The following is a 111,768-nucleotide window of genomic DNA, read 5'->3' on the forward strand; positions in this document are numbered from 1 at the left end:
GATGCGCGCGCTTTTCCCCGCCATGCATCAGCTTGCGGATCGAGGCGGCCGAGCTCGCCATCACCGCAGGCGGCAAGGCGGCGGTGAACACGTAGGGGCGGCACACCAGCCGCATGATTTCGAACTTGGGGTGGTTGGACACGCAGAAGCCGCCCACCGTGCCAACCGATTTGGAGAAGGTGCCGATGATGAAATCGACCTCGTCCAGCACGCCCTGTTCCTCGGCCACACCGCGTCCGTGTTCGCCGATAAAGCCCATCGAGTGCGCTTCATCCACCAGCACCATCGCGCCATTGGCCTTGGCGACTTTCACCATCTCGGCCAGCGGCGCGACATCGCCCAGCATCGAATAGACGCCTTCGAGCACGACGAGCTTGCCCGCGCCTTCGGGAATGCGCTTCAGCCGCTTTTCCATCGCTTCGATATCATTGTGCTTGAAGGGCACGACTTCGGCATTGCCCATCGCGCAGCCATCCCAGATGCTGGCATGGCTATCGATGTCGAGCACGATATAATCGCCCTTGCCCGCAAGCGTGGAAATGATGCCGAGATTGGCCTGATAACCGGTGGAAAAGACCATCGCGTGGTCCATCCCGTAAAACTCGCGTAGCGCGGCTTCGACATCGCGGTGATCGCGGAAAGTGCCGTTCAGCACGCGGCTGCCCGTGGTGCCCGCGCCGAAATCGGCCATCGCCGCCTGGCCCGCCGCGATCACGTCGGGATCGAAGGTCATGCCCATGTAATTGTAGGTTCCGAGCAGGATCGTATCGCGCCCGTTGCATATCGCGCGGGTGGGGCTGAGCACCTGCTCCATCACCAGGCTGAACGGATCTTCCGCCCCGCTTGCCAGCAGGTTCTGCCGCAGGGCGATCACGTCATCGAATTTGGAGAGCAGGTCTTTCGCGCCGCCCTCCTGCGTCTCGGGCCGGTCGGCCTGCATCACACCTTCGCTCATGCTGTGCTTACTCCGAAACCATGGAGGTGACGGCATCGACGAGCTGGCCATAGGTCTCGATCTCGGCCTGCTGGTTCATGCTGATGATAATGTCGAATTCGTCCTCGATCGCCGCGACGAAATCCATCACCGTCAGGCTGTCGAATTCCATGTCGCCGGCAAAGGTCGTCGTATCGGTAATCTCGACACCCTTCTTGTTGAAATCGGCAATGATGGCGCGGATGCGCTCGTCAACTGTGGCACGGTCCATGAACAGGGTATCCTCGGGTCAAAGCATTGCGCGCGTCATAGAACGCGTGTCACTGTCCGGCAAACCTTTCGGCGCGGCGAATGTCAAGCAGGTCTGAAAGGCGGTGTCAGGCAGCGGCGGGGCTGGCAGAGGGAGTTCCGGCAGCATCGACCAGCCCCCGCACCGCCGCCATAAACGGCCCGATGCTGACCGGTTTGGAGAGATAGCCTTCCGCCCCCGAAGCGCGAATCCGCTCTTCATCGCCCTTGCCAGCATAGGCGGTGACCGCGAGCACGGGCACGCCGCGAAGCTCCGCATCGCCTTTCATCGTGGCGATAAGATCGAGGCCTGAAATATCGGCGAGCTGGATATCCATCACAACAAGATTGGGCGTGAAGGCGCGCGCCGTATCAATCGCGGCATGGCCATCGGCAACACTTTCCACCGAAAATCCGCCTGCGGCGAGTACGTCGCAGAACAATTTGCGATTGAGATCGTTGTCCTCGACAACGAGTATTCTCTTCGTCATGTGCGCCCCCGAAGGATCAACTTGCCTTTGGGCTGATACCTTACCACTCGATCCCCGATTCGCGGAATGCCGCAATTCACCGGAATTGTAAAACCATGTCTCAATCCCTGCCTCCCTCTGATCCTGCTGCCATCGCGCTGGGTGCGCTCGGCTGGATATTGTCCGAAGAGGGGCGGGCGCAGCGTTTTCTCGATCTGACCGGCCTCACCCCCGATGGCCTGCGCGCAGCCTTGGCAGAACCGGCAACGCACCGCGCGGTGTTCGAATTTCTGGCCGCGCACGAGCCCGACCTGTTGGCCGCCGCCGACGCGCTGGGAATGGCCCCCGAAACGATGGTCGCCGCCGGACAGGAGCTTTCCCGATGAGCCGCCCGCTGCTGGTAACCGATTGTGACGAAGTGTTGCTGCACATGGTTAGGCATTTCAGCGCCTGGCTTGATGAAGAACACGCGATCGATTTCTCTCTCAACGGCAATCCCTTCGCCGAATCGATGCGCCTGCGCGCCACCGGAGAGACCGTGCCCGAAGAGAAGATGTGGGAATATCTCGGCGGCTTCTTCGATACGCAAATGGACACGCAGGAGCCCATCGCGGGCGCGCTCGAAGCGGTCGCCAAGATCGGTGAGGATGCCGATGTCGTGGTGCTGACCAATCTGACCGACGAGCGCAACGCGGCGCGCGTGCAGCAATTGCGCAAACACGGCCTCACCGCGCCGGTCTTCACCAACCAGGGGCCCAAGGGCGCGGCATTGAAGCGCATCGTCGAAGAGCACGGCGCGACCCGCGCGGTCTTCATCGATGATATTGCCGGGCATCATAAGAGTGCGCAAAAAGAAGTGCCGTTTGTGAACAGGCTGCATCTGTGCGGCGAACCTGCCGTTGCGCCGCATATCCCGTGCGCGCATGAAGCGGGCCACGCCGATGCGCGGATCGACAACTGGGACGAGGCCTTGCCCTGGATACTCGAAACACTGCATCGATAAAGCTATGCGTTCTGACGGGGTTTTAAGGGGTTTGCTATGATCAGGACTTTTTCTGTTGCCGTTTTGTGTTTCGTGGCCGTTGGATGCGGCGGTGAGCAAGCCCGGCAAGTCCCCGCTGCCGAACCGGTGGTAACGGTTGCAGACTATTGCGCGCGCCTTGCGGCAATGCCTGCTGACAGAAACATCATATCAGCGGATTTCGGGCCATTCCCCGGCGCAACTGGAAATCCTGGCACAATGTACCTGTCGGACGAAGATTCCGATGCCCTTACCGCCTGTCTTGCAGATCGGGTGGCCGCGGATTCGGAGACATTTGCCGGCGGCCGCATGATTATTGCCCTTACCCAGCGGGAAAAACAGCAAACGCATAACCAGCTGGTATCGCTTGCTGCAAACCAGTTCGGAATCGACGGTGCAGGGCAATTCGCAGACGCCGTGATGGAGAAAGTCGAGCCTCGATTGGGCGAAACACGCGAACTAACTACTGGAGCTGAATGAATGCCCGAAATGACGATTGCTGCCCGCCTGGAAGAACTCGGAATCACCCTGCCCAAAGCCGCCGCGCCGGTCGCGTCCTATGTGCCGGTCGTGGTGACGGGGAACCTTGCCCATGTGTCGGGCCAATTGCCGTTTGTGGACGGAGCGCTGGTAACGGGGCGGCTGGGCGAGGATGTGTCGCTTGAACGCGGACAGGAAGCGGCGCGCGCCTGTGGTCTTATGATCCTTGCGCAATTGGAAGCGGCGGGCGTTTCGCTCGATCGGGTTACGCGGATCGTCAAGCTGGGCGGGTTCGTCAATTCGACGGGTGACTTCATCGATCAGCCCAAGGTTGTGAACGGCGCGTCCGATCTGATGGTGGAAGTCTTTGGCGATGCCGGAAAGCACGCTCGTGCTGCGGTAGGCGTGCCCGCGCTGCCGCTGGGTGCGGCGGTGGAAGTCGATGCGATTATCGAGCTGTCCGATGGCTAGTGCCCCCGACTGGCTGACTGCGCAGGCCTATGCCCATCGCGGTCTGCACGATGCCAAAACGCCAGAAAACTCGCTCGCGGCCTTCGCCGCAGCGATAGAGCGCGGGCTGGGGATCGAATGCGATATCCGGGTCAGCCTCGACAGCCGGGCGATGGTGTTCCACGACGCCGAGACTGACCGGCTCACCGGCAATGCGGGCGTTACCGCGAATATGACCGTGGGCCAGCTCACCGCGCTGACACTGTGCGGGAGTGGGGAGCACGTGCCCACCTTGCGCGATATGCTCGAACTGGTGGCGGGCCGCGTGCCGCTGCTGCTCGAACTCAAGACCGACGGGAAAGAGCCAGTGCACAAGCTCTGCCGCGCGGTGCGGCGCGATGTCGAGGGCTATACGGGGCAAGTTGCGGTGATGAGCTTTGACCCGCGCATCGGCGCATGGTTTGCCAGCCATATGCCCGATCTGCCGCGCGGCATGGTGATTACCGAACAGGGTTCGCGCACATTGTCGGGCGCGGTCAAACGGCGGGTGCAGACGAAGAAGGCCTCGCCGCACTTCCTCGCCTATGACGTGCGCGATCTGCCGAGCCGCTTTGCCAAGAGCTACGCCAAATGCGGCACGCCGATCCTCAGCTGGACGGTGAAGAGCAGCGAGGATGTGGAAACCGTGGTGGCTTCGGGCGCGATACCTATTTTGGAAGGTGATGGGGTAGCCGCGTGGGAGGCGCGCGCCTAATTAGCCTGTTATGGCTGACGGCGAACTCTCTGCACGAATCTATCCCGCCGTGGGGGCAATTCCGAAAGCGGAATGGGACCGGCTGGCAGGAAGCGCTAATCCATTCGTCAGCCACGATTTCCTCACCATCATGGAAGAAAGCGGCAGTGTCGGCCCCGGTACGGGCTGGCAATCCGCGCCGCTCGTGTTGGAAAATGCAGCGGGCCGGATGCTGGGCGCGCTTCCCGGCTACCTCAAAGGCCATAGCCAGGGCGAATATGTCTTCGATTACGCTTGGGCCGATGCGTACCACCGCGCGGGCGGCGAGTACTATCCCAAATACCAGATCAGCGCGCCCTTCACCCCCGCCACCGGCCCGCGCGTGCTGGTGGAGGATGCCGTCTACGCCGCCCCGCTGCTCCGCGCCGCGCAGCAATTGACCGCAAACAATCGCTGGTCTTCCGCCCATGCAACCTTTGTCGAGCCGGAGCAGGTCGGGCTTTTCGAAGAAGCGGGCTGGCTCAAACGCGAGGATATCCAGTTCCACTGGTCGAACCGCGATTATGCCAGCTTTGACGATTTTCTGGGCACGCTGACTTCGCGCAAACGCAAGGATCTGCGCAAAGAACGCCGCGCGGCGAATGAGGGCGTGACGATCACGGCGCTGTCGGGCGATGACATCCGGCCCGAGCATTGGGACGCCTTCTGGCTGTTCTACCAAGACACCGGCGCGCGCAAATGGGGCACGCCCTATTTGACGCGCGAAGCCTTCACCCTGTTCGGCGAGCGGATGGGCGAGAAGCTGCTGCTAATCTTCGCCTTTGCCGACGGAATGCCGATAGCGGGTGCGCTCAATTTTATCGGGGCGGAGGCGCTCTATGGCCGCTATTGGGGCTGCCTCGCCGACAAACCCTTCCTGCATTTCGAGCTATGCTATTACCGCGCGATAGATGCCGCCATCGAACGCGGACTGAAACGGGTAGAGGCAGGCGCGCAAGGCGGCCACAAAATGGCGCGGGGATATGAACCGGTGGCGACCACCTCGATGCACTGGATCACCGACTCCGGCTTCCGGCAAGCTGTCGAGGATTTTCTGGAAGCCGAACGGCGCGGCGTGGCGATGGATCGGGAACTGCTCAGCCGGAGGATGCCGTTTAGGCGGGGTTAACCCCTACCGCTCAAACCCCGCCATCATCTCGTGGAGATAAGGGGATTGCCGAATCAGCGTATCGCCGGAGTGGCCGGACTTCCCCGAAAGCGACAGGCCCATCACCAGCCGCTTCATGCTCTTTGCAAAATTACGCACAATTACTCTCCAAAACGCGTTAGCGCCAATCAGGCAGCGCGCGCATCACCGGCGCGCAGCCATTCGCGGGCGCGGCGTTGGGCTTCGGAGATTTCGCGGGCGGTCATTTCGTCCGAAATATCGGCGCGGCACCAGCTGGCTTCCTCGTGACCGCGCGACGCGGCGAGGTTGAACCACTTATGCGCCTCGATCAGGTCGCATTCCACACCGTGGCTGCCGGTCGAATAGGCGACCCCCAGATTGTACAGCGCGTCCACATCGCCATCCGCCGCAGCGGCGAGATTGCGCGCTATCAGCATATCCGCTCCGCTCATATCCGCGGGTCGGGCCTTCACAAATGTTTCGATCTTGGCGAGTTCCATGGCCGTCGATCCCCTGTCCTTTTCGCCGGTGTCCCTGTGGCGCCGGCTTCCGATGGGCCAAGGTTTTGACGCTTATGGTCAAGAAATGGTTAACGGCATTCACCTTTTACGAAATTCTACGAAAGCGCAGCCCCCGCTCATCGACAGATAATTCCGCATTCGGGGACGGTGCCGCATTGTCGCTTGTGCGTTACAAAGCGCACCCCTATAGGCCCGCCACGACCCCTAATGCCTTCGCGGCCAGCGGTGTCAGACCCGGCAAACGGGCGGCCATTGGCGCAATCCCGAGAAGGCTCCAGCGAGAGGGATTTGGAGTAGCTGATGGCAACGGCCACGCGTGACGATATCGATATCCTGACACAGGCCAAACGTGCCTTGCCCGCGGATTACGTGCCGCATGACGACGAAGACTATATGTCGGATGCGCAGCTCAACTATTTCCGCGTGCTGCTGCTCGAATGGAAGAAGTCGATCCTCTCGGCTGCCGAGGGGACATTGCAGAACCTGCAGGAAGGCCCGATCCGTGAGCCCGATCTCAATGATCGCGCGTCGAGCGAAACCGATTGGGGCATCGAGCTGCGCACGCGTGATCGCCAACGAAAGCTCATCGCCAAGATCGACGCGGCGCTGCGGCGGATCGATGCGGGCGAATATGGCTGGTGCGACAAGACCGGCGAACCGATTGGCATCAACCGCCTGATTGCCCGCCCCATCGCCACCATGACGGTGGAAGCGCAGGCCGCGCATGAGCGGCGCGAAAAGATTTCCCGCGACGACTGATCCGTTTCGGGACAGTTTGACATGAGTACCCGAAATTAACGTCTGGTTAGCCCTTTCCGCCGCATTGCAATGGTGTCGGATGCAGCCATCCGGCAGATTGTAAAATCGTTGCAGGCCCCCATGTCGGCAACTCTTTGCAAGCAAACGGACAGAGGCAAGACGTGACCGCAATGAGCAATGTCGATACCCGCCAGGTCGGACGAGACAGCCTGTTCCTGCTGGCGCAGATCCGCGTCGACGGAAACGAGAATGTGTTCCGCATCAAGGTGCGCAACCTCTCGGCAGGTGGCATGATGGCGGAAGGCGACGTGCCGGTGGTTCGCGGCGCCCGTGTGACCGTGGAACTGCGGAATATCGGCCAGGTCGAAGGATCAGTGGCGTGGACGCAAGGCAACCGCTTCGGAATCGCGTTCCTTGACGAAATCGATCCAAAGCTTGCCCGGGCACCGGTTGAAGGCTCCACCATCAATCACACCGGATCGCAGCAGGGCTTTCGCAAGATCTGAAGCCGGCCGCTGCGCTGGCCATTGATGCTTCGGCCCGCACAGCTTATCGCTGGTGCCATGGCCCGGCGTGATATCTTCCTTCTGCGGCAGCTGACAGCGGGCAGCGCTGCGTTGCTCCTGCTCGCCGGATGCAGCGGCGGTGATGACGGAATGATCGACATAGCGGTGATCGGCTCACCGGCTGGGGTCTTCGCCGATGATCTGCGCTTATCTTCTGGCGCGCAACACGTGCGGGCGGCCACCGAAAGCGGGCTGGTGACTCTGAATGCGCAGGGCGAAGTTGTGCCAGCGCTGGCCGAAACCTGGTTACCCGCTGATGACGGGCTCAGCTTCTATTTCCGCCTGCGCGATACCGCATGGCCAGACGGCACGCGGCTGAGTGCCGAGAGCGCTGCCGCTTCGCTCAATCGCGCGATTGCCGCGCTGGAGGGAACTTCGCTGGGCCGCGATCTGATGGTGATCGAAGACGTGCGGGCGATGGCGGGCAGGGTGATCGAAGTGCGCTTGTCTTCGCCCGAGCCCTATCTCTTGCAAATTCTCGCCCAACCCGAGCTTGCCCTGCGTGCAGAGGGCGGAGGCACCGGGCCGATGGTGATGACCCGACTCGACGCAACGGACGGCGGAGAAGGCACCGCCGCGCGCCTCGCCTTCAAGCCACCCGACGAACGCGGCCTCGCCATGGATGAGGACTGGCAAGAGGGTGTCCGCACGATCCTGCTCACTGCCGCTGATGCGGAAAGCGCGATTGCCCGGTTTGACTCCGGCGAAGCCGATGTTGTGCTGGGCGGCACGCTGGGCGCACTCCCGCTTGTCGAGCTCGGCCCACTGTCCGCGGCGACCTTGCGGATCAGTGCTACAATCGGCCTGTTCGGCCTGCGCGTGCAGCGCGAGGATGGCTTGCTTGGCAATAGCGGGGTGCGCGAAGGACTGGCGATGGCACTCGACCGCGAGGCGCTGCTCGCGGATTTCAACCTTGGCGGCTGGGTTTCGACCACGCGGCCGGTCTACCCCAACTTGCCCGATGATCCCGGTCTGGTGGCCGAAAGGTGGGGTGACCAGCCGATTGAGGATTTGCGCAGCGAGGCGGCGGCGCGCGTTGCTGCATGGCGACAGCAGTTCGATACCGAGGGAGGCGCCAACCCGGCAGAGCTAAGCATCTACCTGCCACGCGGCCCCGGCTGGGAGATTTTTCTAGGCAATCTGGCGGAGCAATACGCCACTATCGGGATCAGTCTGGTGCGTGCCGAGAACAGCGCCGATGCCGATTTGCTGCTGATCGACCGGGTGGCTCGTTATCCCGCACCGCGCTGGTTTCTCAACCAGTTCCACTGTTCGCTTGGCCGGCCATGCAGCGAGATTGTTGACCTCAAGGTCGAGGCAGCCTTGCAGCAGACAGACCCGCTCGCGCGCGCCACCCTGCTTGCCGAGGCGGAGGCCGATCTGACGCTGGAAAATGTCTACATCCCCATCGGCTCGCCGCTGCGCTGGTCTTTGGCGAGGGGCAGCGTCGAAGGCTTTGCCGCCAATGCCTACGCCTTCCATCCCTTGCCGCCGCTCGCCGAAATACCCAGATAGCGCCTGAGGAGGATTGCCAGAATGGCCGAACCCAACCGTCCAGTGCCCATGCAGAGCGAGCCATTTGGCAGCACGTCCACGCGTCCGCAGGCGCTGGGAATAGAGCTGCCAACAGGCCGCGATCCGCACTCGATCCGCCGCCGTATCGAAGCCATGGAAATGGTGCTGGAGCGGGCCTTCGTCATTCCCGGCATCAACCGCCCCATCGGGCTCGACACGATTGTCGGGCTGGTGCCGGTGCTGGGTGATATCGTCACCATGGGCATGGCCGCCTACATCGTGTGGGAAGCGCGCAATCTGAAGCTGCCCAAATGGAAGCTCCTGCGCATGGCGGCCAATGTCGGCATCGATACCGCCGTTGGCGCGGTCCCGGTGGTGGGCGATCTGTTCGACTTCATGTACCGCTCCAATTCCAAGAATTTGCGGATCGTGAAAAACCATCTCGACAAGCATCACCCCGAAACGCGGCTGGTCGACCGGTAGTTTCCTTTGTGACTTTGTCGCGCTAGGCGTTGGCCATGGCCAAGAGCGACGTCACCTATTCCAGCTATCTCGATCTCGACCGCATTTTGTCGGCGCAGCATCCTGCGTCCGACGCGCATGACGAGTTCCTGTTCATTATCGTCCACCAGGCGAGCGAGTTGTGGCTCAAACTGTGCCTGCACGAACTGATGGCGGCGAGAGAGCTGATCGCTGCGGACGACCTTGATCCGGCGTTCAAAATGCTCAGCCGCGTGGCGCAGGCGCAGCGGCAACTGATTTCGAGCTGGGATGTGCTGGCGACGATGACGCCGCATGATTACTCGCAAGTGCGCCCGCATCTGGGCCGCTCGAGCGGGTTCCAGAGCGCGCAATACCGGCTGATGGAATTCATCCTCGGCGGGCGCAATCCCGATATGGTGACAATGCACGAGGCGACGCCCGAAGTCGCTGAGAAGCTGCGGGCGGAACTGGCACGGCCAAGCCTCTATGGCGAAGTGCTGCGCCTGCTGCGGCGGCGCGGTTTCGACATTCCGCAAGGTTTGGTTGAAGGCGAGACACGCGGACCGCACGAGCCTTCGGAGGACGTCGTGCAGGCGTGGGCGCAAGTTTACCGCGACCCCAAGACACATTGGGATTTGTACGAGCTGGCGGAGAAGCTGGTCGATCTCGAATACCACTTCCAACGCTGGCGTTTCGGCCATTTGAAGACTGTCGAGCGCGTGATCGGCTTCAAGCGCGGGACCGGCGGGACGGCGGGCATTCCCTATCTCGAAAGCGTGCTGAAACTGGGGTTCTTCCCCGAGTTGCTGAGCGTGAGGACGGAACTTTGACATCCACCAGTCATCCGACTGCCCTGAGCTTTTCGGAAGCGAAGCTGAACCGGAGGTTCTACGGCTGTAATTCCCTTTTTACGCGAGGCCAGAAGGAAAAGCAGTCCTTCGACAGGCTCAGGACGAACGGATCTTGAGTATGTATCTTCTCCAAAAAGCCGCCGAATTCGACGCCGCCGATCCGCTCGCACACTGGCGGAGTGAATTCCTGATCGCGGACGATATCGCCTATCTCGACGGCAATTCCTTGGGCGCGCTACCCAAGGCGACACCCGAACGGCTCCAGCACGCCATCCAGCAGGAATGGGGCCAAGACCTGATTGCCAGCTGGAACAGTGCCGACTGGATCGGCCTGCCGCAGAAAATCGGCGGCATGATCGCACCGCTGATCGGCGCCGCGAGCCATGAAGTCATCGCCGCAGACTCGGTCTCGGTGAACCTGTTCAAACTCATCAGCGCCGCGCTGAAAATGCGCCCTGGGCGCAAAGTCGTCCTCAGCGAGCCCGGTAATTTCCCGACCGATCTCTACGTGCTGCAGGGGCTGGAAGGGCAGGGCCTCGCCGAGCAGCGGCTGGCGGAACGCGACGCCATCGAGGATGCGCTGGACGACGATGTCGCGCTGCTGATGCTCACCCATGTGCATTACAAATCGGGCGCGATGTTCGATATGAAACGGCTCACCGCCAAGGCGCATGAGGCGGGCGCGCTGGTGTTGTGGGACTTGTCGCACAGTGCAGGCGCGGTGCCGGTCGATCTCAACGGTGCCAAGGCCGATTTCGCGGTCGGCTGCGGCTACAAATACCTCAACGGCGGCCCGGGCGCGCCTGCCTTCGCTTACGTTGCTGAGCGGCACCACAGCGCCATCGAACAACCGCTGAGCGGCTGGATGGGCCATGCGCGGCCCTTCGCCTTCACCGACGACTACGCGCCCGCCCACGGCGTCGACCGGCTGCTTTGCGGCACCCCGCCGATCCTCGCCATGCGCGCGCTCGAATGCGGGGTGGAGCTGATGGCGCGCATCGGGATGGAGGCGCTGGTCGCAAAGTCCCGCGCCCTCTCCGAATTCACGCGCGAGGCGATGGCGGAGGTCGTGCCCGAACTCGAATGCATCGCCCCCGCCGATCCGGCAGCGCGCGGGAGCCAGCTGAGCTTCCGCCACGCCCATGCTTACGAGCTATGCCAGGCCCTGATCGCCCGCAAAGTCACCGGAGACTTCCGCGCCCCCGACGTGTTGCGCGTCGGCTTCGCGCCAGCTTACGTAAGGTTTGCCGACTGCGCGCGGCTGGTGCGCGAGTTGCGCGATATTCTCGACAGCGGCGAGTGGCGGAAGGCGAAGTATGCCGAGCGGGGGGCGGTGACGTAAGTCGCGGCGCTTAACCTGCCCGGTATCGCCAGGTGAACTCCACCTCGTCCCTCTTGCCGGAGCAGCAAAACACCAGATTATCAGGGTCTCTGGACAGGGCAGCAATCCGGTCTGCGTTGCGCAGTAGTGCGTTGATCATCGCCAGATAGAAGGGCGCGCTGTTGTTTGGTGCCTTTATGTTGATCCACCCAAGATGTTTATGCGTGAAATCGCCGAGCGCATAACTTCGTTCGGGGACTTGTGCCCAGGAGCTTGCCTTTTCGAGATCCTTCGCCGCCACAGCTTCAAGAAATAGCGGCTGGCTAAATGCAGTCATTCGCCGCGCCGATGCCAGCGAATTGCCGCGCGTGTCGGCGCAAACGCATACCCCGTAACTCTCGTGGTCGTAATACAGCGCGAATGTGAAGACATCTGTGCCCTTGTCGGAGAGGGTCCGAAGCGCGGTTTCTATCACCCAGTTGAAATTGGAATCGTATACGCTCATGCGACCTCTTAGCGGTGCGTTGAGCCAGTGCCTATATCAATTGCTTGTCAGGGGTAAGGCGGTGATCTCTTCGCCGGGTTGCCATTCTGTATAGTCCCAATCATAAACTCGGCCAGCTTCCAAATCGACAGCATACCATCCGAGCAAGACGCTTCCGCAAATTTCCTCGTGGCAATGCGCATTCAGGCGGCCCGTATGCAGGTCAGTGCCTTCTCGCGGCCCCAGCTCGCAGCCATAGATTTGCTCGTCTCGGTAAGTGCCATTTGCCACGACTGTTTCGCGAAGCAGATCGCAGGCTTCGATTGAAGACGCGTCCGGAACAGCTGTGAGGATTGGCCCGATTGGCGCGGTTTCTTGCGGATTGTCAGGTGGCTCGCTTTCGGCGCAAGCTGCTATCAGGCTGATACCAAGGGCGAGCCACAGGGCGAGTGCGCTCCTCAAGCCTCCAGCTCGATATCCCAGTACAGCCAGTCCCGCCACGTCTCGTGCAAGTAATGCGGCGGGAAGCTTTTGCCGTGTTGCTGCAATTGCCACGAGGTCGGGCGGATCGGCTCGTATTGCAGCCGCATTGCCGCTTCCTTCGGCGTGCGCCCGCCTTTCTTCATGTTGCACGGCGCGCAGGCGGTGGCGATGTTTTCCCATGTCGTCTTGCCGCCGGCGCGGCGGGGGATGACGTGGTCGTAGGTCAGATCCTTCTCGCTCCCGCAATACTGGCAGGAAAACCGGTCACGCAGGAACAGGTTGAAGCGGGTGAAGGCGGGGAACTGGCTGGGCTTCACATATTGCCGCAGCGCGATGACGCTTGGCACTTTCATGTCGAGCGATTGCGAGTGCACCGCGCGGTCGTAACTCGCGACGATGTCCACCCGCTCAAGGAACACCGCCTTGATCGCGGTCTGCCACGGCCACAGGCTCAGCGGATAATAGGACAGCGGGGTATAGTCCGCATTGAGCACCAGCGCGGGGCAGCTTTCCAGCTTGCGTACCGGATCGTCCTCCGCACTGCGGAAGATGGCGGCTCTTTCAATCAATTCGGCTTTGAACACGCTTCGTGTCCTCCCGTGATTGACGGTGAGTGTGCATTTGCACGGTTAAGCGTCAAGACTGTTACACACCACCTGTCCACAGGGCTGTGCACATAAAGCGCCTTGTCATTGCGAGCCGCCGACAGGCGGCGCGGCAATCCAGTCCCAGCGCGCATGGTCGGCAACCCGTCAGCGTGAACTGCGAAGCCAGAACTGGATTGCTTCGGCGCTGCGCTTCTCGCAATGACGGTTTTAGCAATGACCGTCACCCGCTTCGCCCCCAGCCCCAATGGCCCGCTGCATCTGGGTCACGCCTACAGCGCCATCGTGGCGCATGATCTGGCGCGCGAGGCTGGCGGGCGGTTCCTGCTGCGGATCGAGGATATCGACGCAGAGCGTGCGCGGCCCGAATTGCCCGACGAATTCCGCCGCGATCTCGAATGGCTCGGCCTCGAATGGGAGGACGTCCCTGCGCAATCGACGCGGGCGGAATTTCATAGTCTGATGCTGGCCGAAGGCACCTTCGCCAGAGATGCGCGAATCTATGCCTGCGACTGCACCCGCACGGACATCGCAGCCGCTGCGACGCGGGTAGGGCCGGACGGGCCGGTTTATTCCGGCACCTGCCGCAACAAGTCTTATGGAGATATCACGGGCGAACCCGCGTTCCGGCTCAACGTCGCCAATTGTTTGGCCGCAGAGCCCTCACTTGCCAAACTCAGCTGGGAAGACGCGCTCGCAGGCGTGCAACAGGTCGATCCGTATCTGTTTGGCGATATCGTGTTGCAGCGGAAGGACGGCTCGCCCAGCTACCATCTCGCGGTGACGTTGGACGATGCCACCGACGGGGTCACGCTGGTGACTCGCGGGGCCGATCTCTTCGCCGCCAGCCATGTCCACCGCCTATTGCAGGGCATTCTCGGTCTGCCGGTTCCGCGCTGGCACCATCATCCGCTGCTGCTCGACGAAAGCGGGCAGAAGCTTGCCAAACGGCGCGGCTCGCCAAGTCTGGCCGACCGGCGGCAGGCTGGAGAGGATGGTCGCGCGCTTGCGGAAAAGCTGCGCATGGGCGAAATGCCATGTGGTATAACCCTCTCGCGCTCCCCACATGAGGCTGTATGAACACGTTTCTAGTCATCATTATCGCCCTTCTGGCCATCATGGTCGTCGTTTCGCTGGTGCGCGGCATTGTCGCCTTTCTGCAGACGACCAAGCTCGATCTGGAAAATGGCGGTGACAACGCGAAAGAGCTGCAGATGCGGCAAAACAGCGCCATGTTCGCCCGCATCAAGTTCCAGGCGCTGGCAATTGTCGCCATCGCCGTGCTGCTGGCGGTGAATAGTTGATGAGGGTGCGTCAAGCGCGGGAACGGGCGGCAATGTGCCGACCGCAAGGCCGAACGGCCGCCCGCAGCGGGCGCAGCTTGCTGCGCGTCTAGCGAGGACGCACCGGCGGATGCCGGGGCGGAGGAAAAAATGGTCAAGCTCAACAAGATTTACACCCGCACCGGAGACGATGGCACGACAGGCCTTGTCGATGGTTCGCGTCTGCCCAAGCACGCCCCGCGTATGGAAGCGGTGGGCGCGGTGGACGAGGCGAATGCCGCGATCGGCATGGCGGTGCAGGTTCTGGAAGGCGCGCATCGTGACGCGTTGATCCGGGTGCAGAACGATATGTTCGATCTTGGTGCCGACTTGGCCACGCCGGGTGACGATTTTGAACCGGGTGAAATGACGCTGCGGATTGTCCCCGCGCAGGTCGAATGGGTTGAAGGGCGGATCGACGCGGTGAATGCTGGTCTAGAGCCGCTCACCAGCTTTATCCTACCCGGCGGGAGCGAAGCGGCGGCGCGGCTGCATGTGGCGCGCACTGCGGTACGTCGGGCGGAGCGGGCAGTATCAGCATTGGCAGCGCAAGAGCCGGTCAATCCGGCGGCGATTGCCTTTATCAACCGCTTGTCCGATCTGCTGTTCGTGCTTTGCCGCGCAGTCAACAATGATGGCGCAGGCGATGTCCTCTGGACGCCCGGAGCCAATCGCTAGTCCTGCGGATTCTTCGGAACAGCCCTCTGCTCGATCCGTTGATTTCCCAAAGGAGATCAACAATGACCGACAGCAAGACCCAAGCCGAAAGCCAGGAGGCACGTCAGGCCGCGCTCGCGCCCGAGACGCATAATGATGAGCAGGACGATCATCGCAATCAGGCGCAGGAAGTTGCCGAAGAAGCGCAGGCGACCACCACCGAAACGAGCAGTCCGCTTGAAAGCAGCAAGGTGACAGAGAGCATCGCCGTGCAAGGCGCATCGAAACAGGATCTCGTTGACCATATGCGCGACATGGAAAGTTCCGGCCGCATCGACATGGATGCCTATGCCAATGAACCCAACCATGACGACAATGTCGACAAATATGGCAAGGCAAATAAGGTGGATGGCCCGAAGAGCGAGGGCGGTTAACTCTCAATTGCCTAAACGAGGCGCTTCAGTTCATAGAGCATATCAAGCGCCTCGCGCGGGGTGAGTGCGTCGGCATCGATGCTGCCAAGCCGTTCCCTGAGCGCGTCTGCGGGCTCGTCTTCCTGTTCTGCTATAACAGCAAAAAGCGGCAGTTCGCCCAGCCCTGCGGCGAGCCCTCCGGTTTCAGCGCGGCCCTTTTCCAGCTTGTCGAGCACCGACTTGGCCCGCTTCACAACCGGCGCGGGAACCCCCGCCAGTTTCGCGACCGCCAAACCGTAGGACCGATCCGCCGCGCCCTCGGCAAGTTCGTGGAGCAAGACGAGATCGCCCTTCCACTCCTTGGCGCGGACATGGTGGAGGCTCAGCGCATCGCAAGTCTCCGCTAGCCGCACCATTTCGTGGTAATGCGTGGCAAAGAGGCAGCGGCATCGGTTCGTTTCGTGGATCGCCTCGGCTACCGCCCATGCCAGCGCCAACCCATCGTAAGTCGATGTACCGCGCCCGACTTCATCCAGGATCACGAAACTGCGTTCGCCCGCCTGACTCAGGATGGCGGCGGTCTCAACCATTTCGACCATAAAGGTAGAGCGCCCGCGCGCCAGATTGTCCGATGCACCAACGCGGCTGAATAGCTGGTCGACAAGCCCGATAGTGGCGGACTTGGCGGGCACAAAGCCGCCTGCTTGCGCCATCAGAACGATCAGCGCGTTCTGCCGCAGGAAGGTCGATTTGCCGCCCATATTCGGCCCGCCGACCAGCCACAGCCGGTCATCTTCTGTTAGCGCGCAATCATTGGCGACGAACCGCTCGCCCGCTTTGGCCAGCGCCGCTTCGACTACGGGATGCCGCCCCGCCTGAATGTCGAGCACCGGCCTTTCGACAATCACCGGCTTGCACCATTCGCCTTCGCTCGCCCGCTCGGCTTGGCCCGCGCTGACATCGAGACGCGCCAAGGCCGCCGCCGTCGCCGCAATCGCCTCGCGCCGCGCTGCCACCCGCTCGCACAATTCCTCGAAATGCGCCTCTTCGGCCGCCAGTGCCCGCCCGCCTGCCTCGGCAATGCGGCTGGCTTCCTCGTGCAGCTTGAGCGAATTGAAGCGCACCGCCGTCGCCATGGTCTGGCGATGTGTGAAGCCGCTCTCGGGTGCTATCAGCTTGTCGGCGTGCTTGCTCGGCACTTCGATGAAGTAGCCGAGCACGCCATTGTGCCTGATCTTGAGCGAGGGGGTGTCGGTCTCCTCGCGATAGCGCGCCTCCATCGCGGCGATGGCGCGGCGGGCATTGCCGGAGACTTCGCGCAGCTCGTCGAGCGCGTGATCGTATCCGCCCGCGATATAGCCGCCATTGCTGCGCTCGGTCGGCGGCGCAGGGACGAGCGCGCGGCTGAGCAGATCGGTCAGTTCGGCATGGCCGCTGAGTGCGGGTAGCAAATGCGCAAGCAGAGCAGGCTTGTCCGGCTTGGGGGCGAGCAGATCATGGATGCGCCGCGCCTCGATCAGGCCATCGCGGATTTGCCCAAGATCACGCGGGCTGCCGCGCCCCGCCACGAGCCGACCCAGCGCCCTTCCAATGTCGGGCAGGGCGCGCAGAAGCCCGCGCAAATCGGCGCGCAGCAATGGGTCCTTGAAGAGGTACTGGACGAGCGCCAACCGCTCCTCAATCGCGCCCTTATCGGCCAAGGGCGCGGACAAATCCTCCGCCAGCAGCCTTGCGCCAGCACCGGTTACGCAGCGGTCAATCGCGGCAATCAGCGAATGGGTGCGCCCGCCCTGCTGGCTGGCAAGAATTTCCAGCGAAGCGCGCGTCGCTTCATCCATCGCCAGATGCGCGCCCGATTGGCGGGCGACCGGAGGCAGGAGCAGCGGCATCGTCCCGCGCCCGGCATGGTCGAGATAGGCGAGCAATCCGCCCGCTGCGGCGAGCATGGCGCGGCTGAACTGGCCGAACCCGTCAAGCGAGGCGACAGCGTGGATCCGCTTGAGCGCCGCTTCGCCAGCATCGCTGCCGAAACCGGAGCGGGGGCGGATGACAGCTTCATGCGGTGGCGCGTCAAAATCCTCCGGCACCACAATCTCGCTCGCCCCGATCCGCGCCAGCACAGCGCCCAGCGCTTCTGGCGCGCATTCTTCCAGCACCATTGCGCCGGTCGAGATGTCACACGCCGCCACGCCGAACGCCCCGCGCACATCGCACACTGCCGCCAGCATATTGGCGCGGCGCGGTTCGAGCAGCGCATCCTCGGTCAGCGTGCCAGCGGTAACGAAGCGCACGATGTCGCGCTTCACCAGCGCTTTCGACACCGGCGAGCCTTCGCGCTTGGCCCGCGCCTTCGCCTCGTCGGGCGTTTCCACCTGCTCGGCAATCGCCACGCGGCATCCCGCCTTGATCAGCCGCGCCAGATAGCCTTCCGCTGAATGCACCGGCACGCCGCACATCGGCACTTTCTCGCCCCCGCTCTCGCCGCGCGAGGTCAGCGCAATATCGAGAATGCCCGCCGCAACTTTGGCATCGTCGAAAAACAGCTCGAAAAAGTCGCCCATGCGGTAGAACAGCAGGCAATCGCGCGCCTCTTCCTTGAGCGCGAAATATTGCTGCATCATCGGGGTGCGGGCGTCGGCCATTAAGCGACTGCGATACGCGCTACGGCGATGATTCGGAAAGGGCAGTTTTCCAACCTTTCCCCTACCCCTTCGCGCTTCATCGCTCTATGCGGGGGCCGCGAGACAGGAGAGACACGCCTTGGACGAGAAAGACAATACCGGCTTCACCACCCGCGAAGCACTGTTTTACCACGAGACGATCCGCCCCGGTAAGATCGAGATCATCGCGTCCAAGCCGATGACAACGCAGCGCGATCTCAGCCTTGCCTATTCGCCGGGCGTCGCCGCGCCGGTGGAAGCGATTGCGAAAGATCCCTCGTTGGCCGCCAAGTATACCGCGCGCTCCAATCTGGTGGCGGTCATTTCCAACGGCACCGCCATCCTCGGCCTCGGCAATCTGGGCGCGCTTGCATCCAAGCCGGTGATGGAAGGCAAGGCGGTGCTGTTCAAGCGCTTCGCCGATGTCGATTCGATCGATATCGAGCTCGATACCGAAGACCCGGAAGCTTTCATCAATGCCGTGGCGCTGATGGAGCCGACCTTTGGCGGCATCAATCTGGAAGACATCGCCGCGCCCGAATGCTTCATTATCGAGCAGGCCTTGCGCGAACGGATGAACATTCCGGTGATGCATGACGACCAGCACGGCACCGCGATCATCGCGGCGGCGGGTCTGCTCAATGCCGCATATCTCACCGGGCGCGAGTTCAAGGATTGCAAGATGGTGGTGAACGGCGCTGGCGCTTCGGCGCTGGCGTGCACCGCGCTCATCAAGGCGATGGGCGTTCCGCACGAGAACGTGATCGTGTGCGACCGTTCGGGGCCGATCTATCCGGGCCGTGACGGGGTCGACCAGTGGAAGAGCGCGCACGCGGTGGACACGCCGCATCGCAGCCTCGAAGAAGCGCTGGAAGGCGCGGATATCTTCCTCGGCCTGTCGGCGGCAGGTGCGCTGAAACCCGAATGGGTGGCGAAAATGGCCGACCAGCCGATCATCTTTGCCATGGCCAATCCGGTGCCCGAAATCATGCCCGACGAGGCGAAGAAAGTCCGCCCCGATGCGATTATCGCCACGGGCCGCAGCGATTTTCCCAACCAGGTCAACAATGTGCTGGGGTTCCCCTTCATCTTCCGCGGCGCGCTCGATGTGCGGGCTACGGCTATCAACGAGGAAATGAAGGTCGCCGCCGCGCAGGCAATCGCCGATCTGGCGCGGGAGCGGGTGCCGGAAGAAGTGGCTGCCGCCTACGGCATCAATCACAAGTTCGGCCGCGAATACATCATCCCCGCCCCGTTCGATCCGCGCCTGATCGAGCGCGTATCCTGCGCCGTTGCCAAGGCAGCTATGGATTCGGGCGTCGCGCAGGATCCGATTGCCGATTTCGAGGAATACACGCTCGCGCTGCGCACCCGGCTCAACCCGACGACCGCCGCGCTCACTCGCGTGTACGAGGACGCCAAGGCCAATCCCAAGCGCATCGTTTTTGCCGAGGCGGAAGAGGAGGTCGCGCTTCGTGCCGCCATCCAGTTCCGCGATTTCGGCTATGGCACGCCGGTCTTGGTGGGTCGCACGGAGAAAGTGCTGGAAAAGCTGCGCGAGCTGGCGGTCGACAATCCCGAAAGCTTCGAAATCGCCAATTCGGCCAATTATGCGGAGATCGAGCCGATGGTGGAGTATCTATACTCCCGCCTGCAACGGCGCGGTTACACTCAGCGCGATGTGCGGCGCATGGTCAATCAGGAGCGCAACGTGTTCGCTGCGCTGCTGGTGGCGATCGGCAAGGGCGATGGCATGGTGACGGGCCTTACCCGCACCTTCAGCCAGACCGCGCGCGAAATTGCCCGCGTGCTCGATCCCAAGCCCGATGCGATCCTGTTCGGGGTACATATGATCGTCGGCAAGAACCATACGACCTTCCTTGCCGACACGACGATGAACGAGCGGCCCAATGCCGAGCAATTGGCACATATCGCCAAGGAAACCGCCGCCGTCGCGCGGCGCATGGGGCACGAACCGCGCGTTGCGTTCCTGTCCTATTCGACCTTCGGCAATCCCTCGGGCCAATGGCTCGGCAATATCCGCGATGCGGTGGCGCTGCTCGATGCCGATGAGAGCGTGAATTTCGAGTATGAAGGCGAAATGGCACCCGATGCCGCGCTCAATGCGAAAGTCATGGCGCTGTATCCGTTCAGCCGTCTGTCAGGCCCGGCCAATGTGCTCATCATGCCGGGGCTGCAATCGGCGAACCTCTCGGCCAAGCTGCTGCGCGAACTGGGGGGTGACGCGACCATCGGCCCGCTGATGATCGGTTCGGAAAAGCCCGTGCAAATCGCCCCGATGACCGCCATCGCGCCTGATGTTCTGACGCTTGCGGTGCTGGCGGCGGCGGGGATCCTCGGCTGATCCGCGACAGAAAGCGACAATTCGATACGCCTGCGGTTCAGCTCGGTCTGCTATAGGCTGGCAGCATGAACCCGCAGCGCAACATTGCGGCCGATCGCTTTGGCCTTGGCTTGCAGGCGGATGAGGCCGTGCCCGATGATCTGCGCGGCTGGCTGCGCGAGCAGTTGCGCCGCTTCGATCCCGCGCCTTCTGCGCTGGCGGCTATACCAGACAGCGCAGCAATCGGCGGTGCATATGCCGATTTGGTCCGCATCCGCCGCGAAGCACGGCGCGAGGGTGGCAATGCTGAGGAGGCGCGCGCAATGGGCATGGCGGCGCGCCGCGAGGATGTCCGCCTGCTGGCGGAAGCCGCCGCCACCCGCATCGAAATGGCGGTGGCGAGCGACACCAGCTTTGCCGAGCGGCTCGTGCACTTCTGGTCGAACCACTTTGCCGTCTCGGTCGAAAAGCTGCCTTTGCGCATCTATGCGGCGGACTACGAATTCCGTGTCATCCGGCCCAATATCATGGGCAGCTTTAGCGATCTGCTGCTGTCTGTCGCCGCGCATCCGGCGATGCTGATTTTCCTCGACCAGACGCGCTCGGTCGGCCCCGGAAGCGCGCTCGCCGCGCAGGTGAACCGCCGTCGCCGCGACCGCGAAATCGGTTTGAACGAGAATTATGCGCGCGAGATCCTCGAACTGCACACGCTGGGCGTGCGCTCCGGCTACTCCCAGGAAGATGTGACCGAGCTTGCCCGCGCGCTGACCGGCTGGACGGTGGCGGGCGTGGGGGACGGACGGTTGGCGCGCTTTGTCGATGCAGCCGATGGCGAGACTGTCTTCGTCGAGGAGTTGCACCAGCCCGGCCCTCGCACGATCTTGGGCCGATCCTATGCCGATACTGGTGCCGAGCAGGCACAAGCTATCCTGCGTGATCTCGCCCTGCGCCCCGAAACCGCGGCGCATATTGCGCGCAAACTGGCAGTGCATTTCATCGCTGACGATCCGCCCGAAGCGGCCGTTACGCGGCTGGCGCAGGCCTTTCTTGCAAGCGATGGCGACTTGCCGAGCGTCTATGCGGCGCTGATTGACGAGCCCGAAGTCTGGAGCGCGCCGCGCGCCAAGTTCCGCAGTCCGTGGGACTGGCTGGTCGCCAGCCTGAGAGTAACGGGCATCGCCGGTGCGGGCGACAATCTGCGCGGTTCGATCAGGGCGTTCGGGCAGCTAGGACAACCGATTTGGCAGCCGGGCCATCCGGCGGGCTGGAGCGACCAGATGGTCGATTGGGCCTCGCCCGGTGCCCTGCTGGCGCGGGTGGAGCTTGCCAACCGCTTTGCCCCACGGGCGGGCCGGCAGGGGGACGTGCCTGCGCTCGCCGCGCATGTGCTGGGCGATGCTTTGCGCGGCGCAACCGCCGATGCGATCATGGCCGCCGAAGCCAATGGCTCTGGCGACGGCATGGGTCTTGCACTGCTGCTGTCCAGCCCGGAATTCATTCGGAGGTGACGATGCAGGATTTTCCCGTAACCCGCCGCAAACTGATCGCCACCGCTGCGCTCGCTGGCCTCGGCATTACCCTCCCGCGCATCGCGATGGGCGCCGAACAGACCAAGCGGCTCGTTTTCATCATCCAGCGCGGTGCGGCAGACGGGCTCGCTATAGTGCAGCCGCATGGCGATCCGGCCCTGCGCAGCCTGCGCGCGGCGCTGGTGGATGATGACGCGCACGATCTCGACGGCTTCTTCGCACTGCATCCCGCACTGGAGCAGACCGCGCGAATGTTTGCGGCAGGCGAGGCGCGGGCCTTCCACGCGGTCGCCACATCCTACCGCGAACGCTCGCATTTTGACGGGCAGAACCTGCTGGAGACAGGGGCGTCCGCCCCTTATGCCATCGGCACGGGCTGGCTCGGGCGGCTGGTGCCGCTCTTGCCGGGCGAGGGCGGAGCAATGGCCATGTCCGCAACGGTTCCGCTGGCGCTGCGCGGAGAGCGGCCTGTGGCGACCTACGCGCCGCCCAACCGCATTCCCGACCCCAGCGACGAATTGCTGGCGCAATTGAGCACTCTCTATGCAGAGGACGCGCAGCTTGCGGCGCTATGGGACGAGGGGCTGCGCACGCGGATGCTTGCGAGCGATATCGGCGCCAATAATGGCCGTAATGGCGCGGCAGTCGGCGGGCTGGTCGCCTCGCTGCTGACCGCCCCCGATGGCCCGCGTGTGGCGATGATCGAGACCGGCAATTGGGACACGCATCTGGGGCAGGCAGGACGCCTCCGCACTCAGCTGAGCGGGCTCGACGCGCTGCTCGGCGGAATGCGCGCGGGGCTGGGCGGCGTGTGGGCCGATACGCTCGTGCTGATCGCCACCGAGTTTGGCCGCACTGCCGCCATCAACGGCACGATGGGCACGGATCACGGTACCGGGGCTGCCACACTGATGCTGGGCGGCGCGCTGGCGGCGGGCGATCCCGTCGTGGCGGACTGGCCGGGGCTTGCACCAAGCCAACTTTACGAAAGCCGCGATCTGCGTCCGACCGCCAATTTGCTGGACATCATGGCACGCGAGATAGCCGGACATTTCGGGATTGATCCGCAGCGCGCGCTGGCTGCCGTCCGCGCAGGCTAGTAGAACATCGTAATCGCGGTGCAGACGGCAACGCCCACGGCAATATTCATCGGCACGCCCACTTTGAGGAAATCGGTGAAGCGGTAATTTGCCGCGCCATAGACCAGCGTGTTGGTCTGGTACCCGATGGGCGTTGCAAAGCTCGCGCTCGCCCCCAGCATCACCGCGATCACCAGCGGGCGCGGATCGATCCCTGCCGCCTGTGCGAGGCCGATAGCAATCGGCGTCATGATAACGGCGACCGCATTGTTGGTCACCAGCTCGGTCATGATCGAGGTGATGGCGTATATTGCCACCAGCAGCAGGATGGGCGATCCGCCAATCAACAGCGGGCTAAGCGATTCCACCACCAGTTCCATCGTCCCGGCATTCTCCAGCCCCTTGCCGAACGCGAGCATGGCGAAGATCAGCACCAGCGTGCTGCCGTCAAGGCTGGCCCAGGCCTCATCGGGCTCGAGGCAACGGGTGGCGAGCACGAGGCCAACGCCGAGGATCGCCATCAGTTCGATCGGCAGGCCGAACATCGCCGCGCCGATAACCACGGCGGCCAGTGTGACAATCGCGATGGGCGCTTTCTCGCGGCGGAAGGAGCGAATGCCGCTTTCGGTGACATTGGTCAGCTGCACATTGGCTTGCAGAGTGGCCGCTGCATCTTCGGTGGCGGCGATCAACAAGCGGTCGCCCGCGCGCACCCGCACATCGGCAAGCGTCGGCCCTGCCAGATGGCGCGGACGCGACAGGCCAAGCACGCGCACCTGCAAGCGCGAGAGCAGGGGAATTTCCGCGAGCCTGCGCCCGACCACCGGATGGGTGGCGGAAACCACCGCCTCGACAATCCTCAGATCGGCGGGCCGCTCGCTCTTGCGCGTCGCCACGCCGCCGCCCAGCCCGACGAGCCCGGTGCGGAAATCGGGCGCTTCGGCGAGCGAGGCCAGCTCTTGCGGGGTGGCGGAGACAACGAACTGATCGCCTTCCACCAGCTCGTAATTCGCAAAGCCGCTGCGCTGCAGCTCGCGCCCGTTCTGCCGTGCGAGGAATTTGAGGCCGGGGCGGCGCATGAATTGCGTTTCGGCGAGCGGACGCCCGGTCGAGCGGCTCCCTGGAGCCAGCGTCAGATGCGAGAGATACAGGTCGCTTTCGCGCTCCTCGTCATCCGCTCGCGGCCCACGATTGGGAAGCAGCAGCGGGCCAAGCAAAGCGAGCATGGCAAGGCCAGCCGCCGCTCCTGCCAACCCCGCCAGTGTGATCTCGAAAATGCCGAAGGGCTCCAGCCCCGCATCCTGCGCGACGCCATCCACCAGCAGGTTCGTAGAGGTGCCGATCAGCGTCAATGTACCGCCGAGAATGGCGAGATAGCTGACCGGTATCAGTAAGCGCGTCGCAGCAATCCGCATCACACGGGCAAGCCGTTTGGCAATCGGGATCATCACGATCACCACCGGCGTGTTGTTCATGAAAGCAGAAGCCGCCAGCGTGCCCAGCGTAATCTCGCCCAGCGCCAGTTTGGGCCGGCGCAGTGTGCGGGCAATGACCCAGCCCGACACCGCTTCCAGCGCGCCAGTATGCAGCAGCGCGCCCGACAGGATGAACATCGCGGCAATGGTGATCGGCGCGGAATTGCCGAACACCGCCAGCACTTCGTCCTTCGACAGGAAGCCGAGCAACAACATCGCCGCCGCACCAATGATCGCGATGACGACCGGCGGGCGGCGTTCCATCGCAAAGGCGACGAACAGGGCGACAAGGAGGGCAAGCCCGATCTGGGCCGAATATTCGCTCAGCATCGAGTCGCATCAGCGTGGGTCATCGCCGCGACAAATCGGGTAAATCGCGGGGCTTGTCCAACGGATTCAGCGCGCAGATGCCTACCAGGGCAGGGTCGCGCCGGTGTAATCGAGGAAGGCATGGCGCGGCTCCTTCTCGCCCGCCAGCACGTCGAGCATCCCTGCAACGCTGGTGTCGACATCGATCGTCGCATTCGGTCCGCCCATATCGGTCTGCACCCAGCCCGGGTGGAGCGAGAGCACGCCGACGCCGCGCGCCTTCGCGTGTTCCTCGAACAGCGAGCGGGCGAGCATATTCTGCGCGGTCTTCGAAATGCGGTAGAGATTGATGCCGCCCGAGGATTGCGCAATCGAGCCGAGCTCGCTCGACAGCATGGCAATTGTCCCGCCATTGCGGACACAGGGCAGCAGCGCCAGCGCCGCCTGCACCGGCGCGGTGGCATTGGTGTGGAGGATATCGGCGACATTCTCCCGCATCATCTCGCCCAGTGGCTGGTTGCGCGGCCCGAAAATGCCGGCATTGACGATGAGATAATCGAGCGCGCCGCTTTCCGTGCGCCCGGCCAGTGCCGCGACGCTCTGTGCGTCGGTGACATCGCAATCAGCAATAGTGACCGCGCCGCCGCTCGCCTCCGCCAACGCGTGCAAATCGTCGCTGCGGCTGCGTTCCGTCGCAATGACGTGGAAGCCATGCTCCACCAGATGCCGCGCAAAGCCCAGCCCGATGCCGCGCGATGCGCCGATGATGAGGGCCGTCTTCTGGCTCATTGTTGCAACTCCTTCACCGCCGCCGGAACCGGAAATACCACACCTCGTGCCCGAACACGGTGCGCGCCTTGTGTTCGTAGCGCGTCTCGGGCCAGCCCGAGGGGCGGATGCGGAAATCGTCCGGTCCTTCGATCACCCACTCGAACAAATGGGTGAAGCGCCGCATCACCATCAGTGCGTGGCGGACATAGACCGGGTGATCGGTGCCGAAGCGGAATTCGCCGCCCGGCTTTAGCTTGTCGGCGAGCAATTGCACCGGCCCGTCATTCATCATCCGCCGCTTGGCATGGCGTGCCTTGGGCCAGGGGTCAGGGTGGAGCAGATAGGCCATCGTCAGCGCGCCGTCGGGAATGCGCCGCAGCACTTGCAGCGCGTCACCGTGATAAAGGCGCACATTGCCCAGATTCTGGTCGCGGATATGGCCCAGCGCCATCGCCACGCCGTTGAGGAACGGCTCGGCACCGATCAGCCCGTGATTGGGAAGCAAGTCGGCGCGGTAGGCGAGATGCTCGCCGCCGCCAAAGCCGATTTCGAAATGCAGCGGGCAATCCTCGCCGAACAGGCTTTGCGCGGTGACTTCGCCTTCATCGGGCACGGCAATGCGCGGCAGAAGCGTGTCGACCAGCTCCTGCTGCCCCTTGCGCAAAGGCTTGCCCTGGCTGCGGCCATACAGCCGGTTGAGCGTGAGCGGATCGCCTTCTTTGTGTGCTGTCATAGCGCGCTCGCTAGTCGCCTCAGGGTTGCCTTGTCCAGAGGCGATACGTGGCGCTTGGACACAGGAAAGCCCTGGAAGCGGGGTTCATGCTTCCAGGGCTCTTCTGGGTACCCCTCGTCCGTAATCGCGGACGAAGTTCTCTAGGAGATCTATCTCAGATCAGGCAGCTTCCTGCTCGGCATCCGGATCGCGCAGAACATAGCCGCGGCCCCAGACGGTTTCGATGTAGTTCTCGCCGCCGCACGCGCTCGACAGCTTCTTGCGCAGCTTGCAGATGAAGACGTCGATGATCTTGAGTTCGGGCTCGTCCATCCCGCCATAAAGGTGGTTGAGGAACATTTCCTTGGTCAGCGTCGTGCCTTTGCGCAGGCTCAAAAGCTCGAGCATCGCATATTCCTTGCCGGTCAGATGGACGCGGGCGCCATCGACTTCCACGGTCTTGGCATCGAGGTTCACCGCCAGCTTGCCGGTGCGGATGACCGATTGCGAGTGGCCCTTCGAACGACGCACTACAGCATGGATGCGGGCGACCAGTTCGTCACGGTGGAACGGCTTGGTCACGTAATCGTCCGCGCCAAAGCCGAAGGAACGGATCTTGCTGTCCATTTCGGAAATGCCCGAAAGGATCAGCACCGGCGTCTGCACCTTGGCGACGCGCAGCTTCTTCAGCACGTCATAGCCGTGCATATCGGGCAGGTTCAGATCGAGCAGGATGATGTCGTAATCATACAGCTTGCCCAGATCGAGCCCTTCTTCGCCCAGATCGGTCGAGTAGACGTTAAAGCCTTCGGTGGTGAGCATCAGCTCGATCGCCTTGGCGGTTGTCGGCTCGTCTTCAATCAGCAGAACGCGCATTCTTCCGTTCCCTTCGTGTCCCCTTGGGTAACCCCCCTGAACGAGGTGTTGCCATGAATTAACCACGACGCTTCTCACCAAAAAAGGTTAATAAAGCGTTTCGGATGTTAAGACTTTCTGTGTGAGTCTTCGGCGCAACAGGCGGCGGGGGTTAATTTGGTGGGACTTTTCCGCGTTGGCGCGGAAAGGTTTGGAGGTGATTCGGCAGCGCAGCGGTGAAAGTTTGCGCTGTGGGTGTTTCATGAAGTTTGTCCGTGTGCGCAGCGGGAAGTGAAGTTTCGGGAGGCTGATCATGGCCTGCAAAGCTCCGCGTGGATGAAAAAGGGCGCAGCGAAGCTAATGGCGGGTCTCGCCTGTAGGACAGTTCATTCGTTACTCATCCCCACCACCGCCACACGCGTCCCGTCGGGGCTTACCGCGATGCGGGTGGCGCTGGCGAGGCCGTGATCGGCGAGGTCGGCAATGACGTCCCAGCCATCCCCGCCTTCGCGCCAGCGATGCACCAGCGTTCCCTCGATCTGCAAAATCGCGCCGTCGGGCGTCCAGGTGTAGTTGGCATTGCTCCCCGCAATCTGCACCAGCGGCCGCACCGCGCGCGTTGCCGGGTCGAGCGCCTTGATCCACACTTCCTCATTGGTCTGCCGGTGGACGAAGCTGAACTGGCCCGTGCCAGGGATCAGATGCGGCGAGGCAGGCACCGCATGGCCGCTAACGAAGTGATAGCGCGGCTCTCCCGCATGGGTGAGCGCGACGTTGAACCCATAGCGCGACCAGAACAGCACATCGCCGGTGGCAAAATTGCGCGCGAAATAGCCGACCGGCTCGTCCACCCCCGCCGCCTCGAGCAGCCAGACGGGCTCGTCGGGATTGGCGCGGTTGATCTGCCAGATCGAGCGATTGCGTTCGAACACCACGCTGATCGTGCGGTTGTCGGGCGAGGGCGTGGGCGAATACTCGCTTTCGGGCGAGCGCGTGATTTGCGTGTGGGTGCCGCTGGCAATGTCATACTCCCACACATCGGTCTGCACGCCATCGCTGCGCGAATATACAAAGGTTGCGCTGCCTGCGGTGAAGAACGGCTGGTTGTCATAGAGCGTGGGGCGATTGGTGGTGTTGATTCCGTTCGAGAGCGCGTCCTCGCTGGCGGAGGCGTCAAAAGCGAACAGGAAGATATCGGGCTGCGGCTCGGCCGCGTCCTGCGCGAGCGCGGGAGTGGCGAGGGCGAGACTGGCGAGGATGGTTAGGGTTGGGCGGTGCATGGTGGAGCTTCCTCTTAATCAATCGTGACGCTGGACTAGCCTGCCCCCGCGAAAGCGAGGGGGCAAGGGCCGTGCCGCCTACTCCTTTCGTCATGCTGAACTCGTTTCAGCATCCATCCCCGAATTGCGAGCGGCAGTGCGTGGAGCAGAAATGGATCCTGGAAGGGAAACTGGCCGAAGGTCAAAAAAGTTCAGGATGACGCAAACTAAAAGTATCGTTCAAAATCCATGCTGTGATGCAGGACGCGCACTACGAGCACCGCGTCGTCGCTTGGCAGGTAAAATACAACATGGGCCTGCTGCCTGATGCGGCGGAGTCCGGGAGCAAGTTCTTCCGCGCTGCGGCCTAGATACGGGTTGTCCAGCAAGGATCGGAAACAAGCGTCGAATTGTTCGCGATACTTGCGGGCCTGCGGGACTCCGAATTCCGCAATCGTGTAGTCTGCGATGCCAGCGAGATCGTTTTCTGCCGGCCGACTAATATGAAGATCACGCATTGCCAGCGCGCTTCTCAGCCTCCGCCCATATTTCGTCGAGCGATTTCTCGCTCACGCCGCCAGTAAGCCCCTCTGCAATGGCCTCTCGCAGGTTGGCGAGACGGTTCTGCCCTTCCTGATCGCGCCGGACGAGGTCTCTGATATACTCGCTATCATTGGTGAATGCGCCGCGCCTGATCTGGGATTTGATCCAGGCGTCCTGCGTGTCGCTGAGGGTGATGGTTTTGCGGATTGTCGTCATATCGGCATAGATATCATACTATTGGTGCAGCGGAAAGCATCACACTTCAATTAAGTAAGCGGTCGCCAGAGCCTTTGTGCATTGCTGAGGGCTTTGCGAGTCTGTTATTTGATCAGGCAAATTGAAAAAATTCCCATCGATTTAGGGCAAGTTAGCAGCAAGGTACCACCATGAACTTTAGAGAGCGAGCAGACCAACATTTTCGGCAGAAGGCAAAGATTGCTGAGGGCGAGGCCAACCAGAGGCGCGTTACCGCCACAAGGCAGAAGGAAAGGTGCGAGGCCGTAGTCAATAAGCTCAAGAGGTTTTTGCATAGCTTCGAGGCCGAAATCATTGAATTCGGAGGCAATCTTATTTGCGATTCAGGAGTAATGGATTTCAAAACTGGCCTCGACCACTATGAGGCAGATAGAGTAGCGATTGTACACTTTTCAGAAAAAGTTCACAAAAAGATTGGTTTTTTTCGCAAGCGGTGGGTGACAATAAGTGAGCATATTGCGGTGTTTTGGGTGAGTGATGATGAAACAATCCATGGGCGATTCAGTGAATACGCGATGCAGGAAGACGGCCTAACTATGGTTAACTATAGGCCAGTCAAGCGATTTAACAGGAGGCCAAAAGGGCTTCACAGCATAACTCTGGATAATTTCTCAAGAGATGATTTGGCAAAGGAGATCGTGAATAAATCAAAGGGTTTAATATTCGTAGGCGGTGGGGGTGGAATTTCTCTTAATGCCGGTCATGATCTGTCATTAACTAAAAACTTCATAGAAATCTGCTATCTTTATTTGAGATTTCGTGATCGCTCCTAGTCGCCGAGAGATCTAAGACCTCACCCCATCCCCGCCAGCTTCTTCGCCCGCCGACGCTGCACGCTTGAGCCGATCCCGATAGCCTCGCGGTATTTCGCTACCGTCCGCCGCGCGAGGTCGAAGCCCTCGGCTTTCAGCAGGTCCACCAGCGCATCGTCGGACAGCACCGCTTTCGGGTCTTCAGCATCGCACAGCGCCCTGATCCGCGCCTTTACCGCTTCCGCGCTCGCGCCTTCGCCGTCTGCCGAGCCTACGCCGCTGGAGAAGAAGTATTTCAGCTCGAACGTGCCGCGGTCGCAATGCAGGAACTTGTTGCTCGTCACCCGGCTGACGGTGCTTTCGTGCATTTCGATGGCCTCGGCTACCTTAGCCAGCGTCAATGGCCGCAGCTCCGACACGCCGCGGCGGAAAAAGCCGTCCTGCTGCTTCACGATCTCGGCGGCGGTCTTCAGGATCGTCTTCTGCCGCTGGTCGAGCGCCTTGATGAGCCAGTTCGCGTCCGCCAGCTTCTCGCTCAACCAGCCCTTCGCTTCCTTGTTCACCGCGCCCGCGCGCAGTTCCACATAATATCCGCGATTGACCACCAGGCGCGGCAGCGTCGCCTCGTTCAAGCGGATGTCCCAGCCGCCATCTGCCGCGGCACTCACCAGCACATCGGGCACCACCGTGTTCGCCGCGCTGCCGCCAAAGGCGAGGCCAGGCTTGGGATCGTAGCTGCGCAATTCGGACAGCATATCCGCCAGATCCTCGTCATCGACGCGGCAGATGCGCTTCAATTGCGCAAACGCGCCCTTGGCCACCAGATCGAGGTTCTTGAGCAGCACTTCCATGCACGGATCGTAGCGGTCCGCCTCTTTCGCTTGCAGCGCGAGGCATTCACCAAGGTCGCGCGCGCCGACGCCGGTGGGGTCCATGCTCTGCACGCATTCGAGCGCCCGCTCGGCATCGGCGAGCGGCACGCCCAGAGCGGCGGCGACATCGCGCAGGGGCACGGTGAGATAGCCCGCCTCGTCCAGCTGCGCGATCAAATGGTGGGCGATGAAAGCGGTGTGCTGGCACGGCGCGCAGGTGCCGACTTGCGCCTCGAGATGGTCGGCGAGGGAGAGCGCGGCATCCTCGCGGTTTTCGAGGTCGAACCCGCCATCCTCGCCGCCGCCGGAGGACATTTGCGCCGACCAGTCGCCGGTGTCGCGGTCACGGTCGAGCGCGCTCTCGTCGATATCGAGCGCGCGCTCGCCTTCGGCAGAGGTCGCATCGCGGATTTCGGGTTCGGGCGGCGCCTCGCCATCGGACACGCGCATTTCGCCCGCTTCGAGCAGCGGGTTGCTCTCCAGAGCATCGCCGATAAAGCTCTCGATTTCGAGATTGCTGAGCGCCAGCAGCTTGATCGCCTGCTGCAATTGCGGCGTCATCACCAGCGATTGCGATTGGCGGAGGTCTAGTCTCGGCCCCAATGCCATGACCTAATCCCTCACAATTCGAAATGCTCACCCAGATACAGCCGCCGCACATTCTCGTCCGCTACCAGCTCTGCCGGGGAGCCCGCGAACAGCACCTGCCCGCCATAGATGATGCAGGCGCGGTCGACGATTTCGAGTGTTTCGCGGACATTGTGATCGGTGATAAGCACGCCGATGCCGCGCGTTTTCAGGTCTTTCACCAGATCGCGGATATCGCTGATCGAGAGCGGGTCGATCCCCGCAAAGGGTTCGTCGAGCAGCATGATCGAGGGGTTGGCGGCCAATGCGCGGGCAATCTCGCAGCGGCGACGTTCCCCGCCCGACAGCGCCATAGCCGGGCTTGAGCGCAGGCGGGTGAGGCCGAATTCGCTCAGGAGCCGTTCCAGCTCGGCGGCGCGCGTCGCCTTGTCCGGCTCCACCATTTCGAGCACGCAGCTGATATTCTGCTCCACCGTCATGCCGCGGAAAATGCTGGTTTCCTGCGGCAAATAGCCCAGCCCGAGGATCGCGCGGCGATACATCGGCAGCTTGGTCACATCCTCGCCGTCCATCAGGATGCGCCCGCTATCGGGTTTGACGAGGCCCATGATCGAATAGAAGCAGGTCGTTTTGCCCGCACCATTGGGGCCGAGCAGGCCGAGCACTTCGCCCTTGCCCACCGAGAGCGAGATGTCGGTCAGCACCGCGCGCTTGTCATAGCTTTTGGCGATGGAAATGACCTGCAAGCCGCCTTCGGGCGGCAATTCGGGAGAGGCATTGGCGGGGGCATCCGCCATGCTTTGCTGCAAGGTCTGCTGGCCGGTCACATCATCATCGCGCGCGCTCATGACCCGTCACTTAGCACGGCAAACGCAGCTTTGAAGTGGGTTTGGCAAGATTCCTGCATGGAAAACCACCTATTACGTGCTTGCCCTTGCCAATCTGTCACCGGTTTGAAATACTCCGCCTCCTCAGGGGAGAGGAAAGGAGTCGCCGATGGGAGAGGCGCTGACCGACCAGCCGCAGACGGAAACCCGCACGGCTGATGCATCGCCGCAAGAGGGGCGCGCTGCCAATTGGCGCAGCAAAGCGAGCGACCATGTCGCCTACAGCCTGCTTGTCTATACCGGCCTGCATATTTTCGTGACGATGGGCGCGCTGAAAAGCGGGGGTGGATCCTTATTGCCCTATTTCGCGTTGGTAGTTCTCGTGGTCGCAATCATTCCGGCATTGCGGTTTGTCGAGAGGAGATGGCAGCAATTCGCAGTATCCGGCATTCCCGATGCGGAGCTCGCTCCACAATTCCGGCGCGAGATGGCGCTGGTATGGGCGGCGGCGATCGGTCTGCCGCTGGTGCTGACCTTCGGCGCGAAGGCGGTGATCGCGTTTTTCTGACGCACATTTTCCGTTTGCTTGCCGCGCTGGCGCTGGTTCTCGCGCCGGTTGCAGCAGCAGCCCTGCCCGTCGATGACACGGCGGGCGCAGAAACCTCCGCCGCCGAAGCGCCCGCGCCCGGCTCCATCGCGCAGGAGCAGGATGGAAATGAAGATGCCCGCATCGCCGCGCGGCTTGATGAAATCTTCGCCAATGTGCCTAGCCTCAATGCGGTGAACGTCGACGTGGCCGAGGGTGTGGTCACGCTCAATGGCACCGTCCCCGATGATGCCGCCATGGCGCGGGCCGAGGCGATTGCGGCGGGCGTTACCGGCGTGGTGACGGTCGAAAGCGCGCTCGAACGCGATGTCTCGGTCGATCTTGGCGAGAATATTGGCGGGCTGGAAGAACGGCTGGCCGACCTCTGGCGCATGGTGCCGCTGGTGCTGCTCGCGCTTGGCGTGGCGCTGGCGATTGCGGTGTTCGGCTACCTGCTCGCCTCGCTCGGCGGGCTGTGGAACCGCATCGCGCCCAATGCCTTCCTCGCTGAACTGATCCAGAGCGCGCTGCGCTTCACCTTCGTCGTGCTGGGTATTGTCATCGCGCTCGACATGATCGGAGCGGGGGCGCTGATGGGCGCGGTGCTGGGCGGGGCGGGCGTGATCGGCATCGCGCTGGGCTTTGCCATGCGCGATACGGTGGAGAATTACGTCGCCAGCCTGATGCTCAGCCTGCGCCAGCCCTTCCGCGCCAATGACCACATCATGATCGACGGCACGCATGAAGGCCGCGTGATCCGCCTCACCAGCCGGGCGACGGTGATGCTGACGCTCGACGGCAACCATCTGCGCATTCCCAATTCCACCGTCTTCAAAGGCACGATCCTCAATTACAGCCGCAATCCGCAGCGCCGCTTCGATTTCACGCTGGGTGTCGATGCCGATGACGATGCGGAGGAAGCGATGCGGCTGGGTCGCGAGACGCTGGCCGCGATCCCCTTCGTGCTCAATGATCCCGCGCCCGAAGTGCACATTACCGAAGTCGGCGACAGCAATGTGGTGCTGCAATTCCTCGGCTGGGTCGACCAGCGCGAGGCCGACTTCAACAAGGCCCGCAGCCGCGCGATTGCGATTGCGAAAGTGGCGCTGGAGGAGGCTGGCTTTGCCCTACCCGAACCGATCTACCGCCTTCGCTTCGACCAGCGCACCGCAACGCTGCCGTTCCAGAATGTGGGCGAGGGCGCGGGCGCTCCCGCACCGTCACCTTCACCACCACCTTTACCGGCAAAGGCACCCAAACCCGCACAGCCACCAGCGGAATGCATGGATGTGAAACCGGAAGACGAAATCGCCCGCATGGTGGAAGAAGAACGCCGCTGGGGCGGCGAGGCGGGCAACGACCTGCTCGATAGCGGGCGGCCGGTGGAGTGATCCGTCCTTAGTTGACCTCGCCCTGTTCATCGTCTGCTGCATCTACGCCGCATTCAAAATCGTGAAGTGAGGCCCAGTCGATTTCTGTCATGTTCCTTGCCACCGCTTCGGTCGTCAAAAAATCTGGGCCGAGCGATTTAAGCGCGGCCATTTGCAGCAGGGGAACCATGTCTTCAGAGCGGTTTCCGATCCAGTAAGGGGCAGAGTCCTGATTTCGGCGCGGTCGGTGGGGCTTTTGGCCTTTGTGCGTAAAATCAAAGCTCGCATTGGCATCGTGAAAGCGATCAACGATATGGACGGTTTCATGAACGAGAGTATTGGTATTGGCTTTGTCCGAGCGCCCCATCGCGTGGGTATTGAAATAAATGCGGTTACGCTCAGACGGGTTCACATAGGCTGTCGTTATGCGCCCGAACGAAGCCGGCTTCGTAAACTCGTGGATTTCGACAGTCGTCACAGTGTCAAATAGCAAGGCAGCGATTGCGGCATTGGAGCGTGATGTATTGAAGAATGAAGTTTGGCGATTATCGATCAGCGCTCTGAACTCCGCACTGCGGAGGATTTCCTCGGCCAAGGCTATGGCTGGTTTCAATCGTTCGTCTTGTCCGACATATACGAATGAAATTGCCATAGAGGTCTCCTCGGCAGGGTGGCGAAGAGGATAGCGGTGAAGGCGACGATGGCAACTTATTGCTGCCCAAGTGGTTGCCCCTACCCCTTCGCCCGCTCGATCGCCTCGATCACGATCTGCTTGGCTTCAGCGGCATCGCCCCATTTCCCGACGCGCACCCATTTCTCGGCTTCCAGGTCCTTGTAGTGGGTGAAGAAGTGCTCGATTTGCGAGAAGATGATGCTCGGCAAATCCTTCGTCTCGGCAACGTCCGAATAATATGGGAAGGTCGTGTCCACCGGCACGCAGACCAGCTTTTCATCGCCGCCATGCTCGTCTTCGAGATTGAGCACGCCGATGGGCCGTGCGCGCACCACGCAGCCGGCAATAAAGGGCGAACGCGAAATCACCAGCGCATCGAGCGGGTCGCCATCGGGGGAAAGCGTGTGCGGCACGAAGCCGTAATTCGCCGGATAGCGCATCGGCGTGTGCAGAATGCGGTCGACAAACAGCGCGCCCGACTTCTTGTCGAACTCGTACTTCACCGGCTCGCCGCCCGTAGGGACTTCGATGATGACATTCAGGCTCTCCGGCGGGTTATCGCCCGTCGGGATATGTTCGATACGCATGGATGCTTGTCCCTTTTCGGAATCTGAAGGCATCCCCTCCCAAAACTGTGCGCGCGCCTAGCGCAAGTTAGACATAAAGCCAATCGCGGAGTTTTCTCGCCGCAGGCGTTTCTATTGATTTCGCGCAGAGTGCGCCGAGGCCGCAGAGAAGGGTGCAATCTAGGCTACCCTCTGTGCTCTCTGCGTTCTCTGCGCGAACAAGCCTCATGCGGCTTCGCCGATTGGCGAACCCCGTTCTTCAGCCCTTCCCGCCAGCGGCGTTGCAAGCTAAGGGCGCTCCCCATGGCAAAACCCAACACTCCCCAGGCCATTCGCGGCACGCAGGACATTTTCGGCGCCGATGCAGAGGCGTTCGCATTCGTGGTCGAGACGTTCGAGCGCGTGCGCAAGCTCTACCGCTTCCGCCGTGTCGAAATGCCGGTATTCGAAAAGACCGAAGTGTTCAGCCGCGCGATTGGCGAGACGACCGATGTTGTCTCGAAGGAAATGTATTCCTTCCTCGATCGCGGCGATGAAAGCCTGACTTTGCGCCCCGAATTCACCGCCGGGATTGCGCGCGCTTACCTCACCAATGGCTGGCAGCAGCACGCGCCGTTGAAGGTGGCGACGCACGGGCCGCTGTTCCGGTATGAGCGCCCGCAAAAGGGCCGCTACCGCCAGTTCCACCAGATCGATGCCGAGATCATCGGCGCGGGCGAACCGCAGGCCGATGTCGAACTGCTGGCGATGGCCGACCAGGTGATCCGCGAGCTGGGGATCGAGGGCGTGACGCTGCACCTCAACACGCTGGGCGATGGCGACAGCCGCGAAGCATGGCGCGCGGCACTGATCGACTATTTCGGCGCGGTGAAGAGCGAGCTTTCGGAAGATTCGCAGGAGCGGCTGGAGAAGAACCCGCTGCGCATTCTCGATTCAAAAGACCCGCGCGATCGCAAGTTTGTCACAGATGCGCCGAAGATTGACGCCTTCCTGTCGGACGAGGCGCGAGCCTTTTTCGATGCGGTGACCAGCGGGCTCGATGCGGCGGGTGTGAAATGGGTGCGCGCGGAAAGCCTGGTGCGCGGGCTGGATTATTATCGACACACGGCGTTCGAATTCATTCCCGACGAAGGCTCGGCAGCGGCCAATGCGCTGGGTTCGCAGAGCACTATTCTGGGTGGTGGCCGCTATGACGGGCTGATGGAATCGCTCGGCGGCGCGCCGACACCAGCGGTCGGCTGGGCTGCGGGGATCGAACGGCTGGCTATGCTGGTGGGAGAGAAGGAGCCTGTTGCTGCTGACGTGATTGTGGTGGCCGAATCCGATGACATGATTCCCGAGGCTATCCGCGCTCTTGCAAGGTTCCGCGAGCTTCAGTTCTCGGCAGACCTGATTGCAAGCGGCTCGCCAAGAAAGCGCTTCGACAAGGCGGTAAAATCTCCTGCAAGTGCGATTGTATCGCTACGCACATCATCCGAAGGTGTGGCGTCAAACTTTCGCGGAGAAAACTCGCGCGCTTCAGAAGTCGAAGCCGCTTGGAATGCCATGCGACACAACCTTTAGCCCCTTTCGTCATCCCCGCGCAGGCGGGGATCCCGGGCGTCTCCCTGCGTCCTCACCATTCTGGATTCCCGCCTTCGCGGGAATGACGATAAGAGAAGCAACGATGACCATCCCAGCCGAACGCCTCCACCAGATCGCCAACCGCTTCGCCGAGCTCGAGGCGCGGATGGCCAGTGGGCAGCTGGAGGGCGAGGCCTTTGTCCAGGCCAGTCGCGACTATGCCGAGCTGGAGCCGGTCGCGAAAGCTGCTGCGGCCGTTACTGCCATGCGCGAGGAAGTCGCAGGCCTCACCGAAATGCTCGCCGATCCCGAAATGAAGGCGATGGCCGAGGAGGAGCTGGCCGAGCTCAAAAAGGCGCTCCCTGAAGCCGAGCGCGCGCTCGCCATTGCCATGCTCCCCAAAGATGCCGCCGATGCGCGGCCCGCGATGCTGGAAATCCGCGCGGGCACCGGCGGCGATGAAGCGGCTTTGTTCGCAGGCGATCTCTACCGGATGTATGAGCGGTTCGCAGGCGAAAACGGCTGGAAGGTCGAGCCGGTCAGCATGAACGCAGCCGAAGTCGGCGGGTTCAAGGAAATCGTCGCCAACGTCACCGGCACCGGCGTGTTCGCCAAGCTGAAGTTCGAGAGCGGCGTCCACCGCGTGCAGCGCGTGCCTGTCACCGAAAGCGGCGGGCGCATCCACACCAGCGCGGCGACCGTGGCGGTGCTGCCCGAGCCGACCGAAGTCGACATGACGATCGACGAAAACGATCTGCGGATCGATATCTACCGTTCCAGCGGGGCGGGCGGGCAGCACGTCAACACGACCGATTCCGCCGTGCGCATCACCCACGTGCCCACCGGCATCGTGGTGGCGATGCAGGACGAGCGCAGCCAGCACAAGAACCGCGACAAGGCGATGAAAGTGCTGCGCGCGCGCCTGTATGAAAAGCGCCGCGAGGAAGCGCATGGCGCGGAGGCGGAAGCGCGCAAGGCGATGGTCGGCAGCGGTGACCGCTCCGAACGCATCCGCACATACAATTTCCCGCAAGGCCGCGTGACCGATCACCGCATCGGACTGACGCTGCACAAGCTCGACGAGATCCTGGCCGGGCCGGGGCTCACCGAACTCACCGACGCGCTGATCGCCGAGGATGAGGCGAAGCGGCTGGCGGCGATGGATGCCTAAAGCCCCCTCCTCTTCAGAGGAGGGGGTTGGGGGTGGTGGACATCCCGAACCGGGCGCGCATGACAGCACCACCCCCCGGCCCCCTCCTCTAAAGAGGAGGGGGAGTGATGTCGCCCAAGCCATCCGCGAGGCCGCGCAGGTGCTTGCCGCCAGCTCGGACACGCCGCGGCTTGATGCCGAACTGCTGATGGCGCACGCGCTCGGTGTCTCGCGCTCCGACCTGTTGCTGCGGCATATGTCGAGCCCCGCGCCCGATGCTTTCGCCGCGCTGGTCGAGCGCCGGAGCGCGCACGAACCGGTCGCACACATCATCGGCACCCAGGAGTTTTACGGGCGCAGCTTCCGGGTTTCGAAAGACGTCCTCATCCCCCGCGCCGATAGCGAAAGTGTGGTCGAGGCCGCCCTCGCCGCCGCGCCCGCAGCGATGCGGGTGCTCGATCTTGGCACCGGATCGGGTGCACTGCTGCTGACGCTCCTCGCCGAGCTTCCGCAAGCCACTGGCGTCGGTATCGAACGCAGCGATCCGGCGCGCGCTGTCGCCAGCGCCAATGCTGACGCGCTGGGCCTCGCAGACCGCGCAAAGATACTCCCCGGCGACTGGACACAAGCCAGTTGGGCCGCTGACCTCGGCACATTCGACCTCGTCATCGCCAACCCGCCCTATGTCGAGGCAGACGCCGAACTCGCCCCCGATGTGCGCGGCTTCGAACCACCAGAGGCTTTGTTTGCAGGCCCCGAAGGACTCGATGATTACCGCATTCTTGTCCCGCAATTGCCCGATCTGTTGACAGAAAACGGCGTCGCGGTGCTCGAAATTGGCCACACTCAAGCCGCTGCCGTCTCGAAAATCGCGGAAGAACAGGGGTTTGCCGTCGAAGTTCGCCAAGACCTCGGCGGGCGCGACCGGGCGCTCGTCCTGCGAATTAAGGCTTGGCAAAGGCCAATCGCGTAGTTACCTATCGAATCAGGCAGGAACAGCGATGGGTCGCTTTCCGCCTCAACTCCGACATTTGGTGGTGTGCGCGGTTACCTCCGCGTGAAGTCCGGCAGATGAAGGGCTAACACACCCCGGATGGGATGGTTTGCCGCGCCAACACCGCGCGGACGGGCCGAAGGGCCGGGGGAACGCAGTAAGGAAGCGAAGTTCCTTTGAATAACAATCGTAATAACAATCGTCGTCGCGGCCGCGGGAACAATAATCGTGGCGGCGGCAATCCCATGCAGGCCAACCGGATCGACAGCCGCGCGCGCGGCAACGCGCCGCAAATGCTCGATAAATACAAGAAGCTGGCGCACGAAGCGCAGCTGAATGATGATCGGGTGCAGACCGAATATTACCTGCAATTCGCCGACCACTATTTCCGCGTGATCGCCGATGCGAAGGCACAGAAGGAAGAGGCGCAGGCGCGCCGCTCTGGCGACCGGCAGGACGACCAGTTCGACGAGGAAGAGGACGACGACTTCCGCGAAGAGCGTCAGCCGCGCGGCCGCAAGGGCCAGCGCCCCCGGCGCGATGATGACGAGTTCGAACAGGGCAGCGAAGGCGAGAGCGGCGATCAGGCGGATGACGACAATCCGTTTACCCGTTCCGATCGCGGCGAAGAGCGGTCGAAGCCGAAGCGCAAGCCGCGTGCACCGCGCCCGCAGTCCGCGAAATCCGCCGACGATGATGACGGCGCGCTCGACCCCGGCATCTTGCCGCCGGCCATCGCCCGCGCCAGCAAGGATGAAGCAGGCGAGGATGCGCCGCGGGAGGAAAAGCCCAAGGCGCGTCGCGGCCTGAAACCGCGCCGCAAGGCCAAGGACGATAGCGCGAGCGATGGTGCCGGCGATGATGGCGGGGCGCTCGAAGCGGTCGGCTGAACGTTAGCGACAACAGCAGGGCGAGGCCGCGCGGGCACCGGATATGACACCGGATACAACACCGGAAATATCGGGCGCGGGGCGGTCTTGGCCCATACTCGACCGGATGCCGGACCGGGCCTGGGCCTGGGCGCTCGGCCTTGGCGTTTTCAGCGCATTGGGCTTCCAGCCTTTCGGCCTGTGGCCGCTTGCGCTGCTGGGAGCAGGCCTGTTGGCGTTGCTGATCGCGCGCGCCGAAACGCGCAAGCAGGCGCTGTGGCTCGGCTGGCTGTTCGGCTGGGCGCATTTCACCCTCGGCAATAGCTGGATCGCAACCGCCTTTACCTATCAGGCGCAAATGCCCGCTTTCCTCGGTTGGGCGGCGGTGCCCTTGCTGGCGATCTATCTCGGACTGTTTCCCGCTTTGGCGGGTGTCGCGGCGAAGCTGGTGGTGCGTTCAGGCAACCCGAGCTGGAGCTTCGCGCTGGCCTTTTCCGGTGCGTGGATCATCGCGGAATGGCTGCGCAGCTGGGTCTTTACCGGCTATCCGTGGAACCCCTTGGCGATGGCGCTGCTCGGCCCGTTTGACCGGCCGGGCCTTGCCGCGCTCGCCCCGCTGACGGGCACCTACGCGCTGTCGGGGATTGCCGCGCTGCTCGGCATGGCGGTTGTCCTGCTGCTGGCGGAGCGGCGTTGGCGGGTGGCGATGCTGGTCAGCGCGCTGCTGGCGGCCGGGATGTACTGGCCCGCCTCCGCCCCGCGCGAAGGCACGCTGGCGGTGACCATCGCCCATCCGAATATCCCGCAGCCCGATATCGCCAATCCCTACCGGTTCGAGCCGAATTACCGCACGCTTGCCGGGCTCTCCGCACCAGCGGAGGGGCAGGGCGGTGCAGCGCGGCTGGTGCTCTGGCCCGAAGCGGGTCTGGCGGATTATCTGCGCGACGGCTATCCGCAGCGCTATTACCGTTCGACGGCATTCGAAAATCCGGAGCTTGCCCGCCGCCGCATCGGGCGCGCGATTGGCGAAGGCAGTGTGCTGCTCACCGGCGCGGTCGATCTGGAGATCGGGCCGGACGAAACCGGCTTTGTCCGCGCCTTGGGTGCGCGCAATGCTGTCACCGCGCTGTCTGCTGATGGCGAGATCCTCGGCGGCTATGCCAAGGCGCGGCTGGTGCCGGGCGGCGAATATTTGCCGATGCGCGAACTGCTCGAACCCATCGGCCTGTCGCGGCTGGTTGCGGGCAGCATCGACTTCTGGCCGGGGCCGGGGCAGCAGACGCTGGCCCTTGGTCCGGTTGGCGCGGTGAGCCCGCAGGTCTGTTACGAAATCATCTTCTCCGGCCGCGTAACGGACAGGGGCAACCGACCCGATTACATTTTCAACCCGTCGAGCGAAGGCTGGTTCGGCGCGGACGGCCCGCCGCAATTCCTTGCCCAGTCGCGGATGCGCGCGATCGAGGAAGGTCTGCCGGTGCTGCGCGCCACCAATCGCGGTTACAGCGCGGTGATCGATCCGCGCGGCGTGGTGCGCGCCTTTCTTCCCCCCGATGAAGCCGGGCGCATCGATGCTGTCATCCCCCCAGCAGCGCCGCCAACCTTGTTCGCGCAGCTGGGCAATGCGCTGGGGCTGATCTGGGCGGGGCTGTTTATTCTGGCGGCTATCGTTGCCATGCGCCGTGCGCGTGGGTAAGGCCCGCCGCTGACTATCCGAATCCCTTACCATGAGAAGGCAATCTCCAACATGCGCCAATCCTACCTGTTCACGTCCGAAAGCGTCTCCGAAGGCCATCCGGACAAGGTTTCCGACCAGATTTCCGACGCCATCGTCGACCTGTTTCTTTCGAAAGACCCCGAAGCCCGCGTCGCGTGCGAAACGCTGACCACCACGCAGCTGGTCGTGCTGGCAGGCGAAATCCGCTGCAAGGGCGTGTACGAGAACGGCCAGTGGGCCGAGGGCGCGCTTGACGAGATCGAAGCCACGGTGCGCCGCACGGTGAAGGAAATCGGTTACGAGCAGGACGGCTTCCACCACGAAACGCTGACCTTCAAGAACCATCTGCACGGCCAGTCCGCGCACATCGCGCAGGGCGTCGATGCCAGCGGCAACAAAGACGAAGGCGCGGGCGATCAGGGCATCATGTTCGGCTTTGCCTGTGACGACACCCCCGATCTCATGCCCGCGACGCTCGATTACAGCCACAAGATCCTGCAGCAGATGGCGACCGACCGGAAGAACGGCACCGCGCCGTTCCTCGAGCCCGACAGCAAGAGCCAGGTCACGCTGCGTTACGAGAACGGCAAGCCGGTGGAATGCACCGCGGTGGTGGTCTCGACTCAGCACGCGCCGGGTTACGATCAGGGCGAGAAGGAAGCCGCGCTGCACGCCTATGTGAAGGGTGTTGTCGCGGGAATCCTGCCCGATGGCTTCATCACCGATGCCACCGCATGGCACATCAACCCGACCGGCAGCTTCGAAATCGGCGGCCCCGATGGCGATGCCGGCCTGACCGGCCGCAAGATCATTGTCGACACCTATGGCGGTGCGGCTCCGCATGGCGGTGGCGCGTTTTCGGGCAAGGACCCGACCAAGGTTGACCGTTCGGCGGCCTATATCACCCGCTATCTCGCCAAGAACATCGTCGCCGCTGGCCTTGCCACGCGCTGCACGATCCAGCTCGCCTATGCCATCGGCGTGTCGAAGCCCTTGTCGCTTTATGTCGATACGCACGGCACCGGAACGGTGGATGATGCGGCGATTGAAGCAGCTATTAATAGCATCGAGAAGCTCGGCAATCTTACCCCGCGCGGCATCCGCACGCATCTGGGGCTGAACAAGCCGATCTACCGCCAGAGCGCGGCCTATGGCCATTTCGGGCGCACCGCAGAAGGCGACGCCTTCCCGTGGGAGCGCACCGATCTGGTGGATGATCTGAAGGCGGCACTCGCCTGATGAAAGCCCCTTCCCTTGAGGGAAGGGGTTGGGGATGGGTGGGGCGCACCAATCAGGTGTGGAACCCCCACCCCCGGCCCCTCCCCACAGGGAGGGGAGTTTGACCGCGCTAGGTTCAACGGGCAGCCAGCGCATCCAAGCGCTCGACGCGCTGCGCGGGCTTGCGGTGATCGGCATTGTGCCGATGAATGTCATCGCCTTTTCCATGCCGCCCGCTGCCTATATCAATCCGCGCGCCTATGGCGGGGACGGGTCGCTCGAAACGCTGCTGTGGGCGATCAGCTTTGTGCTCGTCGAAGACAAGTTCCGCGCGCTGTTCGCGATGATGTTCGGAGCGGGCGTGGCGATCCTGCTGGATAAGGCGAGCGCGCATCCGCTGCGCGGGCACCTCGCCCGGATGGCGGTGCTGGCGCTGATTGCGGTCATCCACGCGCTATTGCTGGCGAACAATGACGTGCTGCGCAGCTATGCCGTCGCGGGGCTGGCCCTGCCGCTAGTGTTGCGTTGGCGTGTACGCACGCTCTTGTGGAGCGCGATGGCGTTGATGGCGGCGCAGCTGGCGTTCTCCGGCTATTACGCGGCGCAATGGCTGATGGCGCTGGGCGACGCCGCAGCGCAAAGCGCGGCCGAGGCGAATTACGGCTACAACCCACAGGCGGTTGCCGAGGCGATTGCTCGCAATGAGAGTGGGCTGGCCGAGCGGGTTGTGCGACGCTTTGGACAATGGCCGCAGCAGGTGACCTTCGTTGCCGCCTCGCTTCCCTCGACTATCGCCGCCATGCTGGCAGGCGTGGCGCTGTGGCGCAGCGGATTGCTGGCGGGCGAATGGGAGCGGGCACGGCTGATGCGGCTGGCGGCGCAGTGTGCGGCTTTTGCGCTTCCCGTTCTGGCTGTGCTGGCGGCTTGGTCGATCAGCAGCGGCTTCGACCCGATCATCACCACCGCCAATGCGCTCGTCTGGAGTGCGCCCTTCGATCTGCTTCTCGGCATCGGCTGGGCGGCGCTGGCGATGGCGCTCTTCGCAAGCGGCGGTGCGATCACGCAGCGCCTCGCCGCGGCGGGGCGGATGGCGCTCACCAATTATCTGGGCACCAGCGTCGTGTTCGGCGGTCTGTTCGCGAGCTGGGGGCTGGGGCTCTATGCCGATGTGACCCGCGCGCAGGCGCTGCTGCTCGGCCTTGTGCCGGTGGCGCTGATGCTGCTCGTCTCGCCGCTCTGGCTCAAGCATTTCCGCCAAGGCCCGGCGGAATGGCTGTGGCGCAGTCTCGCCAGCCTCAAAGCAAAGCCGTTCAGGCGGTAGTGCGAACTTTCGCCGTGTCGCCGCGCAGGTGCCGCGCGGCGAGGAAGTAGAATGCGGCCGCCAGCACATAGAACGCGCCGCCTGCTGCCATCGCCAGCGCCAAGCTCTGCGCCTCGCCGTAGTCGTCCAGTAGCGCATCGCTCAGCAGCGCCACCAGCGTCGGCCCGACGCCGCCGGCCAGCGTGTAAATCCCGTTCAGCGTCGCCGAAGCGGTGGCGCGCATACGCGGGTGCATGAGGTTCTGGATCGTCGCGAAAGTGATGCCGAGATAGCTCAGCGTGAAGAAGATCGAGAGGCCGACGCAGACGAGCAGCACGGTCAGATCATCCTGCAGCACGCCGAATGCGCCGAGCGGCCCGCCGATCGCGAGACCAATGCCGGGGATCAGCGCATAGGCCGCCGGATTGCGCTCCCCCAACCGGTCGCCCAGCCACCCCGCGCCGACGATGGAGAGCGCGGCGGGCAGGCTCGCCAATACGCCGGTGTAAAGGCCCGCTTCGGCCAGTCCCATGCCGAATTTGCGCACCAGTAAGGAGGCGAAAAAGAAGTTGAGCGCATAGGAGAGCGCGGCGGCGATAAAGCTGCCGAACACCAGATAACGCGCGCTGGGGAGGCTCCAGATCCGCTCGACAAATGCGCTGATCGGCGGGACTTCGTCGCTTTGCTCGGCATCGAATTGCCCGCGTGTCGGTTCACCGACGAAGACGTAAGCGACAAGGCCCAGCACGAAGCCCGGAATAGCGGCGACAAGGAAGGTCGCTTCCCAGCCGAAATTCTGCGCCACATAGCCGCCACCGACAAAGCCGATGAAAGCACCCAAGGGCGGCGAGAGCAGGAGGATCGAGATCGCAAGCCCGCGCTTGTTGGCGGGGAAATAGTCCGAAATCACCGATTGGTTTGGCGGCAGGCCGATCGCCTCGCCCAGCCCGACGCCCATGCGCGCGGTGAGGAGCTGCACCCAGCTTCCCGCCAGTCCGCAAGCGGCGGTGAAGACCGACCAGATCGTGACCCCGCCTGCAATCAGCGTCAACCGCCGCACCCGCTCGGCAAAGCGCGCGGTGACGAACCCGCCCAGCACATTGAGCGCGGCGAAGGCCCAGGTCAGCATCGAGACTTGCGTGTCGGTCAGCCCGAATTCGAGCTTGATCGGCTCGACCAGCACATTGACGACAATGCGGTCGATAAAGCCCACCGTCGCAATGGCTGCGAGTATGCCGAGCGCGAGCCACGGCGAATTGCGGCGGGTGTTCATGCGTGCGGTGTAGCAGCAATCGGGCGGAGGGGTAGGGGTTTGGGCTGCTTCCTTGGCGAAGAAGGGGTTCACATGAAGACACAAAGGGCACGAAGATCTTGCGCGTCCTCGTGCCGTAGGCACTGTCAATATTTGCGCTCACAGAGGCACAAAGGCACAGAGGGGTCGGAATCTCCCTCTGTGCCTCCGTGCCTCTGTGAGCGCCTATTTGATTTTGCGGCTGCGCTGCCTTGGCTGTGTAGGTTAGGCTCAGGCCTTGCTGGTGAGCTCCGCCTTGTTCTCGCGCACCCAGTGGCCGACCTTGCGGCCGTAGAGCGCGATGGCGCGCATATTGAAGAAGTGCCAGCAGCCCAGCACCAGCACGGCGAGGCCGACCTTGGTGGCGACGAAGCGGATCGCTTCGGCATAGGTGGTCGGATCGGTGCCGAGGCTGATCGTCAGCAGGATGAAGCCGATATTGACGAGGTAGAACCCCACCACGAGCAAGTGGTTGGTGCTGCGCGCGAGCACTTCGTCATGCCCGAAGCAGTCGATCAGAAACACCTCGCCATTCACGCTGAGCGTCCGCGCGACCCAGCCGGTCATGCCGATGGCGATGATAAGATAGGCGAAATAGCTGACTTCGATCATTTGTATTCTCCTTGGGTTTGGAGGGGCTCAGTAGATGAGATCGTGAATGGGGTTGGGGGTTTTGGCGCTCGCTGCGGCTTCGGCCTTTCGGCGCGCCACTGTTTGCCGCCAGCGTCCCCAGCGATAACCTGCTGCGAGGCCTGCGAAACCACCAGCCAGTGTGAATATCCAATTATCTCGCGCGCCAAACTGCCCGATGTCGAACATCAGGTAATTCGCAAACAAGCCCAATAACGCACCAGCGATAGCGTAGTTGAGGCGGTTCTCGAATTCAGCTCGCACCAAGATTGCCGTCAGCGGCAAGGCAAGAGCGACCATTCCGCAAAACGCGATGAAGCCAGCGAAAATCACTGCAATAAGGAAGACGGGAATGAAGCCCTCGACAGGGTGAATGTCGGTAGTCACCATGAATAGAACCATCAGAGCGGCGCTCCCCGCCAAGCTGGCGCGGAGAATGGAAGAAAAGAACGCGCGAACATCCCAGTCCTTTCCACTGCCTGTATCTTCAGTAATTTCCGAAATATCTGGGCGTGTCTCTTGGCTCATGGCGTCACCTCTGGTCTATCGGGGCCTTAGTGCTTCGTCCCGCCGCTTTGGCTGCGGACGGGGATGAAGCGGGCGACTTTGCCGCCCATTTTCATCAGCGCGACCAGCGTCGGGCGGGGCAGGCGGCGGACGTCGTCATACCAGCCGCCCAGCGTACCGAGGAACTGGTGCATTCGCCCGATCCGCTCGCGCACGTGCTCGGGCACATCATCGCGCGCGGCGAGTTGGTCGGTGAGATCGGACAGCGTCTGGATCGTCGGGTCGATCTCGCGCTTCTTGCGCTCCACCACGATCTTCATGAGCATATCCCACAGGTCGAGCTCGGCAGTGAAATGGTCGCGCCGGTCGCCGATAATGTGGGTGCGGCTGACAATGCCGTAGCTTTGCAGCTCCTTCAGCGCGGTCGAGACGTTGCTGCGCGCAAGGCCCAAAGTCTCGCAAATATCCTCCGCGTGCATCGGATCCTTGCTGAGATAGAGCAGCGCGTGCACTTGGCTGACCGAGCGGTTGACGCCCCAATGGCTGCCCATTTCCCCCCAATGGAGGATAAAGGCGCGCGCCTCCGGAATGTCGATTACTGCTGCCTTTGCCACGACTCGGTGCCGCCTTTCTCAATTTCTGTAATTTCAGAAATACAGGAATGATGCGCTTTGTCAACTATCATCGGCGCTTGGTCATTGCGGTCTTGACCGCCTGCCCCATCTGCTATCAAGTCCTTGTGATCTTTGGGGAGCATCGCATCCATGACAGCAGCCGCCATGGCGTTCGACGGCGTGACCAAGCGTTTTGGTGACTTTACCGCGGTCGACAATCTGAGTTTCAGCATCCCGCAAGGGAGCATTTTCGGCTTTCTCGGCGGCAATGGCGCGGGGAAGACGACGAGCCTGCGCATGGCGCTCGATATCCTCTCCCCCACCAGCGGCAGCATCGAAGTGCTGGGCGTTGCCCCCAGCCGCGAGAATGCGGCGGAAATCGGCTTCCTTCCCGAAGAGCGCGGGCTCTATAAGAAGATGAGCGTGCTCGACACGATCGTCTATTTCGCGCGGCTGAAGCAGATGGAACCGGCCGAAGCGAAGACAGCGGCGATGGCGCTGCTCGAGCGGCTCGACATGGCGGACCGCGCCAAATCGCCTATCGAGAAGCTTTCGAAAGGTCTCGCGCAAAAAGTGCAGGTGGCAACCGCGCTGGTGAATTCGCCCAAGCTGCTGATGCTCGACGAGCCGTTTTCTGGCCTCGATCCGGTCAATCAGGCAATGCTCGAAGAGCTGATCGCCGATGCCGCCAAGGGCGGGGCGACGGTGATTTTCTCCACCCATGTGATGCAGCACGCCGAGCGTTTGTGCGACAGCCTGCTGATGCTCGCCAAGGGCACGAAGCGGTTTGACGGCACGCAGGAAGAAGCGCGCGCCGCGCTCCCCAGCCGTTTGACACTGACGGCGAAAGCTGACCCTGCAACGCTGGCGGGTGTTACCAAGGCGCAGGCGCAAGGCGATGCTTCCGATGGCTGGCAAAGCTATTCGGTCGAGCTGGAACAGGGCATGGCGCCCGAGGCACTGCTCGAACAATGCACCGCCAACGGCTTTGGCCTGCGCAGTTTCGACGTGCAGACGCCCAGCCTGCACGAGGTCTTCATCCACTTTGTCGGTGCCGATCAGGAGATCGAAAAATGAGAAACATCCTGCTCGTCGCCCAGCGCGAAATCCGTCAGGTCATGGCCACCAAGGGCTTCTGGATCATGCTCGCAGCGGTGCCTATCGCGCTCGCCATTTCGGGCTTTGCCAGCAAGCAGCTCGCGCCCGAAGACACAACCGCCTACACCGTGATCGACGAAAGCGGACGCTTTGACGAAGTGATCGAGGCGCGGGTTGATCTTGGCTACCAGCAGCAAATGCTCCGCGATCTGGCGGAATATGTCGAGAAGTGGAACCTGGAAGACGCGGCGGGCGATGCACCATGGGCCAACCGTCAGGCGTGGCTCAATCCGGCCGAAGTGCAGCGCTTCATCGACATGGGCGGTGCGGAAGCGGCGGTCGAGGCGCTGGAGCCGCAGCTCGCCGACAATGTCCCGCCCTACGATATCGAAGACCCTTTCTATGTCCGCGTGCCGCTGCCCGATGGCGTGGAGATTCCGGCGAGCGGGAACGAACCCTCGGCCAGCCTGCTCTCGGCTTTGGAGGAGGATATCGCTTACGAAGACCGCCGCCTGCCCTATGGCGCGGTGCTGGTCATCCCAGCCAATTTCGGAGATCCGGGGGCCGAGGCGCGCATCTTTACCAATGGCCGTTCGAACACGAGCCTGATCCGCCATTTCCGTGACTTGCTTGACGAGGCGGTGCGCGGTGACGCCTATTCCTCGCAAGGGATCGACCCGGCGGTGGCGAGCGGTATCGGCGCGATGCAGGCGCCCGTATCGGTGATCGAGCCTCCACCCGGCGGCGGACGCAATCTGGTGGCGACCCGCTCCATCGTTCCCATCGGCCTCGTTTACCTGTTGCTGATCACAGCGGTGACCACCGGCTCGCTGATGCTGCAAGGCGTGGTCGAGGAGCGGTCGAACAAGCTGGTTGAAAGCGTGCTCGCCTGCGTGAAGCCCGACACCTTGATGCAGGGCAAGCTATTGGGGCTGGGCGCTGTCGGTCTTGTGATCGTGTTGACATGGGCAGGCACTGCCGCTGTTGCCGCGCTCTATTTCGAAGGCTTTGCCGCCGATGTCTTGCGCCCCTCGCTGGAGGCTTTGGACGATCCGCTGCTGATCACCGCAATGATCCTCTACTTCCTCGGCGGCTATATCGTGCTTGCCATGCTGTTCCTCGCCATCGGCGCGATCAGCGAGAGTATGCAGGACGCGCAGAGCTATCTCACGCCGGTGATTTTCCTCATCATGATCCCCGTGCTGGTTGTGATGCAGGCGGCGCTGAAAGGCCCGAACGAGCCGGTGGCGGTGATCCTGTCCTGGATCCCGCTCTACACCCCCTTCGCAATGCTCGCCCGCTTGGGGAGCGGCGTGGCGACATGGGAGATCATCGGCACCATCGTGCTGCTGGTGGCGTTCATCTGGCTGGAACTTAAACTGCTCGGCCGCCTGTTCCGCGCGAGCCTGCTCAATGACGGCAAACCGACCTGGAAGCGGATGCTGGCCTGGGTGAAAACCGATACGGCTGGGCGTTGAAGGTTTTCAGCTGCAATGCTGCACGGCTGCCAACTGCTCGTCTGACAGTGGTGCTTCGGAAATGACGCGGATTCTTGTCCCCGCTCCGACCGAGGGCAGAATGATGATTTGGTGACCGCCAGACGAGACGAGGATGCGTCCGCCATCTCTGTTTGCGGCAAGCGAACCCTCAATGTTGCCGAATGCATTTCCTGTTCTGTGCCTGATACAATCCCGCGTTTGGTACACCGAATAGCGCCCTACGGCGGAATAGGTGTGCGCGCTGCTCGCCCAAAGTCCACTTTGCCACGCCCCAATGCCGACACCCGCCAACAATAGAGTAAGGAGCAGCGGCCGGAACCGTGTCATCAGGCCGCCCGATAATCCGCCACGATTTCGCCGGTCGCGCCGACCTCGGCTTCGTGGCTTTCCTCGCGCCAAGTCTCGGCCAGCGCCTCTTGCTCCCATTGCTGCATGGCGGGGTGGGCGAGGATGTGGTCGACCCATTTCTGCGCCGCGCCGACATCGAGTCCGTGGGTGCGGATGCGGAAGGCGACGGGGGCGTAGAAGGCGTCCATCGCGGTGAACTCCGCGCCAGCGAGCCACGGGCCGCCGAAGCTCTCCAGACCTTGGGTGAACAATTCGGTGATCCGCGCCACATCCTTGCGCAGCGCCGCATCATGCGGTGCCATTTTGACCCGCACGCCGACATTCATCGGGCACTGGTTCCTGAGCGCCGAGAAGCCGCCATGCATCTCCGCCACACCGCACATGGCAAAGGCGCGCGCGGCCTCGTCCTTTGGCCAGATGCCGTCATGCCGTTCCGCGAGATAAAGCACGATGCCGAGCGAGTCCCACACCGTCCGCTCGCCGTCGATCAGGACGGGCACTTGCCCGGTGGGGGAGAAAGCGCGGAAGGCTTTGTAATTCACCGACTGGGTGAACGGCTCCAGCCGGTCGGTGAAGCGAATGCCCAGCGCCTGCATCAGCACCCAGGGCCGCAGCGACCAGCTCGAATAGTTCCGGTTCGCGGTGATCAGCGTGTAGGTCATGCAGCGCTCCTTGCCGACATAGCGGGCCATGCCTTCCATGCGCCCACGCCATAGGCAATGCCGTAGACCATCACGATCAGCGATGACCAGAGGGTAAAGGCGTCGGTCAATTCGGGTCGCCAGAGGTGCAGCGGAATGAGTCCGAAACCGCGCACCAGATAGATCGCCGAAATCGCCACCAATCCGGTGCGCAGCAGCGGCAGGCGGGCGAAGCGGCCCGCGCCGGAAAAGGCGAAGAGCGCCCAGATGGCGAGGATCGCGGCGATGCCCAGTGTCATGAGATGCGGCCAGAGCGCACCGCGCGCCGCTGCCATCGCGATTTGCTCGCCCGCGCCGAAAAAGCGGTACCATTCCTCGCCGCCGACAATGCACGCCACGTGCAGCGCCGAAGCGGCAAGCGACAGCCACCCTCCCGCCACGAGCCATGTCGAGCCGGGACTGGCGGCGACGCGCATCAGTCGCGGTATTGCATATTGATCGTGATGCGGGTCACACCGCTGCCCGCGTTAAAGCCGGTGCGGTCAACGCCCGGCGGTGTCGGGATGCCGAGGAAGCTGCCAACGCGCGGATTGTTCGACATGCCCACGCCGTCGGTCGAATAATCGACTTCGCGGTTGCCGTTCTCGTCATGCTGCACGGCGATGGCGTAGCGGCCGGTCGAATCGAGCGGCACGCACACTGTCATGCTGCCCTGGCGCGGGCGCGCATCGAGGCGGGTGAGATAACGCTGGCTGCGCAGCCAGTCGCGATCGGTCGCATTGTAGGTGCGCACGAACAGATTGCCGCGCGAAGATCGCAGGCCGGTGATCGTCACCCGCACGGCGGGGCCTTCGCCAGCCGCGCATTCGCCCATATCGTTGCTGATGACGCGGGCATATTGCGCGGCGGCGGGCACGCTGACGCTCATCGCGCCGAGAACTGCTGCTGCCGCCAGAACTGTCTTGCCACGCGCGAAGCGTTTGAAAGAAATCATGTCGGTTCCACCTGTTGCCGGTCAAAACTTGGCTGCGACACGCAGCACACGGATTGGCGCGCCCTATCCACACTCTTCACTGACTCTGCGCTGAACCTGTGATGGGAACGCCACCGCGCTTTACAAGGCTTTACCGGCGGCAGAGGTCCTAGCTGACGTAGTGCGCGGTGGTCTTCGCCGCCACTTCCTCGGCCGTGACACCTGGGGCCATTTCGATCAGCCGGAACGGGCTGTCATGGTCGGGCCGGTGGAACACGGCGAGATCGGTGATGATCATGTCGACGACATTGGTGCCGGTCAGCGGCAGCGTGCATTCGGGGATGAATTTGGGGTCACCATGTTTGCTGGTGTGTTCCATCACCACGATGATCTTCTTGACGCCCGCGACCAGATCCATCGCGCCGCCCATGCCCTTCACCATCTTGCCCGGGATCATCCAGTTGGCGATGTCGCCGTTCTGCGCCACTTCCATCGCGCCCAATACCGTCAGGTCGATATGTCCGCCGCGGATCATGCCGAAGCTGGTGGCGCTGTCGAAATAGGCGCTGTGCGGCAGCTCGCTGATCGTCTGCTTGCCCGCATTGATGAGGTCGGCATCCACTTCGTCGGGATAAGGGAACGGCCCGATGCCCAGCATCCCGTTCTCGCTCTGCAGCGTCACCTGCATTCCTTCAGGAATATGGTTCGCCACCAGCGTGGGAATGCCGATGCCGAGATTGACGTAGTAGCCGTCTTGCAGCTCCTTGGCGGCGCGGGCGGCCATTTCATCGCGGGTCCAGGGCATTCTATTTCTTCCTTTTTACGAAAGTAGTTGCGCTCTTGGCGACACAGCCCGAAGGCATAGGTCGCTGCGGGCCTTTTTCCCAGCCTCGCTCAAGCATGTGTGTCGCGATCCAATAGCCGGCGTGATGGGTCGTGTAATACATCCCGTAGTTCTTCCCCAGAGCTTCAACCAGGCGATGTTCCATGCCTGAAAGGGGTGGCAGTCCTTTCTCGGCGGCGGCTAAAGCTTCTTCGATGGCCTCCGGTTCACCGCATATTGCCTCGATCTCGAGCATTAGAGGATGATCGTGCGGCAAGCCCCCACCGGGATCACGGAGGAGATCATTGTCGACAATCAGCTCCATCAATCGCTGAGCTTCCGGATCTCGTATCGCATCGAAACGGGTCTTTGCGTTTCGATAGAGCTTGAGAATGTCCGCGCTCGATCTCGCGGATAGCTTTTCTACGGTCCAGGCATTGGGCACGAGCGGTAATCCTTCAATTGACGGGATTGGGAATGAGGAACCAGCTGGAGCCGAGCATCGGGTCGAGCGCTTCGGCAGCGGCGGGGTCGCGGAGGAACAGGAACAGATCGTCGAAATCGCTGCGTGTGTCGCCCGCCATGGCGATGACGCAGTGGGTTTCGAGCAAAGCGCGGCGGCGGCGCTGCTTCTCTTCGCCGGGGAAGCGCATCACGAACAGCGGGTCGCGGCGCGAGGGGTCGAGCCCGGTCGCCTCCAGAATATCGCGCACCCGCGCGGCATCGGTCGGCTCGCGGTCGGTCATCCACGCAATCGCGATATTGCGCCCGCGCAAATGGCTGACCACCGCGCGCAGTTGCGGATCGGAGAGGCGCGGCGCGTCCAAAGGCATCAGCCCGCCTTCGGGATCGAGATCGATCAGCACGGCGGGAATGCCTGCCTCGCAGCGCGCGCGGGTCGGCTGCACCGCGCTGGGATTGGCGAGCAGGGCGGAGAAACTGCCTTCGAGCGATTGGTCCTCGCTCTGCGGCAGTGCCGCCTCGGCAAAGACCCGCAGATCGCCATAGGGGCCGATCGAGGGTACAGGAAGTGTGGGTGCGGGCAGTTCGCTGGCGGTGATAATGGTGTAGCCCGGCAAATCGCCGACATCGACATCGTCCACATCGCGGTCGGTGCCTTCCACCAGCGCCTGCAACGTGCGCTCGCCAAACACCGCGTTGGACGCCATCACCCCGCCCGCCGCCAGCGGAATCGCCGCAGCCGCCAGCACGCAGCCTTGTAGGAAGGCGGCGCTGGCGAGCGCAAGGGCAGGGCGGGCGATGCGCAAGGGTTACGCCGCCTCGCGCTCGCGGGTGGTCGTGAATTCGATCTTCTTGTCATACGGCGCGCCCACGATCATGCGCTGGACGAAGACGCCGGGGAGGTGGATGGAGTCGGGATCGAGCGAACCGGCGGGCACCACTTCCTCGACTTCTACCACGCAGACCCTGCCGCAGGTGGCGGCGGGCTGGTTGAAATTGCGCGCGGTCTTGCGGAAGACGAGATTGCCCGTCTCGTCCGCTTTCCATGCCTTGACGATCGAGAGGTCGGCGAAAATACCCTTTTCGAGGATATAATCCTCCGGACCGCTTCCGGTGTCGAACTGCTTCACTTCCTTGCCTTCGGCGACCTGCGTGCCGACACCGGTCTTGGTGTAGAAGCCCGGAATGCCCGCACCGCCAGCGCGCATCCGTTCGGCCAAAGTGCCTTGCGGGCAGAATTCGACTTCCAGCTCGCCCGCCAGATACTGCCGCTCGAACTCCTTGTTCTCGCCGACATAGCTGGAGATCATTTTGGAAACCTGCTTGGTGCGCAGCAGCTTGCCGATGCCTTCATTGTCGATGCCGGCATTGTTGCTGGCGAAGGTCAGGTTCTTCACCCCGCTCGCCTGGATCGCATCGAGCAGCCGTTCGGGAATGCCGCACAGGCCGAACCCGCCCGATGCGATAAACAGGCCGTCTTTCAGCAGCCCGTCAAGGGCGGAGGCGGCATCGGGAAAGAGCTTCTGCATGGGTCATGTCCTTACAAACAAATGGTGCGGTCATCGCTGGCAGCAGATAAAGGCTCGGGCACGGCCTGTCACCCCGGCGCGATAACCGGCAAAGCGCGCGTTGCGCTGCAACATTTTGCTGTGATTGGCAAACGGTCCGCCGAAAATGACAGCGATGTCAGGAAAAATGGCATTTTAAAATGGTTATAAAACATCAACTAAGACTTCGATTGCATTCGATGCAACTCGCATTGCTCATTTCGCACTTGCGAAATGATCTGGGTCAAAGCATATCTCTCCCTGCCTTTCAGGCATCCTCTCCCAAAACTTTTCAGGCCCGGTTGGCTTATCCAACCGGGCCTTTTTTCTTGCCCCGGCGCGGAGACGTTGCCGCGAGGGCCGAATGGACATTTGCAATCGTTCCGCCCGCCACCTAACTCCTGCCGCAGATTAGAACGCGAGAGGAATGTTGCCGCATGGCCAAGGATGACGCCGCAGGTCTGGAAGCTGGCGAAGCGAGATTGCAGGTCGCCGCCGCGCGGCAGGAGGAATCGGGCAGGGGCGTCGTGCGGATGCCGCGCAGCGCGTTCCAGACGCTGGGCATTACCGAAGGCGATGCGGTAGAGATCACCGGCAAACGCGCCACGGTGGCGCTGGCGCTGCCCGCCTATGACGAGGACGAGGCGCTCGACGTTATCCGTCTGGATGGCTTGCAGCGCGGCAATGCCGAAACCGCCTCGGGCGAGCACGTCATCGTCCGCCGCGCGCAAAGCAAGCCCGCGACCCGCGTCGTGTTTGCTCCCGCGCGCAAGGAAATGCGCCTGCAAGGCCCGACCGAGGCGCTGAAGCGCGTCTTTTTCAAAAAGCCGGTGGTCGCGGGCGATCTGGTCGCCACGCATGGCCAGCAACCGGTGCAGAATGTGCCACCCGAAGTGCGCCGGATGTTCAACGCGCCCGCCTATGCGTTGACGCAAATCCGCCTGCAAGTCGTCAGCACCAGCCCCAAGGGCATCGTGCATATCGACGAGGATACCGAAGTCGAACTGCGCGCCGAATTCGAAGAACCCCGCGATGCGCGCGGCATGATCAATTACGACGATGTCGGCGGCATGGACGATACGATCAAGGCGCTGCAGGAAATGGTCGAGCTGCCGTTGCGCTATCCCGAGCTGTTCACCCGCCTCGGCGTCGATCCGCCCAAGGGCGTGCTGCTGCACGGCCCGCCCGGCACCGGCAAAACCCGGCTGGCGCAGGCGGTGGCGAACGAGAGCGATGCCGAATTCTTCATTATCAATGGCCCAGAGATCATGGGCAGCGCCTATGGCGAAAGCGAAAAGCGGCTGCGCGAGGTGTTTGAGGAAGCCGAGAAAAGCCAGCCCGCGATCATCTTTATCGACGAAATCGATTCGATAACGCCCAAGCGCGAACGCACGCAGGGCGAGGCGGAAAAGCGGCTGGTCGCGCAACTGCTTACGCTGATGGACGGGTTGCAATCGCGCGCCAATGTGGTGGTGATCGCCGCCACCAACCGGCCCGATGCAATTGACGAGGCTTTACGCCGCCCCGGCCGGTTCGACCGCGAAATTGTGGTCGGCGTTCCCGACGATAATGGCCGCCGCGAAATTCTTGCCATCCACACGCGCGGAATGCCGCTGGGCGAGGGGGTCGAGCTGATGGAATTGGCGCGCTCCACCCACGGCTTTGTTGGCGCCGATCTGGCCGCGCTCACCCGCGAGGCGGCGATTGAAGCCGTCCGACGGATCATGCCCAGGCTCGATCTCGAAGCGCGGGAAATTCCCGCCGAAGTGCTGGACGAACTATGCGTCGAGAAGTCTGACTTCCGCGAGGCGCTGAAGCGCGTGCAACCTTCCGCCATGCGCGAAGTGATGGTGCAGGCACCCACGGTGAGCTGGAGCGATCTGGGCGGGCTCGATGACGCTATCGACAAGTTGAAAGAAGGCGTCGAGCTGCCACTGAAAAACCCGCAGGCGTTTGACCGGCTGGGCATCCGTCCAGCCAAGGGATTCCTGCTTTACGGCCCGCCCGGCACCGGTAAGACCTTGCTGGCAAAAGCGGTGGCGAAGGAAGCGGAGGCGAATTTCATCTCGATGAAAAGCTCGGACCTGCTTTCCAAGTGGTATGGCGAAAGCGAGCAGCAGATCGCCAAGATGTTCGCCCGCGCGCGCGCTGTTGCGCCTTGCGTGGTGTTCATCGACGAGATCGACTCGCTAGTGCCCGCACGCGGTTCGGGCGCCAGCGAACCGCAGGTCACCGCGCGCGTGGTCAATACGATCCTCGCCGAAATGGACGGGATGGAGGAGCTTTCCTCCATCGTCGTGATCGGCGCGACCAACCGCCCGGCGCTGGTCGATCCCGCGCTGCTGCGCCCCGGCCGGTTTGACGAGCTGGTCTATGTCGGCCCGCCCGATGCTGCGGGGCGCGAGCATATTCTGAAGATCCACACCAAGAATATGCCGCTCGCCAAGGATGTCGATCTGGCGGCGATTGCCGCAAAGGCCGAACGCTTCACCGGCGCCGATCTGGAAGACGTGGTGCGCCGTGCCGGCCTTGTCGCCATCCGCCGTTCGGACGGAGCGCCCGAAAACGTCACCAAGGCCGATTTCGAGGAGGCGATGGAAGACAGCCGCGCGACCGTGACGCCGCAGATGGAAGTCGAATACAAGAAGATGAAAGGCGAGCTGAAGAAACGCGCCGCCGAAGTCCGCCCGATCGGCTTCATCACCGACGGAATGGTGGAAAGCACCCGGGATTCGAAGCATTAGTTTGTTTCAGCCCGCGCATCCGCGCGTGCCGTCCTCGGTGCTATTCGCTCCGCCGGGACTTCGTTCCGGCTGCGCGGCACCTGCGGGTCGCGCTGTGCGCTCGGTCGCTCGTTTTACTCGCGATCTTCGATGGCGCAGAGTTGAAATCGGCTGCGACTAGCAGCCGACAGAGCCCGAACGGGCGACCGCAGCGGGCGCGAAGCGTAGCGGAGCGCGTCTAGCGAGGACGAGGTCGCGGATGCGGCCTCGCAACAAATCAAATATTCCCCCCCGCTTCATCCGCTTTCGGGTGCCCGCCGGGAACCTCCAGCCGGTGGCGGATCAGTGCATCGGGGAGATTTGCGCGCAGCCAGTCGAGCATATGCTCGCGCAGTTCGCAGCGCAGCGTGAACAGATCTCCGATCGTGGCCGAGCTGACCGACAAACGCAGTTGCACGCTTTCCGGATAGGCTTCGGTCATCAGCGTCTGCACCGTGCGCCCGTCCCACAGCGGATGCGCGGTGACGAAGCGCTCCACCTCGGCGCGGATCGGCGCGATGTCGGCTGCCGGATCAAGATGCAGGAAGACCGGCCCGGTCAGTTTTTCGTTCCGCCGTGACCAGTTCTCGAAGCTCTGCTCCAGCACTTGTGCAGTCGGCACGATCACTGCGCGTTCGTCCCACGTGCGCACGATCAGATAGGCCATGTGGATTTCCTCCACCCGGCCCGTATGTCCGTCGATCACCACCAGATCGCCCAGCCGCAGCGGCTCGGTAATGGCGATTTGCATTCCGGCGATCAGCGATTTCAAGGCAGGCTGCGCCGCCGCACCAACGGCCAAAGCGGCAAGACCGGCAGAGGCGAGCAGCGTCGCGCCGATATTCTTCACCGCCGGAATGGTGAACAGCACCAGCCCCACGGTAATGACGATGATCGCCACCGTCGCGGTGCGCGAGAGGATGGCGATGCGCGTGCGGCGGCTGCGCGTGGCGACGGGATCGGCAGAGGCATCCAGCCGGTATTCCAGCACGGCGGTAAAGGCGCGCACGGCCGCGTAGGCGATCCAGCCAAGCAGCAGCGGGCGGATAAGCGTGGCAACCGGCTCCCACACCTGTTCCAGCGCGGGCACGGCTTGTGCCACGAGTGTGACCGCGATAGCGATGGCCGACCATTTTATGGGATTGCGGATACGCGTGAGGATCAGGTCGTCGGCCTGGTTTTCGGACTGCCGCGCAATCCGCAGCACCACCGCATAGATGATGCGGAAGGCGGCGTATGCGACCAGCACCGCGAGGATGAGCGCGACCGTAGCAACGCCCAATTCCTCCCACTGTATGCTCCAGTTGCGCGGATCGAAACGGTACATCAGGCAAATCCTTCAAGCGCCCGGCTGCTGCCGGGTCACATCAATGCGCCGCGTCCCAGCTGGCGCCTGTCCCGATCTCAATCCCCAGCGGCACCGAGAGTTCCACCGCAGGCAGCGCGGCCTCCGCCATCACCCGCTCGATCACGGGGCTGGCGGCGGCGACATCGCCTTCGGGCAATTCAAACACCAGTTCGTCGTGCACTTGCAGCAGCATCCGCACATTGCCGAGGCCTTCCGCCTCCAGCGCGGGGAGCATCCGCACCATGGCGCGCTTGATGATATCGGCGCTGGTGCCCTGGATCGGCGCGTTGATCGCGGCACGCTCGCTGCCTTGCCGCTCCATCTGGTTCTTCGCATTGATGCGCGGGAACCATGTCTTGCGCCCGAACAAAGTCTCCGAATAGCCCTTCGCCCGCACGCTTTCCAAAGTGGAGTGGATGTAGGCCTGGATGCCGGGGAAACGCTGGAAATAGGTGTCGATCTTGGCCTGCGCCTCGTCCGCTTCGATACCGAGGCGGGTGGCGAGGCCCCAGCGCGAAATGCCGTAGAGAATGGCGAAATTGATCGTCTTCGCCGCCGCGCGGGTGTCGCGGGTCACTTCGCCATACATTTCCTTTGCGGTGCGCGAGTGGATGTCCTCGCCGTTCGCGAAGGCTTCTTTCAACTGGGGCACATCGGCCATATGCGCAGCGAGGCGCAGTTCGATCTGGCTGTAGTCGGCGGCGAGCAGGACATTGCCTTCCTCGGGCACAAAGGCCTTGCGGATCTGCCGCCCGATCTCGGTGCGGATCGGGATGTTCTGCAAATTGGGATCGGTGGAGGACAATCGTCCGGTCTGCGCGCCGACAAGGCTGTAGCTGGTGTGCACGCGCCCCGTGTCGGGGTTGATCGCTTCCTGCAAAGCGTCTGTATAGGTGCTCTTGAGCTTGGAGAGCTGGCGCCATTCGAGCACCTTGTTGGCAATCGGCGCGCCTTCGCCTGCAAGGCGTTCGAGCACGCTCTGGTCGGTCGAATACTGCCCGCTCTTGCCTTTCTTGCCGCCCTTGTAGCCGAGCGTGTCGAACAGCACTTCGCCCAATTGCTTGGGGCTGCCGATGGTGAATTCTGTGCCTGCTTCGGCGTGGATGTCCTTTTCCAGCGCGGCGATCGTTTCGGCAAAGGTTTCGGACAGGCGCGCAAGTTCGGCGCGGTCGACCTTGATGCCTTCGCGCTCCATCCGCGCGACCACCGGGATCAGCGGGCGGTCGACCCGCTGGTAAATCCGCACCGCGCCTTCATCGGGCATCCGGCGGGCGAGATGCGCGTGGAGCCGCCATGTCACATCGGCATCCTCGGCGGCGTATTGGGTGGCTTTGTCCAATGGCACTTCGCCAAAGGGAATCGCCTTCTTGCCGGTGCCGCAAATGTCTTTGAACTTGAGCGGGCTGTGACCGAGATGGCGTTCGGAAAGCTCGTCCATGCCGTGCCCGCCGCCGATCCCGTCTTGGCTGCGGCCAGCATCGAGATCAAAGCTCATAATCATCGTGTCATCGACCGGGCTGACAGCAATGCCGTGGCGGGCGAGCACGTTGATATCGTATTTGATGTTCTGTCCGATTTTCACCACCGCTTCGCTTTCCAGCAGCGGTTTGAGCGCAGCTATGGCGGCGGCGCGGTCGATCTGCTGGGGCTTTTCGGCGAACATATCGCTCCCGCCATGGCCCAGCGGAATGTAGCAGGCATCGTTCGGGCCGAGCGCGAGGCTCACCCCAACCAGATCTGCGGAAATGGCATCGAGGCTGGAAGTTTCGGTATCCACCGCAACCGAATGTGCGGCACGGGCGCGGGCGATCCAGTGCTCCAGCCGCTCGATCGTCTGCACCGTCTCATAGGCCGAGCGGTCAATGTCGGGCATTTCTGGCAGTGGCTGCACATTGCCTGCGGGTGCGTGCGCTTCGCCTTTGGTGTCGGCCTTGGCGGGGTTGAGATTATTGGCGCGCACCGGACTGCCGGTGCCTGCTTCCAGCCGCTTGAGCAGCGAATTGAAGCCATGCGTTTGCAGAAATTCGGCCAGCGGTTCGGGCGGAATGCCGTCCAGCTTCATTTCATTGAGCGCGATAGGCAGCGGGCAATCGCTTCTCAGCTCCACCAGCACACGGCTCAGCTCTGCCGCCTCGCGCCCTTCGAGCAGCCGCTCCTTGAGCTTGGATGGCTTCATGTCCGGAGCCGCATCAAGCGCAGCGGCGAGTGAGCCGTTCTCCGCGATCAGTTTCGACGCGGTCTTGGGCCCCACGCCGTAAATGCCAGGCACATTGTCTACGCTGTCGCCCATCAACGCGAGGACATCGCCCACCAAAGCAGGCGGGACGCCGAATTTTTCCTCGACCTCGGGGATGTAGATGCGCGCATCCTTCATCGTGTCGAGCATATCGATGCGCGCACCGTCTTTCTCGCCGACCAGCTGCATCAGATCCTTGTCGGAGGAAACAATAGTGACGTCGAAGCCCTCCGCCTGCGCGGCGAGCGCGTAGGAGGCGATCATATCGTCCGCTTCGACATCGGGTTCCTCGATCAGCGGCAACGAGAAGGCGCGAGTCGCGTCGCGAATTAGCGGGAATTGCGGGACGAGGTCTTCGGGCGGCGGCGGGCGATTCGCCTTGTATTCGGCATAAATGTCGTTGCGGAAGGATTTGGAGGATTTATCAAGGATAACAGAAAGATGCGTCGGCCCGTCGGCCTTGTCGAGATCATCCGCCAGCTTCCACAGCATGGTGGTGTAACCGTAAACCGCGCCTACCGGGGTGCCTTCGGGGTTCGTCAAAGGGGGGAGCCGGTGATACGCCCTGAAAATATAGGCTGATCCATCGACCAGATAGAGATGCTGCTTGTCCGCCATAATGGCCTGCTAGCACGCCATTTTCCTTGGGTCAGCCGCGAATCCCGTGACCGTCCCGGCATTTTTTTGCCCCAATTGTGCCACATTCCTCTTGCGCTTGCCCAAATGTGGCATTATTTGGGCAGTGAGCTGGGCGGGAAGTCTGGCTTGAGACCGGGGGTTCCGTTCTCATCATTATCGCAATTAAGGGGTTCATCCTATGCGTAAGATCGTTCTCGTTGCTGCCGCTGCTGCTGGCGCTCTCACCCTCGCTGCTTGTGCAGAAGAAGCTGCTGAAACCGAAGCTGCTGTTGAAGAAACCGCTGCTGACATGGAATCGGTTGCTGACGAAGCTGCTGACACCATGGAAGCTGGCGCTGAAGAAGCTGCTGACACCATGGAAGCTGCTGGCGAAGAAGCCGGCGCTGCTGTTGAAGAAGCTACCGACGCTGCTGAAGGCGCAATGGAAGAAGCTGCTGAGTAATTTCAGCCGGTTCTTACCGATTACGAAAGGGGCGTGGCCAGCGATGGCCGCGCCCTTTTTCTATGTCCAGAGGGGGCTTTGCGAGAGCGGCATGACGGGGAAAAAGAGCGCCGCGTGCTGGTCGGCCGTCAACGCGCGGCGGAATATCCGAAATTGCCCTGGGTGCCATAACCGCGCTGCGCTTCATCGGCGAAACCGTCGTACAGCGCGCGGGCGATGCTGGCGATGCGCGCATTGCGATCGGTCGGCGAGTTCTGACCCGTGACATAGATCGCTACGACGATCGTGCGGCCATCGGGCCCGGTGATAATCCCGATATCGCTGGCAACGCGGTGCAGCGTGCCGGTCTTGTGCGCCACCGTAACGCCTGCAGGCATCAGCGCCGGAATGCGGGTGGTGCCGGTGCGGCAACGCTCCATCGCGTCGATAATGATGTGGCGGCTTTCACGGCTGAGCCAGCGGCCCTGATAGATCCCGGCGAGCAATTGCACCATCGCCTCAGGCGTGGCGCTGTCGCGCGGGTCGATATAGTGGCGCGCGTCGAATTCGCGATTGTCGCGCACCAGCGTGGCGATATCGCGGTCGAGGCTGAATTCGGTAATCCCCGCGCGGCGCATCCAGTCATTGACCGGTTCAACCCCGCCCATGGCTGCCAGCAGCGCGTCGGTCGCCGGATTGGAGCTGCGGGTAATCATCAGGTCAATAAGTTCGTGCGCGGGCAGATACTCGCCCTGACGGACAGGCGCGCGTGCGCTGCTGAGCGGCGTCGAATTGACCGGCACGAGCAGCGGATATTCCGCCGTCAGGCTCCAGCGGCCCTGATCCACGCCTTCGAGATAGGCGGCAGCGATGGCGATTTTGCTGGTGCTGGCGAGCGGAAAACGCTGGTCGCCATATACGGAAATCTGCCTACCCGTCGACAGATCGAGCGCCGCGACTCCGATCCGCCCTTCGCTGCCATCGGCAAGCTGCGCGATGCGCGCTTCGAACGGTGTCGAATAGGAAGGGGTAAAATCGCGCGGCGCGCGCACTTCGGTGCCGAATGCGCGGTCAAACGCCGCCTCGAACCCGCCCGATTGCGCCAGCGAATGCGACTGGCTTTGCGCCTGCGCAGGCGAAATCGCTGCAACTGCCAGCGCGATGGGAGAAAGAATGCGAGCGAGCCGTGTTAGTTTCATATCATCTTTCTGCCGGAAACATGCTTTGCAAATGATTAATATTGTAAACTCTGGCGATAAGGGCGCGACGAAACGCACAAAAATTTGGCTGTATTGAGCCTGATGACCCGAATCGGACGCAAATCAGGTCTTTTTTGTAATCCGGGGCGCTGCGATGGCTGGCAGGCAGTTACGGACCTTCCCCTATATCCGCACATAGCGACATAGCCCGCAAACCGTCCCGCCCCGAGCCGGCCCCGCGCCCGCTCCGAGCCCGCCCCGAGCCCGCCACATGTCACCTCCGGTCGCCCATTGTGACACGTTCATCGCAGGTTCTCCTGCGCTCTGCGATGGTGCAACTATGTCGCAGCAGGCCCATTCCCTGTCCTGCGGCCCTTATTGTGTTGACGCGGGCCGAACTTATCGGCTTGATGTTGCGGGACAGACTTACCTGTGGAGAGACCCATACCATGATCCTACGCCGTTCCCTTCTTGCGCCGCTGTCGCTGAGCGCCATGCTGCTGGCCAGCACCGCGCCGGCCTTTGGCCAGAGCGCTTCGCTGATCCAGCCGGGAGAGCCGGGCGCCCAGTCGCGGATGCTCACCGCTTCCGAAGCGGTTGCCATCGCAGATTCGACCTTCACCGCTGCCGACGTTGCATTCATGCAGGGCATGATCGTGCACCACCAGCAGGCCGTCGACATGGCCAATCTGGTGGAAGGCCGCACCGATAATGCTGCGATCCGTGGCATTGCCGGCCGCATCCTGACCTCGCAGGAGCAGGAAATCGGCCTGATGAGCGACTGGCTGACCCAGCGCGGCCAGCCGGTGGCCCCCGGTGCTATGAACCATGCGGGAATGGACCATTCCAACATGGATCACTCTGGCCATCACGGCATGGACCATTCGGCGCATGCCAACATGGCGGGCATGGCGACCCCTGCGCAGATGGCGCAGCTTGCCGCATCGAACGGCGCGGCGTTTGACCGCCTGTTCCTGCAGCTGATGGTTGCCCATCATGCGGGTGCGATCACTATGGTCGACACGCTGCGCGCCGCACCGGGTTCGAGCAATGACTCCTTCCTCGAACGCTTCGCCGCCGATGTGGTGAATGACCAGACGTTCGAGATCAACCGGATGAGCCGTCTGCTTTCCACCATGACCGATCCGCGCGAAGGCCTTTCGCCCGGTGTCTATGATGCGGGCGAAGCGATCCTCAATCTCGAGCACGTTCATTTCCAGCCCAAGCCTGCCGGTTTCTATCCTGAAGGTGCGGAGCTTCCCGAAAGCGTGCCGAGCGTTGAAGGCGATGACCGCCCGGTTTTCGCCACGGGCAGCTCGTTCTCCTTCGCCAACACCGACATCGCTTTCTCGGGCGATCTGATGGTGGCGGGCAGCTATCACGGGTTCAACGCCTATCGCCTTGACGAAAACGGCATTCCCAACCTCGTCAGCTCGGTGGTTTGCCCCGGAGGCCAAGGCGACATCTCGATTGTCGGCGACATCCTGATCATGAGTGTCGAGGAAAACCGCGGGCGCACCGATTGCGGTCTCGAAGGCGTGCAGGAGCGCGTTTCGGACAAGCGTCTGCGCGGCCTGCGCATCTTCGACATTTCGGACATCACCGCACCGCGCCAGGTCGGCCTCGTCCAGACCTGCCGTGGCAGCCACACCCATTCGGTGGTCGATGTGAATGACGAGCGTATTCTCGTCTACAATTCCGGCACCGGCGGCGTGCGCGCGCAGGAAGAGCTGGAAACCTGCGTCAATGCAGGCCCGCAGGACGAACGCACCGCGCTGTTCAGCATCGACGTGATCGAAATCCCGCTGGCCAATCCGCGCGATGCCCGCATCGTTTCGAGCCCGCGCGTTTTCGCCGATAACGAAGGCAATATCGCCGGCCTGTGGCAGGGCGGTAACCACGGCCCGAATACGCAGTCGACCCGTCCGACCGACCAGTGTCACGACATCACCGTGTTCCCGACGCTGAATCTCGCGGCGGGCGCATGCTCGGGCAACGGTATCCTGATGGATATCTCCGATCCGTATAACCCCGTCCGGATTGACGCAGTGACCGATGAAGGCTTTGCCTATTGGCACTCGGCCACCTTCAACAATGACGGTTCTGTCGTGCTGTTCACCGACGAATGGGGTGGCGGCGGCGCGCCGCGCTGTCTGCCGACCGACCCCGAAACCTGGGGTGCCGACGCCTTCTACTCGATCGAAGACGGCCAGCTGGTGCGTCGCGGGACCTTCAAGATCCCCGGCGTGCAAAGCGAGCTGGAAAACTGCGTCGCGCATAACGGCTCGATCATTCCGGTGCCGGGCCGCGATATCTTCGTGCAGGCATGGTATCAGGGCGGCCTGTCGGTGATCGACTTCACCGACCCCGACAACCCGTTCGAAATCGCTTACTTTGACCGTGGTCCAGTGAGCGACACGCAGGTGCAGACGGGCGGTTACTGGTCGGTCTACTGGTATAACGGCCGCATCTACGGCACCGAGATCGCACGCGGCATCGACGTGTTCGAGCTGACGCCGAGCGAATTCCTCACCGCCGAGGAAATCGAAGCTGCCGAAAATGCGGATATGGGTGAAACCTTCAACCCGCAGACCCAGTATCCGGTCACCTGGCCGGAGTAATCGGACTGGTAATCAGGCTCGGGAAATTCTCGGGCCTGATACGAAAAAAGGCGGAGCCGGAGCGATCCGGTTCCGCCTTTTTCTTTGCCCTAAACGAAAACTCTAGCCCGCCTCGCTATCAGCCTTGGGGTAATATCGGCGGTAAAGCGTCCACAGCGGAGCGGTGACCATATATCCGGCGAATGCGCCGCCGATATAGAACACGCCCGACTTGCCGCCGCTATAGCCGAACCAATCGGTGACGAGGCCATAAGCCGCCAGCGCTCCGGCGATGACACAAATTCCGGTCAACAGCATTAGCGGGCCGTAGATCAACCAGTTGTTCCGCGTCTTCGCGGGCGATGGTGTGTCGGTCATGGGGCGCACTCCGCAATTCAGGACTGGGCCGGTGCCTAGCATAAATTGGGTGGAGCGCCGCTCCCATGAATATGGCGGAGGTCAGAACCAGGTACGCAGGCCGATCAGGAAAACGATGCCGTCCGCGTCTTCCCCTTCGGCGCGCAGATAGTCTGCCGTGCGGCCGGTCGCCGCTTCATATTCAACGCCAATATAGGGCGCGAATTCGGGCACGAATTCGTAGCGGAGCCTGAGACCGGCCTCGATCTTCGAGAGGCCGACACCCACGCCGCGTTCGGGAATGTCCTGCGCCGAGAGTTCTGCCTCGACCCGCGGCTGCAAAACGAGCTGCTGGGTAAGGCGCATATCGTGCTCGGCCTCGACCCGCGCGGTCAGGTCGCCTTCGATGGACAGGAAGGCGGCAGCATCGACATGGATCATATAGGGCGTCAGGCCTTGCACGCCGAGCACAAGATGGCCGGTCGGATCGGGCGCGGCATCGACCCGCACCCCGGCTTGCAGATCGAACCATGGGCCGATCGCGTTGCTCCACAGCAATTGCGCCTCGGCACTTTCCAGCGATCCGCCAAATTCACCTTCGCCTTCGCTTTTGAGAAAAACGCGGTTGGTGGCGGTGCCGTACCAGCCCTGCACATCCCACAGATACTTGTCATGCTCGCCGCCCAACCGGACTTCGAGCCGCTCGGCAAAGGCGAGGCCGAAGCGCTGGTCGCCATGCATGGCGTGGTTGTAGCGTCGTGCAGGGGCCATCGCCTCGCGGCCCCAGATGGCATCGGCGGCGTGCTGCGGACCGGAGAAGGCTTCGGGCGGGGGCGGGCCGAACGGAATGTCAGGATCTGCGGGCACGGCGCCGTGCGCGGAATGATCCATCGCATTATGGTTCATGGACCCATGATCCATTTGCGAATGGTCCATCGCCCCGTGACCCGCATTATGGCCCGCGTGCGCATCGGCTGCGGGCTCTTCGGGCGAAGTGGGTGCGGGGGAGTGGCCAGCATGATCGCCATGGCCCTCGTGGCCACCATGCCCTTCATGCCCGCCATGATCCTGCGCGGCGGCGGGGGCGCTCAGCAGCGCGGCGCTTGCCAGCAATAGCCAGCGCATCACGCGTCCCCTTCGTCTGGGAAGGGCCGCACGGTGACAACCTGCATCATCCCTGCGTGCATATGATAGAGCAGATGGCAGTGGAACGCCCAGTCGCCCGGCTCATTGGCGGTGAGGTCGAATGTCGCCGTGCTGCCCGGCTGCACCACAACCGTGTGCTTCAGCGGCTGGTGCATATGGTCTGCACCGTTCACCAGCTCGAAGAAATGGCCGTGCAGATGGATCGGGTGCGCCATCATCGTGTCGTTGACTAGCTTCACCCGCACCCGCTCGTCATAGGCGAAGCGGATCGGGTCGTCGGTCACCGCGCTGAACTGCCGCCCGTCGAACGACCACATATAGCGTTCCATATTGCCGGTGAGATGGATTTCCAGCTGGCGGGTGGGCATTCGGTGCGGATTGGCGTGTTTGGCGCGCAAATCGGTGTAGCGCAGCACGCGGTGCGAAACCGTGTCGAGGCCGAGGCCGGGAAAGTCCATCCGGTCGACAGGCATCGGCGCGACCATATCGACGCCCGCGTTCACCTCGACGCTGTCGGGCAGCAGCGAGGTGTCGCGCATAGTGTGCTCCATACCGCCATGATCCATCGGCTCCGCAGCAGCGGCGGGCGCGCCGTGGGCGGAGTGGTCCATGCCGCCAGGCGCACCATGCCCGCCTGCACCATGGCCACCAGCACCATGATCCATTCCGCCGCCATGAGATCCCATGCCCATATCGACCATGGTCAGCGTCACCGGCTCGCGCAAAGGCGGCGGGGTGGCGCGGTGGCCTTGGTGCGAGGTGAGGCTTGCAACGCCCATGCCCGAGCGGTCCATCGCCTCGGCCACCAGCGCGTGGCTGCCATCGGGCGGACGCACGATGACGTCATAGGTCTCGGCCACGCCGATCTGGAACTCGTCCACCTCGACCTCGTCCACATCGATCCCGTCGGCGGCGATCACCCGCATCGGCACGCCGGGAATACGGACATTGAAGAAAGTCATGGCCGAGCCGTTGATAATCCGCAGGCGGATGCGCTCACCGGCATTGAAGGCGAATTGCAGATCGTCGGCAGGGCCGTGGCCGTTGATGAGATAGGTGTAGGTCGCGCCGGTGACGTCGGAGATGTCGCGCGGGTTCATCCGCATCCCGCCCCACATCAGCCGCTCTTCCATGCTCATGGTGCCATCGGTCGCGGTCTGCATCTGGCGGTTGAAATAATGCTCGCCCACCGCGAGCATTCGCGCAATCTCATGCGGGTGGCGCGGGGTAAACTCGCTCAGCAGCACGACGAGGTCGCGGTCATAGCGCGGATCGGGCTCCGCCGCGTCGATCACCAGCGGGCCGTAATGCCCCGCCTGTTCCTGCAAGCCCGAATGCGAATGCCACCAATAGGTGCCGTTCTGGCGGATAGGAAAGCGATACTGGAAGGTCTCGCCGGGGCGGATGCCGGGGAAGCTGACGCCGGGAACACCGTCAAACTGGAACGGCAGCAGCAGGCCGTGCCAGTGGATCGAGCTGTCCTCATCCAGATGGTTTGTGACGTTGAGCGTGACATCCTGCCCTTCGCGCAAGCGAATGAGCGGGCCGGGCACCGTGCCGTTGACCGCGAAAGCGTGCCCGCTGCGATTGCCGGTGGTGAAATGGTGGTTGCGAATGGCAAGGTCGATCACCTCGCCCGAAATCTCGCCAAACCCGTTACGCGCATGGGTGAGTGGGTCGCCTTTGGCCCAAGCGGGGATCGCGAGACCGGCAGCGGCGAGCATACCCGATCCGGCGATAAACTGGCGACGCGACGGCTTTAGAACGGACATTCGCTTGATCTCCTCGCCGCCGCACCTAATATACCCCCCAAGGGTATTCAAGCGGGACTTTGGCATGGCTGACAAGCAAGCAATCCTCAACCGCCTCAAACGGATCGAAGGGCAGGTGCGCGGCATTTCGCGCATGGTCGAGGAAGAACGTTATTGCATCGATGTGTTGCAACAGATGCAGGCGGTGAAGGCCGCCCTTTCGCGTGCCGAGACCGAAATCCTGAAGAACCACGCCGCGTGCTGCGTCGCAGAAGCCATCGCGTCGGGTGACGAGGCCGAGCAGCGGGTGAAATTCAGCGAATTGGTGGAGCTGTTTGCCAAGGCGAAAAGCTGACGCCATTCGTCGAGTTTGGCTGGTAAGTGCGTGTTGCGTCGCCCAGATAGCCGGGGTTCATTTCCTCTGAGCTAAGTGGCTTTCGATGCGTATCCTCCTGTTCGGAATAGTCGTGTGCCTTCTCTTCGCTGCCCCTGCCTCGGCGCATGAAGGCCATGTGCATGGCAAGCCAGAGGTTGAGCAGTCGGAGCCGCAGGCCGAGGCACAGCCGCCCTCCGGCGATGCCGCTGACACCGCAACCGCAAGCGAACCTGCTCAAGCCGAGCCTTCGCCAGAACCCAGTTTCGGGGCCTTGCTCCAGAACCTGCATCCGGCGACGACACACTTCCCCATCGGCCTGCTGATTGCCGCTGCTCTGGTGCAGGCCTTGGCATCCGCACGGAAGTCCGAGCGGCTTGCCGATGCTGCGGGGATCATGGCGATAGCGGGCGGCATCGGCGCCGTCATCACCGCAGCGTTCGGCTGGATCCATACCGGGCTGTGGTTCGGCGGCGACAATGTGATGCAGTGGCATCGTTGGCTTGGCACAGGCCTCGGCGTTGCCGGTGCGCTAATCGCGCTCGCTGCGGCCAGACGGACGACACATCCGGTTCCCTATCAGGCGCTGCTGTATCTGTGTGCCAGCGCGCTGTTGGTGCAAGGCTATCTCGGCGGAGAAATTTCGCACGGCGCGGGCCATCTCTGGCGCTCGTTCCACTGACACGAAGAGGGCCGGAGAGCGAATAACTCTCCGGCCCGTTCCTCGTCAGCGATCGTGGAAGTTCAGCCTTCCTGCTGGCTCGTTTTCCACAAATTCACCCGCCGTTCCAGAATGGAAAGCGGCATCGAACCGCCATTCAGCAGCGTATCGTGGAAGCCGCGAATGTCGAAATTCTCGCCCAGCTCTTCCTCGGCAGCCGCGCGCAGTTCCTGGATGCGGATCATGCCGATCTTGTAGCTGGTCGCCTGCCCCGGCAGCACGAAGTAACGCTGCACTTCGCTGCGCGCGACGGTTTCGGGATTGGGCGAGTTTTCGAGGCAGTAGGCAACCGCCTCGTCTTCGGTCCAACCTTTGGCGTGGATGCCGGTGTCGACCACCAGCCGGATCGCGCGCCACATCTCGCTCTGCAACTGGCCGAATTCGGAATAGGGGTCTTCATAGCCGCCCATCTCCTTCGCCAGCACTTCGGAATAGAGCGCCCAGCCTTCGACATAGGCGGTCTGGTAGGCGCCCTGCGTGCGGAAGCGCGGAATGCCTTCCAGTTCCTGGCTGATGCTGATCTGCATATGGTGGCCCGGATTGCCCTCGTGATAGGCGATGGCTTCGAGCGGCGGGATCGGCATTGCGGTCATGTCCGAGAGGTGCGCGTAATAAACGCCGGGGCGCGAGCCGTCGGGTGTGCCGGGGCGGTAATGCTGCGCCGCGCCAGGCTGTTCGCGGAACGGCTCCACCCGCCGCACTTCGAGCGCCGCCTGCGGCAGACGGCCGAAGAAGTCGGGCAAACGCTCGGTCAGCGTGTCGATGTGCATGGTGGCGCGGTCGATATAGGCTTGCGCGCCCGCTTCGTCGTTGGTGAAGAAGAATTGCGGGTCTTCGCGCACGAAGACGAAGAATTCCTGCAAGGTGCCTTCAAAGCCCACACGCTCCATGATCGCTTCCATCTCGCCGCGAATGCGGGCCACATCGGCGAGGCCGATTTCGTGGATCTCGTCAGCAGTCAGTTCGGTCGTCGTGCTCTCGCCGAGCATATGATTGTAATAGGCCTCGCCATTGGGCAGCGCGCCCACGCCTTGGGCGATTTCATCGGTGTTTTCGATGTCTTCGCTGAACCAGTCGACAACGCGCTGGTATGCGGGCGCCATGCTGCCGGTGAGCGCGGCGCGCGCTTCCTCGCGCAGTTCGCCCGCGCGTTCTTCGGTGATCGTGCCTGCTTCAACCAGTGCCGCAAGGTGGCCTTCGGAACCGGCCCAGAGCGCAGAGGGTTCGCCATCATCGAACGGCGCTCCGCTGATCAGACCCTGCGATTCGGCGATGACCGCATCGTAGGAGAAGCGCGGCGGGCGCGTGCCTGCGGCGGCATTGGCCTGCGCGCGGGCGAGCAACTGATCCATCGCCGGGCCCATCGCCTCAAGCCGCGAGATGAAGGCGACCATGTCCTCTTCGCTTTCCACCGTATGCTGGCTCAGGATGAAGCTCGGCAGGAAGGCGTGGGTGCCCTGCATCTGGTGCAGGATATATTCGTTGTCGAGATATTCCATCCGCGCTGCACTGCTGTCAGCGAGATAGATCATCATGTCGTAAGACTGCTTGGCCTCGTCATCGAGGGCATCATAGTCGAAATTGCCGATCATATCGGCGCGCGCCTGTTGCAGCCATGCGTCCTGTTCCTGAATGCCTTCGACACTGAAATCATCGAGCGCGCCGTAATCGGTTTTGATGCCCAGGCTCGTCTGCAAGATCGGGCTGAAAGCGAGATATTCCTCGAACTTGGTGTCGAGCCAGCTGTTCAGACATTCGGTTTGCGTCGCCTCGGCGCATTCGATGGTGGTCGCAGTCGGCCCCGATGCAGCGTCGCAACCGGCGAGCGCAACCGATGCCAGCAGGATGGCGGCATAGCGTTTCATGGTGTGATCCCCTCTTGAGGTGTTCGTTCTAACGTCCCTGCTGCAAGGTATGGCGGGGTAGCGCGCAAAAGAAAAGGGCCGGAGGTTTGCGCCTCCGGCCCTATCTTTCTGGTGATCTCCCGCGAAGGCGGGAGTCTCGTCATGGGAGGCAACAGGCCCCCGCCTGCGCGGGGGCTCACTGCTTCGCAGAGGCTTAGAAGCCCATGCCGCCCATGCCGCCGCCCATGCCGCCCATATCGGGCATGGCGGGTGCGGACTTGTCTTCCGGAAGGTCACTGATCGCGGCTTCGGTGGTGATCAGCAGGCCGGCCACCGATGCGGCATCCTGCAGCGCGGTGCGCACAACCTTGGTCGGGTCGATCACGCCAGCCTTCACGAGGTTTTCATACGTGTCGGTCGCAGCGTTGAAGCCCTGCGTTTCATCGTCTTCGCGCAGCAGATTGCCCGAAACGACCGCGCCATCGTGACCGGCATTGGTCGCGATCTGGCGGACAGGTGCCATGATCGCCTGACGCACGATTTCGATACCGCGGGTCTGGTCGTTGTTTGCGCCTTCCACGCCGGCAAGTGCCTTGGTGGCGTAGAGCAGAGCCGTTCCGCCGCCGGGCACGATGCCTTCTTCCACCGCAGCGCGGGTGGCGTGCAGCGCATCGTCGACGCGGTCCTTGCGTTCCTTCACTTCGACTTCCGAAGCGCCGCCGACCTTGATGACGGCCACACCGCCAGCCAGCTTGGCGAGGCGTTCCTGCAGCTTCTCGCGGTCGTAATCGGACGAGGTCGTCTCGATCTGCGCCCGGATTTGCTCCACGCGGGCCTTGATCGCTTCGGCATCACCGGCACCGTCAACGATGGTGGTGTTGTCCTTGTCGATAGTGACCTTCTTCGCCTGGCCGAGCATCGACAGGCCGACATTTTCGAGCTTGATGCCGAGATCTTCCGAAATCATCTCGCCTTGCGTCAGGATGCTGATGTCCTGCAGCATGGCCTTGCGACGGTCGCCGAAGCCCGGAGCCTTCACGGCAGCAACCTTCAGGCCGCCGCGCAGCTTGTTGACCACTAGGGTCGCCAGCGCTTCGCCTTCGATGTCTTCGGCGATGATGAGCAGCGGACGCCCGGCCTGCACCACGGCTTCCAGCACGGGCAGCATGGCCTGCAGGTTCGAAAGCTTCTTTTCGTGGATCAGGATGTAGGGGTTATCGAGCTCAACCGTCATCTTTTCCGGGTTGGTCACGAAGTAAGGCGAGAGGTAGCCGCGGTCGAACTGCATCCCTTCCACCACGTCGAGCTCGAATTCGAGACCCTTGGCTTCCTCGACGGTGATGACGCCTTCCTTGCCGACCTTTTCCATCGCTTCAGCGATCTTTTCGCCGACTTCACGGTCGCCATTGGCCGAGATGATGCCGACCTGGGCGATCTCGTCCGAGCCGGACACGTCCTTCGAACGGGCCTTCAGGTTTTCGACAACCTTGGTGACAGCCAGATCGATGCCGCGCTTCAGATCCATCGGGTTCATGCCCGCAGCAACGGCGGTCATGCCTTCGCGCACGATGGCCTGTGCCAGCACGGTGGCGGTGGTGGTGCCGTCACCGGCAGCGTCGTTCGCCTTCGATGCGACTTCGCGCAGCATCTGCGCGCCCATGTTTTCGAACTTGTCCTTCAGTTCGATTTCCTTGGCGACGGTAACGCCGTCCTTGGTGATGCGGGGCGCGCCGAAGCTCTTGTCGATCACGACATTGCGGCCCTTGGGGCCGAGCGTAACCTTGACGGCATTGGCGAGCGTATCGACACCCTTGAGGATGCTTTCGCGCGCCGAGCGGCCGAATTTCACGTCCTTGGCAGACATTGGAATATTCCTTTCGAATTCTTGTGATCCCCCGCGAAGGCGGGGGTCTCGTGCAAATCTGAGGGAGGTCCCCGCCTGCGCGGGGACTCACGGACTGGCTCAGCCGAGCACGCCCATGATGTCGCTTTCCTTCATGATCAGCAGGTCTTCACCGTCGATCTTCACCTCGGTGCCACCCCACTTGCCGAAGAGCACGCGGTCGCCGACTTTCACGTCGAGCGGGATGCGGTCGCCATCGTCGTCGCGGGTGCCTTCGCCCACGGCGACCACTTCGCCTTCGCTGGGCTTTTCCTTGGCGCTGTCGGGAATGATGATGCCGCCAGCCGTTTTTTCTTCAGCTTCGATGCGGCGGACGAGCACGCGGTCGTGCAAGGGACGGAATGCCATGATAATGACCTCTTCCTCTCTAGAGTTGTGATTGCTCTTGGCACTCTCCTATCGAGAGTGCCAGCGCGGCGGAGATAGGCTCCGTGGCCATCGAGTCAATGGGTAGGAAAGCGAAAAATTTGCCGATCAGCTTTCCGCGGCGGGCGCGCTGAACTTCCCGCGCAGCGTCAGCCCAAGCGCCTCGCGCCGACTCCAGCGCCAGATAAGCAGCACGGCGGCAAATGTAAGGCCTGTTGCAAGCCCGATCCACACGCCGGTGCCGCCGAGCACCGTGCCGAGACCCAGCCCTGCGGCGAGGCCGAAACCGGGCACCCAATAGCTGAACACCGCAATCCACATCGGCATCCGCGTATCCTTCAATCCGCGCAAAGCGCCCGCCGCCACCGCCTGCAATCCGTCGGACAGCTGGAAAGCCGCCGCGATCATCAGGAAGCCCGCCGCCGTCGCCAGAAGCTGTGCATTGGCGGGATCGCCCACGTCGATATAGGCGGAGAGCAGCAGTTGCGGGAAGCTCACCATCGCCAGTGCGGTGAGCGCCATAAAGCTGGTGCCCATCACGATCCCCGTCCAGCCCGCGCGGCCCATCCCGTCCGGGTCGCGCGCGCCGTAGAAATAGCCCACGCGGATTGTCGTCGCTTGCCCCACACCGAAGGGAACCTGGAACGCGAAAGCGGCGAGGTTCAGCGCCAGCGTATGCGCGGCGAGATCGAGCGCGCCGATGCGCCCCATTAAGAAGGCCGCCGCGCCGAACACGCCCGCCTCTGCCATGACAGTAATCGCAATCGGTGTGCCGATGCGCAGCATCTCGGCAAAGCGCGGCCAGTCGGGCCGCCAGAAATAGCCCATGATGCGGTAGCGATGGAGGCGCGCGTCGAGCCTTATGGCGAGCGCATACATGGCGACTATCGCCAGCGATGTGATCAGTGTTGCAATCGCCGCGCCGGGCAGGCCAAGCGCAGGCGCTCCCAGATTGCCGAAGATGAAAGCGTAATTGCCAAGCGCATTGATGCCGATCCCGACACCGGTAATCGCAGTCGCAAAAATCGGCCTGCCAAGCGCGGAGACGAAATTGCGCAACACGCCAGCCACCACCATCGGCGCGACCGACCACAGCAGCACCTGCATATAGCTGACCGCAAGCGCGGCGATATGTGGCTCTTGCCCGGTCACCTGCATCAGCGGGCCGATGAGGGCGCACAGCGCCATACCCGCCGCGCTCACCATCAGGCTGAGCCAGATCGCCATGCGCATGGCGCGCCGCACCGGACGCAGGGCAGGGGCCCGCGCGCCCAGCTCTGCCGCCATGATCGGCGCGACCGCTCCGGTGAGTGCCTGCAGTGCCCAGACGATCAGCCCGAACAAGGCAATGGCCAGCGCCGATGCCGCCAGCTCGTCCGCCCCCAATCGCGCGATGAACATGACGTCCACCGCATAGGTGAGCATCTGCAACAGATTGGCGAGCGCCAGCGGCCCCGCCAGCTTCAGAGTAGCGCGCGTCTCGACTGTCCAGTCGGGCGTTTGAGGATGGGCAAGGGGCCGCATGGTGTCTCTCGCTGCCCCGCGAGTCTCCACCGGACAGCCGCACCGGATAGGCGCGGCGCGGCGATTAGGGAAGGCGGGGAAAGCGGCCGTATGCCGGATTGACCGGTCTGTGCGGCACGGCTGTCACAGGTGGCGCAGCGACTAGCTCCGCAGCCAGGCCAGGGCCTCGCTCTTGCTGTCGAAGAATTCCACCTCGACCCCGTCCGACAGGCGGCGGTACTGGCTTTTCACCAGCATGGGCGGCTCGACAATCGCCACGCGGCGCAGGCCGACTTCCTTTGCGGCCATCAGATGGCGGCGGATATAGTCGGCGACATCGCGGGTTTGCGGCACCATCTCGCGCATGATGCCAAGCCCGCAAAAACCGCGTCCCTTGCCAACCATCGGCGCGGCCTTCGCGTCCATTTCGGCAAGCATCGCCTTGACCGATGGCAGATCCCACATCCCGGCAATGGTGAAATGCACTTCATTGTGCACGTCGTCGACAAAGATCGAATGGTGAGGCGCAATATGATCCATAATGGTTTTGCTCTAGCACAGAAATCTTGCGGAAGATTTTACACGGGACGCAGCGTGTGCCGCGCCGCAGGTCAGCTTGCAGCAAGCATTGGGGACTTAGTCGGAGGCGTATGAAAGCTCCGCTGCTCCTCGCCGCCTGTGCCGCTGCGCTCGCCCCCGCCACTGCCCAAGCGCAGGAAGTGTTCGGCGGGTTCTACGCCCATGCAGTCGATACGCCTTTCACGCTCGACACCGAAGAGACGGGCAGCGCCGATATCGCCCTGGGTGTGCGGTTCGGCGGGATCGCGGCGCTCGACTTTATCGGTTCGCCCGAACCCTATGTGGTCGGCTCCCTCAACACGGCTGGCGATACGAGCTTTGCGGGCGTGGGCGTCGCATGGACGATCGGCAGCGGCCCCGTCTATGTCCGCCCCGGCATCGGGCTGGTGGTGCATGACGGCCCCGAACTGCGCGTGAGCGAGGAAACCGGCTTCCGCACCGATCTGGGCAGCCGCGTGCTGTTCGAGCCCGAGATCGGCGTCGGCTACCGCCTCTCAGGGCGCGTAAGTGCCGAGGCGCACTGGATGCATATCAGCCAGGCCCAGATTTTCGACGGCGACCAGAACCCGGGGATCGATATGATCGGGGTGCGGGTCAATGTGGGGTTCTAGACAAATCTAGATCCCGCTCAGATAACCTTCGAAGCCGCTGTCATATTTCAGCGCGAGTTCGTGGAACAGCCTGCTGATTTCGGTGAGCTCGGTCTGGCCCGCGCAGATATGCTGGCCGGCGGAGTGGCGCTGGCCGTCAATCGCGGCGGCGATTTCGAGGCTTGCGCCGTCCATGCAAATCACGTCCTCTTCTCCGTAATAAGGCAACGCGGCCAGTTGCGCGAGCGATTGCGCGTTCAGTCGCTCTTCAATGCGCGCGGCGTCTTCGGCGGAAATCGGCAGATCGTGGCGACGGGTTTGCACCAGCGATGTGCCGCGTTCCCAGCGATAGCCTGCAATCCAAACGAACCATTCGCCTTGCGTCCGGTAAACCATCACCTGTCGCACGGCCGGTTGCGGGGTGAGGCTGGTGCGCAATGTGGCGGAATAGGCAATTTCGCCTTCGAGAAATTCGCTGCAAACGTCGTGGACGAACTCGCTCTGGCTTTGCTCGCGTTCGGCGCAGGCTTCGACCAGCGGATCGCTTGCGAAGCCGAGTGCGAGTGCCAGTGAAAGTGTCAGCATAGCCAGTCCCCTGTTTTATTTGGTGAAATAGGCGCCTCGAAACATGAACGCAGGCTGTAGGACAGCAAAAAAGGGCGCCACCATCGCTGGTGACGCCCCTTTGGTGATCCGGTAAGGGATCGAAGAATAAGCTGATCCCCGCCTACGCGAGGACATACGCTTACTTCAGTTCGACGGTGCCGCCGGCTGCTTCGATCTTGGCCTTCACTTCTTCGGCTTCTGCCTTGTTCACGCCTTCCTTCAGTGCCTTCGGGGCACCTTCGACGAGAGCCTTGGCTTCGGTCAGGCCCAGGCCGGTGATGGCGCGGACTTCCTTGATGACCTGGATCTTCTTGCCACCGTCGCCGGTGAGAATGACGTCGAATTCGTCCTTCTCTTCAGCAGCGGCGCCAGCGTCGCCACCACCGGCAGGTGCGGCAACAGCAACAGCAGCAGCGGCGCTAACGCCCCATGCTTCTTCGAGGGCCTTCGCCAGTTCGGCGGCTTCCATGACGGTCAGCGCCGACAGGTCTTCAACAAGCTTGGCAATATCAGCCATGATGGTTCACTCCAAAAAAATGGCGGGACGGTGTTTGTCCCATGATGTTTCGTATCTCTTGCGAGAAAGCGTCTCTTAGGCAGCGTCCTTGGCGGCATATGCGCCGAAGACACGGGCCAGCTTGGCAGCCGGGGCATTGACGAGCTGCGCCACCTTGGTGGCGGGCGCGTTGACGAGGCCCACGATCTTGCCGCGCAGTTCGTCGAGGCTGGGCATGGAGGCGAGCGCCTTCACACCATCAGCATCGAGCACCTGCGTGCCCATCGAGCCACCGACGATTTCCAGCTTGTCGTTCGTCTTGGCGAATTCGACAGCAGCCTTGGCGGCTGCGACCGGGTCGGTCGACCAGGCCAGCGCGGTCGGGCCGGTGAGGAAATCCTCGAGCCCGACATAATCGGTGTCTTGCAGGGCGAGCTTGGCGAGACGGTTCTTCGCAACCTTGTAGGACGCACCGGCTTCACGCATCTTGTTCCTGAGATCGGTGGACTGCTCCACGCTCAGGCCGAGATTGCGGGTGACAACCACCACGCTTACCTCGTTGAAGACACTGTTCAGCTGGGCGACCGCTTCGGTTTTCTGCGAACGATCCATGCCGTACTCCTTCATTTTGGCCGCCTGCCTTGCGGGCAAACAACCGGCTCAAATCACCCTGCCGCTCATGCGACAGGGCAAAAGTCCGTTGATGGGGAAGGAGCACGCGGGTAGCGTGTTGAAGGGCGGCCAGAAAGGCGGTGCCCGAATAATCTCTTTTCCCCGTCTAGGCCGCAAATTAAGACCGGCAAATTCCGGTCAGCAGCTGTCTCGGACGGATGACCGGCGAACCGGTCGGGGTGGGCCTTTACCGGCCGCACCCCGAAAGTCAAGCTCGCGATCATCCTTTAGCGGGCGGCAAGTGCGGCCCTTGCCTCGGCAATCGCGGCTTCGAGTTGCGGTTCGGGAAAATACGGCAGCGCCAGTTCCATCACTTGCAAGGCGGGTGCGAGCATCGCCGGATCGCCATTTGCCTCAACCGCGCGGTAATAGCCCCAGATCGCTACCAGCGGCACGTCGACGCCGCCGTCCTGCCGCGCCAATACTTCGGCCAGACCGCTGCTGTCACCGACGACGGCTTGTGCGACGAGGTTCAGGCTGAGCTCGTCAACCCATGGCGGGCGTGCAACCGGTTCGCGGCCAAGCGCACGAATGGTGGCGTCTGCGGCGGCAGCAACCGAATAGGGATTCTGCCCGGTAACCAGCCTGCCATCGGTGACCACAAAGGGCAGCATCATCGGCGCTTCGCGGAATGTTGCGCCGAGCCGCATAGCCTCGCTTTCGACAAAGAATGGGAATTGCGGAGCCCAGCGTTCACCGAAAAGCGCTTCCTCCTCGTCGGTGAAGCCCGTCAGGCTGCGACCGCTGAGCCATGGCGAGCCATCGGCGTTGCGTATCCGCGTCAAGACGGCAGGCCCATGGCAAACGGCCGCAATCACCCCGCCGCTCGCCTCAGTGTCGATCAGCAATTGCTGGAGCACCTGGCTGAAGGGCAAATCGAACATCGCCCCCTTGCCGCCAATCACCATGATCGCGGCATATTGCCCGCGCATGGCCGGATCGAGCTGCAAGGTATCGGCGAGTGCGGCGCTGGCTTCCGCATCGGCAGCGAAGGCGGCGTTGTAAGGCTTGGCCGCATCGAAGGCATCAGCGACAACCGCGCCCCCTTGCGGGCTGGCGATATCGACCGCCATGCCATTGGCGCGGAACACCAGCCAGGCTTGCGACAGCTCGTCCATTTCGAAGCCCGGCTGGACTTCGCCGCCGCCGCGCCCATGGCTGCTGACGACCAGCAGGACGCGGTCGGGCAGCGGGGCCGAAGCGGTCTGGGTTTGTGCCTGCGCGGTGGCGGCACACAGAAGTAAGGCGCAGAATATCGTGATCCAGCGGATCATCATCATCTCCATGATTAAGGGAAAAAGGAGCGAAGAGGAGTGCCCGCAACTTGGGCACTCCTCACCCGGTCTATTCGCTGTCGTAGCTCAGCAAATCACCCGGCTGGCATTCCAGTTCGCGGCAGATCGCTTCCAGCGTGCTGAAGCGGATTGCCTTGGCCTTGCCGGTCTTCAGGATCGAAAGGTTGGCGAGGGTGAGGCCGACACGCTCCGCCAGTTCGGTGAGCGTCATGCGGCGGGCGTATAGCAGGTCGTCGAGTTTCACCATGATACGGTTTCCTTCTGAATCAGCGCCCATCACACGGTTCCTTCCAGATCGTCGCGCATTTCTGCGCCGCGTTTGAACACCCGGGCGAGGATGAAGAGCAGGATGACAATCAGCGCGCCGCTAAAGTCGAAGTCGCTTTCGAAGCTGACGCTCGCCTCGTCGAATTGCTCGGCCCAGTCGGCCACCATGATGCCGATCGCGGCCATGGGGAATTCGATCAGCTCCACCCCCAGCATCAGCCATGCCATGCGCGACAGGCGGCTGGCGTTGACCGGCGCAAAGGGATCACCTTCACCTACCGTGCCGATAATCCGGCGCAAGTTGTCGAAGAAGGCGAAGAGCATTCCGACTGCCAGCAAGGCCAGCGTAATAACGCCGAGAATGGGGCCAAGCGGGAAGTCGGCAGCCTCAGGGCCAAGCTCTTCCGCCAGGGCGCGGACAATCTCGGCTTCGGCGAAGAACATGACCGGGATGGACACCAGCAAGGTGAAGGCGGCGATCCCCAGCAAGACCAGCATGAGAATGACGAGCACCTGCCCGATCAGTAGCAGCGGATCGCGGAATCGTTGTGATGTGGACATGAAATGTCTCCTTACGGAATGGCAGCTCAGGCGAGCATCGGAGCGGCGGTTGCGACCATTTGCGTCGCGGCGGGCACCGTGGTGACGGCGGACAGGCTGGTCGCGGTGATCATCACGGCGACGAGCAGGGCGGCGAAGTGGGTGGCAAAACGGGTCATTTATCGATCTCCTTGGTGTGACTTATTGAAGAACGATATGGCGGAGGGCGGATTTATTGTCAATCAATAATATTGAAAAACAATATGCACCGCATCGTTTTGCGATAGAAGGAGCGAGTTGCTATCCGGCGATGTGCATGAAATCGCTTGCTCTTTTTGGCGATTTTCTCCCGTATGACGCAGCAAAAGTTTTTCACTCTGCTCCTCGCCAGCCTGCCCGCAGCGGGCGAAGGTGAGGATGGGCGAAGCGAGACTATTGTTGCGATTCGGGTGTAGGACAGCGCAATCGCCCGCGCCCCGTTGGAGCAGGGCGCGGGCGATCGCTTCCTCAAGACCGGGCGGTCAGAGCCGCGCGGTCAGCCTTAGCCACACCCCGCGCCCCGCGCCGGGCAGGCGGTCTCCCACCGGCACGTCCGAAGCGCCCACGCGGCTGCGGCCGGACAGATGCGGCTGGTAGAAGCGATCGAACAGGTTTTCGACCCCCGCTTCCAGCGCGATGGCATCGGTTACTCCGTAGCGGGCGAACAGGCCGACCACGGCATAGCCCTCGCTCTCTTCTTCGTCATTGGTGAGCGAGACATCCTCCTGCCCCGCCGCGGCGACCAGTTCCGCCCCCAGCGAAAGCGCATCACTTTGCCACACGCCTGCCAGCCGCAAACTCGCCGGAGCGACGCGGTAGAGATTGTCGGCAATATCCCGCCGCTCGCCGCGCACCAGGCTGGCGGTGCCCGAAAGCTCGACGCTCGCCAGCGGACGCAGCGCGAAATCGAGATCGACGCCGTACAGCTCGGCATCGACATTGGCGAAGCGCAGGGGCGTGGGATCGCCGTTCATATTGGCGACCATCTCCACCGGACTGTCGATCACGCCCACGGTGCCATCAAAGGGCACGCCCTGGATGTAATCGTCCACCCGCCGGTAAAACGCCGTTGGCCGGATCGTGCCGAGATCGCTTTCATAGTCAAAGCCGATTTCGGCAATCCACGCGGTTTCCGGCTCCAGCGCGAGGTTGCCGACATAGATATTGCCGTCGGCAAGGCCGTAGCTTGCCTCGGTCGGTAGCCAGGCGAAGCGTTCGAGCACGCTCGGCACCCGCTCCTTGCGCGCCAGCGTTATGCGGGGTGTGACATCGCCCAGCGGCACCCAGCCGCGCAGCACTGCATCCCACGTGGTGTCCGAGGCCTCGCGTTCGGCAGCGATGAAAGCGGCGCTCAGCACGCGTGGCCCCATCGGCACGGCGCTGCCCAGTTCGGGCTCGCCCGCGCTCTGGCTTGTGTGGTCGAGCCGCAGGCCCGCTTCCAGCTCCACCCTGTCCAGCGCGCCGCGCCATTGCACGAAACCGCCAAAGCGGTCCGAGGCGAGATCGGGCTGGGAATCGAGGAAGAAAGCGGCATTGGTCGGGTTGGTGATGCGCACGAACTTGTCCACCAGCTCGAAATCGCCGCCGATCTGGAAATAGCTGCCGCGCTCGCCGAAGCGCAGCGACGCCTCGCCGGTGGTCGTATCGGCATCGGCAAAGGTGGCGCGCGCCTGCATCGGCGGGGCGGCAGGCTGGCGGGTGGTCTGGTTGTCCATCAGATGGCGCACCGCGACATGGCCCAGCCGCAGATCGAGCGCGACATTTTTGGCCAGCTCCCCGCGCCAGCCGCCTTGCACAAAGTCTGTGTCGAAATAGACGATGTCGAGCGCGAAGGGCGGATTGCCCGAAGGATCGGTTTCGCTGCGCCGGTATTCGGCCCAGACTTCGCCGCCCGCCAAGCGCAGGCCGCCATGCACGCCGTAGAGGTTCCGCTCGAACGAAGTGCCCACGGCGGTGCCGCCGGGGAAACGGTAATCCCCGCCTTCCTCGCGGCTGGCAAGCACACCGAGCCGCCAGTCATCCGAGGCGATGGCCACAAGGCCGCCCACAGCGTGGCTTTCGTCGACGCTGCGATACTGGCTGGCGAGGCGCACTTGCGCATCGAGGCTTTCGCCGCTTGCATAGCGCGCCTGCATCAGTTCGGCATTCACCGCGCCGGCCAGCGACGGCCCTTGCGAAACCGGGGCAACCCCGCGCGCGATTTCCAGCCGATCAACCAGCACCGAAGGCGCATAGTGCAAGGGCGGGTCCATGGCGTTGGGCCCGCCGCTGGCGAAACGCTGCCCGTTGACACGGCCCAGCACGCGCTCGCCTGCGAGCCCGCGATAGGAGAGCTGGCCTGACAGGGCGCCATTGCCCACCAGCGCGCCGCCCGGAACCCGCGCGGCAATCGCGGCGGCATCGGCGGGCAGGGCGATCTGCTGTGGCGGTTCGACCGCGTCGGTCGCCGGGTCGGGGGTGGTGGCGGTGACGACAATGGTGTCGGTCAGTACGGTATCGGGATCGGTTTCCTGCGCCGCGAGCGGCTGGGTCACCAGCAGGGAGCCGGAGGCAAGCAATGCCGCCCGGCAAAGGGTCTTGGAAAACATAACAATCTGTTCCGTCAATATAGAGCAACAGCGCGCGCACGGGGACACTTCCGGCGCGGCCTGGTTTTTGGCGAGTCTATCGAGGGGTCAGAGTGTCAGCGGCGGGCCGCGCAAGGGCGGGCGCACATGGCGCAGCGGGGGCAGGATGGCGGCTTGCAGCGGCGCAGCCTCGGCCTCGTCGCCTTGCAACAGTATGACAGCAGGCTGTGGCTGCTCGGGAATTCCGGCCGCAAGGCTGCCGCCGGAAAAGGCGCAATCGCCTTGCGGGGTGAAGCCTTGCGCGCTGCTATCGTCCCCGGCTTCGTCGCTTGCGTGATCGCCCGAAGCTGGCCCCGAAGTTGGCCCCGAAGTGGCACCATGCCCCATCGCGGTATGATCGACCCCGCCCATCGCATGATGCGCGTGATGATCCGGCTCGCCTGCCGTGAAACCGGCCTCGGCAGGCTGCGGATCATAGGCGGCAAAGGCGCGGGCCAGCGCGTTGGTGGAGGGGCAGGGGGTAATGCTGACAATATGCGACGTTGACGGCGCCAGCATATGCCCGCCCGGCACCAGCCCCTGCGCGGCCATAGACGCCAACAGGAGGAGCAACAGCCGTGTGCCATGGCCACGGAAGATCCGGCGCAACGCGTGCATAACCGGCCGCCGCTAGCCGATGCGTGTGACAATGTCACCTGTGATTTGCAAATGCGGCGACACCCCCATTGACCCGACCCAACACGCCCCCTATATGCGCCGCTCAGCCGGAGAGCTTCGAGCAAGGCGGGCCTTTACGCGGGGGCGCGCCACAGGACGGAAGTTCCGGCATCTGCGTGAGACACGGAAAGAATCAAGGCTGCGAGTGCGGCACCGGTTGCGGTGCGCCCATCGTCGGCCTTTTTCGCGTCTTGCGCTGCCCTCCCGCTTAACGACATTTCTCAAGTGCCCGTGATGATCGCGGGCGCACACACGCGAAAAAAGAGGCCGTTCCGTATTATGGCGACCAAGGCGAAAGCTCCCGAAGTTCAGGGCTCCAAGAAGAAGCGCATCCGCAAGATTTTCGGCGACATTTATGAAGCCGTGCAGATGCCCAACCTCATCGAAGTGCAGCGCGAAAGCTACGAGCAGTTCCTGCGTTCGGACCCGAGCATCGGCTATGTCTCTGGCCTCGAGAAGACGCTGCGCAGCGTGTTCCCGATCCGCGATTTCGCCGGCACGGCAGAGCTCGACTTTGTCAATTACGAGCTGGAGCCGCCGAAATACGACACCACCGAATGCCGCCAGCGCGGCATCACCTATGCGGCCCCGATGAAGGTGACGTTGCGGCTGATCGTGTTCGAGGTGGACAACGAGACCGAAACCCGCAGCGTGCTCGATATCAAGGAGCAGGACGTGTACATGGGCGATATGCCGCTCATGACCGAGAACGGCACCTTTATCGTTAACGGCACCGAGCGCGTGATCGTGTCGCAGATGCACCGTTCGCCGGGCGTGCTGTTCGATCACGATCGCGGCAAGACCCACTCCTCGGGCAAGTTCCTGTTCGCTGCCCGCGTCATTCCCTATCGCGGTTCGTGGCTCGATTTCGAATTCGACGCCAAGGACATTGTGAACGTGCGTATCGACCGCAAGCGCAAGCTGCCGGTCACCGCGCTGCTTTATGCGCTGGGTCTCGATCAGGAAGACATTCTCGCCTATTTCTACAACACCGTCACCTGGAAGCGGTCGAGCGGCAAGGCTGGCGAAGGCTGGCAGATCCCGTTCCTCGCCGAGCAATGGCGCGGTGCCAAGCCGGCCTTCGCGCTGGTTGATGCCAAGACGGGTGAAGAAGTCTTCCCCGCCGGCCAGAAGGTCAGCCCGCGCGCAGCTAACAAGGCGGAAAAGGACGGCCTTAAGACCCTGCTGATCCCGACCGAGGAAATCTTCGGCCGTTATGCCAGCAAGGACATGATCGACGAGAAGACCGGCCGCATCTACATCGAAGCGGGCGAGGAAGTGTCGCCCGAGAATCTCGAAAAGCTCGATGCTGCAGGGATCGACCAGCTCGACCTGCTCGATATCGATCACGTCTCCACCGGTGCATGGATCCGCAACACGCTGGCTGCCGACAAGGCGGAGAACCGCGAAGAAGGCCTCGAAGCCATCTACAAGGTGATGCGTCCGGGTGAACCGCCGACGAAGGAAACCGCCGAAGCCCTGTTCGAAGGCCTGTTCTTCGATGGCGAGCGGTATGACCTGTCCGCCGTGGGCCGTGTGAAGCTCAATATGCGCCTCGGCCTCGATGCCGAAGACACCGTCACCACGCTGCGCAAGGAAGATATCCTTGCCGTGGTGAAGGAGCTTGTCGACCTGAAGGACGGCAAGGGCGAAGTCGACGACATCGACAATCTCGGCAACCGCCGCGTGCGTTCGGTGGGCGAGCTGCTGGAAAACCAGTACCGCGTCGGCCTCTTGCGCATGGAGCGTGCCGTTAAGGAGCGCATGAGCAGCGTCGACGTCTCGACCGTCATGCCCAACGACCTCATCAACGCCAAGCCCGCCGTGGCCGCGGTGCGCGAGTTCTTCGGCTCCAGCCAGCTCTCGCAGTTCATGGACCAGACCAACCCGCTGTCCGAAGTCACCCACAAGCGCCGCGTGTCGGCGCTTGGGCCGGGCGGTCTGACCCGCGAGCGTGCCGGTTTCGAAGTGCGCGACGTGCACCCGACCCACTATGGCCGCATCTGTCCGATCGAAACGCCCGAAGGCCCGAATATCGGTCTGATCAACTCGCTGTCGACCTTTGCCCGCGTCAACAAGTACGGCTTCATCGAAACGCCCTATCGCGCGGTGAAGGACGGCAAGGTCACCAAGGAGGTGAATTACCTCTCGGCGATGGAAGAGCAGAAGCACACCGTGGCGCAGGCTTCGGCTGCAACCGATGCGGACGGCAAGTTCGTTGAAGAGCTGGTCTCCGCGCGTCAGGCGGGCGAGTTCGTGATGAGTCCGAACGATCAGGTCACGCTGATGGACGTGTCGCCCAAGCAGCTCGTCTCGGTCGCCGCCTCGCTGATTCCGTTCCTGGAAAACGATGACGCCAACCGCGCGCTGATGGGCTCGAACATGCAGCGCCAGGCCGTGCCGCTGGTCAAGGCCGAAGCGCCTTGGGTCGGCACCGGCATGGAAGAAACCGTGGCGCGCGATTCGGGCGCTGCGATTGCCGCGACCCGCTCGGGCGTGGTCGACCAGGTGGACGCCACCCGCATCGTGATCCGCGCCTCGGGCGAAGTCGATACGACCAATCCCGGCGTGGACATTTACACGCTGCAAAAGTTCCAGCGGTCGAACCAGAACACCTGCATCAACCAGCGTCCGCTGGTGAAGGTGGGCGATGTGGTGGAGCAGGGCGATATCATCGCCGATGGCCCCTCCACCGATCTGGGCGAGCTGGCATTGGGCAAGAACGCGCTCGTCGCCTTCATGCCGTGGAATGGCTACAACTACGAAGACTCGATCCTGATCAGCGAACGCATCGTGAAGGATGACGTGTTCACCTCGATCCATATCGAGGAATTCGAAGTCATGGCCCGCGACACCAAGCTGGGGCCGGAAGACATCACCCGCGACATTCCCAATGTCGGCGAGGAAGCGCTGCGCAACCTCGACGAGGCGGGCATTGTCTATATCGGTGCCGAAGTGCATCCGGGCGACATTCTGGCAGGCAAGATCACGCCCAAGGGCGAAAGCCCGATGACGCCGGAAGAAAAGCTGCTGCGCGCCATTTTCGGCGAAAAGGCCAGCGATGTGCGCGACACCTCGCTCCGCCTGCCGCCGGGCGTGGCCGGAACGGTGGTGGAAGTGCGCGTCTTCAACCGTCACGGCATCGAAATCGATGACCGTACGCGCGCCATCCAGAACGAGGAAATCGAACGCCTCAAGAAGGATAGCGAAGACGAACGCAACATCCTCAACCGTGCGACCTACAACCGTCTCGAAGAAATGCTGGCGGGCCAGACCGCGTCGGCGGCTCCCAAGGGCGTGAAGAAGGGCGCTGTGATCGACGCCGAGATGCTTGCATCGGTCGACAAGCGCGACTGGTTCAAGTTCGCCGTGGCTGACGACAATATGCAGGCCCAGCTGGAAGCGGTGAAGGGCCAGTATGACGAGGCGGTCAAGGCCATCAAGGACAAGTTCGACGACCGCAAGGAAAAGCTGGAGCGCGGCGACGAGCTGGCTCCGGGCGTGCTCAAGATGGTCAAGGTCTTCGTCGCGGTGAAGCGCAAGCTGCAGCCGGGCGACAAGATGGCCGGCCGCCACGGCAACAAGGGTGTGATTTCGCGCATCCTGCCCGAAGAAGATATGCCTTTCCTCGAAGACGGGACGCCGGTGGATATCGTGCTCAACCCGCTGGGCGTGCCTTCGCGTATGAACGTGGGTCAGATCTTCGAAACGCACCTCGGCTTTGCCGCGCGCGGGCTGGGCCAGCAGATCGGCCAGCAGCTCGACGAATGGCGTGCTGCCAATCCCGACATCACGGCAGGCCAGCCGCCCGCCGCGCTCGTGGATAAGCTGAAGGACGTCTATGGCGAGAACTATCACGCCGATATCGACAGCCGCACCAATGAAGAGCTGGCCGAACTCGCCGGGAACCTGCGCCGCGGTGTCCCGATGGGCACCCCGGTGTTCGATGGCGCGCGCGAAAGCGACGTCACCGATATGCTGGTGAAGGCGGGCTACGATAGCTCGGGCCAGTCGACGCTGTATGACGGGCGCACCGGCGAAGCGTTTGACCGCAAGGTGACGGTGGGCGTGATCTACATGCTCAAGCTGCACCACTTGGTCGACGACAAGATCCACGCCCGTTCGATCGGTCCGTACTCGCTCGTCACCCAGCAGCCGCTGGGCGGTAAGGCGCAGTTCGGCGGCCAGCGCTTCGGCGAAATGGAAGTCTGGGCGCTGCAGGCTTACGGCGCTGCCTACACCTTGCAGGAAATGCTGACGGTGAAGTCGGATGACGTGGTCGGCCGCACCAAGGTTTACGAAGCGATCGTCAAGGGCGACGACACCTTCGAAGCCGGCATTCCGGAGAGCTTCAACGTGCTAGTCAAGGAAATGCGCTCGCTGGGCCTGAATGTCGAACTCACCAGCCTTACGGATGGCACCGAGGACGACGACGATCCGGCGCTGATGGCTGCTGAATGAAACTGCCGATCTACAACCGCACTTCGAAGGAAATGGAGATAGTCATCGAGCCAGCGTGTAATCACTACTTTTCGGTCCCGCCGGGCGGAAAGGCAGTGTTTCATCTGGAGGATGGCAACGACTATTCCCTCGAAGTCGCGGATGCAGATTTCTTGGCACTATGGATTGAAGGCGACGGACAGGAACCGAAAGTCGAAATTAGCGGACCTGAAGCCTGATTGCGGATCACCCTCTCAAGGGAAGTGAAGAAATGAACGAACTGACCAAATTCACCAACCAGATCTCCAAGCCGGAGACGTTTGACCAGATCCAGATCGGTCTGGCCTCGCCCGAGCGCATTCGCAGCTGGTCTTTCGGCGAAATCAAGAAGCCGGAAACGATCAACTACCGCACGTTCAAGCCCGAGCGTGACGGCCTGTTCTGCGCGCGCATCTTTGGCCCGGTGAAGGATTACGAATGCCTGTGCGGCAAGTACAAGCGCATGAAGTACAAGGGCGTCGTCTGCGAAAAGTGCGGCGTTGAAGTCACCGTTACCAAGGTGCGCCGTGAGCGGATGGGCCATATCGAGCTCGCTGCGCCGGTCGCGCACATCTGGTTCCTGAAGTCGCTGCCTTCGCGCATCGGCCTGCTGCTCGATATGCAATTGAAGCAGCTTGAGCGCGTGCTCTATTTCGAAAGCTATATCGTCACCGAGCCGGGCCTGACCCCGCTGGAGAAGTTCCAGCTGCTCACAGAAGACGAGCTGCTCGATGCGCAGGACGAGTATGGCGAGGACGCCTTCACCGCCAGCATCGGCGCCGAAGCCGTCAAGCAGATGCTGATGGATCTCGATCTGGAGCAGGAGAAGGCCGACCTTCTCGAAGAGCTGGAAACGACCAAGTCCAAGCTCAAGCCCGCCAAGATCATCAAGCGTCTGAAAGTCGTCGAAAGCTTCATCGATTCGGGCAACCGTCCCGAATGGATGATCCTCGAAGTCGTGCCGGTCATCCCGCCGGAACTGCGCCCGCTCGTCCCGCTGGATGGCGGCCGTTTCGCGACGTCCGACCTCAACGATCTCTATCGCCGCGTCATCAACCGCAACAACCGCCTGAAGCGCCTGATGGAGCTTCGCGCGCCGGACATCATCGTCCGCAACGAAAAGCGTATGCTGCAGGAAGCGGTTGACGCGCTGTTCGACAATGGCCGCCGTGGCCGCGTCATCACCGGCGCCAACAAGCGTCCGCTGAAGTCGCTGTCCGATATGCTCAAGGGCAAGCAGGGCCGCTTCCGCCAGAACCTTCTGGGCAAGCGCGTCGACTATTCGGGCCGTTCGGTCATCGTGACCGGGCCGGAACTGAAGCTGCACCAGTGCGGGTTGCCCAAGAAGATGGCGCTCGAACTGTTCAAGCCGTTCATCTACGCCCGCCTCGATGCGAAGGGTCTGTCGATGACCCTGAAGCAGGCCAAGAAGTGGGTGGAGAAAGAGCGCAAGGAAGTCTGGGACATCCTTGACGAGGTGATCCGCGAACACCCGGTGATGCTGAACCGCGCACCGACGCTGCACCGTCTCGGCATCCAGGCGTTCGAGCCCGTGCTGATCGAAGGCAAGGCTATCCAGCTGCACCCGCTCGTCTGTTCGGCCTTCAACGCCGACTTCGACGGTGACCAGATGGCCGTCCACGTGCCGCTGTCGCTGGAAGCCCAGCTGGAAGCGCGCGTGCTGATGATGTCGACCAACAACATCCTCTCGCCCGCCAACGGCAAGCCGATCATCGTGCCCTCGCAGGACATGGTGCTGGGTCTGTACTACCTTTCGATGGACCGCGAAGGCGAGCCGGGCGAGGGCAAGGTGCTGGCGGATATCAACGAAGTGCACCAGGCGCTGCACGTGGGTGCGGTGACGTTGCACTCGAAGATCACCACCCGCGTTCCGCAGACCGATGAAAAGGGCAAGCAGTTCATGGCGCGCGTCGACACGACGCCGGGCCGGATGCTGATCGCCGAATGTCTGCCGAAGAGCCACAAGGTGCCCTTCGCGGTCGTCAACCGCCTTCTCACCAAGAAGGATATCGGCGACGTGATCGACGAGGTCTATCGCCACACCGGCCAGAAGGACACGGTGCTGTTCGCCGACGCCATCATGACGCTGGGCTTCCGCCACGCGTTCAAGGCCGGCATCAGCTTCGGCAAGGACGACATGATCATTCCGGACACCAAGGACGGCATGATCGAGGAGACGAAGGCTCTGGTTGCTGACTATGAACAGCAATACCAGGACGGCTTCATCACCCAGCAGGAAAAATACAACAAGGTGATCGACGCCTGGAGCCGTTGCGGTGACCAGGTGGCAAACGCCATGATGGAAGAGATCAAGGCGACGCCGAAGGACGAGCATGGCCGCGAGGCGCCGATCAACTCGATCTACATGATGAGCCACTCGGGTGCGCGTGGTTCGCCAGCGCAGATGAAGCAGCTTGCCGGTATGCGCGGCCTGATGGCCAAGCCGTCGGGCGAGATCATCGAAACGCCTATCATCTCGAACTTCAAGGAAGGCCTGACCGTTCTTGAATACTTCAACTCGACCCACGGCGCGCGTAAGGGCCTTGCGGACACCGCGTTGAAGACAGCAAACTCGGGTTACCTCACCCGCCGTCTGGTCGACGTGTCGCAGGATTGCGTCATCGTCGAGGAAGACTGCAAGACCGACAACGCGCTGGAAATGCGCGCCATCGTGCAGGGCGGCAGTGTGATCGCCTCGCTCGGCGAGCGCATTCTCGGCCGTACGGTTGCCGAAGACATCACCAATGCCGCCACCGGCGAAGTGATCGTCAAGGCCGGCACGTTGCTTGACGAACCGATGGTCAAAGCCATCGAGGAAGCCGAAGTGCAGGTTGCACGGATCCGCTCGCCGCTGATCTGTGAAGCCGAGCAGGGCGTTTGCGCGACCTGTTACGGCCGTGACCTTGCCCGCGGTACGCCGGTCAACATCGGTGAAGCTGTCGGCGTGATCGCCGCGCAGTCGATCGGTGAACCCGGCACGCAGCTGACCATGCGTACCTTCCACATCGGCGGGGCGGCGCAGGTGAACGAAACCAGCCACCTTGAATCGATTTCGGACGGTAAGGTCGTGTTCCGCGATATGCCGACCATCACCGACAAGAAGGGCCGTCGCCTCTCGCTCGCCCGCAATGGCGAGATGGTGGTTGTCGACCCCGAAGGCCGCGAACGCGCCATCCACCGTGTGCCCTATGGTACGGTGCTGATGTTCGAAGACGGGGCCAAGGTGAAGGAAGGCGACCGGCTGGCGGAATGGGATCCGTTCACCCTGCCGATCATCACCGAACAGGCGGGTGTGGTGAAGTACCAGGATCTCGTCGAAGGCAAGACGCTGGAAGAGCGGGTGGACGATGCCACCGGTATCGCCCAGCGTGTGGTGACCGAATATCGCGCCACCAGCCGTTCGAAGAAGGAAGACCTGCGTCCGCGCATCACCCTGCTGAACGATGCCGGCGACGAAACCGAGGCAGCGCGCTATATGCTCGCTCCGGGCACCACGCTGTCGGTCGAGGACGGGCAGGAAGTGCAGGCCGGTGACATCGTCGCCCGTGCCTCGCGCGAAGCGTCGAAAACGCGCGACATCACCGGCGGTCTGCCGCGTGTTGCCGAACTGTTCGAAGCCCGCGTGCCGAAGGATGCCGCAGTGATCGCCAAGATCAGCGGCCGGATGGAATTCATCCGCGACTACAAGGCCAAGCGCAAGATCGCGATTGTGCCCGAGGAAGGCGATCCGGTCGAATATCTGGTTCCCAAGACCAAGGTGATCGACGTGCAGGAAGGCGATTTCGTGAAGAAGGGGGACACCCTGATTTCCGGCTCGCCGAACCCGCACGACATTCTGGAAGTGCTCGGCGTGGAAGCGCTGGCCGAATATCTCGTCAGCGAGATCCAGGAAGTCTACCGCTTGCAGGGCGTGAAGATCAACGACAAGCACATCGAAGTGATCGTTCGCCAGATGCTGCAGAAGGTCGAGATCACCGATGGCGGCGACACCACGCTGCTGCCGGGCGAGCAGGTCGATCTGGAAGAGATGAACGAAGTCAACGCCAAGCTGGCACCGCGCAAGAAGAAGGCTGAAGGCAAGCCGATCCTCTTGGGCATCACCAAGGCTTCGCTGCAGACGCGCTCTTTCATCTCGGCGGCATCGTTCCAGGAAACCACCCGCGTGCTGACGCAGGCGGCGGTTGAAGGGAAGAAGGACACGTTGGTCGGTCTGAAGGAAAACGTGATCGTGGGCCGTCTGATCCCCGCGGGCACGGGTGCCGGCATGAACCGCCTGCGCGTCACCGCCAACAGCCGCGATGCGGCATTGCGGGCAGCCTACAAGAAGCAGCAGGAAGCGCTTGTTGTGGCCGAGGAAGACGACGTGGCCGACGCGCCGATGTCCGAAGAGGCGATGGCCGCCGCGATGGCCGCCGCCGCTGCCCCGGCACCCGATGCTCCGGCAGAGGGCGGCGAAGAGTAATCTGCTCTTCGCACTGCGACACAAGGGGGCTTCGGAGAGCAATCTCCGGAGCCCCTTTTGTATTGCGTGGTGGAGGCAACCCCCATTGATGTGGCGATGGCCACTGCCCCGCAAAACGCGTATCCTCCCGCAACAACACGCGAAGCGGGAGAGAATTATGCGAAAGTTTGTCCTGGCCATCGCCGCGGTGGCAGCGGTCTGCACCAGCCTGCCGGCGGCGGCGCAAGTCGTGGTGACAGGGATGCGGCAAGACCGTTCGGCCACCAATGCCTATCTAACGCCCAATGTCCCCGCCATCGGCCTCACCCGCCGTGCCGACTATTTCGTGACCCCGCTATGGGTCAGCTCGGATTCGCGTATCGCCGAGGAGCGCGAGAGCGAATTGTTCGCCATGCTCGAAGCCACCATCGCCCGCGCCGAAGCGGAGGGCATTACGCTGGTGGCGGGGCAATATACGCTCACCGAAGTGACCCGCGACAATATGCGCGACTTGCCGGTAACCGGCGGCGCGCGGCCGGATACCAGCCGGGTGCAGATCTATGCCCGCGTGCCTCTCGCCGGCAACGCCGCCAGCGCACGCGATACCGGCAACCGCATCCGCGCCTTTGTCGCCAGCATCCCCGCCACGGGGCGCTCCTTCATCGAAACGGGCGGCACTTCGCTGGCGATCGACGATCCCGAGCAATATCGCGACGCGGTGGTGCGCCAGATCGCCGATGCTTCCACCCGCTATGCCGCGATGTTCGGCAACGGTTACGGCGTAACGATCAGCGGCCTTGATGGCGAGCTGTACTGGCAGCAGGCGAGCGAGACCGAAGTGTTCCTCTATATCGAGCACGCTTTCGCTATCGCCCCCCGTTAGGGGGTTTATTGCTATTGCGAACCATTCGCATTGCAATGCGGACAAAGATGCTTAGATTAATTGCGAATCACTCGCAAGAAAGGCTCGCAATGTCCGACAGATCCCGCTCAACCACCGCCGCCCGTGCCGAAATCATCGCCGATCTCGCCCGTCCGCGCAGGCTGGGCGATTACGGGATCAATGCGGCAAAGGCGGTGATGTCGCTGCGGCTGGTCGCGCTCTGCGTGCAATCGGGGCACGATCCCATCGCGGTGCTCGCCAAGCGGCTGGGCGGCGTGGGGGAGGCGAAAGCGATGTTCGGCTTTCTCGACCGCTGCGGGGCGGTGTGGCCGGAGCCGCTGGCGGTTCACAGACCTTGCTGCCCGGTGCTCGGCCCCGACGAAGCGACGCTCGCCGCGATGGCCACAGCCGCCGATGCGGGCGATCACCGCGCCTTCGAACGCGCGCTTGACGGGCTCATCCGCCCCGACCGGCGCGAAGGCCTGTTCATCGCCGCCATGGGTGCGATGGCGCAGCTCTGACCCCGCCTATTGTTCCCCCGCGCGCCGCGCCTCTTCCAGCCCTGCCATCGTCTGGGCATAGGGAACCGAAGGGCCGAGCAGCAGCTGCGAGAAGGTAACGCGGGTGTAATCGCCATTGGCGAAATCGGTCGCCCAGTCCCCTGTGCCCGCGCAACCGGCATACCAGAAGCCGTCCTGCGTCCGGGTGGAGCACTGGTTGTACGCCCCCGCTTTGAAGAACAGCGTATCTCCGCCGTAGCTGAGCGGGTTGTCGAGCGCATCCACCCCTTCGATCAGGCTGACGGCATAGCCGACCGTCCCCAGCCGTTCATTGTGGAAGGCGACATACATCGTGTTGTTGTGGACATTGATCTCGTACGAAAACTCCTCGCCCAGCGCGATGCCGTTCTCGCCGGGATCATCGGGATTGTCCCACAGATTGCCGAATACCGGCACGGGAATATCGCGGCGGTTCTCGTCGCCGCGCGGCAGATTGCGCTCATAGGTCCAGAACAGGCTGCCGGTTTCGTGTCCCGGCCACTTCTTGTAGAAAATCTTGATCGGTTCATTGCCGTAGCCGAACCCGCTGCTTGTATCGTCATAACCCACCGCATGGATCTGCCCGACGACCACCGAATAGGCGGCATTGGTTTCGGGCCGCAGCGCATTCACGGCGACGTGATCGACGTGCAATGTCGCCTGCATCCGCCCGCCAATCGAGCCGAAAGCGCTGGAGCCGTTGCGCGCCAGCACCGCGAAATTGTTCTCCGGCCCATGCGTCGAAAGGCGCGTATTGGTGCCGCGCAGCATCTGCCGCAACTCGCTGCGCGTGTTGGATGAATTCGCAGTGGTGACCGCCCGGTTGGGCGCGGTGAACACCATGCGGTTCTGGTCATCGAGATAGAAAAAATCGGGGTGGGAATAGTCCTGGATGTCCGCCACTTCGACCTCATCGGGCCGCCCGTCGCCGTCCTCGTCCATCGGCAAGGTGATTTTCCAGAAGCTCAGATCGAAGACCGAGCCGGGGGGAGGGTTGTCGCCGGGATCCGCGGCACTGGCGATGCTTGCAGTGGCCAGTGCCAGAAATGCCGTCGCGAAAAAGCCCTTCACCATCATCAACCGTCCAATTCTGTCCTACCAATTACGCGTATCACATATACCAATGGCGACTGGCCAATGCCATCGCTTTTTTGGGCCATGGTCTCAAACGAAGGTCAGCGCTTGTTCAGCGGGTCGCGTTAAAAGGCGAAGCCATGCGCATCTTTGCTCTCCTCCCGCTCTTCCTTGCCGCCTGTGTTTCCGCTCCCGCGCCGGTTGCACCTGCGGTTGACCTTGCTGGCGAGTGGCGCGTTGCCGAGATCGACGGGGAGTCGCTCGACCGGCCTTACGGCATTGCGCTCAGCGCCGATGGCGGGCGCATCTGGTGGGAACCGGTCTGTGCCCGGCAAGGCGTGGATTACACGATCACCGGCACCCGCTTTGAAACTGCGGCACGCGGCGATCCCGGCCCGGTGTGCCGGATCGGCTTTCCCCCCGAAGTGCCGCAAATCTGGGACGCGCTGGACGCTGCCGACACGATTGTACGCACGCCCGCCAACGGTATCCGCATCCACGGCAATGGCCGCAGCGTGACACTTTTCTCGCAATAGCCCTGCGCCTGCGCTAGGGGCCGCGCATGACCACCATTACCCGTTTCGCGCCCTCTCCCACGGGGCGTCTCCATGTCGGCAATATCCGCACCGCGCTGCACAACTGGATGCTGGCGCGCAAGGCCGGAGGGCGCTTCCTGCTGCGCATCGACGATACCGACGCTGAGCGTTCGAAGGAGGAATATGTCGAGGCGATCCGCGCCGATCTCGCATGGCTGGGCCTCAGCCCCGATGGCGAGGAGCGGCAGTCGGCGCGGCTGGCGCTGTATGAAGAGGCGTTCGAAACGCTGAAGGCGGCGGGCCGTGTCTATCCCGCTTATGAGACTCAGCAGGAGCTGGAGCTGAAGCGCAAGATCCAGCTGGGGCGCGGGCTCCCGCCGATCTATGATCGCGGGGCGCTGAAGCTCACCGCCGAGGAACGCGCGGCAAAAGAGGCGGAAGGCATCGCCCCGCATTGGCGCTTCAAGCTCGACCATGATGAACCGATTGCGTGGGATGACGGGGTGCGCGGGGCGCAGAAATTCGATCCGGCGCAATTGGCCGATCCGGTGATCCGCCGCGCCGATGGCTCGTGGCTCTATATGCTGCCGAGCGCGGTCGACGATATCGCCATGGGCGTAACCCAAGTGCTGCGCGGTGAAGACCATGTCTCCAATACCGCGGTGCAGATCCAGATGTTCACCGCGCTGGGCGCGCGGCCGCCCGCTTTCGCGCATGAGGCGCTGCTGGTCGGCAAGGAAGGCAAGCTGTCGAAGCGGCTTGGCTCGCTCGGTTGCGATGCGATGCGCGAGAAGGGGATCGAACCCGCAGCGCTGGTCGCCATGCTGGCGCGGCTGGGCACCTCGCTGCCGGTCGAACCGGTTGCTGATCGTGATGCGCTGCTCGAGACGTTCGATCTCGGCACATTTGGCCGTGCGCCGGCCAAGTTCGACGATACCGAGCTCGAGCGGGTGAACACCGCGATTGTCCATGCCATGGCCTTTGAGGTGGTGGCTGATCGCCTGCCCGACGGGATGGATGCCGATGCCTGGCACGCGATCCGCCCCAATCTGACCGTGGTGAGTGATGCGGGCGAGTGGTGGCAGCTGGTCACCGGCCCGATTGTCACGCGCGAGTTTGACGCCGAAACGCGCGCCTATCTGGCCGAGGCCGCAACCGCGCTCGTCTGGAGTGGCACGCCGTGGCAGGATCTCACCTCCGCGCTCAAGGAGAGCACCGGGCGCAAAGGGCGTGATCTGTTCCTGCCGCTGCGCCAGGCGCTGACCGGCATGGATCACGGGCCGGACATGGCCGAGCTGCTCCCGCTGATCGGAGAGAACGAAGCGCGCGCGCGGTTGCAAAACGCTGCGCAAGGCTAAGCGCCCCGCAGTCCTTCGGCGTACAATCCGTCGCCGCGCAATCGCATTTCGTCGAAACACAAGCGAATCGGCTTGACCTGCGCCGCGCCGACACTAAATCGCGCCATGTTACATCATCACCTATTCAGGAAAACGTCCTCTCCGATGAAAAAGCTTGCTCTTGTTCTGCTCGCCTCTGCCGCCATGCCCGTAACCGCATTTGCGCAGGAAGCGCCCGCCGATCCCGATGCGGCAGAGCGCGCCGAGCCCAATAATGACGATTTCCACAACGTGATCTACGTCTCCGCCGCCGGTGTTGACCGGGTGGACATTATTGCGGGGACTTCGGTGCTCACCGGCATCGCCTTGCAACGTGAGAGCGCGGGGCAAGTGGGCGATATTCTCGAATCGCTGCCCGGCGTCGCCACCAGCGGCTTCTCCCCTGGCGCGAGCCGCCCGGTGCTGCGCGGCTTTGGCGGAGACCGTGTGCGCGTGCTCAATGACGGGATCGGCACGCTCGATGCCTCGGGCGCGTCGGACGATCACGGCGTCGCTGCCGACCCGCTGATCGCCGAACGCATCGAAGTGCTGCGCGGCCCTGCCGTGCTGCTCTACGGCAACAACGCCATCGGCGGCGCGGTGAATGTCGTGACCAAACGCATTCCGCCTGCTGTGCCCGACGAGGCGATCCATATCGACGCGCTCGCGGGCATCGACACCGCTACCGATTTGCGCGAAGGGGGCCTCTCGTTCGATGTGCCGCTCGGCCGCAGCATCGCCTTCCACGCCGATGTCTCGTACCGCGAAAGCGGCAATATCGAAGTCCCCGGCTTCGTGAACAGCGAATTCGTGCGCGAAGACCTGCTCGCCGATGCCGAGGAGGAAGAGGAAGAAGGCGAGTTCGAGGAAGCCGAAGAGCTGCGCGAACTGGCCGAACAGCGCGGCGAAGTCCCGCAGACATTTACCGAAACCTGGTCGGCCGGCACCGGCATCGCCTTCCTCTCGGGCGAGAGCAATTTTGGCGTCTCCTTCGGCTATTATGACACGCTCTACGGCGTCCCCGCCTCGCCCTTTGGCGGCCACCATCACGAGGAAGGCGAAGAAGGCGGGGCAGAGGAAGAGGAGGAAGGCGAGGAGCTGATCTCCATCGGCCTCCAGCAATACCGCATCGACGCGCGCGGCCAGCTCGATCTGGGCAATGGCTTCTTCGACAGCCTGCAGGGCCGTTTCGGCTGGTCGGACTATACCCACACCGAATTCGAAGGCGATGAAGTGGGCACCGTGTTCGATGTCGAAGGCATGGAAGGCCGGCTCGAACTGGTGCAGTCGCGGCGCGGCGGCTGGGGCGGCTCGATCGGCACGCAATACAGCTTCGTCGATTTCGTGGCGACCGGCGCTGAAGCCTATATCCCGCCCAATGAAGTGGGCACCTTCGCGCTGTTTACCTTGCAGGAGCTCGATTTCGACCAGTTCGAAGTCGAAGCCGGTGCGCGCTTCGAAACCACCTCCATCGACGCGGTGACACTGGGGCAGGAGCGCAGCTTCGATACGTTCTCCGCCTCGATCGGCGGCGGCTATATGCTGTTCGACGATCTGCGACTGGGGCTGAACCTGTCGCACACCGAACGCGCGCCGACGGCGGCAGAGCTGTTTTCCGACGGCCCGCATATCGCCACGCAGCAATTCGAAGTCGGCAATGCCGGCCTCGTCACCGAATCGAGCTTTGGCACCGAGGCCTATCTGCGAGGCGAAGTAGGCGAGGTTAAGGTTGCCGCCAGCCTCTATCGCAACTGGTTCAGCGATTTCATCTATCTGCAGGATACCGGCACCGAAGAGGACGAACTGCCGGTGTTCGAATATCTGCAGCAGGATGCCGACCAGTGGGGCTTTGAAACGCAGATCACCTTCCCGCTGGTCGAGCACGGCACTTTCTCGCTGCTTGGCGATGTGCGCGCGTCCTACACGCAGGTCGATCTGGATGACGGCACCGAGGCCCCCCGCATTCCGCCGCTGAGCCTGTATGGCGCGCTCGAAGCCCGCTGGGCGCATTTCGATCTGCGCGGCGAAGTGGAGTGGTATGACGAGGCAAGCCGTGTCGCGCCGTTCGAGACGACGACCGACAGCTTCGCGATGGTCAACGCCTCGCTCGCCTGGCACCCCTTCGAAGGGGCGGAGAACCTGACGGTGATCGCGCAGGTGGACAATATTTTCGACGCCGAGGGTCGCCGCCACACGAGCTTCACCAAGGACTTCGTCCCGCTGCCGGGGCGCAATTTCCGGTTGACGGTGAGAACCAGTCTTTAGTTTTCCGCAGCCCCATCCGGGGCTGCGTCCTCGGTGCTGTTCGCTCCGCCGGGACTTCGTTCCGGCTGCGCGGCAACTGCGGGTCGCGCTGTGCGCTCGGTTGTCGCCTTCGGCGCCAATCCCATCGCTCGATTTCGGGCGCTGCAATCGGGCGCGACCAGCGCACGACCGAGCCCGAACGGGCGACCGCAGCGGGCGCGTAGCGTAGCGAAGCGCGCCTAGCGAGGACGCGCCCACGGATGTGGGCGCACGAAACAAACAATTACCGAGGATGCCCGCCCGGATGGGCGGGCGTAATCACAAACGAGGCAACGTCACCCCGCGCTGCCCCATATATTTCCCCGCCCGGTCGGCATAGGTCACCTCGGGCCGCTCGTTCCCTTGCAGGAACAGGAACTGGCACGCGCCTTCATTGGCGTAGATCTTGGCGGGCAGCGGGGTGGTGTTGGAAAATTCCAGCGTCACATGGCCTTCCCAGCCCGGCTCCAGCGGGGTCACGTTCACGATGATCCCGCAGCGGGCATAGGTGCTTTTGCCGAGGCAGATCACCAGCACATCATCGGGGATGCGGAAATATTCGACCGTGCGGGCGAGCGCGAAGGAATTGGGCGGGATGATGCAGACATCGGTCTGCCGGTCGACCAGACTTTCGCCGTCGAAATTCTTCGGATCAACCACGGCAGAGTTCACATTGGTGAAAATCTTGAACTCGTCCGCCACCCGCGCGTCATAGCCGAACGAGCTGACGCCATAGGACACACACCCGTCCCGCCGCTGCGCCTCCACGAACGGCTCGATCATGCCGTGATTGAGCGCCTGTTCGCGAATCCATTTGTCTGAGAGAATGGCCATGCGCACAGGGATTCCCCAAGGCGCGGGCGGGGGCAAGCCGCAGGGAACAATTTCCCGTGAGTAAGGCCGCTTGCGGCGGCCACGAATCGGATTAGACGGGGGGCATGAGCGATGAAATCCGCCCGATCGTGATGCGCGCGCTGGTCAGCAATGGCGGTGTCAGCGAACTGCCGCCTGCCGACGTGGCGGATTATCGCGGCGACGGGTTTGTCTGGCTGCATATCGACGGCACTGAGGGCGATAACCTCGACCAGATTCCCGGCTATGTCCCCCCGCTTGCGGCGCGGGCACTGCTGGCGGGCGAGACACGACCGCGCTGTGACGAAATTGAAGAAGGTGCGCTGATCAATCTGCGCGGGACGGGCGTCGATGCGACCATTGATAGCGACCAGCTGGTGTCCATCCGCGTGTGGGTGGAAGGCAAGCGCGTTACTTCCGCCAGCCGCCGCCCGCTGGCAGCATTGGCAAGCGTGGAGGCCGCGATGCGCGCGGGCCGGTTGCTGGACGGGGGCGATTTCGTGGCGGCGCTGGCACAAGCCATCAGTATCGAGCTTGATCCCGACATTGCCGAGCTGGGCGACCAGCTCGACGATTGCGAGGCGCAGGTGGACGATGGCGATATCTATCCGCTGCGCCGCCGGATCGCGATGCTGCGGTCGCGGGCCATCGCGCTGCGGCGGTTTGTCGCGCCGGACCGCGATGCGCTGGCATCAATGGCGCAATTGCCGTTCGACTGGATCAGCAGCGAAGACCGGATGCATCTGCGCGACGCGGCGGACCGCTTTGCGCGCATGGCCGAAGAGCTGGAAGCCGTGCGCGAGCGCGCGGCGCTGCTGCACGAACAGCTGACCGATATGCGCGCAGAAGTTATCGACCGCCGCTCTCTGGCGATTGCGGTGACGGCGTTCATCTTCCTCCCGCTCACATTCGTCACCGGCCTTCTCGGCATGAATGTCGAAGGCATTCCCTTCGCCACCCAGCCATGGGCGTTCTGGGGCGTGGTCGGCTTTTGCGTGGTGATTGCGCTGCTGGTGATGGGCTGGTTTGCCGTCGAGCGATGGCTGGATGATTAAGGTGCAGGCGGGCAATCCTGCGGAAAGGGGATAGCCCCTTTCCCCGAGGGCACTTCGCACTTGCAAAAAACCGCAAGCCAAAAGGCTTCTTTCGCGCTATGGGGCACGCCATAGGCGCGTTCGCAACGGTTCGCTGCCCCGTGAGTCGCGTGCAGGCAATGCGCAATGCTCATGCACCCTACTCAACGCGCCAGCTGCTCGCGCTTCCATTCAAGCGAATCCCTTATGTCTTTTGAATCCCTTCCGCCGCTGATTGGCGAAGCCTTGGCCGAACGCGGCTATACCGCGCTCACCCCTGTCCAGACCGCCGTGAGCGCGCCCGATGCCGCAGGACGCGATCTGATCGTTTCCGCACAGACCGGATCGGGCAAAACCGTCGCTTTCGGCATCGCGCTGGCGGAGCAGTTGCTCAGCGAAATCCGCGGCACCCCGCTGACCGAGAAGCCGCTGGCGCTGGTGATTGCGCCGACGCGCGAACTGGCCTTGCAGGTGAGCCGCGAGCTGGACTGGCTCTACGCCAAAGCGGGCCTGCGCATCGCGACCTGTGTGGGCGGGATGGATGCAAGCAAGGAACGCCGCGCGCTGCGCTCCGGCCCCGCCATCGTGGTCGGCACGCCGGGCCGCCTGCGCGACCATCTGGAGCGCGGCCCGCTCGACCTGTCGGGCCTCGTGGGAGTCGTGCTCGATGAAGCGGACGAAATGCTCGACATGGGCTTCCGCGACGATCTGGAAGAAATCCTCGACGCCTCGCCCGAGGGGCGGCGCACGTTGCTGTTTTCCGCCACCATGCCGCAGGCGATTGTCCGGCTGGCGCAGAAATACCAGTCCGATGCCTTGCGGCTCTCGCTCGCCGGGCAGGATCGCGGGCATGGCGATATCGCCTATCAGGCGATCACGGTCGGCCCTTCAGAAATCGAGAACGCGGTGGTCAATCTGCTGCGCTTTCACGAGGCGGAATCGGCGATCTGCTTCTGCGCCACGCGCGACAGCGTGCGCCGCTTGCACGCCACTTTGCAGAACCGTGGCTTCGGTGTGGTGATGCTGTCGGGCGAGCATTCGCAGTCCGAACGCAACCAGGCGCTGCAGGCCATGCGGGACCGGCGCGCGCGTGTGTGCGTCGCCACCGATGTCGCCGCGCGCGGGCTCGACCTGCCGACGCTGAGCCTGGTGATCCATGTCGATACGCCGCGCGATGCGGAGACCTTGCAGCACCGATCAGGCCGCACAGGGCGCGCGGGCAAGAAGGGGACGGCAGCAATCATCGTGCCCTATAACCGGCGCAAGCGCGTCGAGAGTATGCTGCGCGGCGCGAAGATCGCTGCCGAATGGATGGGCGCGCCCACGCCCGAAGCCATCGGCCAGAAGGATCATGCGCGGCTGATGGAGAAGCTGACGGCTCCGGCAGATTATGCCGAGGAAGACCGCGCGCTTGCTGCCGAGCTGATGCAGCGGCTTCCCGCAGAGGACATCGCCGCCGCGCTGGTGCAGGCGCACCGCGCGAAAATGCCCGCGCCCGAAGAGCTGCTCGCCAACACCCCCGAAGCGCGGGAGAAGGCGCAGGCCGAGCGCCACCGCCCCGGTTTTGAAGACGTGGTGTGGTTCAAAATGGGCATCGGCCGCCGCCAGAATGCGGAGCCGCGCTGGCTGCTGCCGCTGATCTGCCGCCGTGGCCATATCACCCGCAACGAAATCGGCGCGATCCGTCTCGGCCCCAACGAAACGTGGTTCCAGGTGCCGCGCACCATCGCCGCGAAATTCGCCGAGACGGTGCAGCGCACCGAATCCGCCGAGGACGAACAGGATGCGATTGTGATCGAACAATCCGCCGAAGGCCCGCGCATGGAAGCGCGCCAGAACCGCAAGCAAGGCGGCCCCGCCGTGCGCGCCAAGCCGTTCCACCGGGGGCAGGGCGGGAAGAAGCCGGGCGGCTTCAAGCGCGACAATGCCGATGGATCAGGCACTGGCGAGCGCAAACCCTATGCGGGCAAGCCCAAACCGGGGTTCAAGGGGAAGAGCGCAGGCAAGCCCAAGGGCAAACCGCCGGGCAGCCCGCGGCGGGACGGGTAGGTGTGCGGGGGACTATTCCCCGTCTGCTTCGTTCCGGTTGCTCATGATAACGTAGCACATGGTCGGCCCGTGGCGCTCCGCGTCCGCAAGACTGATGTAGAGCGCCTGCCAGTCATCGCCGACCGTGCCCGGCTCCATCATATCGAGATATAACGCGCTGATTGGCGCGATTTCCGTCTCCTCCAAGCCGCAAGATCGCGCGACTTCGGCATAATGCGCCAAGACCGCAGGCGGCCCGGACGCAATCGCGACATTGTCCTCCGGCCCCTCAATCGAGGTTTCCGACGGAGCCACATCGCAAGTGTCTGCCTCCGCTGCGCCACCCGCTATCGAGTAAGCGCTGCTTGCGACCGAAACGAGTTCTTCGGCAAGCGCCTCGCCCGTTTTGTCGTCAGCCCAGAAGCCCGGCGAAAGGCGGAGCGTGGTCATCTCGCCGGACACGCCTTCGCATGAGACGCGCCAGCCTGCCTCGTCAGCGATTTCGCGGATAAGCGGGAGCTGCGGCGCCATCCCCATGGTCATCACGGCGACGTCCGGTTCCGCTTCCTCGGCGGCCTGATACTGCGTGTAGCCAATGGCCCCCAAACCGAAGACGGCAAGGCCGGCAAAGGCGTATTTCAGATTGGCGTCCGACAACATGGGTATAGCCTACCATCCGCCGCCAATTCGGCAATCCTTCGCCGCCGGTCAAACCCCCGCCAGCAAGCTCGCATTGCCGCCTGCCGCGGTCGTGTCGATCGTCGTCACCCGTTCGGTGGCGAAGCGCGTCACATAGTGGGGGCCGCCTGCCTTGGGGCCGGTGCCCGACAGGCCTTCGCCGCCGAAGGGCTGGCTGCCCACCACCGCGCCGATCTGGTTGCGGTTGACGTAGAAATTGCCGACCCTTGCGTGGGCTTCGACGAATTCGCGGGTTTCGGCGATGCGGCTATGCAGGCCAAGCGTGAGGCCGTATCCGGTCGCGTTGATATCGTCGATCACCTGCCGCAGCGTGCCGACCGGATAGCGCACCACGTGCAGCACCGGGCCGAATTGCTCTTCATCGATATCGAGGATCGAGCCGACCTCGATAATCGTCGGGGCGACGAAATGGCCGTCCGCGCATTCATCGGGCAGCGGCAGGCGCCACACGCTGAAGCCGTCCGCTTCCATCGCCGCGATATGCTTTTCCAGCTTGGCCTTTGCCTCGGCATCGATCACCGGGCCGACATCGGTGGCAAGCTGCGTCGGGTCGCCCACCACCAGCGCCTCGAACGCGCCGGTGATCATGTGCAGCATCACATCGGCGACATCCTCTTGCAGATAGAGCACCCGCAGCGCCGAGCAGCGTTGTCCCGCGCTCTGGAACGCGCCCGCGATCACGTCGCGCGTGACTTGCTCGGGCAGAGCGGAGCTGTCGACGATCATTGCGTTCTGGCCACCCGTCTCGGCGATCAGCGTGCCGATCAACCCGTCGCGCGCGGCGAGGCTGCGGTTGATCTTTTGCGCGGTGTCGGTCGATCCGGTGAAGGCCACGCCCGCAATGCGCGGGTCGCTGGTGAGCGCCGCGCCGACCGAACCGTCGCCCGGCACGAATTGCAGCACATCCTTGGGAATGCCCGCCTGATGGCACAGATCGATGGCGAGCGCGGCGATCAGCGGGGTCTGTTCGGCAGGCTTGGCGAGCACGGCATTGCCCGCCGCCAGCGCGGCGGCGGTTGGCCCCATGAAAATCGCCAGCGGGAAATTCCACGGGCTGATTGTCGCAAACACGCCGCGCCCGTGCAGGCGCAGGAGGTTGGTCTCCCCCGTCGGCCCCGGCAGCGGCTGCGGCGCGGCGAACAGCATCCGCGCTTCGCAGGCGTAGTAGCGCAGGAAATCGACCGCCTCGCGCACTTCGAGCACGGCATCGGGCAGCGATTTGCCCGCCTCGCGCTCGCACAGGTCGAGCAGGCGCGCGGTGTTAGCCTCCAGCAGGTCGGCAGCGGCAAGCAGCAGATCGGCGCGCGCCGCCCCGCCCAGCGCATCCCATGTCGGCTGCGCGGCGACCGCGCGGGCGATGGCAAGGTCGATATCCTTGGGGGTTGCCGGAATGGCTTGGCCGACCACCCGCCCGTCAAACGGCGAATGCACCGGCACGAGCGCTTCGCCGTCGACGCCTGCGCGCAGCGTGGGCCGCGCTACGGGATCGTCCTGCCGCCAGCGTTCCAGCTCCTGCTGCAATGGCGCCAGCACCAGCGGATCGGCAAGGTCAACGCCCGCCGAATTGCGGCGGTTGGGATAGATATGCGCAGGCAGCGGGATCGCCGGATTGCGGTAGGGAGACATCGCAGCAAGCTCCGCCACCGGATCGCCCGTCATCTCCTCCACCGGCACATCGGCATCGGCCATGCGGTTGACGAAGGAGGAGTTCGCGCCGTTTTCCAGCAGGCGGCGCACGAGATAGGCGAGCAATTCCTTGTGCCCGCCCACCGGCGCGTAAATCCGCACCGTGGTGCGGCTGTTGTCACCCTCCAGCTGGGCGAGTGTTTCGTAGACCTCCTCGCCCATGCCGTGCAGGCGCTGGAATTCAAAAGGTGCATCGCCAGCCAAAGACTTGATCGCCGCAATCGTATAGGCGTTGTGCGTCGCAAAGGCGGGGTAAATGCAATCCTCGGCCTTCAGCAGCTCCGCCGCGCAAGCGAGGTAGGAGACATCGGTAGCGATCTTGCGGGTGAAGACCGGATAATCGGTGTGCCCGCCCACTTGTGAGAGCTTGATCTCCGCATCCCAATAGGCGCCTTTCACCAGCCGGACGAACAGCCGCCGGTCATGCTTGCGCGCCGCCTTGGCGACCCAGCGGCACAGCGGCACGGCGCGTTTCTGATAGCCCTGTATGGCCATGCCGAACCCGTCCCACTGGCTGCCATCACCCTTGGCGAACAGGCTGTCATCGGCCAGCAGCGCCTCGATAATATCCATGCTGAGCTCGAGCCGCTCGGCCTCTTCGGCATCGACGGTGAAGTGGATATCGGCATCGCGCGCCGCGCCCGCCAGATCGCGCAGCACCGGCACGATATGCGCCTTCGCCGCTTCGGCATGGAGGAAGTCGTATTTGGGGTAGAGCGCGGACAGCTTCACCGAAATGCCCGGCCCGCCGCGCACGCCGCCCGCTTCCTGCGCCAGCCGTGCAATCGCTCCGGCATAGGCGGCGCGGTATTTCTCCGCATCGTCCATCGTCATCGCCGCTTCGCCGAGCATATCGAAACTGTGCGCAAGGCGGCGTTTGCGTTCGGGCGCGGCGCGCTTCATCGCTTCTTCGATGGTGCGGGCGTAGACGAATTGCCCGCCGAGGATCTTCATCGCCTGCTGCACCGCCTGCCGGATCACCGGCTCGCCCAATCGGCCGGTGGTGCGCGCCAGCGTGTTCGCCAGCCCCGCTTCGGTGCGCACGCCGCTGCGCAGCACGCCGCCTGTTAGCATCAGCGAGAAGGTGGCGGCGTTGACGAACACCGATTTGCTCTCCCCCAGATGCTCCGCCCAATCGACATTGGCGAGCTTGTCGCGGATCAGTGCGTCGGCGGTCTGCTGGTCGGGAATGCGCAGCAAAGCCTCGGCAAGGCACATCAGCGCGATGCCTTCCTCGGTATTGAGGCCGTAGGTCGCCAGAAACGCATCGAGCCCTTTGCTCACCTTCTTGCGCGCCCCTTCGATCAGCTGTGCGGCGAGCGCGGCGGATTCTGCGTGCTTTTGCGACACCGTTTTGGCCTGTTCGAGGCGCTGGGCGATGCAGGCGTCTTCGTCCATGCGATAGGCCTGCCGGAGTGCGAGTCGGTCGATTGTCATAGGGCTGCGCCAATCGCATACAGTTTCATATGCAATCAAGCGAAGTCGCACCCTGTCGGTTCCGTCCAGCAGGCGCTAGGGAAGCCGCATGAAGATCGTTTTCAGCCGCAAGGGGTTCGACAGCGGATCGGGCGGCGGGCCGTCGCCGATTGTCGATGGCCGCGCGCTCAGCCTGCCAATCCCTGAAAAGCGCGGCTTTGGCGGGCCGACATACAGCAACCGCAAGATGGGCGGCCATGTGCGGCGGGCGAGCCGTGGCAAGGTGCAAAGCTGGCACCGGATGCACAATGATCCGATGTTCGGCAAAAAGGGCTGGGCGGCGCTCGGCCAGTATGGCGCGGCGCAGACGCATCTGGAACGCCAAGGCGTGGGCGCGGGCGACCTGTTCCTGTTCTTCGGGCTGTTCTGCGAGGAGGGCGGCGCGCCGCATCACCGCTTCTTCGGTTACCTTTATGTCAGCGAGCTGGTGAAGCTGGCCGAATGCGACGAAGCGACGCGCAAGAGTTTCGCCGATGTGGGCCATCCCCATGCGCGCAGGATGCTCGGTAGCAATGATGCGATCTGGTATGGACGGGGCACCGATAAGGCGCCCGCGCTGGACGCTTTGCGGCTGACTGTGCCCGAAGGCCCGGCGAGCCTGTGGCGCGTGCCCGATTGGCTGCGCGAAACGGGGCTCAGCTATCACGACAGGCCCGAACGCTGGCTGCCCGATGGCCGCTTGCAAAGCGTGGCGCGGGGTCAGGAGTTCGTCGCGGATATCGGCGAACGCGAGGATGCGCGGGAATGGGCAGGCGAGATCGTGCGGCTGATCGAGACTAAACCGTAGGCGGCGTATTCAACGCATTGATCCCCTCATGCACGCGCCGTTCGACTTCCTCGCGCGGCAGGCCGGGTTCGATCACTTCGCCAAAATGCCACGTGATCGTGCCCTTGGGTTTCAAGAGATTGCGGTAGATCGTCCCGCTATTCACCGCCACCGGCACCACCGGCAGCTTGAACAGCTTGTAGAGCCCGGCAAAGCCCGACCGCAAAGGCGGGCGCTCGCCTGGCGGGATGCGCGTGCCTTCGGGGAAGATGACGATGGGGCGGCCCTGCGCAATCGCGCCCTTGCCCGCTTTCAACATCGCCCGCAGCGCGCTCGCACCCTGGTCGCGCGCCACCGGTATCAGGCCGTAAGCGAGACCGGCGCGTCCCCAGAAGGGCAGATCGAACAGCTCCGCCTTGGCGACGCCCGCCGGGTGTTCGAACGTATGCGCCATCGCAATCGCTTCGAAAAAACTCTCATGCTTGATGGCGTAGATCACCGGGCCTGCGGGCCGCGTGCCGGTCATCTCGATGCGCAGGCCGAGCAACCGCGTACAGCACCAATGGTGCCAGTGCGACCAGTTGTCGCATAACGGGCGCACCCATTGCGGGCGCAGATAGGTCGCCGCCGCCGCCGCGCCGGATATCAGCAACGAGCCGCAGTAGAATGCGGCGTAAAAGGCAAGATTGCGCAGAAGGATCATCGGTGGTGCAGCGACGGGTCAGCTAAGGGCTTTGAGCGTCCATACCGCAAGGAACTTGTGATACTCAAGGAACAGCGTCGCCAGACTGACTTCGCTGCGCACGGCATCGCGCAGGATGGTGACATTGTCGGGCAACTGGTCGGCCAGCTCTGCCGCCGCGCGGCGCATATGCCAGTCCGCCGTCACCAGCCGCAGCGAGTTGTAGCCCTGCGCTTCCATCCACTGCGCCGTCTCCCGCGCATTGCCACGCGTGTCGAGCGCGGAAAAGCCCAGCGTCACGCAGCAATCCATCACCCGCTCGGGCACATCATATTCGGCCTGGAACTCGCCCGGCTGTACCGCGACGTCGACGCCGGTCACGAGCATTTGCTGCGCCGCGCCGGTTTGCAGCACTTCCAACCCGCGCTCGATCCGCCCGCCGCTGCCGGTGGGCACGATGATCGCGTCGGTCTGCGAAATCTCCGCTTCCTGCGGCAAGGCGGCGGCGAACCAGACAAAGCCCAGCGCCCACACGATCAGCACAATCGCAAACAGCCGTCCCAAAACGAATCTGCCCTTCATCGGCGTGACGATACCTACAGCATTCGCCGCAAGGCCGCGATCACGGTGATGCGCGCGGTGATGACGGCGAGAATGATCCCGACCAGCGGAATAGCGGCAATTGTGATCCAGTCCAGCGCCGTCAGCCCGCCGCCCGAAATCAGTCCCGATCCCAATTGCGCGAATTGCTGGCCGAGGATGAAGACGGCCGCCAGCCCGAGCAGCAATCCGGCTGCACCGCCCAAAGCCGCGTCCCAGGCAATCGAACGCTGGAAAATGCCCGCGATCTGCCCGTCCGTGCCGCCCAGATGGTGAATCACTTCGATCGTTTCGCGGTTCGATCCCAAGGCACTGCGCGCTGCCAGCCACACGGCTGCGGCACTGGTGATGGCGAGCAGTGCGATCAGGGCAAAGGCCATGATCTGCAGCGAGCGGATGGCATCGAAGACCGGCCCCAGCCAGCTTGCCTGCGCATCCAGCCGTGCCGCCGGAGCCGATTGCAGCAGCTCGCTGCGCATGGCGGAAAGGCGCTCTGCCGTGACGGGGCCGGAGAGTTTGACATCGACCAGCGCGGGGATCGGCACGCCTTCTTCCTCTGCCACCGCCACATCGCCCAGCCACGGGCGCAGCAGCTCTGCCAGCTCGGCATCGGGCACGCGGCGCACTTCGGTCACGTCCTCGCGGTTGGAGAAATAGGACACCGCGCGCTCGGCCTGCCGGTCGCGTTCGGCGGGTGCGCCTTCGACAATCTGGACGGTGATCCCGCCCGCGATCTCGTCGCGCGCATTACCCGCCAGATTGCTCAAGGACAGGCCCGCTGCCGCCGCCATCACCGTCAGCGCGATCATGATGGCGATCACCCACGGCATCGGCCCGGCAATCCGCGCCTGTTGCAGGATGCGCGCCGAATCCCCGAAGCGCGGCGAATTGCGGCGGATGGGCGAGGGCGCGCTCATTGCGGGGGCTTCTCGCGTTTCGGCGGATATTTGAGCGCGCCTGTGGGATCGGACAGCCGCCCCTTGTCGAGCCGCATGATGAGCGAATCCGGCACTTTGCGCAGCAGATGCACGTCGTGCGTCGCCACCACCACCGTGGTACCCAGCCGGTTCAACGCTTCAAACAGGCGCAGCAGCTTCACCGCCATTTCCGGATCGACGTTCCCCGTCGGCTCGTCCGCCACCAGAATATCGGGCCGGCCGATCACCGCGCGGGCGATGGCCACGCGCTGCTGCTCCCCGCCCGACAGCGTTTCCGGCCGCGCCTCGCTGCGATGGCCCAGCCCGACCCATTCGAGCATATCGGTCACCGGCTTTTGCAGCTTTTCCTCGGACATTCCCGATACCCGCAAGGGCAGCGCGACATTGTCGAACGTGTTGAGATGCGGCACCAGCCGGAAGTCTTGGAACACCACCCCGATGCGCCGCCGGAACATCGGCAAATCGCCGCGCGGCAGCGTAATGACATCCGATCCGAACATCGAAATCATCCCCCGGCTGGGGCGCTGGGCGAGATAGAGCAGCTTGAGCATACTCGTCTTGCCCGCGCCGCTGGCGCCGGTGAGGAAGTAGAAGCTGCCAGGGTAAAGCGTGAAGGACACATCGCTCAGCACTTCGCGGTCGGTGCCGTAGCGAAGGCCGACATTGGCAAACTGCACGATGGAGTCCGGTGCGCCCGTCATGGGGTTCACCTAGGGCTTTGGCGGGGGAACGGGAAGCGCCCAATCGTGCCGATACGGCATTTTGCCCAAGGTGCTTGTGGAAAAGGGCGCGAGATCAGCACTCTTGGGCGCGCGCAATCTTGTTGCTTTGTAACAGCAGGCGTAGGAATCTTGCCGAAGCGATGATCATCCAATGCCCCGCCTGCACGACAAAATATGTCGTGCCCGATACCGCTATCGGCGTGGACGGGCGCACTGTGCGCTGCGCCAAATGCAAGCACAGCTGGTTCCAGGACGGACCGACGCTCGACCTGGCGGACGAGGCGCCT

108 protein-coding genes (2 of these 108 running past the window's edge) are annotated in these 111,768 nt (G+C 63.1%); 49 read left to right on the forward strand and 59 right to left on the reverse strand.

The genetic code is table 11. The annotated features are described in order from the left end of the window. The 3 genes from spt to ACS0VV_RS00320 form a co-directional block, all read right to left on the reverse strand. Positions 1–955, reverse strand: the 5' portion of a protein-coding gene (gene spt / locus ACS0VV_RS00310; protein ID WP_483530756.1) for a serine palmitoyltransferase. Its footprint begins 296 nt before the window's first position; 955 of the gene's 1,251 nt are visible here — the first part of the coding sequence; the start codon lies at positions 953–955; its stop codon lies beyond the left edge, outside the window. Positions 956–962: 7 nt separating this feature from the next. Then, positions 963–1,205 (reverse strand): acyl carrier protein, encoded by a 243-nt coding sequence (locus tag ACS0VV_RS00315; protein WP_483530757.1) that lies wholly within the window; start codon positions 1,203–1,205, stop codon positions 963–965. A 106-nt stretch (positions 1,206–1,311) separates the two neighbouring features. Further along, positions 1,312–1,713 carry a response regulator gene (locus tag ACS0VV_RS00320; RefSeq protein ID WP_483530758.1) on the reverse strand — a complete coding sequence of 134 codons (402 nt, stop codon included), beginning with the start codon at positions 1,711–1,713 and terminating at the stop codon, positions 1,312–1,314. A gap of 95 nt (positions 1,714–1,808) precedes the next feature. Here ACS0VV_RS00320 and ACS0VV_RS00325 point away from each other — a divergent pair, with 95 nt between their 5' ends. From ACS0VV_RS00325 to ACS0VV_RS00350, 6 genes are read left to right on the forward strand one after another with little or no spacing between them, the layout of a single operon-like run. Next, positions 1,809–2,078: a DUF3572 family protein gene (locus tag ACS0VV_RS00325; protein WP_483530759.1), complete on the forward strand. Its 270-nt coding sequence runs from the start codon at positions 1,809–1,811 to the stop codon at positions 2,076–2,078. Further along, a complete protein-coding gene (locus ACS0VV_RS00330; RefSeq protein ID WP_483530760.1) occupies positions 2,075–2,695 on the forward strand; it encodes an HAD family hydrolase in 621 nt (206 codons plus the stop codon). The genes ACS0VV_RS00325 and ACS0VV_RS00330 overlap by 4 nt, the downstream gene beginning before the upstream one ends. Before the next feature lie 36 nt (positions 2,696–2,731). Continuing rightward, positions 2,732–3,193 (forward strand): hypothetical protein, encoded by a 462-nt coding sequence (locus tag ACS0VV_RS00335; RefSeq protein WP_483530761.1) that lies wholly within the window; start codon positions 2,732–2,734, stop codon positions 3,191–3,193. Between the two features lie 9 nt (positions 3,194–3,202). Beyond that, entirely contained in the window at positions 3,203–3,664 is a 462-nt protein-coding gene (locus ACS0VV_RS00340) for a RidA family protein (RefSeq protein ID WP_483533468.1), read from the forward strand. Beyond that, positions 3,657–4,397 carry a glycerophosphodiester phosphodiesterase family protein gene (locus ACS0VV_RS00345; RefSeq protein WP_483530762.1) on the forward strand — a complete coding sequence of 247 codons (741 nt, stop codon included), beginning with the start codon at positions 3,657–3,659 and terminating at the stop codon, positions 4,395–4,397. Before ACS0VV_RS00340 ends, ACS0VV_RS00345 begins: the two co-directional genes overlap by 8 nt. Before the next feature lie 10 nt (positions 4,398–4,407). Further along, positions 4,408–5,544: a GNAT family N-acetyltransferase gene (locus tag ACS0VV_RS00350; RefSeq protein WP_483530763.1), complete on the forward strand. Its 1,137-nt coding sequence runs from the start codon at positions 4,408–4,410 to the stop codon at positions 5,542–5,544. Between the two features lie 3 nt (positions 5,545–5,547). Here ACS0VV_RS00350 and ACS0VV_RS00355 read toward each other — a convergent pair whose 3' ends face one another. Continuing rightward, positions 5,548–5,682 (reverse strand): hypothetical protein, encoded by a 135-nt coding sequence (locus ACS0VV_RS00355; protein ID WP_483530764.1) that lies wholly within the window; start codon positions 5,680–5,682, stop codon positions 5,548–5,550. 29 nt (positions 5,683–5,711) lie between these two features. Beyond that, a complete protein-coding gene (locus ACS0VV_RS00360) occupies positions 5,712–6,044 on the reverse strand; it encodes an SEL1-like repeat protein (protein WP_483530765.1) in 333 nt (110 codons plus the stop codon). A gap of 321 nt (positions 6,045–6,365) precedes the next feature. Between ACS0VV_RS00360 and dksA the strand changes: the two genes are divergently transcribed. The 6 genes from dksA (at position 6,366) to kynU (ending at position 11,581) form a co-directional block, all read left to right on the forward strand. Continuing rightward, positions 6,366–6,824: an RNA polymerase-binding protein DksA gene (gene dksA / locus ACS0VV_RS00365; protein ID WP_483530766.1), complete on the forward strand. Its 459-nt coding sequence runs from the start codon at positions 6,366–6,368 to the stop codon at positions 6,822–6,824. Between the two features lie 170 nt (positions 6,825–6,994). Beyond that, complete coding sequence (locus ACS0VV_RS00370) at positions 6,995–7,330, forward strand: PilZ domain-containing protein (RefSeq protein ID WP_483530767.1); 336 nt, start codon at positions 6,995–6,997, stop codon at positions 7,328–7,330. A gap of 57 nt (positions 7,331–7,387) precedes the next feature. Next, positions 7,388–8,905, forward strand: a complete 1,518-nt coding sequence (locus tag ACS0VV_RS00375; protein ID WP_483530768.1) for an ABC transporter substrate-binding protein — start codon at positions 7,388–7,390, stop codon at positions 8,903–8,905. Positions 8,906–8,953: 48 nt separating this feature from the next. Beyond that, complete coding sequence (locus ACS0VV_RS00380; protein WP_483530769.1) at positions 8,954–9,388, forward strand: DUF4112 domain-containing protein; 435 nt, start codon at positions 8,954–8,956, stop codon at positions 9,386–9,388. A 35-nt stretch (positions 9,389–9,423) separates the two neighbouring features. Beyond that, on the forward strand, positions 9,424–10,218 hold the full coding sequence (locus ACS0VV_RS00385; RefSeq protein ID WP_483530770.1) for a tryptophan 2,3-dioxygenase: 795 nt from the start codon (positions 9,424–9,426) through the stop codon (positions 10,216–10,218). 139 nt (positions 10,219–10,357) lie between these two features. Continuing rightward, entirely contained in the window at positions 10,358–11,581 is a 1,224-nt protein-coding gene (kynU, locus tag ACS0VV_RS00390) for a kynureninase (RefSeq protein ID WP_483530771.1), read from the forward strand. 10 nt (positions 11,582–11,591) lie between these two features. Here the strand turns inward: kynU and ACS0VV_RS00395 are convergent, their stop codons facing one another. Then, positions 11,592–12,065 (reverse strand): hypothetical protein, encoded by a 474-nt coding sequence (locus ACS0VV_RS00395; RefSeq protein ID WP_483530772.1) that lies wholly within the window; start codon positions 12,063–12,065, stop codon positions 11,592–11,594. A gap of 437 nt (positions 12,066–12,502) precedes the next feature. After that, the gene (locus ACS0VV_RS00400) at positions 12,503–13,078 is read right to left on the reverse strand and encodes an HNH endonuclease (protein WP_483533469.1); all 576 of its coding nucleotides are present in this window, start codon (positions 13,076–13,078) and stop codon (positions 12,503–12,505) included. 270 nt (positions 13,079–13,348) lie between these two features. On the opposite strand from ACS0VV_RS00400, the gene gluQRS reads away from it, so the two are divergent. The 4 genes from gluQRS (at position 13,349) to ACS0VV_RS00420 (ending at position 15,545) form a co-directional block, all read left to right on the forward strand. Continuing rightward, on the forward strand, positions 13,349–14,212 hold the full coding sequence (gene gluQRS / locus ACS0VV_RS00405) for a tRNA glutamyl-Q(34) synthetase GluQRS (RefSeq protein WP_483533470.1): 864 nt from the start codon (positions 13,349–13,351) through the stop codon (positions 14,210–14,212). Then, positions 14,209–14,436, forward strand: coding sequence for a hypothetical protein (locus ACS0VV_RS00410; protein ID WP_483530773.1), 228 nt, complete (start codon positions 14,209–14,211; stop codon positions 14,434–14,436). Before gluQRS ends, ACS0VV_RS00410 begins: the two co-directional genes overlap by 4 nt. Before the next feature lie 129 nt (positions 14,437–14,565). Beyond that, entirely contained in the window at positions 14,566–15,132 is a 567-nt protein-coding gene (locus ACS0VV_RS00415; protein WP_483530774.1) for a cob(I)yrinic acid a,c-diamide adenosyltransferase, read from the forward strand. A 62-nt stretch (positions 15,133–15,194) separates the two neighbouring features. Continuing rightward, entirely contained in the window at positions 15,195–15,545 is a 351-nt protein-coding gene (locus ACS0VV_RS00420; protein ID WP_483530775.1) for a hypothetical protein, read from the forward strand. Between the two features lie 11 nt (positions 15,546–15,556). Here ACS0VV_RS00420 and mutS read toward each other — a convergent pair whose 3' ends face one another. Next, positions 15,557–18,166 (reverse strand): DNA mismatch repair protein MutS, encoded by a 2,610-nt coding sequence (mutS, locus tag ACS0VV_RS00425; protein WP_483530776.1) that lies wholly within the window; start codon positions 18,164–18,166, stop codon positions 15,557–15,559. A gap of 118 nt (positions 18,167–18,284) precedes the next feature. On the opposite strand from mutS, the gene ACS0VV_RS00430 reads away from it, so the two are divergent. From ACS0VV_RS00430 to ACS0VV_RS00440, 3 genes are all read left to right on the forward strand, one after another. Further along, positions 18,285–20,549 carry an NADP-dependent malic enzyme gene (locus tag ACS0VV_RS00430; protein WP_483530777.1) on the forward strand — a complete coding sequence of 755 codons (2,265 nt, stop codon included), beginning with the start codon at positions 18,285–18,287 and terminating at the stop codon, positions 20,547–20,549. Between the two features lie 65 nt (positions 20,550–20,614). Further along, entirely contained in the window at positions 20,615–22,036 is a 1,422-nt protein-coding gene (locus ACS0VV_RS00435; protein WP_483530778.1) for a DUF1800 domain-containing protein, read from the forward strand. A gap of 2 nt (positions 22,037–22,038) precedes the next feature. After that, positions 22,039–23,157 carry a DUF1501 domain-containing protein gene (locus tag ACS0VV_RS00440; RefSeq protein ID WP_483530779.1) on the forward strand — a complete coding sequence of 373 codons (1,119 nt, stop codon included), beginning with the start codon at positions 22,039–22,041 and terminating at the stop codon, positions 23,155–23,157. Here the strand turns inward: ACS0VV_RS00440 and ACS0VV_RS00445 are convergent. From ACS0VV_RS00445 to ACS0VV_RS00475, 7 genes are all read right to left on the reverse strand, one after another. Next, a complete protein-coding gene (locus ACS0VV_RS00445) occupies positions 23,154–24,941 on the reverse strand; it encodes an SLC13 family permease (RefSeq protein WP_483530780.1) in 1,788 nt (595 codons plus the stop codon). The genes ACS0VV_RS00440 and ACS0VV_RS00445 overlap by 4 nt on opposite strands. Positions 24,942–25,022: 81 nt before the next feature. Continuing rightward, positions 25,023–25,709, reverse strand: a complete 687-nt coding sequence (locus ACS0VV_RS00450; protein ID WP_483530781.1) for an SDR family NAD(P)-dependent oxidoreductase — start codon at positions 25,707–25,709, stop codon at positions 25,023–25,025. Positions 25,710–25,722: 13 nt separating this feature from the next. Then, positions 25,723–26,424, reverse strand: a complete 702-nt coding sequence (gene trmB / locus ACS0VV_RS00455) for a tRNA (guanine(46)-N(7))-methyltransferase TrmB (protein ID WP_483530782.1) — start codon at positions 26,422–26,424, stop codon at positions 25,723–25,725. A gap of 159 nt (positions 26,425–26,583) precedes the next feature. Beyond that, the gene (gene ctrA / locus ACS0VV_RS00460) at positions 26,584–27,279 is read right to left on the reverse strand and encodes a response regulator transcription factor CtrA (protein ID WP_483530783.1); all 696 of its coding nucleotides are present in this window, start codon (positions 27,277–27,279) and stop codon (positions 26,584–26,586) included. 365 nt (positions 27,280–27,644) lie between these two features. Next, positions 27,645–28,538 carry a TolB family protein gene (locus tag ACS0VV_RS00465; RefSeq protein ID WP_483530784.1) on the reverse strand — a complete coding sequence of 298 codons (894 nt, stop codon included), beginning with the start codon at positions 28,536–28,538 and terminating at the stop codon, positions 27,645–27,647. 206 nt (positions 28,539–28,744) lie between these two features. After that, positions 28,745–29,035 (reverse strand): type II toxin-antitoxin system RelE/ParE family toxin, encoded by a 291-nt coding sequence (locus ACS0VV_RS00470; protein WP_483530785.1) that lies wholly within the window; start codon positions 29,033–29,035, stop codon positions 28,745–28,747. Then, complete coding sequence (locus tag ACS0VV_RS00475; protein ID WP_483530786.1) at positions 29,028–29,276, reverse strand: type II toxin-antitoxin system ParD family antitoxin; 249 nt, start codon at positions 29,274–29,276, stop codon at positions 29,028–29,030. The genes ACS0VV_RS00470 and ACS0VV_RS00475 overlap by 8 nt, the downstream gene beginning before the upstream one ends. Before the next feature lie 170 nt (positions 29,277–29,446). Between ACS0VV_RS00475 and ACS0VV_RS00480 the strand changes: the two genes are divergently transcribed. Continuing rightward, positions 29,447–30,088, forward strand: coding sequence for a hypothetical protein (locus ACS0VV_RS00480; RefSeq protein WP_483530787.1), 642 nt, complete (start codon positions 29,447–29,449; stop codon positions 30,086–30,088). A gap of 20 nt (positions 30,089–30,108) precedes the next feature. On the opposite strand, the gene rpoN is transcribed toward ACS0VV_RS00480, so the two are convergent. Together rpoN and lptB are read right to left on the reverse strand one after the other, a co-directional pair. After that, positions 30,109–31,548 (reverse strand): RNA polymerase factor sigma-54, encoded by a 1,440-nt coding sequence (gene rpoN / locus ACS0VV_RS00485; RefSeq protein ID WP_483530788.1) that lies wholly within the window; start codon positions 31,546–31,548, stop codon positions 30,109–30,111. An 11-nt stretch (positions 31,549–31,559) separates the two neighbouring features. Beyond that, positions 31,560–32,324: an LPS export ABC transporter ATP-binding protein gene (gene lptB / locus ACS0VV_RS00490; RefSeq protein ID WP_483533471.1), complete on the reverse strand. Its 765-nt coding sequence runs from the start codon at positions 32,322–32,324 to the stop codon at positions 31,560–31,562. A gap of 199 nt (positions 32,325–32,523) precedes the next feature. Between lptB and ACS0VV_RS00495 the strand changes: the two genes are divergently transcribed. Both ACS0VV_RS00495 and ACS0VV_RS00500 read left to right on the forward strand, forming a co-directional pair. Continuing rightward, positions 32,524–32,922, forward strand: a complete 399-nt coding sequence (locus ACS0VV_RS00495; RefSeq protein WP_483530789.1) for a hypothetical protein — start codon at positions 32,524–32,526, stop codon at positions 32,920–32,922. After that, the gene (locus ACS0VV_RS00500; protein WP_483530790.1) at positions 32,853–34,331 is read left to right on the forward strand and encodes a mechanosensitive ion channel family protein; all 1,479 of its coding nucleotides are present in this window, start codon (positions 32,853–32,855) and stop codon (positions 34,329–34,331) included. The genes ACS0VV_RS00495 and ACS0VV_RS00500 overlap by 70 nt, the downstream gene beginning before the upstream one ends. A 7-nt stretch (positions 34,332–34,338) precedes the next feature. Here the strand turns inward: ACS0VV_RS00500 and ACS0VV_RS00505 are convergent, their stop codons facing one another. Together ACS0VV_RS00505 and ppa are read right to left on the reverse strand one after the other, a co-directional pair. Beyond that, positions 34,339–34,962 carry a hypothetical protein gene (locus ACS0VV_RS00505; protein WP_483530791.1) on the reverse strand — a complete coding sequence of 208 codons (624 nt, stop codon included), beginning with the start codon at positions 34,960–34,962 and terminating at the stop codon, positions 34,339–34,341. Positions 34,963–35,042: 80 nt separating this feature from the next. Next, on the reverse strand, positions 35,043–35,570 hold the full coding sequence (ppa, locus tag ACS0VV_RS00510; RefSeq protein WP_483530792.1) for an inorganic diphosphatase: 528 nt from the start codon (positions 35,568–35,570) through the stop codon (positions 35,043–35,045). A 282-nt stretch (positions 35,571–35,852) separates the two neighbouring features. Here ppa and hisS point away from each other — a divergent pair, with 282 nt between their 5' ends. The 7 genes from hisS (at position 35,853) to ACS0VV_RS00545 (ending at position 44,378) form a co-directional block, all read left to right on the forward strand. Beyond that, a complete protein-coding gene (gene hisS / locus ACS0VV_RS00515) occupies positions 35,853–37,112 on the forward strand; it encodes a histidine--tRNA ligase (protein WP_483530793.1) in 1,260 nt (419 codons plus the stop codon). Between the two features lie 103 nt (positions 37,113–37,215). Next, positions 37,216–38,283 (forward strand): peptide chain release factor 1, encoded by a 1,068-nt coding sequence (gene prfA, locus ACS0VV_RS00520; RefSeq protein WP_483530794.1) that lies wholly within the window; start codon positions 37,216–37,218, stop codon positions 38,281–38,283. Further along, positions 38,276–39,235, forward strand: a complete 960-nt coding sequence (gene prmC, locus ACS0VV_RS00525; protein ID WP_483530795.1) for a peptide chain release factor N(5)-glutamine methyltransferase — start codon at positions 38,276–38,278, stop codon at positions 39,233–39,235. The genes prfA and prmC overlap by 8 nt, the downstream gene beginning before the upstream one ends. 197 nt (positions 39,236–39,432) lie before the next feature. Then, on the forward strand, positions 39,433–40,146 hold the full coding sequence (locus ACS0VV_RS00530; RefSeq protein ID WP_483530796.1) for a DUF4167 domain-containing protein: 714 nt from the start codon (positions 39,433–39,435) through the stop codon (positions 40,144–40,146). Positions 40,147–40,189: 43 nt separating this feature from the next. Next, positions 40,190–41,818 carry an apolipoprotein N-acyltransferase gene (gene lnt, locus ACS0VV_RS00535; protein WP_483530797.1) on the forward strand — a complete coding sequence of 543 codons (1,629 nt, stop codon included), beginning with the start codon at positions 40,190–40,192 and terminating at the stop codon, positions 41,816–41,818. Between the two features lie 51 nt (positions 41,819–41,869). After that, positions 41,870–43,078 carry a methionine adenosyltransferase gene (gene metK, locus ACS0VV_RS00540; RefSeq protein WP_483530798.1) on the forward strand — a complete coding sequence of 403 codons (1,209 nt, stop codon included), beginning with the start codon at positions 41,870–41,872 and terminating at the stop codon, positions 43,076–43,078. Between the two features lie 100 nt (positions 43,079–43,178). Continuing rightward, positions 43,179–44,378, forward strand: coding sequence for a DUF418 domain-containing protein (locus ACS0VV_RS00545; protein WP_483530799.1), 1,200 nt, complete (start codon positions 43,179–43,181; stop codon positions 44,376–44,378). On the opposite strand, the gene ACS0VV_RS00550 is transcribed toward ACS0VV_RS00545, so the two are convergent. From ACS0VV_RS00550 to ACS0VV_RS00570, 5 genes are all read right to left on the reverse strand, one after another. Beyond that, positions 44,368–45,630 (reverse strand): spinster family MFS transporter, encoded by a 1,263-nt coding sequence (locus tag ACS0VV_RS00550; RefSeq protein ID WP_483530800.1) that lies wholly within the window; start codon positions 45,628–45,630, stop codon positions 44,368–44,370. The genes ACS0VV_RS00545 and ACS0VV_RS00550 overlap by 11 nt on opposite strands. A 249-nt stretch (positions 45,631–45,879) precedes the next feature. Then, the gene (locus ACS0VV_RS00555; RefSeq protein WP_483530801.1) at positions 45,880–46,260 is read right to left on the reverse strand and encodes a hypothetical protein; all 381 of its coding nucleotides are present in this window, start codon (positions 46,258–46,260) and stop codon (positions 45,880–45,882) included. A gap of 27 nt (positions 46,261–46,287) precedes the next feature. Continuing rightward, a complete protein-coding gene (locus tag ACS0VV_RS00560; RefSeq protein ID WP_483530802.1) occupies positions 46,288–46,806 on the reverse strand; it encodes a hypothetical protein in 519 nt (172 codons plus the stop codon). A 26-nt stretch (positions 46,807–46,832) separates the two neighbouring features. Next, complete coding sequence (locus ACS0VV_RS00565) at positions 46,833–47,399, reverse strand: GbsR/MarR family transcriptional regulator (protein ID WP_483530803.1); 567 nt, start codon at positions 47,397–47,399, stop codon at positions 46,833–46,835. After that, positions 47,381–47,551 carry a hypothetical protein gene (locus tag ACS0VV_RS00570; protein WP_483530804.1) on the reverse strand — a complete coding sequence of 57 codons (171 nt, stop codon included), beginning with the start codon at positions 47,549–47,551 and terminating at the stop codon, positions 47,381–47,383. The genes ACS0VV_RS00565 and ACS0VV_RS00570 overlap by 19 nt, the downstream gene beginning before the upstream one ends. Here ACS0VV_RS00570 and ACS0VV_RS00575 point away from each other — a divergent pair. Both ACS0VV_RS00575 and ACS0VV_RS00580 read left to right on the forward strand, forming a co-directional pair. Next, positions 47,550–48,476, forward strand: coding sequence for an ABC transporter ATP-binding protein (locus ACS0VV_RS00575; RefSeq protein WP_483530805.1), 927 nt, complete (start codon positions 47,550–47,552; stop codon positions 48,474–48,476). The two genes, ACS0VV_RS00570 and ACS0VV_RS00575, sit on opposite strands and share 2 nt — an antisense overlap. After that, positions 48,473–49,975 (forward strand): ABC transporter permease, encoded by a 1,503-nt coding sequence (locus tag ACS0VV_RS00580; RefSeq protein WP_483530806.1) that lies wholly within the window; start codon positions 48,473–48,475, stop codon positions 49,973–49,975. Before ACS0VV_RS00575 ends, ACS0VV_RS00580 begins: the two co-directional genes overlap by 4 nt. 347 nt (positions 49,976–50,322) lie before the next feature. On the opposite strand, the gene ACS0VV_RS00585 is transcribed toward ACS0VV_RS00580, so the two are convergent. From ACS0VV_RS00585 to ACS0VV_RS00615, 7 genes are all read right to left on the reverse strand, one after another. Then, positions 50,323–51,006 carry a glutathione S-transferase family protein gene (locus ACS0VV_RS00585; RefSeq protein WP_483530807.1) on the reverse strand — a complete coding sequence of 228 codons (684 nt, stop codon included), beginning with the start codon at positions 51,004–51,006 and terminating at the stop codon, positions 50,323–50,325. Next, positions 51,003–51,461 carry a hypothetical protein gene (locus ACS0VV_RS00590; protein WP_483530808.1) on the reverse strand — a complete coding sequence of 153 codons (459 nt, stop codon included), beginning with the start codon at positions 51,459–51,461 and terminating at the stop codon, positions 51,003–51,005. The genes ACS0VV_RS00585 and ACS0VV_RS00590 overlap by 4 nt, the downstream gene beginning before the upstream one ends. Beyond that, entirely contained in the window at positions 51,461–51,979 is a 519-nt protein-coding gene (locus ACS0VV_RS00595) for a DUF2141 domain-containing protein (RefSeq protein ID WP_483530809.1), read from the reverse strand. Before ACS0VV_RS00595 ends, ACS0VV_RS00590 begins: the two co-directional genes overlap by 1 nt. Before the next feature lie 148 nt (positions 51,980–52,127). Next, on the reverse strand, positions 52,128–52,763 hold the full coding sequence (locus ACS0VV_RS00600; protein ID WP_483530810.1) for a CoA transferase subunit B: 636 nt from the start codon (positions 52,761–52,763) through the stop codon (positions 52,128–52,130). A 1-nt stretch (position 52,764) separates the two neighbouring features. Then, a complete protein-coding gene (locus ACS0VV_RS00605; protein ID WP_483530811.1) occupies positions 52,765–53,226 on the reverse strand; it encodes a hypothetical protein in 462 nt (153 codons plus the stop codon). A gap of 13 nt (positions 53,227–53,239) precedes the next feature. After that, positions 53,240–54,049: a hypothetical protein gene (locus ACS0VV_RS00610; RefSeq protein ID WP_483530812.1), complete on the reverse strand. Its 810-nt coding sequence runs from the start codon at positions 54,047–54,049 to the stop codon at positions 53,240–53,242. A gap of 3 nt (positions 54,050–54,052) precedes the next feature. Next, positions 54,053–54,772 carry a CoA transferase subunit A gene (locus ACS0VV_RS00615; RefSeq protein WP_483530813.1) on the reverse strand — a complete coding sequence of 240 codons (720 nt, stop codon included), beginning with the start codon at positions 54,770–54,772 and terminating at the stop codon, positions 54,053–54,055. 455 nt (positions 54,773–55,227) lie between these two features. Between ACS0VV_RS00615 and ACS0VV_RS00620 the strand changes: the two genes are divergently transcribed. Further along, positions 55,228–57,534 carry a CDC48 family AAA ATPase gene (locus ACS0VV_RS00620; RefSeq protein ID WP_483530814.1) on the forward strand — a complete coding sequence of 769 codons (2,307 nt, stop codon included), beginning with the start codon at positions 55,228–55,230 and terminating at the stop codon, positions 57,532–57,534. 256 nt (positions 57,535–57,790) lie between these two features. On the opposite strand, the gene ACS0VV_RS00625 is transcribed toward ACS0VV_RS00620, so the two are convergent. Beyond that, positions 57,791–58,879: a mechanosensitive ion channel family protein gene (locus tag ACS0VV_RS00625; protein ID WP_483530815.1), complete on the reverse strand. Its 1,089-nt coding sequence runs from the start codon at positions 58,877–58,879 to the stop codon at positions 57,791–57,793. A gap of 40 nt (positions 58,880–58,919) precedes the next feature. Continuing rightward, positions 58,920–61,754 (reverse strand): DNA polymerase I, encoded by a 2,835-nt coding sequence (gene polA / locus ACS0VV_RS00630; protein ID WP_483530816.1) that lies wholly within the window; start codon positions 61,752–61,754, stop codon positions 58,920–58,922. 199 nt (positions 61,755–61,953) lie between these two features. On the opposite strand from polA, the gene ACS0VV_RS00635 reads away from it, so the two are divergent. Then, positions 61,954–62,217 carry a hypothetical protein gene (locus ACS0VV_RS00635; protein WP_483530817.1) on the forward strand — a complete coding sequence of 88 codons (264 nt, stop codon included), beginning with the start codon at positions 61,954–61,956 and terminating at the stop codon, positions 62,215–62,217. 128 nt (positions 62,218–62,345) lie between these two features. Here ACS0VV_RS00635 and ACS0VV_RS00640 read toward each other — a convergent pair whose 3' ends face one another. Beyond that, on the reverse strand, positions 62,346–63,395 hold the full coding sequence (locus tag ACS0VV_RS00640) for a serine hydrolase (protein WP_483530818.1): 1,050 nt from the start codon (positions 63,393–63,395) through the stop codon (positions 62,346–62,348). 449 nt (positions 63,396–63,844) lie between these two features. Between ACS0VV_RS00640 and ACS0VV_RS00645 the strand changes: the two genes are divergently transcribed. Then, a complete protein-coding gene (locus ACS0VV_RS00645; protein ID WP_483530819.1) occupies positions 63,845–66,016 on the forward strand; it encodes a DUF305 domain-containing protein in 2,172 nt (723 codons plus the stop codon). Between the two features lie 102 nt (positions 66,017–66,118). Here ACS0VV_RS00645 and ACS0VV_RS00650 read toward each other — a convergent pair whose 3' ends face one another. From ACS0VV_RS00650 to ACS0VV_RS00660, 3 genes are all read right to left on the reverse strand, one after another. Then, positions 66,119–66,373 carry a hypothetical protein gene (locus tag ACS0VV_RS00650; RefSeq protein WP_483530820.1) on the reverse strand — a complete coding sequence of 85 codons (255 nt, stop codon included), beginning with the start codon at positions 66,371–66,373 and terminating at the stop codon, positions 66,119–66,121. 81 nt (positions 66,374–66,454) lie between these two features. Then, complete coding sequence (locus ACS0VV_RS00655; RefSeq protein ID WP_483530821.1) at positions 66,455–67,477, reverse strand: copper resistance protein B; 1,023 nt, start codon at positions 67,475–67,477, stop codon at positions 66,455–66,457. After that, positions 67,477–69,270: a copper resistance system multicopper oxidase gene (locus tag ACS0VV_RS00660; protein WP_483530822.1), complete on the reverse strand. Its 1,794-nt coding sequence runs from the start codon at positions 69,268–69,270 to the stop codon at positions 67,477–67,479. Before ACS0VV_RS00660 ends, ACS0VV_RS00655 begins: the two co-directional genes overlap by 1 nt. Positions 69,271–69,334: 64 nt before the next feature. On the opposite strand from ACS0VV_RS00660, the gene ACS0VV_RS00665 reads away from it, so the two are divergent. Together ACS0VV_RS00665 and ACS0VV_RS00670 are read left to right on the forward strand one after the other, a co-directional pair. After that, a complete protein-coding gene (locus tag ACS0VV_RS00665) occupies positions 69,335–69,604 on the forward strand; it encodes a metal-sensitive transcriptional regulator (protein WP_483530823.1) in 270 nt (89 codons plus the stop codon). Between the two features lie 85 nt (positions 69,605–69,689). Next, a complete protein-coding gene (locus ACS0VV_RS00670; RefSeq protein ID WP_483530824.1) occupies positions 69,690–70,304 on the forward strand; it encodes a DUF2231 domain-containing protein in 615 nt (204 codons plus the stop codon). Positions 70,305–70,366: 62 nt separating this feature from the next. Here the strand turns inward: ACS0VV_RS00670 and ACS0VV_RS00675 are convergent, their stop codons facing one another. The 5 genes from ACS0VV_RS00675 to ACS0VV_RS00695 all read right to left on the reverse strand — a co-directional run bounded on the left by ACS0VV_RS00675 (position 70,367) and on the right by ACS0VV_RS00695 (position 76,499). Continuing rightward, the gene (locus ACS0VV_RS00675) at positions 70,367–72,208 is read right to left on the reverse strand and encodes a DUF885 domain-containing protein (RefSeq protein ID WP_483530825.1); all 1,842 of its coding nucleotides are present in this window, start codon (positions 72,206–72,208) and stop codon (positions 70,367–70,369) included. A gap of 193 nt (positions 72,209–72,401) precedes the next feature. Next, on the reverse strand, positions 72,402–74,051 hold the full coding sequence (gene groL / locus ACS0VV_RS00680; RefSeq protein ID WP_483530826.1) for a chaperonin GroEL: 1,650 nt from the start codon (positions 74,049–74,051) through the stop codon (positions 72,402–72,404). A gap of 99 nt (positions 74,052–74,150) precedes the next feature. Next, positions 74,151–74,438: a co-chaperone GroES gene (gene groES / locus ACS0VV_RS00685; RefSeq protein ID WP_151973277.1), complete on the reverse strand. Its 288-nt coding sequence runs from the start codon at positions 74,436–74,438 to the stop codon at positions 74,151–74,153. 126 nt (positions 74,439–74,564) lie between these two features. Next, positions 74,565–75,980 (reverse strand): MATE family efflux transporter, encoded by a 1,416-nt coding sequence (locus ACS0VV_RS00690; protein ID WP_483530827.1) that lies wholly within the window; start codon positions 75,978–75,980, stop codon positions 74,565–74,567. Positions 75,981–76,121: 141 nt separating this feature from the next. Then, a complete protein-coding gene (locus ACS0VV_RS00695; protein WP_483530828.1) occupies positions 76,122–76,499 on the reverse strand; it encodes a hypothetical protein in 378 nt (125 codons plus the stop codon). A 110-nt stretch (positions 76,500–76,609) separates the two neighbouring features. On the opposite strand from ACS0VV_RS00695, the gene ACS0VV_RS00700 reads away from it, so the two are divergent. Then, a complete protein-coding gene (locus tag ACS0VV_RS00700; RefSeq protein WP_483530829.1) occupies positions 76,610–77,149 on the forward strand; it encodes an acyloxyacyl hydrolase in 540 nt (179 codons plus the stop codon). 6 nt (positions 77,150–77,155) lie between these two features. On the opposite strand, the gene ACS0VV_RS00705 is transcribed toward ACS0VV_RS00700, so the two are convergent. From ACS0VV_RS00705 to ACS0VV_RS00745, 9 genes are all read right to left on the reverse strand, one after another. Further along, positions 77,156–77,713: a hypothetical protein gene (locus ACS0VV_RS00705; protein WP_483530830.1), complete on the reverse strand. Its 558-nt coding sequence runs from the start codon at positions 77,711–77,713 to the stop codon at positions 77,156–77,158. A 160-nt stretch (positions 77,714–77,873) separates the two neighbouring features. Then, a complete protein-coding gene (gene rplL / locus ACS0VV_RS00710) occupies positions 77,874–78,251 on the reverse strand; it encodes a 50S ribosomal protein L7/L12 (RefSeq protein WP_483530831.1) in 378 nt (125 codons plus the stop codon). Between the two features lie 75 nt (positions 78,252–78,326). Continuing rightward, a complete protein-coding gene (gene rplJ / locus ACS0VV_RS00715) occupies positions 78,327–78,842 on the reverse strand; it encodes a 50S ribosomal protein L10 (protein WP_483530832.1) in 516 nt (171 codons plus the stop codon). 287 nt (positions 78,843–79,129) lie between these two features. Further along, positions 79,130–80,188 carry a type 1 glutamine amidotransferase domain-containing protein gene (locus ACS0VV_RS00720; protein ID WP_483530833.1) on the reverse strand — a complete coding sequence of 353 codons (1,059 nt, stop codon included), beginning with the start codon at positions 80,186–80,188 and terminating at the stop codon, positions 79,130–79,132. A 58-nt stretch (positions 80,189–80,246) separates the two neighbouring features. After that, positions 80,247–80,474 (reverse strand): helix-turn-helix domain-containing protein, encoded by a 228-nt coding sequence (locus ACS0VV_RS00725; protein ID WP_151973286.1) that lies wholly within the window; start codon positions 80,472–80,474, stop codon positions 80,247–80,249. Next, on the reverse strand, positions 80,474–81,025 hold the full coding sequence (locus tag ACS0VV_RS00730) for a DUF2975 domain-containing protein (RefSeq protein ID WP_483530834.1): 552 nt from the start codon (positions 81,023–81,025) through the stop codon (positions 80,474–80,476). The genes ACS0VV_RS00725 and ACS0VV_RS00730 overlap by 1 nt, the downstream gene beginning before the upstream one ends. A gap of 26 nt (positions 81,026–81,051) precedes the next feature. Further along, positions 81,052–81,183, reverse strand: coding sequence for a hypothetical protein (locus ACS0VV_RS00735; protein WP_483530835.1), 132 nt, complete (start codon positions 81,181–81,183; stop codon positions 81,052–81,054). A 342-nt stretch (positions 81,184–81,525) separates the two neighbouring features. Next, entirely contained in the window at positions 81,526–83,577 is a 2,052-nt protein-coding gene (locus tag ACS0VV_RS00740; protein ID WP_483530836.1) for a TonB-dependent receptor, read from the reverse strand. Positions 83,578–83,718: 141 nt separating this feature from the next. After that, positions 83,719–84,201: a hypothetical protein gene (locus ACS0VV_RS00745; RefSeq protein WP_483530837.1), complete on the reverse strand. Its 483-nt coding sequence runs from the start codon at positions 84,199–84,201 to the stop codon at positions 83,719–83,721. Positions 84,202–84,606: 405 nt separating this feature from the next. On the opposite strand from ACS0VV_RS00745, the gene rpoB reads away from it, so the two are divergent. The 5 genes from rpoB to ACS0VV_RS00770 all read left to right on the forward strand — a co-directional run bounded on the left by rpoB (position 84,607) and on the right by ACS0VV_RS00770 (position 94,672). Further along, complete coding sequence (gene rpoB / locus ACS0VV_RS00750; RefSeq protein WP_483530838.1) at positions 84,607–88,788, forward strand: DNA-directed RNA polymerase subunit beta; 4,182 nt, start codon at positions 84,607–84,609, stop codon at positions 88,786–88,788. Beyond that, a complete protein-coding gene (locus ACS0VV_RS00755; protein ID WP_483530839.1) occupies positions 88,785–89,006 on the forward strand; it encodes a hypothetical protein in 222 nt (73 codons plus the stop codon). The genes rpoB and ACS0VV_RS00755 overlap by 4 nt, the downstream gene beginning before the upstream one ends. 32 nt (positions 89,007–89,038) lie before the next feature. Continuing rightward, positions 89,039–93,289: a DNA-directed RNA polymerase subunit beta' gene (rpoC, locus tag ACS0VV_RS00760; RefSeq protein ID WP_483530840.1), complete on the forward strand. Its 4,251-nt coding sequence runs from the start codon at positions 89,039–89,041 to the stop codon at positions 93,287–93,289. A gap of 157 nt (positions 93,290–93,446) precedes the next feature. Continuing rightward, on the forward strand, positions 93,447–94,151 hold the full coding sequence (locus ACS0VV_RS00765) for a hypothetical protein (protein ID WP_483530841.1): 705 nt from the start codon (positions 93,447–93,449) through the stop codon (positions 94,149–94,151). Positions 94,152–94,240: 89 nt separating this feature from the next. Next, positions 94,241–94,672, forward strand: a complete 432-nt coding sequence (locus ACS0VV_RS00770; protein ID WP_483530842.1) for a DNA-directed RNA polymerase subunit beta' — start codon at positions 94,241–94,243, stop codon at positions 94,670–94,672. A gap of 6 nt (positions 94,673–94,678) precedes the next feature. Here the strand turns inward: ACS0VV_RS00770 and ACS0VV_RS00775 are convergent, their stop codons facing one another. Next, complete coding sequence (locus tag ACS0VV_RS00775; protein WP_483530843.1) at positions 94,679–95,767, reverse strand: polysaccharide lyase family 7 protein; 1,089 nt, start codon at positions 95,765–95,767, stop codon at positions 94,679–94,681. 137 nt (positions 95,768–95,904) lie between these two features. On the opposite strand from ACS0VV_RS00775, the gene ACS0VV_RS00780 reads away from it, so the two are divergent. From ACS0VV_RS00780 to ACS0VV_RS00790, 3 genes are all read left to right on the forward strand, one after another. Then, positions 95,905–96,300 (forward strand): hypothetical protein, encoded by a 396-nt coding sequence (locus ACS0VV_RS00780; protein ID WP_483530844.1) that lies wholly within the window; start codon positions 95,905–95,907, stop codon positions 96,298–96,300. A 26-nt stretch (positions 96,301–96,326) separates the two neighbouring features. Further along, positions 96,327–97,658 (forward strand): glutamate--tRNA ligase, encoded by a 1,332-nt coding sequence (gene gltX, locus ACS0VV_RS00785; RefSeq protein WP_483530845.1) that lies wholly within the window; start codon positions 96,327–96,329, stop codon positions 97,656–97,658. Positions 97,659–97,802: 144 nt separating this feature from the next. Continuing rightward, positions 97,803–99,941, forward strand: coding sequence for a TonB-dependent receptor (locus ACS0VV_RS00790; protein WP_483530846.1), 2,139 nt, complete (start codon positions 97,803–97,805; stop codon positions 99,939–99,941). A gap of 297 nt (positions 99,942–100,238) precedes the next feature. Here the strand turns inward: ACS0VV_RS00790 and dcd are convergent, their stop codons facing one another. After that, positions 100,239–100,793, reverse strand: coding sequence for a dCTP deaminase (gene dcd / locus ACS0VV_RS00795; RefSeq protein ID WP_151973298.1), 555 nt, complete (start codon positions 100,791–100,793; stop codon positions 100,239–100,241). Positions 100,794–100,897: 104 nt separating this feature from the next. Between dcd and ACS0VV_RS00800 the strand changes: the two genes are divergently transcribed. Both ACS0VV_RS00800 and ACS0VV_RS00805 read left to right on the forward strand, forming a co-directional pair. Further along, positions 100,898–101,866 carry a zinc transporter ZntB gene (locus ACS0VV_RS00800; protein ID WP_483530847.1) on the forward strand — a complete coding sequence of 323 codons (969 nt, stop codon included), beginning with the start codon at positions 100,898–100,900 and terminating at the stop codon, positions 101,864–101,866. A gap of 225 nt (positions 101,867–102,091) precedes the next feature. Continuing rightward, positions 102,092–103,933, forward strand: a complete 1,842-nt coding sequence (locus tag ACS0VV_RS00805) for a DEAD/DEAH box helicase (protein WP_483530848.1) — start codon at positions 102,092–102,094, stop codon at positions 103,931–103,933. Between the two features lie 12 nt (positions 103,934–103,945). On the opposite strand, the gene ACS0VV_RS00810 is transcribed toward ACS0VV_RS00805, so the two are convergent. Both ACS0VV_RS00810 and putA read right to left on the reverse strand, forming a co-directional pair. Beyond that, positions 103,946–104,572: a hypothetical protein gene (locus tag ACS0VV_RS00810; RefSeq protein WP_483530849.1), complete on the reverse strand. Its 627-nt coding sequence runs from the start codon at positions 104,570–104,572 to the stop codon at positions 103,946–103,948. Positions 104,573–104,620: 48 nt separating this feature from the next. Then, complete coding sequence (gene putA / locus ACS0VV_RS00815) at positions 104,621–107,734, reverse strand: bifunctional proline dehydrogenase/L-glutamate gamma-semialdehyde dehydrogenase PutA (RefSeq protein ID WP_483530850.1); 3,114 nt, start codon at positions 107,732–107,734, stop codon at positions 104,621–104,623. 88 nt (positions 107,735–107,822) lie between these two features. On the opposite strand from putA, the gene ACS0VV_RS00820 reads away from it, so the two are divergent. Next, positions 107,823–108,560: an Nmad3 family putative nucleotide modification protein gene (locus ACS0VV_RS00820; protein WP_483530851.1), complete on the forward strand. Its 738-nt coding sequence runs from the start codon at positions 107,823–107,825 to the stop codon at positions 108,558–108,560. Here ACS0VV_RS00820 and ACS0VV_RS00825 read toward each other — a convergent pair. From ACS0VV_RS00825 to ftsE, 4 genes are read right to left on the reverse strand one after another with little or no spacing between them, the layout of a single operon-like run. Further along, positions 108,550–109,242: a lysophospholipid acyltransferase family protein gene (locus tag ACS0VV_RS00825; RefSeq protein WP_483530852.1), complete on the reverse strand. Its 693-nt coding sequence runs from the start codon at positions 109,240–109,242 to the stop codon at positions 108,550–108,552. The genes ACS0VV_RS00820 and ACS0VV_RS00825 overlap by 11 nt on opposite strands. Positions 109,243–109,260: 18 nt before the next feature. Further along, entirely contained in the window at positions 109,261–109,803 is a 543-nt protein-coding gene (locus ACS0VV_RS00830) for a YdcF family protein (RefSeq protein WP_483530853.1), read from the reverse strand. Between the two features lie 14 nt (positions 109,804–109,817). Beyond that, entirely contained in the window at positions 109,818–110,738 is a 921-nt protein-coding gene (locus tag ACS0VV_RS00835) for a cell division protein FtsX (RefSeq protein ID WP_483530854.1), read from the reverse strand. Beyond that, positions 110,735–111,460 carry a cell division ATP-binding protein FtsE gene (ftsE, locus tag ACS0VV_RS00840; protein WP_483530855.1) on the reverse strand — a complete coding sequence of 242 codons (726 nt, stop codon included), beginning with the start codon at positions 111,458–111,460 and terminating at the stop codon, positions 110,735–110,737. The genes ACS0VV_RS00835 and ftsE overlap by 4 nt, the downstream gene beginning before the upstream one ends. A gap of 161 nt (positions 111,461–111,621) precedes the next feature. Between ftsE and ACS0VV_RS00845 the strand changes: the two genes are divergently transcribed. Next, positions 111,622–111,768: the 5' portion of a zinc-ribbon domain-containing protein gene (locus ACS0VV_RS00845; RefSeq protein ID WP_483530856.1), read on the forward strand. The gene runs 759 nt beyond the window's last position; only the first 147 of its 906 coding nucleotides appear in the window; it begins with the start codon at positions 111,622–111,624; the stop codon falls past the right edge of the window.

The organism is Aurantiacibacter sp. KMU-128, assembly GCF_056933515.1.

Bases quoted from the DNA above. Each gene is read 5' to 3' on its own strand.
- ACS0VV_RS00315 (WP_483530757.1), bottom strand. From the start codon at position 1,205: ATGGACCGTGCCACAGTTGACGAGCGCATCCGCGCCATCATTGCCGAT.
- ACS0VV_RS00320 (WP_483530758.1), bottom strand. From the start codon at position 1,713: ATGACGAAGAGAATACTCGTTGTCGAGGACAACGATCTCAATCGCAAA.
- ACS0VV_RS00325 (WP_483530759.1), top strand. From the start codon at position 1,809: ATGTCTCAATCCCTGCCTCCCTCTGATCCTGCTGCCATCGCGCTGGGT.
- ACS0VV_RS00330 (WP_483530760.1), top strand. From the start codon at position 2,075: ATGAGCCGCCCGCTGCTGGTAACCGATTGTGACGAAGTGTTGCTGCAC.
- ACS0VV_RS00335 (WP_483530761.1), top strand. From the start codon at position 2,732: ATGATCAGGACTTTTTCTGTTGCCGTTTTGTGTTTCGTGGCCGTTGGA.
- ACS0VV_RS00340 (WP_483533468.1), top strand. From the start codon at position 3,203: ATGACGATTGCTGCCCGCCTGGAAGAACTCGGAATCACCCTGCCCAAA.
- ACS0VV_RS00345 (WP_483530762.1), top strand. From the start codon at position 3,657: ATGGCTAGTGCCCCCGACTGGCTGACTGCGCAGGCCTATGCCCATCGC.
- ACS0VV_RS00350 (WP_483530763.1), top strand. From the start codon at position 4,408: ATGGCTGACGGCGAACTCTCTGCACGAATCTATCCCGCCGTGGGGGCA.
- ACS0VV_RS00360 (WP_483530765.1), bottom strand. From the start codon at position 6,044: ATGGAACTCGCCAAGATCGAAACATTTGTGAAGGCCCGACCCGCGGAT.
- dksA (WP_483530766.1), top strand. From the start codon at position 6,366: ATGGCAACGGCCACGCGTGACGATATCGATATCCTGACACAGGCCAAA.
- ACS0VV_RS00370 (WP_483530767.1), top strand. From the start codon at position 6,995: ATGAGCAATGTCGATACCCGCCAGGTCGGACGAGACAGCCTGTTCCTG.
- ACS0VV_RS00375 (WP_483530768.1), top strand. From the start codon at position 7,388: ATGGCCCGGCGTGATATCTTCCTTCTGCGGCAGCTGACAGCGGGCAGC.
- ACS0VV_RS00380 (WP_483530769.1), top strand. From the start codon at position 8,954: ATGCAGAGCGAGCCATTTGGCAGCACGTCCACGCGTCCGCAGGCGCTG.
- ACS0VV_RS00385 (WP_483530770.1), top strand. From the start codon at position 9,424: ATGGCCAAGAGCGACGTCACCTATTCCAGCTATCTCGATCTCGACCGC.
- kynU (WP_483530771.1), top strand. From the start codon at position 10,358: ATGTATCTTCTCCAAAAAGCCGCCGAATTCGACGCCGCCGATCCGCTC.
- ACS0VV_RS00395 (WP_483530772.1), bottom strand. From the start codon at position 12,065: ATGAGCGTATACGATTCCAATTTCAACTGGGTGATAGAAACCGCGCTT.
- gluQRS (WP_483533470.1), top strand. From the start codon at position 13,349: ATGACCGTCACCCGCTTCGCCCCCAGCCCCAATGGCCCGCTGCATCTG.
- ACS0VV_RS00410 (WP_483530773.1), top strand. From the start codon at position 14,209: ATGAACACGTTTCTAGTCATCATTATCGCCCTTCTGGCCATCATGGTC.
- ACS0VV_RS00415 (WP_483530774.1), top strand. From the start codon at position 14,566: ATGGTCAAGCTCAACAAGATTTACACCCGCACCGGAGACGATGGCACG.
- ACS0VV_RS00420 (WP_483530775.1), top strand. From the start codon at position 15,195: ATGACCGACAGCAAGACCCAAGCCGAAAGCCAGGAGGCACGTCAGGCC.
- mutS (WP_483530776.1), bottom strand. From the start codon at position 18,166: ATGGCCGACGCCCGCACCCCGATGATGCAGCAATATTTCGCGCTCAAG.
- ACS0VV_RS00435 (WP_483530778.1), top strand. From the start codon at position 20,615: ATGAACCCGCAGCGCAACATTGCGGCCGATCGCTTTGGCCTTGGCTTG.
- ACS0VV_RS00440 (WP_483530779.1), top strand. From the start codon at position 22,039: ATGCAGGATTTTCCCGTAACCCGCCGCAAACTGATCGCCACCGCTGCG.
- ACS0VV_RS00445 (WP_483530780.1), bottom strand. From the start codon at position 24,941: ATGCTGAGCGAATATTCGGCCCAGATCGGGCTTGCCCTCCTTGTCGCC.
- ACS0VV_RS00450 (WP_483530781.1), bottom strand. From the start codon at position 25,709: ATGAGCCAGAAGACGGCCCTCATCATCGGCGCATCGCGCGGCATCGGG.
- trmB (WP_483530782.1), bottom strand. From the start codon at position 26,424: ATGACAGCACACAAAGAAGGCGATCCGCTCACGCTCAACCGGCTGTAT.
- ctrA (WP_483530783.1), bottom strand. From the start codon at position 27,279: ATGCGCGTTCTGCTGATTGAAGACGAGCCGACAACCGCCAAGGCGATC.
- ACS0VV_RS00465 (WP_483530784.1), bottom strand. From the start codon at position 28,538: ATGCACCGCCCAACCCTAACCATCCTCGCCAGTCTCGCCCTCGCCACT.
- ACS0VV_RS00470 (WP_483530785.1), bottom strand. From the start codon at position 29,035: ATGCGTGATCTTCATATTAGTCGGCCGGCAGAAAACGATCTCGCTGGC.
- ACS0VV_RS00475 (WP_483530786.1), bottom strand. From the start codon at position 29,276: ATGACGACAATCCGCAAAACCATCACCCTCAGCGACACGCAGGACGCC.
- ACS0VV_RS00480 (WP_483530787.1), top strand. From the start codon at position 29,447: ATGAACTTTAGAGAGCGAGCAGACCAACATTTTCGGCAGAAGGCAAAG.
- rpoN (WP_483530788.1), bottom strand. From the start codon at position 31,548: ATGGCATTGGGGCCGAGACTAGACCTCCGCCAATCGCAATCGCTGGTG.
- lptB (WP_483533471.1), bottom strand. From the start codon at position 32,324: ATGGCGGATGCCCCCGCCAATGCCTCTCCCGAATTGCCGCCCGAAGGC.
- ACS0VV_RS00495 (WP_483530789.1), top strand. From the start codon at position 32,524: ATGGGAGAGGCGCTGACCGACCAGCCGCAGACGGAAACCCGCACGGCT.
- ACS0VV_RS00500 (WP_483530790.1), top strand. From the start codon at position 32,853: ATGGGCGGCGGCGATCGGTCTGCCGCTGGTGCTGACCTTCGGCGCGAA.
- ACS0VV_RS00505 (WP_483530791.1), bottom strand. From the start codon at position 34,962: ATGGCAATTTCATTCGTATATGTCGGACAAGACGAACGATTGAAACCA.
- ppa (WP_483530792.1), bottom strand. From the start codon at position 35,570: ATGCGTATCGAACATATCCCGACGGGCGATAACCCGCCGGAGAGCCTG.
- hisS (WP_483530793.1), top strand. From the start codon at position 35,853: ATGGCAAAACCCAACACTCCCCAGGCCATTCGCGGCACGCAGGACATT.
- prfA (WP_483530794.1), top strand. From the start codon at position 37,216: ATGACCATCCCAGCCGAACGCCTCCACCAGATCGCCAACCGCTTCGCC.
- prmC (WP_483530795.1), top strand. From the start codon at position 38,276: ATGCCTAAAGCCCCCTCCTCTTCAGAGGAGGGGGTTGGGGGTGGTGGA.
- lnt (WP_483530797.1), top strand. From the start codon at position 40,190: ATGACACCGGATACAACACCGGAAATATCGGGCGCGGGGCGGTCTTGG.
- metK (WP_483530798.1), top strand. From the start codon at position 41,870: ATGCGCCAATCCTACCTGTTCACGTCCGAAAGCGTCTCCGAAGGCCAT.
- ACS0VV_RS00550 (WP_483530800.1), bottom strand. From the start codon at position 45,630: ATGAACACCCGCCGCAATTCGCCGTGGCTCGCGCTCGGCATACTCGCA.
- ACS0VV_RS00555 (WP_483530801.1), bottom strand. From the start codon at position 46,260: ATGATCGAAGTCAGCTATTTCGCCTATCTTATCATCGCCATCGGCATG.
- ACS0VV_RS00560 (WP_483530802.1), bottom strand. From the start codon at position 46,806: ATGAGCCAAGAGACACGCCCAGATATTTCGGAAATTACTGAAGATACA.
- ACS0VV_RS00575 (WP_483530805.1), top strand. From the start codon at position 47,550: ATGACAGCAGCCGCCATGGCGTTCGACGGCGTGACCAAGCGTTTTGGT.
- ACS0VV_RS00570 (WP_483530804.1), bottom strand. From the start codon at position 47,551: ATGGATGCGATGCTCCCCAAAGATCACAAGGACTTGATAGCAGATGGG.
- ACS0VV_RS00580 (WP_483530806.1), top strand. From the start codon at position 48,473: ATGAGAAACATCCTGCTCGTCGCCCAGCGCGAAATCCGTCAGGTCATG.
- ACS0VV_RS00585 (WP_483530807.1), bottom strand. From the start codon at position 51,006: ATGACCTACACGCTGATCACCGCGAACCGGAACTATTCGAGCTGGTCG.
- ACS0VV_RS00590 (WP_483530808.1), bottom strand. From the start codon at position 51,461: ATGCGCGTCGCCGCCAGTCCCGGCTCGACATGGCTCGTGGCGGGAGGG.
- ACS0VV_RS00595 (WP_483530809.1), bottom strand. From the start codon at position 51,979: ATGATTTCTTTCAAACGCTTCGCGCGTGGCAAGACAGTTCTGGCGGCA.
- ACS0VV_RS00600 (WP_483530810.1), bottom strand. From the start codon at position 52,763: ATGCCCTGGACCCGCGATGAAATGGCCGCCCGCGCCGCCAAGGAGCTG.
- ACS0VV_RS00615 (WP_483530813.1), bottom strand. From the start codon at position 54,772: ATGCAGAAGCTCTTTCCCGATGCCGCCTCCGCCCTTGACGGGCTGCTG.
- ACS0VV_RS00620 (WP_483530814.1), top strand. From the start codon at position 55,228: ATGGCCAAGGATGACGCCGCAGGTCTGGAAGCTGGCGAAGCGAGATTG.
- ACS0VV_RS00625 (WP_483530815.1), bottom strand. From the start codon at position 58,879: ATGTACCGTTTCGATCCGCGCAACTGGAGCATACAGTGGGAGGAATTG.
- polA (WP_483530816.1), bottom strand. From the start codon at position 61,754: ATGGCGGACAAGCAGCATCTCTATCTGGTCGATGGATCAGCCTATATT.
- ACS0VV_RS00635 (WP_483530817.1), top strand. From the start codon at position 61,954: ATGCGTAAGATCGTTCTCGTTGCTGCCGCTGCTGCTGGCGCTCTCACC.
- ACS0VV_RS00640 (WP_483530818.1), bottom strand. From the start codon at position 63,395: ATGAAACTAACACGGCTCGCTCGCATTCTTTCTCCCATCGCGCTGGCA.
- ACS0VV_RS00645 (WP_483530819.1), top strand. From the start codon at position 63,845: ATGATCCTACGCCGTTCCCTTCTTGCGCCGCTGTCGCTGAGCGCCATG.
- ACS0VV_RS00650 (WP_483530820.1), bottom strand. From the start codon at position 66,373: ATGACCGACACACCATCGCCCGCGAAGACGCGGAACAACTGGTTGATC.
- ACS0VV_RS00655 (WP_483530821.1), bottom strand. From the start codon at position 67,477: ATGCGCTGGCTATTGCTGGCAAGCGCCGCGCTGCTGAGCGCCCCCGCC.
- ACS0VV_RS00660 (WP_483530822.1), bottom strand. From the start codon at position 69,270: ATGTCCGTTCTAAAGCCGTCGCGTCGCCAGTTTATCGCCGGATCGGGT.
- ACS0VV_RS00665 (WP_483530823.1), top strand. From the start codon at position 69,335: ATGGCTGACAAGCAAGCAATCCTCAACCGCCTCAAACGGATCGAAGGG.
- ACS0VV_RS00670 (WP_483530824.1), top strand. From the start codon at position 69,690: ATGCGTATCCTCCTGTTCGGAATAGTCGTGTGCCTTCTCTTCGCTGCC.
- ACS0VV_RS00675 (WP_483530825.1), bottom strand. From the start codon at position 72,208: ATGAAACGCTATGCCGCCATCCTGCTGGCATCGGTTGCGCTCGCCGGT.
- groL (WP_483530826.1), bottom strand. From the start codon at position 74,051: ATGTCTGCCAAGGACGTGAAATTCGGCCGCTCGGCGCGCGAAAGCATC.
- groES (WP_151973277.1), bottom strand. From the start codon at position 74,438: ATGGCATTCCGTCCCTTGCACGACCGCGTGCTCGTCCGCCGCATCGAA.
- ACS0VV_RS00690 (WP_483530827.1), bottom strand. From the start codon at position 75,980: ATGCGGCCCCTTGCCCATCCTCAAACGCCCGACTGGACAGTCGAGACG.
- ACS0VV_RS00695 (WP_483530828.1), bottom strand. From the start codon at position 76,499: ATGGATCATATTGCGCCTCACCATTCGATCTTTGTCGACGACGTGCAC.
- ACS0VV_RS00700 (WP_483530829.1), top strand. From the start codon at position 76,610: ATGAAAGCTCCGCTGCTCCTCGCCGCCTGTGCCGCTGCGCTCGCCCCC.
- ACS0VV_RS00705 (WP_483530830.1), bottom strand. From the start codon at position 77,713: ATGCTGACACTTTCACTGGCACTCGCACTCGGCTTCGCAAGCGATCCG.
- rplL (WP_483530831.1), bottom strand. From the start codon at position 78,251: ATGGCTGATATTGCCAAGCTTGTTGAAGACCTGTCGGCGCTGACCGTC.
- rplJ (WP_483530832.1), bottom strand. From the start codon at position 78,842: ATGGATCGTTCGCAGAAAACCGAAGCGGTCGCCCAGCTGAACAGTGTC.
- ACS0VV_RS00720 (WP_483530833.1), bottom strand. From the start codon at position 80,188: ATGGAGATGATGATGATCCGCTGGATCACGATATTCTGCGCCTTACTT.
- ACS0VV_RS00725 (WP_151973286.1), bottom strand. From the start codon at position 80,474: ATGGGCGCTGATTCAGAAGGAAACCGTATCATGGTGAAACTCGACGAC.
- ACS0VV_RS00730 (WP_483530834.1), bottom strand. From the start codon at position 81,025: ATGTCCACATCACAACGATTCCGCGATCCGCTGCTACTGATCGGGCAG.
- ACS0VV_RS00735 (WP_483530835.1), bottom strand. From the start codon at position 81,183: ATGACCCGTTTTGCCACCCACTTCGCCGCCCTGCTCGTCGCCGTGATG.
- ACS0VV_RS00745 (WP_483530837.1), bottom strand. From the start codon at position 84,201: ATGGCCGCGCAGGGGCTGGTGCCGGGCGGGCATATGCTGGCGCCGTCA.
- rpoB (WP_483530838.1), top strand. From the start codon at position 84,607: ATGGCGACCAAGGCGAAAGCTCCCGAAGTTCAGGGCTCCAAGAAGAAG.
- ACS0VV_RS00755 (WP_483530839.1), top strand. From the start codon at position 88,785: ATGAAACTGCCGATCTACAACCGCACTTCGAAGGAAATGGAGATAGTC.
- rpoC (WP_483530840.1), top strand. From the start codon at position 89,039: ATGAACGAACTGACCAAATTCACCAACCAGATCTCCAAGCCGGAGACG.
- ACS0VV_RS00765 (WP_483530841.1), top strand. From the start codon at position 93,447: ATGCGAAAGTTTGTCCTGGCCATCGCCGCGGTGGCAGCGGTCTGCACC.
- ACS0VV_RS00770 (WP_483530842.1), top strand. From the start codon at position 94,241: ATGTCCGACAGATCCCGCTCAACCACCGCCGCCCGTGCCGAAATCATC.
- ACS0VV_RS00775 (WP_483530843.1), bottom strand. From the start codon at position 95,767: ATGATGGTGAAGGGCTTTTTCGCGACGGCATTTCTGGCACTGGCCACT.
- ACS0VV_RS00780 (WP_483530844.1), top strand. From the start codon at position 95,905: ATGCGCATCTTTGCTCTCCTCCCGCTCTTCCTTGCCGCCTGTGTTTCC.
- gltX (WP_483530845.1), top strand. From the start codon at position 96,327: ATGACCACCATTACCCGTTTCGCGCCCTCTCCCACGGGGCGTCTCCAT.
- ACS0VV_RS00790 (WP_483530846.1), top strand. From the start codon at position 97,803: ATGAAAAAGCTTGCTCTTGTTCTGCTCGCCTCTGCCGCCATGCCCGTA.
- dcd (WP_151973298.1), bottom strand. From the start codon at position 100,793: ATGGCCATTCTCTCAGACAAATGGATTCGCGAACAGGCGCTCAATCAC.
- ACS0VV_RS00800 (WP_483530847.1), top strand. From the start codon at position 100,898: ATGAGCGATGAAATCCGCCCGATCGTGATGCGCGCGCTGGTCAGCAAT.
- ACS0VV_RS00805 (WP_483530848.1), top strand. From the start codon at position 102,092: ATGTCTTTTGAATCCCTTCCGCCGCTGATTGGCGAAGCCTTGGCCGAA.
- ACS0VV_RS00810 (WP_483530849.1), bottom strand. From the start codon at position 104,572: ATGTTGTCGGACGCCAATCTGAAATACGCCTTTGCCGGCCTTGCCGTC.
- putA (WP_483530850.1), bottom strand. From the start codon at position 107,734: ATGACAATCGACCGACTCGCACTCCGGCAGGCCTATCGCATGGACGAA.
- ACS0VV_RS00820 (WP_483530851.1), top strand. From the start codon at position 107,823: ATGAAGATCGTTTTCAGCCGCAAGGGGTTCGACAGCGGATCGGGCGGC.
- ACS0VV_RS00825 (WP_483530852.1), bottom strand. From the start codon at position 109,242: ATGATCCTTCTGCGCAATCTTGCCTTTTACGCCGCATTCTACTGCGGC.
- ACS0VV_RS00830 (WP_483530853.1), bottom strand. From the start codon at position 109,803: ATGAAGGGCAGATTCGTTTTGGGACGGCTGTTTGCGATTGTGCTGATC.
- ACS0VV_RS00835 (WP_483530854.1), bottom strand. From the start codon at position 110,738: ATGAGCGCGCCCTCGCCCATCCGCCGCAATTCGCCGCGCTTCGGGGAT.
- ftsE (WP_483530855.1), bottom strand. From the start codon at position 111,460: ATGACGGGCGCACCGGACTCCATCGTGCAGTTTGCCAATGTCGGCCTT.